We start from the raw sequence: 113,093 nt of genomic DNA, 5'->3' as shown, positions 1-113,093 counted from the left end.
CTTCGGCGAAGGAGGCCCCGGGGAGGGCGGCCTCGGCGGGAGCGGCCCCGGTGAAGGCCCTCTCCGTGAGGGACCTCCCGGCGGGGGCGGCCCCGGCGAGGGGCGTCTCCTCGTCCTCCGCGCAGAGCCCCGTGGCGAGCCGCTGGTAGGCCTCGATGAAGCGGCGCCGCTCGTGGCGGCCGTAGGCCCGGCGGGAGGTGAGGGGCTCGTCGGGACCGTGCTGCGCCGGGGCGGTGCGGGCGACGCGGGCGTTCGGGGGCAGGGGCAGCGGGGTGCCGGCCCGGCCGAGGGCGTAGAGGTCGAACCGGTGCTGTCCGAGCCCGCGCACGAGCCGTTCGCACCAGCGTCCGGACTCACCGGTGGCGTACGGGTAGCCACCCTCCGTGAGCAGTCCGATCCGCACGCGCGCACCCCCGATCTCCCTTGACGGCGGTCACCGTCGGCCCGGCGACTCGCATCGGGAGGAACGTAAGCGGAGACACCGGTGGTGCGACGGACGGTTGTCCGTCGCACCACCGGAAGGGGTGAATGCACGTAACTTTCCCACCGCGGTCGCGTTCTGTCGCGCTACGCGTCAGAACGCTCACGGAGGGTCAGGCGACGGCCAGCTCCTGGCGCCGTTCCCGGCGCTCCGCCGCGAGGACCGGGTCGAGCGAGGGGACGGCGGCGAGCAGCTGCCGGGTGTACGGGTCCTGGGGCGCCCCGTACACCTCGTCGGCGGTGCCCTGTTCGACGATCCGGCCCGCGCGCATGACCGCGACCCGGTCGCTGACCTGGCGGACGACCGCGAGGTCGTGGGCGATGAAGACGAGCCCGAGGCCGAGTTCGGCCTGGAGCTCGGCGAGCAGCGCGGTCACCTGGGCCTGGGTGGTGACGTCGAGCGCGGAGACGGGTTCGTCGCAGACGATCAGCCGGGGTTCGGCGGCGAGGGCGCGGGCGATGCCGACGCGCTGCCGCTGGCCGCCGCTGAACTCGTGCGGATAGGCCTCGTACCGGTCGGGGTCGAGCCCCACCCGGTCGAGCAGCTCCCGCACCCGGGCGCGTATCCGGGTCTCGTCCCGCTCCCCCGCCACGCGCAGCGGGTCGGCGATCGACTCGCCGACGGAGCGGCGCGGGTTGAGGGAGGCGACCGGATCCTGGAAGACCATCTGGAGTTCGCGGCGGTACGGGCGCAGCTCCCGCTCCGGCAGGGAGCCGATCTCCGTCTTCCCGTACCGGAGTTCGCCGCCGGTCGGGTCGAGGAGCCGGACGAGCATCCGGCCGAGGGTGGTCTTGCCGCTGCCGGACTCGCCGACGACGCCGAGGGTCTCGCCGGCGCGGACGGCGAGGGAGACTCCGTCGACGGCGGTCACCCTGTCCTTGCCCCGCCCGAACTCCCGCCGCAGGTCGACCGCTTCGAGCAGCGTCTCCCCCTTCGCGGAGGGGGTCCGGGCCGGTCCGTCGAGCCGGGGCACGGCGGACAGGAGCGTCCGGGTGTACGGCTCCGAGGGCGTGCCGAGCACCCCGGCGACGGGGCCGCGTTCGACCTCGCGTCCGTCGCGCATGACGAGCACCTCGTCGACGCTCTCGGCGGCCACGCCGACGTCGTGGGTGACGAGGAGCAGCGCGGTGCCGGTCTCGCGCCGCAGTTCGTGGAGCAGGTCGAGGATCTGCGCCTGCACGGTGACGTCGAGGGCGGTGGTGGGTTCGTCGGCGACGAGGAGTTTCGGCTCGCAGGCGAGGGCCATGGCGATCAGGGCGCGCTGCCGCATGCCGCCGCTGAACTCGTGGGGGCGGGAGCGGGAGCGGCGGGCCGCGTCGGGGATGCCGACCCGGTCGAGGACGTCGACGGCGCGGGCGCGGGCGGCCTTTCTGGATCCAGGATGATGGATCCGATATACCTCGGCGATCTGGTCGCCGACGGAGTAGTACGGATCCAGGGCGGACAGCGGGTCCTGGAAGACCATCGCCGCCACTCCACCGCGCAGCCTGCGCAGCTCCGCGGGCCCGGCGGTGGCGACGTCGATGCCGTCGACCCGCACGGAGCCGCCGACCCGTGCGCCGGTGCCGCGGTGGAGGCCGAGGAGGGCGCCGGCGACGGTGGACTTGCCGCTGCCGGACTCGCCGACGAGGGCGAGCGCGCGGCCCTCGCCGAGGGTGAAGGAGAGGCCGTCGACGGCCCGGGTGCCGCCTTCGAACTCGACGGTGAGGCGGTCGACCTCCACGAGCGGGGTGGTGGTGTGCGGCGTCATGTCAGGGCGACCCTTCGGTCGGCGAGGGCGTAGAGGAGGTCGGCGACGACGTTCGCGAGGACCACGGCGACCCCGGTGACGAGCACGATGCCGACGACGATCGGCAGGTCGATGTGGCGGACGCCGTCGATGAGGGTCTTGCCGAGTCCGGGGATGCCGAAGAGCGACTCGGTCAGCACGGCCCCGCCGAACATGGTGCCGAGGTCGACGGCGCTGAGCGCGATGACCGGCGGCACGGCGCCGCGCAGGGCGTGGCGGGCGACGACGGACCGCTCCCCCACCCCGTACGCGCGGAAGGTGCGGATGTGGTCCTCGGCGAGCGTCTCCAGGGTGGAACTCCGGGTGAGCCGCGCGTACTTGGCGGATTCGAAGAAGCCGAGGGTGAGCCAGGGCAGCAGCATGTTCCAGGCCCACTGCTCGGGGTCCTCGCCGAGCGGCACGTACGTCGGGAAGGGCAGCCACTGGAGGTAGGCACAGACGGCCATGAGCAGCAGCAGGCCCAGGATGAAGACGGGCGTGCCGGTGCCGGCGAGGGTGAGCACGGTGAGGGTCCGCTCGGTGAGCCCGCCGCGGCGGAGCGCGGAGAGCAGCCCGGTGCCGATGCCGACGAGGAGCCAGATCACCATGGCGCCGAGGGCGAGCGAGGCGGTGGCGGGCAGCCGGTCCAGGATGACCTCGGTGACCTGCTGGTCGGTCTGGTACGACAGGCCGAGGCAGGGCGCTTCGCAGTGCAGGACGCCGGTGCCGGTGGAGTACTCGCGGCCGGCGAAGACGCCCTGGAGGAAGTGCAGGTACTGGGCGAACACGCTCTGGTTCAGGCCGAGTTGCTCGCGGACCTGGGCGATCTGCTGCGGGTTGCAGCGTTCGCCGCAGGCGAGCCGGGCGGGGTCGCCGGGCGCGACGTAGAACAGCGCGTAGACGAGGACGGAGAGCGCGAGGAGGACGAGCGCGGCGCCCGCGAGCCGCTTCAGGACGTAGCGGGTCATCGGGAGGTCTCCTTTCGCGTGCCCACGCCGAGCCGGCCGGCCTCGCGCGGGTCGAGGGCGGTGCGGACGGCGTCGCCGAGGACGGTGAAGGCGAGCACGGTCGTGAAGAGCAGTCCGGCCGGGAGCAGCACGTACGCCGGGTCGGCCCGGAACCAGGTCTGCGCGGTGGACAGCATCTGCCCCCAGGACGGGGTGGGCGGGGTGACGCCCACGCCGAGGAAGGAGAGCGAGGCCTCGACCACGATGTTGGTGGGGACGAGGATCGCCGCGTACGTGATGACGGGGGCGGCGAGCGAGGGCAGCAGTTCGCGCCGGGCCGTCCGCCACCGCCCCGAGCCGGTGAGCCGGGAGGCGGCGACGAAGTCGAGGCCCTTGAGGGTGAGGGTCTGGGCGCGCACGATCCGGGAGGTGCCGGCCCAGCCGAGCAGTCCGATGACCAGGACGAGCAGCAGCGGGCGCGGGAAGTCGCGGGGGACGACGGCGGTGAGCGCGATGGCGAGGACGAGGAACGGCAGGGCGAGGAAGACGTCGGTGATCCGGCCGAGGACGCCGTCGACCCAGCGGTTGCCGAGTCCGGCGGCGAGGCCGACGAGCAGTCCGATCAGGACCTGGACGACGGTGGCGCCGAGGGCGACGAGCAGCGAGATCCGGGCGCCGTACAGGAGCCGGACGAACAGGTCGCGGCCGGTTCCGGGTTCGACGCCGAGCCAGTGCTCGGCGCTGATCCCGCCGAAGGAGCCGTACGGGACGCCGCCGCGGGCGGAGTCGACGAGCTCGTCGTGGTACGTGTGCGGGTCCTGGCCGGCGAGGGCCGCGAGCAGCGGCGCGGCGACGGCGAGCAGGACGAGCAGGGCGAGGACGGCGGAGGCGGCGAGGGCGGCCGGGCGGGTGCGCAGCCGTCGCCACACCTGCCGGGCGGCGCCCGCGGCGGGAAGGCCCGCCGCGGGCGCCGGGGCGTCGGTCAGCGTGGTCACTTGACCGAGACCTGCGAGATGTCGAGGACGCCGGTCCAGTCGCTGATGACGACGTTCTTGATGTCCTTGCCGACGAGCCGCTTGTAGACCGGGTGGAAGAGCGGCACGTCGAGGGCCTGCTCGCCGATCTTCTCGTCGAGGGCGCCCCAGCGGGTGGCGGCGGCCTTGAGGTCGGTCAGCTTGTTGATCTCGTCGATCTCCTTGTTGACCGCCGGGTCGTTCAGCTGCGCGTGGTTGTAGTTGGAGCCGTTGGTGACGATCTGGCGTCCGTCGAAGATCGGCGCGAGGAACGGGCCGCCGGCGGGCCAGTCGGCACCCCAGCGGGAGAGGAAGAAGCCGGGGGCGTCCTTGACGCTCCAGCGCTTCTCGTTGAAGGAGTTGGGCTCCTGCCCGTCGAGCTTGACGGTGATGCCGGCCTTGCCGAGGGCCTCCTGGACGGCGGTGGCGATCTCGGGGCTGGTGGCGCGGTTCTGGGCGGTGGAGTGCAGCAGGGTGACGGTGAGCCCGTTCGGGTAACCGGCCTCCTTGAGCAGCTCCTTGGCCTTGGCCGGGTCGCCCGTCTTCCCGGCCGGGAAGTGGTCGTACGGCGTGAAGCCGAAGGCCTTCTGCTCGGGCAGGAAGGTGGTGGCGGGCTCGGCGAGCGCGGAGCCGCCGGCGGCGTTGACGACGCTGGTGCGGTTGACCGCGTACGAGATGGCCTGGCGGACCTTCGGGTTGTCGAAGGGCTTCACCTTCGGGTTGAAGGCGAGGTAGTTGGTGAAGCCGAAGTGGCCGGTGCCGACGCGGGCGGCGAGCGCCTTGTCGGAGCCGATCTGGGCGAGTTCGGCGGGGCCGAGGTTGGTGTCGGTGGTGACGGCGGCGGAGTCGGCGCCGGAGGAGGTGGCGAGGCGCTGGTTGATGACGGCCTCGTCGAGCCCGGACTTGACGTCGATCCTGTCCGGGTAGGCCTTGCGCTCCTCGTCGGTCTTGGGGTCCCATTGCTCGTTGCGCTCCAGGACGAGGTGCTCGCCGTCGTTCTCGTTCTTCACGACCTTGTACGGGCCGGAGGAGACGGGGTGCTCCTCGTACTTGGCGCCGGCGTCCTTGGCCTTCGGGACGGGGGCGAACTGGGTCTGGGTGGCGACGAAGGGGAACTCGCCCTCGGGCTTCTTCAGCTTGAAGACGATGGTCCGGGCGTCGGGGGTGACGATCGACGCGAGGCCCTTCTCGTCCTTGTAGGGGCCCTGGTACGTGTCGCCGCCGATGAGCCAGTCGCGCAGGTAGGGGGCGCCGCCGGAGAGTTCGGCCGCGAAGGAGCGCTCGATGCCGTACTTGATGTCGGCGCTGGTGATGGGCGTCCCGTCCTCGAACTTCAGGCCCTCCTTCAGCGTGTACGTCCACTCGGTGGCGTCCTTGTTGGGGCGGCCGGTGTCGGTGGCGAGGTCGGGGACGACCTGGGTGCCGGCGGCGCCCGCCTCGCGGTTGCGGGTGGTGAGCGTGCGGAAGACGAGGGAGGGGACGTTGCCGCCGCCGGAGGTGTAGAGGCGGGCCGGGTCGAAGTCGGTCTGGGCCTCGTTGTTGAGGACGGTCAGCGTGCCGCCCTTCTGCGGAGCGCCCGCGGCCTTGCCGGAGGTACCGCCCTTGGCGCCGGCGTCCTCGGGGCCGCAGGCGGCGGCGCCCGAGGCCAGGACGACACTGACGGCGGCCGCTGCCACGCGGCGCGAGATGACGGACGAATGACGCATCGGAAGGAGACCTCTCGGGGTGAACTGCGGGAAAGGGAAAGCGAATTCCGCAGGCACGGGAAAAGCCCGAAAGGGGGTGGCGACGCCTGCGGGAACGAGAAAACCCGGGCGCGGCGAAAAAGGAAAAGGCCGACGAGCGCTCGGGCTGCGTCAGCTACAGAGAATGTCGGCGACGGAGTGTCCGGTCACGCCGAAGAGCGCCAGCTCAAGGGCGGCGCTATCGGAAACGGCGTGACGGTGCGACATGCCGAGAAATATGGACGAACGCGTGAGCGATGTCAACGCGCATACCCGCCATTCCGAGACGCCCGTCTCGGAATGTGGACCCAGTCGATTCGGACGACCCGTCAACTCGTCGGGTACACCCAGGGGTTGGGGCGGCACTTGATCCCGTCGATGTCCAGGGACTTCGTCTGCTGCTGCATCACGGGGGCGAGCGCGCCCTCTGTGCGACAGCTCACATGTCCGTGCCCGAGCCGGTGTCCGACCTCGTGATTGATGAGCATCTGGCGATAGGCGTACATCGCCTTCGGACCGAAGGTGACCGAGCCCTGCGCCCAGCGGAACGCATTGATCATCACGCGCTGGGTGGAGGCCGAATCGCAGGAGACATTGTCGATGGTGGTGTCGAGCCCGGACTTCTTGCACCATTCGCCGGTCGTCCCCGGGCTGGCGAGCGTGATCACGAACTGCGGATCGCCGCCGGAGACGCGCTCGAAGGTCATCTCCCCCTGGCCGGACCAGCTACGCCTGTCGTTGAGGGTCTTCTGCACGGCGTCGGCGAACAGCTTCCCGTCGAGACCGATCCCCTTCTCCACGTCGACCCGGTACCGGACCACCTTCCCCTTCCCCGGCGCCTTCTCGAAGCCCTGCACGGCCTCGAACTCCCCGGAGCCCTTCAACTTCGGATCGATCGGGAACTGCCGGGTCATCAGCTGCTCGTACGTCGGCGGGGCGACGGTCGGCGCCGGCGCCGTCGGAACGGCCCGGTCGTCGGAACGCGAGGCGGGCCTGTCCTCCGCGGGCCGCTCGGCCGACCCCTCCGCCGCACGGGCGGCCGACGGGCTCTCCCCCCGGTCACCGACCTGCCCCGCGACGACGACGGCGAGAACGGTGGCGACGGCCGCCGCCGCGACACCGGTGAGGGTCCGCCCGAGACCACCCCGGGTGCCCGGAGCCTCCGCCCCGGACCCCTCCCCCTCGTCCTCCCTGCGGGGCCCCGGAATGAACGGCGCCTGCACATCGGCCCGTTCGGCCACGGCGACCCGCGGCCCGCCGTTCCGCCGCCCGGACGGCATGGGCCGCGGGGCGGCAACCTCGTCGTGCTGCGGGTGCCCACCCCGCACGGCCCCGGGAACACCCCGCGCGGGGGTCCCGATCGCCTGGGCGGCCCCGCCCGCGTAGACGGGCGTGCCGTGCGCCGGGGTGCCCTGCGTGGAGGGCCCGTACTGCGGGACGCCGTGCGCGGGAGTCCCGTGTGCCGGGGCCCCCTTCGCCGGGGTCCTGTACGGAGGAGTGCCGTGCGCGGGAGTGCCGTACTGCGGCGTCCCGTGCGCCGGAGTCGCGTGACGCGGCGGACGGGAACCGGGGGCACCCTGCGCCGGCGCGCCCTGCGCGGAGGGCCCGTACGCCGGGGTCCCGTGCGCGGGGGTCCCGTACTGGGGAGTGCCGTGCGCCGGGGTCCCGTACGCGGGGGTCCCGTACCCCGTCGTCGATGTCGTCGCCTCGCCGGGGCCGGGTGCGGTTCGGCGGCGGCGGCCCGTGCCGGGGGGTGGGCCCGTCGAAGCGGGTGGGGTGGTGGCGCCCGTCGGCTGCCCGGGAGCGGGCGTCGAGGGGGTGGAGCCCTTGCGGCTGTGTCGTCCCACGCCCCGGATCAGCTCCCGCCGTCGTCGGCGATCAGGTCCCGGACGGCCTGGGCGACCGCCTCCGGGTGTTCCATCATCGCCACGTGCCCCGCCTCGGGGAGGGTCAGCAGGCGCGAGCCGCGGAAGGCGGCGGCCGCCTTGCGGGCCATCCGGTACGAGACGAGCTGGTCGCGCCCGCCGTAGACGAGGAGCGTCGAGGCGAGGACCCGCTCGGCCTGCCGCCACAGCCCGTGCTGCCCGCCGAGGGTGTACGCGTCGACGATGCCGCGCGAGGAGCGGGCCATGGCGTCCCAGAAGTACGGGAGCTCCAGGCGCCGCTCCATCTCCTCGACGGCGTGCCGGAAGCCCTCCTCGCTGACCTGGCCGGGGTCCCCGTAACAAAGGGAGAGGACGCCCTTCACCCGCTGCTCGGCCGTCCAGTCCTTGGTGAGCTTCGCGAAGAACGAGGCGACGCCCGGCACCGCGAGCAGCGCCGTGGGCCAGGCGGAGCGCTGGACGCGCAGCTCGGGCAGGGCCGGGGAGACGAGGGTGAGGGTGCGGACCAGATCGGGCCGGACGGCGGCGACCCGGGTGGCGACGGCGCCGCCCATCGAGTTGCCGAAGAGGTGGACCGGTCCGCGTCCGGCGGCGTCCAGGAACCGGATGACGGCGCGGGCGTGCCCGGTGACGGAGTAGTTGCCGTCGTCCGGCGGCGGGGAGTCCCCGAAGCCGGGCAGGTCGACCGCCTCGCCGTCCACGACGTCCGCGAGCAGCGGCATGAGGTCGGACCAGTTCTGCGAGGAGCCGCCGAGGCCGTGGACGTACAGCGCGGGCGGCAGTCCGGGCCGGGTCCCCGGCCGGGCGCGCACCGTGAGGGTGAGTCCGGGCAGCGCGACGGAGCGGAGCTCCTCGCCGTCGGCGACCCGTACGGTGCGGAGCGGCACCGCGGGCGAGGCGGCGGCGGTCCGGGTTTCCGGCAGCTCGGTCGAGGACATGGCCGCAATATTACGAGACGATCACGCGCCGACGTGTGTGGGTGCGGTCACAGGTGCGTATGCGGCATGGCGCGTTCGCTCCTAGGCTCAAAGAGAGGGCCATCGGGAGCACCGCGACCCGCGTCCCCGGAAGGAACCGCATGACTGTCGATCCGAGCGAGCCGGACACATTCACCGAGGAAGAGGTCGTCGTGCTGGACCAGGAGATCCCGGAGGCCGACGCCGCCGAGCAGCACACCGAACTGCAGCAGCGCGAGGACGAGCAGCCCACCCATCTGGAGCGCGACTCGGCGAACGAGGCCGACGCGTCCGAGCAGGCGCGGGTGGTCGCCCTCGACGAGGACGACTACCGCTGAGCAGACGGCTCCCGCCGATTTGTTCGGTTTAATCTTGAAGTGACTGTCGACCAAGGCGTCCGGTCCGTGAAATTCTGCGTTCGCACCGCGCACAGCCGGGTTACCCAAAAGTACGATGGCGGCGCGTCGCGACAGCGCGCATGGATCGATTTTTGGGAGGCCGCGTGAGCGCCATCGAGCAGACAGAGGCAGCACGCCCTCGGGGCACGCGCCTGCCGCGACGTGCCCGACGGAACCAGCTGCTCGGCGCGGCCCAGGAGGTCTTCGTCGCCCAGGGGTACCACTCCGCCGCCATGGACGACATCGCCGAGCGGGCCGGTGTCAGCAAGCCGGTGCTGTACCAGCACTTCCCCGGGAAGCTGGAGCTCTACCTCGCCCTCCTGGACCAGCACTGCGAGTCCCTCCTGCTCGCCGTGCGCACGGCGCTGGCCTCCACCACGGACAACAAGCTCCGGGTCGCGGCGACGATGGACGCGTACTTCGCGTACGTCGAGGACGAGGGTGGCGCGTTCCGTCTCGTCTTCGAGTCCGATCTGACCAACGAGCCCGCCGTGCGCGAGCGCGTGGACCGGGTCAGCCTCCAGTGCGCCGAGGCCATCTCGGACGTGATCGCCGAGGACACCGGCCTGTCGAAGGACGAGTCGATGCTGCTCGCCGTCGGTCTCGGCGGCGTCTCCCAGGTCGTCGCCCGCTACTGGCTGTCCAGCGAGTCGAGCATCCCCCGCGACAAGGCGGTCGGTCTGCTCACCTCGCTCGCCTGGCGCGGCATCGCCGGCTTCCCGCTGCATCCGGTGGAGGGCCAGCTCAGCGCCGAGGGGCACTGACGCGCTTCCGGGCACATTCCCGGAGGCTGTTCGCTCCTGGCGTGCGGCGGCTGACCCGTACGGGTCCCCTCACCGGGCTAATGTGTGCTGCGTACGGCGCGGAAATTCGCGCAACGCTGACCGTTCGGAGGGACATAGCCGTGGAGGTCAAGATCGGCGTGCAGCACGCACCCCGGGAGATCGTTCTGGAGAGCGGGCAGTCCGCCGAGGAAATCGAGCGCGCGGTTGCCGACGCGCTGGGCGGCAAGACGGAGCTGCTGAGCCTCTCGGACGAGAAGGGCCGCAAGGTCCTCGTCCCGTCCGCGAAGATCGCGTACGTGGAGCTCGGCGAGCCGGCCGTGCGTCGCGTGGGTTTCGGCGCGCTCTGAGCCCCGGGATCTGACGGGAGAGGCCCGTGGACCGCTTCGGTCCACGGGCCTTTCTCATGCCCGTACTCCTGTGACTCCCGTACTCCCACGTCAGGGCGTACGGGAGGATTGCGTTCCGGACGCCGGGGGTAGGACGCCCATGACCGCAACACCCGCCCCGCACCCCTCGCGAGGTGATCCGCCGTGATCCTGGAAGCCCTCGGTTCCGCACTGCTCGGCTTCGCCCTGGCCTGGGCCGCCGTCCAGCGACTGGCCGACCGCCTCCCCGTCCGGGGAAGAGTCCTCGCCACCGGCGCGCTCGGCGGGGTGTTCGGCGCGCTCGTCACCCACGGGGCGCTCGGCCCGGGCCACTTCCTCGCCACCCTGATCGGCGCCGTGGCGGTGGCGGCGGTGCTGCTCTCGCTGCTGATCCGCCCGTCCTCGCACCGGCTGCGCCGATCAGCCGCGGCGTGAACGGCGCCGCGCGCCCGCCCCGCTCCTGAGCCTCAGGCCGCCAGGCCCAGCGCGGCCATGCGCTTGGTGTGCGCCTCGGTGATCCGGGAGAACATCCGGCCGACCTCCGCGAGGTCGAAGCCGTCCGCCACGCCGCCGACGAGCATCGTCGACAGCGCGTCGCGCTCGGCGACCACCCGCTGGGCCTGGGAGAGCGCCTCGCCCATCAGACGGCGCGCCCAGAGCGCGAGCCGGCCGCCGACGCGCGGGTCGGCCTCGATCGCCGCGCGGACCTTCTCCACCGCGAAGTTGCCGTGGCCGGTGTCGTCGAGCACCGCGAGGACGAGCGCGCGCGTGTCGGTGTCGAGCCGGGCCGCGACCTCCCGGTAGAAGTCACTGGCGATCGAGTCGCCCACGTACGCCTTGACCAGGCCCTCCAGCCAGTCCGAGGGCGCGGTCAGCCGGTGGAAGTCGTCGAGCGCCTTCGCGAAGGGCTCCATGGCCGAGGTCGGCTCGGCGTCGACGGCCGTGAGGCGGTCCCGCAGCTGCTCGAAGTGGTGGAACTCGGCCGAGGCCATCTTCGCCAGCTCCGCCTTGTCCGCGAGGGTCGGCGCCAGCTTGGCGTCCTCGGCGAGCCGCTCGAAGGCCGCGAGCTCTCCGTAGGCGAGGGCGCCGAGGAGGTCGATCACTGCGGCACGGTACTGCGGCTCGGCGGAAGCCTCCGCCCAGTCCTTGGCGGCGATCCCGGTGGGTGTGGCGTTGTCAGGCGTCTCCATGAAGCGCACAATAGCCCGCTCGCGAGGGCCGGGAAGGCCCTGGCCAGTCACTGTGACCGTGCCCTCATCACGTTTTCCCCCGACACACATGCGCGAATCCGGGGTACAGTGATAAGGCGCCTGCTGAGTATGCGGACATGCTTTCGCACGTTCGGACGTATCCGGTGGGCCGACTCATGAATGAGGATGCCCGGTCGGTGGCCCGATCGGCTCCGGCCCGACAGCCCTTCCGGCGGACCCGCGGAAGGGTCACCCTCAGCGGTACGACGCTCGAGCGACGGCAGTGGTCCCGTGCCACCCGGCGGTGATCTTCCACGATCCCCCCGGAGGATCCCGGCACGGTGAGACCCCCTTCGTTCGCCTCGCGCCGCGTCTCACAGAAGAGGCAGCACCCTGACTACGACTTTCCGAGAACTCGGAATCCTCCCTGAGACGGCCGAGGCCCTGGAGGCCGTCGGCATCGTCACCCCCTTCCCCATCCAGGAGATGACCCTTCCGGTCGCCCTCACCGGCACCGACGTCATCGGCCAGGCCAAGACCGGCACGGGCAAGACCCTCGGTTTCGGCCTCCCCATCCTGGAGCGCGTCACCGTCCCGACGGACGTCGAGGCCGGCCGGGCCAAGCCCGAGCAGCTGACCGACGCCCCGCAGGCGCTCGTCGTCGTCCCCACGCGCGAGCTGTGCCAGCAGGTCACCAACGACCTCCTGACCGCCGGCAAGGTCCGCAACGTCCGCGTGCTCGCCATCTACGGCGGCCGGGCGTACGAGCCGCAGGTCGAGGCGCTCCAGAAGGGCGTCGACGTCGTCGTCGGCACCCCCGGCCGCCTCCTCGACCTGGCCGGCCAGCGCAAGCTCGACCTGTCGCACGTGAAGGTCCTCGTCCTCGACGAGGCCGACGAGATGCTCGACCTGGGCTTCCTGCCCGACGTCGAGAAGATCATGAACATGCTTCCGGCGAAGCGTCAGACCATGCTGTTCTCGGCCACCATGCCGGGCGCGGTCATCGGCCTGGCCCGCCGCTACATGTCGCAGCCCACGCACATCCGGGCGGTCTCGTCCGACGGCGAGGGCGCGACCGTCGCCAACATCAAGCAGCACGTCTACCGCGCGCACAACATGGACAAGCCGGAGATGGTCTCCCGCATCCTCCAGGCCAACGGCCGCGGGCTCGCGATGATCTTCTGCCGTACGAAGCGCACGGCGGCCGACATCGCCGAGCAGCTGGAGCGCCGCGGCTTCGCCTCCGGCGCCGTCCACGGCGACCTCGGCCAGGGCGCCCGCGAGCAGGCGCTGCGCGCCTTCCGCAACGGCAAGGTCGACGTGCTCGTCTGCACCGACGTCGCCGCGCGCGGCATCGACGTCGAGGGCGTCACCCACGTCATCAACTACCAGTCGCCGGAGGACGAGAAGACCTTCCTCCACCGCGTGGGCCGCACCGGCCGCGCGGGCGCGAAGGGTACGGCGGTGACGCTGGTCGACTGGGACGACATCCCGCGCTGGCAGCTCATCAACAAGGCGCTCGGCCTGGACTTCCACGAGCCGGTCGAGACGTACTCCTCGTCCCCGCACCTCTACGAGGAGCTGGACATCCCGGCGGGCACCAAGGGCATCCTGCCCCGCGCCGAGCGGACCCGCGCGGGTCTGGACGCGGAGGAGCTGGAGGACCTGGGCGAGCCCGGCGGCCGCCGTGGCCGCGGGCCGAAGGCCGCGGAGAAGACCGAGGAGCGCCCGGAGCGCACGCGGACCCCGCGCCAGCGTCGCCGCACCCGTGGCGGCGGCGAGGCCCCCGCCGCCCCGGTCTCGGCGGCCCCCGCCGTCGAGACCCCGGCGGACGAGCCCGGCGCCGAGACCGCCCCGCGCACCCCGCGCCGCCGTCGCCGCACCCGCGTCGGCGTCCCGGGCACCGCACCGGTCACGCCCGCGGCCCGCGTCGCCGAGGCCCCGGTCGCCGAGGCCCCGGTGGCCGAGGCTCCGGTGGCCGAGGCTCCGGTGGCCGTGAAGACGCAGACCGTCAAGGCGCAGGCCGTGAAGACGCCGGTCTTCACGGAGCCGACCGCCGTGAAGGCGCCCGTCTCCGAGGCCCCCGTGGCCGTCGAGGAGCCGAAGGCCCCCCGTCGCCGGACCCGTGCCGCCCGTACGGAGCCCGTGACGGCCGCTCCGGTCGACCGTGCCCCCGCGGCCCCGGCTCCGGCCACGGCTCCGGCCCCGCGCCGCCGCCGTGTCGTGGCGCGCCCGGTCGAGGAGACCGTGTCGTTCCAGACGCCCGAGTCCGCCGCGGTCGCCCTGCTGGCCGAGCGCGCCGTCGAGGCGCCGGTCGTCGAGGCCGCTCCGGTCGTCGTCGAGGAGCCGAAGAAGGCCCCGCGCCGCCGTACGGTGAAGAAGGCCGTCGCCGAGCCGGTCGTCGAGGCCGCCCCGGTGGCCGAGCCGGTCGTCGTCGAGGCCGCCCCGGTGGCGGAGCCCGCCGCCGAGACCCCGGTCGCCGAGGTCCCCGCGCCGCGCCGTCGCCGTGCGGCCCGCCGGCCCGCCGGCCCGCCGGTGACCGCCGAGGCTCCGGTGGTCGAGGCCCCGGCCGCCGAGCCGGTCGCCGCCCCGGTCGCGGAGGCGCCCGCGCCGCGCCGTCGCCGTGCGGCCACCCGGCCCGCCGGGTCCCCGGTGACCGCCGGGGCGCCCGCCGAGGTCATCGTCATCGCCTCCCCGGCCGCCGCTCCGGTGGCCGAGCCCGTCGTGGAGGAGGCCCCGAAGAAGAAGGCCGCCCCGCGCCGCCGGACGGTGAAGAAGGCCGTGGCCGAGCCGGTCGCCGAGACCGTCGAGGCACCGGCGGCCGAGGAGGCCCCCAAGGCTCCCCGTCGCCGCACGGCCAAGAAGGCCGTCGCCGCCGAGGCGCCGGACGCCTCCGCGCCGAAGACCGAGCCGAAGGCCCCGGCGCGCCGCCGCACGACCAAGAAGGCCGCGGCCGCCGAGGTCGAGGCGCCGGTGACGGAGGAGGCCCCGAAGAAGGCCGCCCCGCGCCGCCGGACCACGAAGAAGGCGGCGGCCCAGCCCGAGAGCTGACCCCGCCCTTCAACGCCCGAGCGGCCGGCCCCACCCCGGGGACCGGCCGCTCGGCCGTACTCCCCCCCGCGTGGGCCCCTCTCCCCACCGTTACAGTCCAGATATGAGCAAGCCCCGTTCCCTCGTCCTGCCGCCCCGCACCCGTGCCCGCCGGCTGGAGACCGCGCGTGGTCCGTTCGTCGTGCTCGACGCGGAGCCGGTGGGAGGGCGGCGGGGGACGGTGCTGCTGCTGCCCGGGTACACCGGGAGCAAGGAGGACTTCCTCGCGCTGCTCGGACCGCTGAGCGAGGCCGGGTACCGGGCGGTGGCCGTGGACGGACGCGGGCAGAACGACACGCCGGGCCCCCGGGGCCGGGCCGCCTACCGCCGCAAGGCGCTCGCGCTCGACGCGGTGGCGCAGGCCGCGGCCCTCGATGACGGTCCCGTGCACCTGGTCGGCCATTCCTTCGGGGGCCTGGTGGCCCGCGCGGCGGCCGCCCTCGCGCCGGGCGCCTTCCGTTCGCTGACCCTGCTCTCCTCGGGCCCCGGCCGCGTGGCCCGGCCGCAGCGGATCCGGGTGCGGGTGCTGCGCGCCGCGCTCGCGGTGCTGCCGAAGGAGCGGGTGTGGCAGGCGGTGTGCTGGCTGGACAGCCGGGGCGAGGAACCGGACACGGGCGACACCCCGGAGCTCACGGCCTTCCTGCGGCGGCGCTGGATGCGCACTCGCATCGCCCAACTCGCGGGCGCCGGGCGCCTGCTGCTGGACCGTCAGGACGGTACGGAGCAGCTGACCGCCCTGCCGCTGCCGCTGCACTTCGCGTACGGGGCCGACGAGATGGTCTGGGCGCCCGCGGACCTCTCGGCGGCGGCCGACCGCACCGGCGCGCACCGCACGGTGATCGCGGGCGCCGGCCACTCCCCCAATGTGTCGCACCCCCAGGAGCTGACCGACGGCCTCGCCGGCTTCTGGGAGCGCGTGGACGCCCCCGCCGGGGTCAGTACTGCGCCTTGAGGTGCTGCCAGAAGCCGTCGCGCAGCGCGCGGCGGAGCGAGGCGTGGCCGCGCAGTGAGCGGCTGAGCAGGCGCTCCGCCTCGACGAGCAGGTCCTGGTCGACCGCTCCGGGCAGATAGGGCGCGCCGGGCAGGAGCTCGGCGAGCCGGTCCCGGCCGCGCTCGGCGAGCCAGGTCGCGGCGATCTGGGCGCCGACGAAGCGCACCTCCTCGCGGGAGGGCGGGGGCTCGCCCTCGTTCTCGTACGTGGTGACGGGGCGGCGCGTGACGTACGGGCGGCAGAAGTCGAGGTCGAAGGTGCGCTGGCTGTCGACCTCCCAGAGCAGCGCCTCGGCCTGGTTGCGCCCCTCGGCGGCCTCGATGCCCCAGAGGTGGACGCGGGCGCCGTAGCCCTGGGCGGCCTCGACGGCCGAGACGAGGTCCTCGTCGCCGCCGACGAGGGCGGCGTCGCTGATGGCGCGGTGGCGGGCGAGGGACTCCAGGTCGGTGCGGATGAGGGAGTCGACGCCCTTCTGCTGGTTGTTGGCGTTGAGGTTGCCGAGGCGGACCTTGACGTCGGGGAGCTCGGCGATGGCCTGCTGCTCGGGGGTGTGGATGCGGCGGCGGGCCCCGTCGTACCAGTAGACGCGGAGCAGCCTGCTGTCCGCGAAGATCGTGCGGGCCTTGTCGATGAAGGCCTCGATCAGGCCCTCGGCGTCCAGGTCGAAGGAGCGCCGGTCCTCGGTGCCCGTCACCAGCAACCCGGCCGCAGCATGGACGTAACCTGCGTCGACGAAGATGGCGTGTGTGGACGGGGTCTTCGCCACCTCGGCCAGCATCCGCTGCAGGAGCTCATTGGTGCGCTCCAGGCGGGCGTCCAGGGCGCGCAGGCGGGCATCGGTCTCGGCGGGCTGGGTAGGGATGTCTGCGTCGTTCATACGGGGCTCATTGTCCGCCGCTCCGGGGCCGTCCGCCACACCCTCCTACCGCAGGTACTTAGCCATCCAAAAATTTTCCTTAGCGTAGGGAATGTTTGCAGGGTGCACGTCGTTGGACCTGTACGTAACGCAGTTCTCCATGTGGAGGATCAACTCAGACGAAGGGAGAAGCCCGTGCGCTTCGAAATCCTGCGACTCGACGACATCGACGGCACGCCCGTCGACTCGACCGTCGTGGACGCCGCCTCCGTCAATCGGATCGTGCAGCAGGCAGCCGCGATCGGCCAGCGCATCTGGATCCGCCCCGCCGAGACCTCGGCCTCGTAACAGGCCGGGTTCACCCCACGCACCGCGCCCCCGTACGGACTTCGCAAGAGCGGAATCCGTACGGGGGCGCAGTGGTGTCCGGGGTCAGGCGTTGTGGATCACCTGGGTGACGCCGTTGATGATCTGCTGCACCGCGATGGCGGAGAGCATCATGCCGGCGAGCCGGGTCACCAGGACGACGCCGCCGTCCTTGATGACGCGGATGATCAGCAGCGAGTAGCGCATGGTCAGCCAGAGCACGACGTGCATGGCGGCGATGGCGGTCCAGACGGAGATCTGCGAGGCCACGCCGTCGGCGTTCTGCACCGCGAGGATGACCGAGACGATCGCGCCCGGCCCGGCGAGCAGCGGCATGCCGAGCGGGACGAGGGCGACGTTGACGTCCTTGGTCTGCTTGGGCTCGTCGGTCTTGCCGGTGAGCAGGTCGAGCGCGATGAGCAGCAGCAGGAGACCGCCCGCGATCATCAGCGCGGGGACGGAGACGTGCAGGTACGCGAGGATCTGCTGGCCCATGATGCCGAAGACGGTGATGACGCCGAAGGCGACGGCGACGGCCTGCCAGGCCATCCGGCGCTGCACCTTGGCCGGGCGGCCGGAGGTGAGGGCGAGGAAGATCGGGGTGATCCCGGGGGGATCCATGATCACGAAGAGGGTGAGGAACAGCGAGCCGAAGACGGCGACGTCGAACACGGTGGGGTGCCTTGCGGGAGAGGTGGAACGGTGGGGTGTGTCCCTACGCGCGGAATGTGGGATTCCGGCGCTAGGGCAGGAGGAGCACCACCCCGCGCACGGCGCGCGGCCGTACGGGGGCGGACCAGGAAGAAGAAGGGGAAGGCCCGAGGGGGGCTCGTCGGGTCAGGGCGCGCGCCCGCACCGACGGGACGGACGCGGCACGGCCGGCCGACCGACCGACCGACCGGAAGCGGCTCCCCGCCGAACGGCCGGGGAGGGATCCCCGCCGACCGGCCGGGGAGAGGTTCCCCGCCGACCGGCCGGGAACGGTCTCCCCGGACCTGGGACCCGGCGGTCAGGGGCGCGTGGCCCCGGCCCGCCCGAGAGGCCTCAGGCGGCGGGTCCCCCCGCGCCGGGGACCGGGAAGGCGCCCGAGGCGCGGCGGGTGATCTCGCCGTAGATCTCGGGGTCGGTGGTGTACTCGCCGAGGCGGCAGGTCTTGCGGCTGCCGTGGTAGTCGCTGGAGCCCGTGGCCAGCAGACCGAGCTCCTTCGCGAGTCCGCGCAGCCGGGCGCGGGTCGCCTCGTCGTGGTCCATGTGGTCGACCTCGATGCCGTCGAGTCCGGCCTTGGCGAGCCGGGCCACCGAGGCCTCGGGCAGCACCTGGCCGCGCTTGACGGCGAGCGGGTGCGCGAAGACGGTGACGCCGCCGGCCGCCTTCACGAGGCGGATCGCGTCGACCGGGTCCAGCTCGTGCTTCTCGACGTACGCCCGGCCGCCGTCGGCGAGCCACTCGGGCGTGAACGCGCCGGACACGTCCGGTACGACCCCGAGCTCGACGAGCGCCTCGGCGACGTGCGGGCGGCCGACGGAGCCGTCGCCGGCGATCCGGGCGACCTGCTCCCAGGTGACGGGGACGCCGAGCTCCTGGAGCTTGGCGACCATGCCGCGGGCGCGCGGCACCCGGTCGTCGCGGACGAGTTCGCGCTCGGCGAGGAGCGCGGGCTCCGCCGGGTCGAAGAGGTACGCGAGCATGTGCAGCCCGATGCCGTCCATCCGGCAGGACAGCTCGGCGCCGGTGACGAGGGTCAGCCCCTCGGGCAGGGCGGCGATCGCCTCGGCGTGGCCGCGGGTGGTGTCGTGGTCCGTGAGCGCGACGACGTCGAGCCCGGACGCGGCCGCGTTCCGGACGAGTTCGGCCGGCGAGTCCGTACCGTCGGAGGCCGTGGAGTGGGTGTGCAGGTCGATGCGCACGACGCGGTACTCCAGGGGCTCGGCACGGACGAGGGACGCTCCAGCATAACGGGCGAATCGAACACGTCCGTACGGAACGTCACGAGACCACCGCGCTCAGCCGAGCAGCCTCGGGGTGAGCGCGCCGCAGGGCAGCAGGTCGACCTCGGCGCCCGCGTCGCGCAGGTCCGTCAGGACCAGCTCGTCGTACATGAGGAGGCCGGACTGCTCGGGCCAGACGATGGCCCACAGCCACAGGCCGCGCGCCTCGCCCGCGAAGACCGCGCGGTCCTGCGGGGCGCCGGTGACGTGCCAGAGCGGGGTGGGCCGCCCGGCGGCGAGCACCTTCGCCTGCGGCGGTTTGTCGATGGCCATGCCGGAGCCGGGGTCGAGGCCGTCGATGCCGGCGTACCGGGCACCGAGGCCGACGCCGAGCTCCTCGGCGACGAGCAGCAGCTCGCCGATCCCGCCGAGCGGGCCGGGCCCGGAGCAGGCGACGGCCGTGGCGCGTCCGCCGCTGCGGTCGTCCCCGGCGTACGCGACCCCGGTGAAGAGCCAGCCGACGGGGAGGGGCCACGGCATCCACACGGGGACCTGGGACCTGTGCACCACGACCCCGAGGCCCTCGACGCTGGGCGGGATCACGGGCTGGAGCGGGTGCACCGAGCCGTGCACGTCACACTGCCAGGAGTCGGCGAAGAGACCGGGCGCCCTGACCCGGCCACCGCACTTCGGACAACTGGGTTCGCCCCTCATAGGGCTCAACGGTCCTAGCTCTTCCGCCCCGCGTCAAGAACGGCCGCACACGATCACCCGTCCGGCCGGGACCGTTCACCCTCGGTGGGCGCGGCCCGTTCCACGGCCCGGGATCCGAGGTCCGGGGTCCTCTCGGGTCCGCGGTCCCGGTCCCCTCGGATCCGTACTCCGGGTCCCCTCCGGTCCTCAGTCCAGGTTCACGGACCTGCGCAGCGGATCGCGCAGGTCCGTCCCCCGCTCCAGCCAGCGCTCCTCCAGGGCCTGCGCCCCGTGCACCCGCTTCCACGCGGCCTCGTTCGAGGTCATCGGCAGCAACGGCAGGAAGCGGACCGGGTCCATCGGCGCGTCCAGCTCCAGGTCCTCCACCAGACCGCCCGACTCGGCGACGAGCACCGAGGTGAAGGGGGCGCCGGGCCAGAGCGGGTCGCCGACGTCGAGCGAGGCGCCCGGGGCCACGACCACGCCCTCGACCTGCGGGGTGGCGGCGAGGACCGCGAGCGGGCGCAGCACCTTGTCGGTGTCGGCCAGCCCGCTCCGTACGGTCAGGACGAGCTCCGCGCGCGGGCCCTTCACCGGGTCGGCGAGCGCGGAGGTCGGATCGGCCATCGGCTGCGCGGACATGCCGAGGGTCGCGTACCGCACGAGGTCGCCGTCGACGAAGCGCAGCACCTCGATCCGGTCCGTGCCGAGGAAGGTCACCGCGGCTCGCGCGTCCGGTTCGCCGAGCGCCGTCCGCAGCCGGGCCTCGACCAGTGCAAGAACTTCTCCCATGCGGGGAGCATAGATCGCGTATGGAACGGGCAAAGGAAGGGATTGACCCTCTGTCGGCTGATAGTGTTGGCCACTGGTCGGGATTCCCGACTGCTCGTCACACGTCATCCCCGACAGGGGACCGGCCGGAGGAGGTGGGACTGCGATGGACCGAAGTCGATCGGGCAGTACCAGCCGCTCTTCCGCCGCCTCGCACCCCCGCCCGGTGCGTTCCTCCCGGTGACGTCCGGGTCCGGCATGGACCCGTCCCTCCGGCATTTCGCTCGACGGAAGAGCATCTCTCGCCTTTTCCCTGTCTGTAGCGACCGCCGTCTCCGCGCCCCTTCGGTGCCGCCCGCTTTGTGGACGACGTACCTCCCCGTCCCCATTCCGGGCTGTGCCATGCTCCGCGCCGACGGCCGATCCGTGAAGGAGCACGCCCATGTCGATGATCCGTGACCTCACCGCCGCCGTCCGCCCGAGCTTCCGGCACACCCTGCGCAAGACCCCCACCACGTACACCTCGTACGACCCCACCCGTGACCACTCGGCCTCCAGCGCCGTGGTCGACTGCGCCGTCTACCGCGACGGGCGCCGGGTCGACGACCGCGCCTGCCTCACCCCGCGCGGCGCGATGCGCCAGGTGCGGGAGAGCGGCGGCTTCGCGTGGATCGGGCTCCACGAGCCGACCGAGGCCGAATTCGCCGGTATCGCCGCCGAGTTCGGGCTGCACCCGCTCGCCGTCGAGGACGCCGTCCACGCCCACCAGCGGCCCAAGCTGGAGCGGTACGACGACACCCTCTTCACCGTCTTCAAGACCATCCACTACGTCGAGCACGCCGAACTCACCGCGACCAGCGAGGTCGTCGAGACCGGCGAGGTGATGGTCTTCACCGGCCCCGACTTCGTCATCACCGTCCGGCACGGCGGCCAGGGCTCCCTGCGCAACCTCCGCCACCGCCTCCAGGGCGAGCCGGAGCTCCTCTCCAAGGGCCCCTCGGCCGTCCTGCACGCCATCGCCGACCACGTCGTCGACGGCTACATCGCGGTCGCCGACGCCGTCGAGCTGGACATCGACCAGCTGGAGATCGACGTCTTCTCGCCGGCCGCGAAGGGCTCCACGCGCGGCACCGACACCGGCCGGATCTACCAGCTCAAGCGCGAGGTGCTGGAGTTCAAGCGGGCCGTCACGCCGCTGCTCCGCCCGATGCAGCTGCTCTCCGAGCGGCCGATGCGGCTGGTCGACCCCGACATCCAGAAGTACTTCCGGGACGTCGCCGACCACCTCGCCCGCGTCCAGGAGCAGGTCATCGGCTTCGACGAGCTCCTCAACTCCATCCTCCAGGCCAACCTGGCGCAGGCGACCGTCGCGCAGAACGAGGACATGCGCAAGATCACCTCGTGGGCGGCGATCGTCGCCGTCCCCACGGCGGTCTGCGGCGTGTACGGCATGAACTTCGACCACATGCCCGAGCTGCACTGGCGGTACGGCTACCCGATGGTGCTCGCCGGCATCGCCGTCATCTGCTTCGCCATCCACCGCACCCTCAAGCGCAACGGCTGGCTGTAGAAACCGCCCGATAGGCTTCGGGCCATGACAGAAGAGCTGCTCGGGCCCGCCCTCGTCGAGGAGGCCACCAAGAAGTCCGGCCTCGTGTGGGTGCGCGGCACGGGACCCGCCCGCGCGCTCTGGCACGTCTGGCACGACGGTGCCGCGCACCTCGTCGGCGACGGCCCCGGCGAGCAGCCGCTGCCGGGCCTGGTCGACGGCGGTACGGCCGAGGTGACCGTCCGCAGCAAGGACAAGGGCGGCCGGCTCGTCGCCTGGACCGCCGCCGTCCGTGAACTCTCCCCCGGTACGGAGGAGTGGGACGCGGCGGTCGCCGAGCTGAAGGGCAAGCGGCTCAACGCCCCCGACGGCGAGGCCGTGCCGGAGCGCTGGGCGCGCGAGTGCCGGGTGGTGCGGCTCGACCCCCGCTCCTCGACCACGGAGCTGCCGGACGGCTCCCTGGCCGCCGTCCCGCTGCCGACGGCGGCGAACACCCGCCGCCCGATCCCGGCCGGCCTGCCGAAGCTGCTGTTCCGGAAGAAGCGCTAGGTACGGGGCAGCTGCTTGCCGTAGTCGAGGGTCTCCTCCTTCGACGGCGCCGCGAGCGGGAAGTCCTTGTTCCACTCGGAGAGCACCACGACGCCCGCTCCCCCGCCCCGCGCGAACTGCACGGGGTACGGCTCGCCGTCCAGGGACACGTCGAGCGTGCCGCCCTCGCCGTCGGCGCCGCCCTTGACCTTGATCGTGCGGACCCCGCCGATCTGGTCCCGGTCGCCCTTGACCTTCTCGCCGTGCAGGCCGAGCAGCCCGTCGAGGAGCGGCCCCATGTCGGTGAAGCCGCGCAGCTGCTTGTACGAGGGGTCGCCCTGCGGGACCTTCACGTACTTGTCGTCGAGCGTGTCGGCGGCGTCGGTGTCCGCCTCGGTGGGCGCGTGGGTCGCCTTGTCGTCATGGGACCAGAAGCCCGCGTCGGCCTTCAGGTAGAGGGCGTCGCCGACCCGCAGCAGCTCGAAGGTGCTGTTCTTCGTCGTCACCGAGCCGGTGGCGCCGTTCTGCTTGAGGCGCATGTTCAGCTTGAAGGTGCCGCCCTTGCTGACCAGGGTGCCCGACAGCCGTACGGCCTTCGCCGCGTCCGCCGCCGTCTGCGCCTTGCCCTCGATCTCGGGCGCGGAGAGTCTCCCCACCCCGTTCGTCCCCTCGTCCGGGTCGGCGGCGCAGGCCGTGAGTGCCACCGTCAGTCCGGCGCAGAGCGCCAGGGGCGTGACGGCCCTGCGGATACGCGATGACGGGGTACGAACGGTCATCTGCGCTTCCTCTCGTGTCATGGGGGGGTGACGGGCACGGCCCGTACGGGGTGCCGGGAAGGGGACGGCCGCGTTCCGGTCGGGCGGAAGGACCGGGTCCGATGGGGGGAACGGCAGACCGCAGCGTACCCGGGACAGATGACGGGCCCCGCAGGCAGCCGTACGGAGTCGCTGCCGGAGCGGGGCGGAACGGCACGGGCTAGCCTGAATCCGGCAAAGCTCTGCAATCCCCGGCAGAGCTCTGCGGACGGACCGACCACTCGCATCGGCGACTCGCACAGGCGACTCGCACCGTGCGGCACGGAGGAGGCGGGTGGCATGGCGGCAGGCGCCCCCAGGATCTTCGTCTCCCATCTCGCCGGAGTCCCGGTCTTCGACCCCGTCGGCGACCAGGTCGGCCGGGTCAGCGACCTCGTGGCCATGCTCCGCGTCGGCCGCCGGCCGCCCCGGCTGCTCGGCATGGTCGTGGAGGTGCTGAGCCGCCGCCGGGTCTTCGTCCCGATGACCCGGATCACCGGCGTCGCCTCCGGCCAGGTCATCACCACCGGCGTCGTCAACATGCGGCGCTTCGAGCGGCGCCCCACCGAGCGGCTCGTCCTCGGCGAGCTCCTCGACCGGCGCGTCACCCTGGTCGAGTCGGGCGAGGAGGTCACCGTCCTCGACATCGCCATCCAGCAGTTGCCCGCCCGCCGCGACTGGGAGATCGACCGGGTCTTCGTCCGCAAGGGGAAGAGCGGGGTGCTGAGCCGCAAGGGCGAGACGCTGACCGTCGAGTGGTCGGCCGTCACCGGCTTCTCCCTGGAGGAGCACGGGCAGGGCGCCGAGAACCTGCTCGCCACCTTCGAGAAGCTGCGCCCCGCCGACCTCGCCAACGCCCTGCACCACCTCTCCCCCAAGCGGCGCGCCGAGGTCGCCGCCGCCCTCGACGACGACCGGCTCGCCGACGTCCTCGAAGAGCTGCCGGAGGACGACCAGGTCGAGATCCTCGGCAAGCTGAAGGAGGAGCGCGCCGCCGACGTCCTGGAGGCGATGGACCCGGACGACGCCGCCGACCTGCTGTCCGAGCTGCCCGAGGAGGACCAGGAGCGGCTGCTGACCCTGATGCAGCCGGACGACGCGGCCGACGTGCGCCGCCTCCTGGCGTACGAGGAGCGCACGGCGGGCGGTCTGATGACGACCGAGCCGATCGTGCTGCGCCCGGACGCCACCGTCGCGGACGCGCTGGCCCGGGTCCGCCAGCAGGACCTGTCCCCGGCGCTCGCCGCGCAGGTGTACGTGTGCCGGCCGCCGGACGAGACGCCGACCGGGAAGTACCTGGGCACGGTGCACTTCCAGCGGCTGCTGCGCGACCCGCCGTTCACGCTGGTCAGCTCGATCGTGGACAGCGATCTGCCGCCGCTCGGCCCGGACACCCCGCTGCCGGCCGTGACCAGCTACCTCGCCGCGTACAACATGGTCGCCGCGCCCGTGGTCGACGAGAGCGGCTCGCTGCTCGGCGCGGTCACCGTCGACGACGTGCTCGACCACCTGCTGCCGGACGACTGGCGGGAGACCGAGTTCCACGAGGAGGGGGCGGGGCATGGCGGCTGAGCGCACGCACGACCGGGAGCGCGAGCGGTCCGTGCCCCGCATCCGGCTCGACCTGCCGCGCGAGCGGCGGACCCGGCTGCTGCCGGAGTACGACCCCGAGGCCTTCGGGCGGCTCTCGGAGCGGATCGCCCGCTTCCTGGGGACGGGCCGCTTCCTGGTCTGGATGACGCTGACGGTCGTCGTCTGGATCGGGTGGAACGTCTTCGCCCCGCCGTCGCTGCGGTTCGACGAGTACCCCTTCATCTTCCTGACGCTGGCGCTGTCCCTCCAGGCCTCGTACGCGGCTCCGCTGATCCTGCTCGCCCAGAACCGCCAGGACGACCGGGACCGGGTCAACCTCGAACAGGACCGGAAGCAGAACGAGCGGTCGATCGCGGACACCGAGTACCTGACGCGGGAGATCGCGGCGCTGCGGATGGGCCTCGGCGAGGTCGCGACCCGCGACTGGATCCGCTCGGAGCTCCAGGACCTCATCAAGGAGATGGAGGAGCGCCGGGATCTATTCCCGTCCGGCGAGGACCGCGGAAGTGACGTACCCGACCGTTGACGGCCCTTTCACCGGCCCGTGGTCCGCGCCGTACCATCGTCGGTATGGCTACGGAAGACGCGGTGCTCGAAGCACTGGCGACGGTGAACGACCCTGAGATCAACAAGCCGATCACTGAGCTCGGCATGGTCAAGTCGGTGGAGATCGAACCGGACGGGAAGGTCGCCGTCACGGTCTACCTGACGGTCTCCGGCTGCCCGATGCGCGAGACCATCACGCAGCGGGTGACCGACGCCGTCTCCCGGGTCGAGGGCGTCACCTCCGTCGACGTCTCGCTCGACGTGATGAGCGACGAGCAGCGCAAGGAGCTGGCGGCCGCGCTGCGCGGCACGAGCGCCGAGCGCGAGGTCCCCTTCGCGAAGCCGGGCTCCCTGACCCGGGTGTACGCGGTGGCCTCCGGCAAGGGCGGCGTCGGCAAGTCCTCCGTGACCGTGAACCTGGCGGCGGCGATGGCCGCCGACGGCCTGAAGGTCGGTGTCGTCGACGCCGACATCTACGGCCACAGCGTGCCGCGGATGCTGGGCGCGGACGGCCGTCCGACCCAGGTCGAGAACATGATCATGCCGCCGTCCGCGAACGGCGTGAAGGTCATCTCCATCGGCATGTTCACCCCGGGCAACGCGCCGGTGGTGTGGCGCGGCCCGATGCTGCACCGCGCGCTCCAGCAGTTCCTGGCGGACGTGTACTGGGGCGACCTGGACGTCCTCCTGCTCGACCTGCCCCCGGGCACCGGCGACATCGCGATCTCGGTCGCGCAGCTCGTGCCGAACGCGGAGATCCTCGTCGTCACGACCCCGCAGCAGGCGGCGGCCGAGGTCGCCGAGCGGGCCGGCTCGATCGCCGTCCAGACCCACCAGAAGATCGTCGGCGTCGTCGAGAACATGGCGGGCCTGCCGTGTCCGCACTGCGACGAGATGGTCGACGTGTTCGGCACCGGCGGCGGCCAGAAGGTCGCGGACGGCCTGACGCAGACCACGGGCGCGACGGTCCCGGTCCTCGGCTCGATCCCGATCGACGTACGGCTCCGCGAGGGCGGCGACGACGGCAGGCCGGTCGTCCTCTCCGACCCCGACTCCCCCGCGGGCGCGGCGCTCCACGCCATCGCCGGCAAGCTGGGCGGCCGTCAGCGGGGCCTGTCGGGCATGAGCCTGGGCATCACGCCGCGCAACAAGTTCTGAGACGTCGCAGCACGTTCTGAGACCGTACGACGAAGGGCGCCCCCGGCGTGGGCGCCCTTCGTCATGTCGTCAGGCGTACGGGCCTCGTCAGGCGTACGCGCCGAGGTCCCTCACCCGCGAGAAGCCGAGCCCGTACGCGCTCATCCCCCGCCCGTACGCCCCGATGTGCACGTCCCCGGCGGAGCCGGCGAGGACCCAGCCGAACTCGGACTCCCGGTAGTGGAACGGCACCGGCACCCCGTCCACCGGCAGCGACAGGGTCGACCAGGCCGGCCCGTCGAGGTCGTCGGCGAGCTCGAAGGCCGTCTCCGTCTGCTGGTCCAGCCAGTGGTCCCGCAGCGCGTGGTCGAGCGAGGCGGGCCAGGTGTGGGCGAGGAGCCCGGAGCCGGCCAGCCAGGCGGCGGAGGAGACCGTGGTGGCGTCGAGGACGCCGGTGCCGTCCCCGGTGCGGCGCACGGGGTTCGCGGCGACCGTCACGACGACGGCGAAGCGCTCCTTCTCCGCGCCGCCGGCCTCGGACTTTATCGACGGCTCGTCACCGTGGCCCATCGAGCCGTGCTGCACGGTGCCGTCCGCCGCCGTGCCGAGCTGCATCAGCCGGCGCGGGCCGGTGAACGCCTCGTCGAGCCCGTACCAGGCGAAGGGCGCGCGCAGAAAGCCATCGGCTTCCACCCGACTCGTCGTCTTCATCTCGGCCGCCTCCTCGTTCCGTCAACAGAGGGAGGATAGCCACCGGGGAGCAGCGGGTCGGTGACAGGGCGTCGTCAGGTGGCGTCGGAGTCGTACGGAGGACGCTCGCCGGCATCCGGCTTGTCCTGCTTCTTCAGCAGGTCCGGGGAGCCGTTGACCGCCGCGGGCGCGGCCGAGGGCGCGGGCGTGGTCTCCCGGCCGTGGACGGCGTCGGCGACCTCGTTCATCTCCTTCCGGAGGTCGAACGTGCCGCGCAGCTCCTTGAGGTCCCTGAGGTCCTCGTTGCCCTCCAGCTGCTTGCGGAGGAACGTCTTCGGGTTGAGGTCCTCGAACTCGAAGTCCTTGAACTCCGGGCCCAGCTCGCTGCGGATGTCCTGCTTCGCGCTGTCGGAGAACTCGCGGATCTTGCGGATGAAGCGCGAGACGTCCTGGATCACCTTCGGGAGCTTGTCCGGCCCGAAGACGAGCACGGCGAGGACCACGAGCGTCACCAGCTCGAGTGCGCCTATGTCGCTGAACACCTAGTAGCTCCTTCACGCCGGTCCAGGGCCCGGTCCACGGTACCCGCCCGAACTGCCGGACGGGTACCTCCGGGGGTCCGCCACATGGCGCTCAGGTGCCCTGCGAGGATCCCAGCGTCAAGGTCTTTGTCAGCTCTTTGCCGTTCCGGGTCAGGGTGAGCTCCAGCTTGTCGCCGGGACGGTGGGCGCGGATCTTCACGATGAGCTCCTCGCCGTTGTGCACCCGCTGGCCGTCGACCCTGGTGATGACGTCCCCGGGCCGGAGCCCCGCCTTGGCGGCCGGGCCGCCGGGGGTGACGGAGGCGGAGCCGTCCTTGCCCTTCTCGCCGACGCGGGCGCCGTCGCCCTGGTACTGCATGTCGAGGCTCACACCGATGACGGGGTGGGTGGCCTTGCCGGTGTTGATGAGCTCCTCGGCGACGCGCTTGCCCTGGTTGATCGGGATGGCGAAGCCGAGGCCGATGGAGCCGGGCTGGCTCGCGCCGCCGCCCTCGCCCTCGCCGGAGCCGCCGGCGGCGCGGATCGCGCTGTTGATGCCGATGACCGCGGCCTTGGAGTCGAGCAGCGGGCCGCCGGAGTTGCCGGGGTTGATGGGGGCGTCGGTCTGGAGCGCGTCGACGTAGCTGATGTCGCTGCCGTCGCCCTTCTCGCCGCCGGCGGTGATCGGGCGCTCCTTGGCGCTGATGATCCCGGAGGTGACGGTGTTGGAGAGGTCGAAGGGGGCGCCGATGGCGACGACGGGGTCACCGACGCGGACGTTGTCGGAGTTCCCGAGCGGGAGCGGCTTGAGGCCGGAGACGCCGATGACCTGGACGACGGCCAGGTCGTAGCCGGTGTCCTTGCCGATGAGCTTGGCGCGGGCCGTCTCGCCGCTGGAGAAGGTCACCGAGATGTCCTCGGAGGACGCGGCCCCGTCGACGACGTGGTTGTTGGTGAGGATGTGGCCCTTGGTGTCCAGGACGAAGCCGGTGCCGGTGCCGGAGGAGCCGTTGCCCCTGACGTGCAGGGTGACGACGCCGGGCAGGGCGCTGGCGGCGATCCCGGCGACGCTGTCGGGGGCGCGGCCGGTGTCCCCGGCCTCGGCCTGCGGCAGGTCGACGGTGGTCAGTCCGCCGTTCCGCTCGACGTACGCGCCGATGCCGCCGCCGATGACGCCGGTGATCAGCGCGAAGACGAGCGCGCCCGCGACCGCGAGGCCCTTCCGCGACTTCTTGGCGGCCACCGACGGCACCCCGGCCTCGGCGACCCCCCAGGGGTCGTACTGCTCCCAGGGCGCGGTCCCGGCCCGGGGGTGCGCCTGCGGCTGCGGCTGCAGGGGCGCCTGCGGGTGCGGCTGGTGGTGGTGTGCCTGCGGCGGTACGGCGGCGGGCGGGCGCTGCACGGGCGGCGCGGGCGCCCACGGCCCCGGCTCACCGTAGGGCGGCGTCCGGTACTCGTCGGGGGCGTGCAGGGGCTGCTGCGCCGGGGGCACGGAGACGTGCTCGGCCACCGGTACGGGGGCGGGCGCGGGCACGGGCGTGGGCTCGGCCGCGGGCTTCGTCAGTTCGACGGCCGGCGCGGGCGCGGGCATGGGCTCCGCCGGGGGTACGGGCTCGGCCGCGGGCTTCGTCAGTTCGACGGCCGGCGCGGGCACGGGCGCGGCGGCCGGCGGCTCCGGTGCCGGCTCGGTGGCCTGGGGCTCCGGCGCCGGCTCGGTGGCCTGGGGCTCCGGCGCGGGTGCCGTTTCCGTCAGGTCGGTCCGCTGCGGGCCCGGGGAGGGCTGGGGTGCGGGCAGGGGGAAGTCGCCGTCGGCCTCGTCGGCCGACGGCGGCGTGGGTATGCGCGCCGCCTCCGGTGTGGTCGAAGGCCGGCTCCACCAGTTCGGCTTCCCGTTGTTCATGCTCTCCCCGCAACCGCTGACCCGTCCGCGCCCCTGGGTCGGGCGCCCGTGTCCCTGGATTCAACCAGGTCGCGGGTCAGCGGTGGGAGCCGAGCGGCGCGGTCGTCGGGCTCGCCATCGGGCCGGGCCCGGGGGCGAAGGCCAACTGGAGCGCCGGAGCCGTCGGACGTATGAACGGCGAGAGGGCCAGGAGCGACTGCGGGGCCGGGTCCCGGAGCCGTACGGCCACCAGCGGCGAGGCGGCGGAGCGCACCGCGTCCGGCGGGACCGCGCCCGACGGGGCCGTGCCCCGGGCCGTGGCCGCGACGGGTCCCTGCGGGACGGTGGCCGGGGTGACCGCGGCGAGCGGCTCGGCCTCGTCGACGGACTGGGCGCCCGAGCGCTCGCCGGAGCGCGTGCCGCGCCCGAACGTCGTGCCCGTGCCGGCGCCGGTCGCGGTGGTGCGCAGCGGGGTGATGGCGCTGCCGGTGCCCTGGCCGCCGCGCGCGCTCGCGGTCACCGAGGATTCGAGGGGCAGGGTGCCGCCGAGGGCGATCGCCGCGAACGAGACGGCGCCGGCCGCCGCGAAGGCGAAGCGCCGGCCGCGCCCGGGGAACCCGGAGCGGCGGTAGCCGACCTCGTGGATGCGGAAACCGGCCTCGGGGGTGCCGGGGTGCGGGGTGACGACGGCGGCGGTGGCGAAGCCGTCGGACTTCACTCCGCCCGCGCCGAGGAGCTCTTCGAGGGGGCCGCGCGGCCCGCCGGGTCCCCCCGGCTCGCCGGGGCCCCCGGGGAGACCCTGGAGCCGGGCGAGGAAGCCCTCGGAGGGCGGTGGCGGAGCCGTCGAGGCGAAGACGCTCTTCAGCGTGCGCTGGGCGTCGGCCTCGGCCTTGCAGCGGGCGCAGGTCGCGAGGTGGGCGAGGACCCGCTCGCGGGCGTCGTGGCCGAGTTCGCCGTCGACGAGTGCGGCCAGCCGGTCCCCGAGGTGGTGCTCCGCGGGGGTCGGTGACGTGGGACGTGTGCCGCTCACGCTGTCCCTGCCTCCCATCCGACGGAAGCCAGGGCACGCTCCGCCCGGGCCTCGGGCGAGCGGTGCTTGAGGGCCTTGCGCAGGTGGGAGCGACCGCGGTGGATGCGGCTGCGGACGGTGCCGAGCTTCACGCCGAGGGTCGCGGCGATCTCCTCGTACGAGAGTCCCTCGATGTCGCAGAGGACGACCGCGGCGCGGAACTCGGGCGCGAGGGTGTCGAGGGCCTGCTGCACGTCGGCGTCGAAGTGCGTGTCGTTGAATGCCTGCTGCGGCGAGGGCTCGCGGCTCGGGAGGCGCTCGGCCGCGTCGTCGGCGAGCGCGTCGAAGCGGATGCGCTGCTTGCGGCGGACCATGTCGAGGAAGAGGTTGGTGGTGATGCGGTGCAGCCAGCCCTCGAAGGTGCCCGGGGTGTACGTCGACAGCGAGCGGAAGACGCGGACGAAGACCTCCTGCGTCAGGTCCTCGGCGTCGTGCTGGTTGCCCGTCAGGCGGTAGGCCAGGCGGTAGACCCGGCCGCTGTGCGTGCTGACGATCTCCTCCCAGGTGGGAGGGGTCCACGCCTGCGATTCCGCATCCGATGCGAAGGTCGCGGTGGTGGGAGCGGAGTCGGCGGTGCGGAAACGGTCAGCTGTGTCGGTCACGGATTTCGGCTCACCCGCCGACCTGAGAAGACGCCGAAGCACTCCTCCCCGATCCACAGGCGCAGCCGCACCTCCCCTGTCGGCTCTGGTGGTGTCCAGTGGAGCCCCTACCATAGCCACCTCGCCCGTTAGCTCCGGATAAGAATCTTTACGCGAATTTGGAACCGGCTCGCCCGGCTGCCTCCTGCCGCGTCCTTCCCCTGGTGAACGCCCGGTCCCATCTGCGGGTTCCCGCTGACAGCGGATACAGTCACCGTTGCGTCAACTACGGGGACAGGAGAGGGCCATTACCGCCAACCGGCAGACGGGCTGGTCGTTCGCCGACGCCTACGTCGCCGAGGACGAAGCTCTGCGCTGGGCCCGGGAGCGGGCCCGGGAGGCAGGGCTGCCCTCGGTGTCGCCGGGCACCGGCGGGGCGCTGCGCCTGCTCGCCGCGACGGCGGACGCCAAGGCGGTGGCGGAGATCGGCACCGGCACGGGCGTGTCGGGGATCTATCTGCTGCTCGGGATGCGGCCCGACGGCGTCCTGACGACGGTGGACCTCCAGCCGGAGCGGCAGCAGCTCGCGAAGACGGCGTTCCGGGCGGCGGGCTTCGCCGGCAACCGGGCCCGTTTCATCCCCGGCCGCGCCCTGGACGTGCTGCCGCGGCTCGCGGACGGCGGGTACGACCTGGTGTTCTGCGACGGCGACCGGCTCGAGTACCTGGACTACCTCGCTGAATCGTTGCGCCTGCTGCGACCTGGGGGTCTCGTCTGCTTCGAGGGGGTCTTCGCGGACGGCCGCACGGTCGACGCGGGGGCCCAGCCGCCGGAGGTCCAGCGGGTCCGCGAGCTGCTGCGCGCGGTGCGGGAGAGCCAGGAGCTCCTCCCGTCGCTGCTGCCGGTGGGCGACGGTCTGCTCTGCGCGGTACGGCGCGGCTGACCGCCCCTCGGGCGCGCGGGGCCCTTCGGCCACTGCCCGGGCCCGGGCGCACGGGCCCCGGAGACACCGCTGCCCCGGGACGGCGGACCGTACCGGGGCAGGGATGAGAAATCGTGGAGAAGAGGGTCAGCCGACGACCTTCTTGAGGGCGTCGCCCAGTGCCTCGGCCTCGTCCGGGGTCAGCTCGACGACAAGCCGACCGCCGCCTTCGAGCGGAACGCGCATGACGATGCCCCGCCCCTCCTTGGTCACCTCGAGCGGGCCGTCACCCGTCCGCGGCTTCATGGCCGCCATGCTTGTTCCCCTTCCTGAAACCAGCTCATCGTCAGCCGGGCAGCTCCATAGGCGGAGCACGCGTCACCGGCTTCGAACACATTGCTTCCAGGTCATTATCCCGCATGGCAGGACCCGATGACCAACATCGATCGGCATCGCTTGCGCAACGCGCTCCCGCAAAACCCCACATTTCGGCGATCGGCCTGCGATACTTCGCCGCTCGACCTCGGACGAGCTCCTTCCCGTCTTTGACGCAGCTCACATGGGCGACACGGGTGATCTCCGCCATGCTGGGCAGGTCAACCACGCAATGAGGCGAAGGGATCCCGATGGCCGACACGGTGCTGTACGAGGTGAGCGACGGGCTCGCCACCATCACGCTCAACCGGCCCGAGGCGATGAACGCGATGAACATCGCGACGAAGGTCGCCCTCCGGGAGGCCGTGGAGACGGCCGCGGCCGACCCCGCCGTCCGGGCGGTGCTGCTGACGGCGGCCGGCGACCGGGCGTTCTGTGTGGGCCAGGACCTGAAGGAGCACATCGGGCTGCTCGCGGCGGACCAGGAGTCCGGCACGAGCGAGACCATGAACACGGTCCGTGACCACTACAACCCGATCGTGCGCGCCCTGACCGGCATGCGCAAGCCGGTCGTCGCGGGGGTGAACGGCGTCGCCGCCGGGGCCGGTTTCGGCTTCGCGCTCGCCGCGGACTACCGGGTGGTCGCGGACACGGCCTCCTTCAACACCGCCTTCGCGGGCGTCGCGCTCACCGCCGACTCGGGCGTGTCGTGGACGCTGCCGCGCCTCATCGGCGCGAGCCGGGCCTCCGACCTGCTGCTCTTCCCGCGCTCGATCGGCGCCCAGGAGGCGTACGAGCTCGGCATCGTGAACCGCCTGGTCCCGGCCGCCGACCTGGCCGCCGAGGCGGAGAAGGTGGCCCGCACCCTCGCGGCGGGCCCGACCGTGGCGTACGCGGCCCTGAAGGAGTCCCTCGCCTACGGCGCCGACCACTCCCTCACCGAGGCCCTCGGCAAGGAGGAGGAGCTCCAGACCCTCGCGGGCTCCTCGGAGGACCACACGATCGCGGTCCGCGCCTTCATCGCCAAGGAGAAGCCGCGGTACCTGGGCCGCTGAGGCCCGTCCGCCCGGGGTGCGCGGTCCGCTACCGCCCGCCCCGGGCCACGCAGCCCGCCAGGTGGTCGTCGACCAGGCCGCAGGCCTGCATCAGGGCGTAGGCCGTGGTGGGGCCGATGAAGCGGAGGCCGCGCTTCTTGAGGGCCTTGGAGAGGGCCGTCGACTCGTCGGTGACCGCCGGGACGTCGGCGATCGTGCGCGGCGGGGCGGGGCGGGTCGCCGGGTCGGGGGCGTGGGACCAGATCAGGGCGTCGAGCTCGCCTGGGGACCACTCGGCGAGCAGTTTCGCGTTGGCCATGGTCGCGTCGACCTTGGCGCGGTTGCGGATGATGCCCTCGTCGGCGAGGAGCCGCTCGCGGTCCGCCTCGGTGAAGCGGGCCACGTCGGCGATCCGGAAGCCGGAGAACGCCTTCCGGAAGCCCTCCCGGCGGCGCAGGATCGTGATCCACGACAGGCCCGACTGGAAGGCCTCCAGGCAGAGCCGCTCGAACAGCGCGTCGTCGCCGTGGACCGGGCGGCCCCACTCCTCGTCGTGGTACGCGACGTAGTCCTCGGTCGACAGGCCCCAGGGGCAGCGCAGCCGCCCGTCGGGGCCGGGGATCGCCTCGCCCGTCACTTCTCGCCGCCCTCCGTGCCGGCGTCGCCGCGGGGGTCCGCGCCCGCGAGCGCCTCCTCCAGCTCGGCGATGCGGGCGTCGCGCTCCGCGAGCTCGGCGCCGAGCCGTACGAGGACGTCGTCCACGTCGGCCATCCGGTAGCCGCGGGCGGTGACGGGGAGGCGGAGCGCCTCGACGTCGGCGCGGTCCACCGGACGGGCGGCCGGAAGCGGGTCGACGAGCTGCTCGGGCGCCACCTCGGGCAGCACCTCGCTGTCGCCGCCGCCGACCACGGCGAGGGTCACCGCGGCCACGACCACGACCATCGTGATGAGCAGAAACCAGAACACTGCGCGCCTCTCCCCGGAGTGGAAAACGTCCCGTGCCGATCGTGCCATGCGCCACTGACGGTTAGGGTCGCAGGCGAACGGACGCGAGGGAGGACAAAAGGGATGCTGCGCTTGGGACGGCGTGAATTCGGGCCGCACGAGCCGGTGATCATGGCGATCGTGAACCGGACCCCGGACTCCTTCTACGACCAGGGCGCGACCTTCCGCGACGAGCCGGCGCTCGCCCGGGTCGAGCAGGCCGTGGCGGAGGGGGCCGCGATCATCGACATCGGCGGGGTGAAGGCGGGCCCCGGCGAGGAGGTGACGGCCGAGGAGGAGGCGCGGCGCACGGTCGGCTTCGTCGCCGAGGTCCGCAGGCGCCACCCCGACGTGGTGATCAGCGTCGACACCTGGCGGGCGGACGTCGGCGAGGCGGTCTGCGAGGCCGGGGCGGACGTCCTGAACGACGCGTGGGGCGGGGTCGACCCGCGGCTCGCGGAGGTCGCCGCGAAGTACGGCGCGGGGCTCGTCTGCACGCACGCCGGCGGCGCGGAGCCGCGGACGCGGCCGCACCGGGTGGAGTACGAGGACGTGATGGCCGACATCCTGCGGGTCACGGTGGGGCTCGCGGAGCGGGCGGTCTCGCTCGGCGTGCGGCGGGACGGGATCATGATCGACCCCGGTCACGACTTCGGGAAGAACACGCGGCACAGCCTGGAGGCGACGCGGCGGCTCGGGGAGATGGCGTCCACGGGGTGGCCGGTGCTGGTGTCCCTGTCCAACAAGGACTTCGTGGGCGAGACGCTCGACCGGCCGGTCAAGGAGCGGGTCCTCGGGACCCTGGCCACGACGGCGGTGTCGGCGTGGCTGGGGGCGCAGGTGTACCGGGTGCACGAGGTCGCCGAGACCCGTCAGGTCCTGGACATGGTGGCGTCCATCGCGGGGCACCGTCCTCCGGCGGTCGCCCGGCGCGGGCTGGCGTAGCCGGGCGGGTGCGGGAAGGGGCGGGGCGGGCTGTTCCCCGCCCCGCCCCTTCCCTTGCCGACTGCGACATTTGCGGCTCCGCCGCGTGGGGGCTCCGCCCCTCAGACGCCGGACGGGCCGGACATGCCTACCGCCCGACCTCCTTCGTCACCAAGGCCACCGCCTCCTCCACGTCGTCCGTGACGTGGAAGAGGAGCAGGTCGCGTTCGCTCGCCTTGCCGCCGGCGACGACCGAGTCGCGGAGCCAGTCGACGAGGCCCTTCCAGTACGCGGTGCCGAAGAGCACGATCGGGAAGCGGGTGACCTTGCGGGTCTGGACCAGGGTGAGCGCCTCGAAGAGCTCGTCGAGGGTGCCGAGGCCGCCGGGGAGGACGACGAAGCCCTGCGCGTACTTCACGAACATCGTCTTGCGGACGAAGAAGTAGCGGAAGTTCACGCCGATGTCGACGTGCGGGTTGAGCCCCTGCTCGAAGGGGAGCTCGATGCCGAGGCCCACCGAGACGCCCTTGGCCTCCCTGGCCCCCTTGTTGGCCGCCTCCATGGCGCCCGGGCCGCCGCCCGTGATGACCGCGAAACCGGCCTCGACGAGCGCCCGGCCGATCCGTACGCCCGCCTCGTACTCCGGCGAGTCCGGCTTCGTGCGGGCCGAGCCGAAGACGCTGATCGCGCTCGGCAGTTCGGCGAGGGCGCCGAAGCCCTCGACGAACTCGGACTGGATGCGCATGACCCGCCAGGGGTCGGTGTGCACCCACTCCGAGTCGCCCTCGGTGTCGAGCAGCCGCTGGTCCGTGGTGCCCGGCTGGACCTGGTCCCTGCGCCTGAGCACCGGCCCCAGCCGCTGCTCCTCCGGCTTCGTCTCCCCTTCGGGGACACCCATGGCCTGCTCCCTCCGTCGAACCGACGATCTTCTGGTGGGTTCAGCGTAGGACCACGGAGGTGACGAAATCCGAAATTACGGGAGACGGGCGGTCAGCCAGTCGCGGAGCCGTGCCTCGCAGTGGTGGATCTTGTCGACGTGGATGTGCTCGTCGCGCTTGTGCGCGTACAGGGCGTCACCGGGGCCGTAGTTCACGGCGGGCACGCCGAGGGCGCTGAAGCGGGCGACGTCGGTCCAGCCGAACTTGGGCTGCGCGCTGCCGCCGACGGCCTTCATGAAGGCCTCGGCCGCGGGGTGGGAGAGGCCGGGCAGGGCGCCGGGGCTCTCGTCGTCGACGACGAACTCGGCGATGTCGATGCCCTCGAAGAACTCGCGGACGTACGCCAGGGCCTCGGCCGGGGAGCGGTCGGGGGCGTACCGGTAGTTGACGGTGACGGCGCAGGCGTCGGGGATGACGTTGGTGGCGACGCCGCCCTCGATCCGTACGGCGTTGAGGCCCTCGTGGTACTGGAGGCCGTCGATGACCGGCTTGCGCGGCTCGTAGGCGGCGAGGCGGTCGAGGATCGGGGCGGCGGTGTGGATGGCGTTGGAGCCCATCCACGCGCGCGCGGAGTGGGCGCGCTCGCCGGCGGTGTGCAGGATGACGCGCAGGGTGCCCTGGCAACCGCCCTCGACCTGGCCGTCGGAGGGCTCCAGGAGGACGGCGAAGTCGCCCGCGAGCCACTCCGGGCGGGCGTCGGCGATCTTGCCGAGGCCGTTGAGGTGGGCGGCGACCTCCTCGTTGTCGTAGAAGACGAAGGTGAGGTCGCGGTTGGGCTCGGGGACGGTGGCGGCGATGCGGAGCTGGACGGCGACGCCGGACTTCATGTCGGAGGTGCCGCAGCCCCAGAGGATGCCGTCCTCGTCGAGCCGCGAGGGCACGTTGTCGGCGATCGGCACGGTGTCGATGTGGCCGGCGAGGACGATCCGCTCGGCGCGGCCGAGGTTCGTCCGGGCGACGATGTTGTTGCCGAGGCGGTCGACGGTGAGGTGCGGCAGGGCGCGCAGGGCCGCCTCGATGGCGTCGGCGAGCGGCTGCTCGGTCCCACTGACGGAGCGGAAGTCGACGAGGGCGGCGGTGAGCGCGGCCCCGTCCAGGGAGAGGTCGACGGGGCCGTCGAGCGGGGTGATGTCTGCCATGTGCCGACCCTAACTCGGCCTCCAGTACGGTGGGCCCCGTGTCCGAGCCCACCCGCCCCCGCCGTCGCGGCCGCCTCGCCCGTTCCGCGGCCGCCTTCGCCGTGCTCGCCGGCCTCGTCGCGTACGTCGCCGTCCACCAGATGACGGGGAGCACGGGTGCGCCCAGATGCAGTGTGGGCAGCGGGGACAACCGCTACGAGTTCACTCCGGAGCAGGCGTCCAACGCGGCGACGATCTCGGCGGTGGGCACCACCCGGGGGCTGCCGGAGCGGGCCGTGACGATCGCGCTCGCGACCGCGCTCCAGGAGTCGGCGCTGCGGAACATCGAGCACGGCGACCGGGACTCGCTGGGGCTGTTCCAGCAGCGGCCCTCGCAGGGCTGGGGGACGCCGGAGCAGATCATGGACCCGGTGTACGCGGCGGGGAAGTTCTACGAGGGCCTGGAGAAGGTCCCGGGGTATTCGCGGATGCCGCTGACGGTGGCGGCGCAGAAGGTGCAGCGGAGCGGTTTCCCGCAGGCGTACGCGAAGCACGAGCCGGACGCCACGCTGCTGTCGGCGGCGCTGACGGGCCGGTCGCCGGCGGCGCTGACCTGTACGACGGCCGTGGCGAAGGGCCGGCCGGGCGATCCGGCGCAGGTGCGCGAGGAGCTGGTGCGGGCCTTCGGCGAGAAGGCGGCGCCGACGGCGGTGACGGGCGGTCCGAGCGCGGGCCGTTCGGCCGCCGAGCCGCCGGTGCTCGTGGTGCCGGTGCGGGCGGCGACGGGCGCGGGGAGCGCGCCGGGGGCCGGTTCGGACGAGCGGCGCGGCTGGGAGCTGGCGCAGTGGGCGGTGGCGCGGGCGGACACGCTGCGGATCACGGAGGTCTCGTTCGGGGACCGGGTGTGGCGCGCGGGCGAGGCCGACGGTGGCTGGTCGACGTCCTCGGGCGCGGCTGCCGGGGGCACGACCGGGGGCGTTGCCGGGGGCGGGGATTCCGTCCGGATGCGGCTCGCCCCGTAGCTTTCGGGGCTTCGGGAGGGCCGGGCACCCGTACGGTCCTTCACTCGGACGTGGCACGAGGCCGGTCCCGGCCGGAAGGAATTCGAGAGGCGTGCGGGCTGCGTTCCCCGTACGGCGCTTCTGCCCCTCGCTTCCCTTGCGCCACAAGGGAAGTGACGGTTCGGCAGGGCTCCACGCAATGACACGTTCGTCCGTTTTCCTCCCCACCCGACAATACGACGCATTGCCAACTCTTTGCCTTCGGTCGCCGCAACCTCCCCCGCCCCAGGGCCGGTTGTCACCGCGTAATCGTCCTCTTCGTCGAAGGAGCACCATGTCCCTCCCCCTGACCCGTCGGATCGCCCGCGCCGCCCTCCTGCTCGCGGCCGGAGCAGCCCCCGTGGTCGGTGCGGCCGGCTCCGCGAGCGCCCTCGACCAGGGCCTCGCGCCGACCGGCGCCCTCGGCGGCGTGACCGCCCTGGACGCCGCCGGCGCGGGGAGCGCCGTCGACAGCGCCTCGCAGACCGCGACCGGTGTGGTCGGCGAGACCGGCAGCAAGGCCGTCGGCACCGCCGTCCCGGCCGCCGGCAAGACCGTCGGCACGGCCGGCAAGACCGCCACCCCCGCCGCGCAGCAGGTCGTCGGCAAGACGGCCGGCAGCACGGGCGAGGTCCTCGGCCAGACCGCCGGCGCCGCCGCCGAGAGCGCCGAGGCCCCCACCGGCGGCGCCCTGGGCGGCGGCCTGGGCGGCCTGCCGACCGGCCAGACCCTGGGCGGCCTGCCCCTCGGCGGCTGACCCGCACCACGACGCACGGAGGGCCCGGGGAGCACCTGCTCCCCGGGCCCTCCGGCGTACGCGCGTCAGCCCGGGCGCGCGACCGCCGCCCCGACCGGCTCGCGCGTCAGCCCAGGCGCTTGACCGCGGCCTCGACCCGCTCGTCCGTCGCCGTGAACGCGACGCGCACGAACCGGTCCCCGGCCTCGCCGTAGAAGTCGCCGGGCGCCACCAGGATGCCCTTCTCCGCCAGGTACGCCACGGTGTCCCAGCACGGCTCGTCCCGGGTCGCCCACAGGTACAGGCTGGCCTCGCTGTGCTCGATCCGGAAGCCGTGCGCCTCCAGGGCCGCCCGCAGCGCCGCCCGGCGGGCCGCGTACCGCTCCCGCTGCTCGGCCACGTGCGCGTCGTCGCCGAGCGCCGCGACCGTCGCCGCCTGCACCGGGGCCGCGGTCATCATGCCGCCGTGCTTGCGGATCTGGAGCAGCTCGCCCAGGACGGCCGCGTCGCCCGCGATGAACGCGGCCCGGTAGCCCGCCAGGTTGGAGCGCTTGGACAGCGAGTGGACCGCGACGATCCCCTCGTACGAGCCGCCGCAGACGTCCGGGTGCAGGACGGAGACCGGGTCGGCCTCCCAGCCCAGCTCCAGGTAGCACTCGTCGGAGAAGACGAGGATGCCGTGCTCGCGCGCCCAGGCCACGATCCGGGTCAGCTCGTCCTTGGCGAGGACCTTGCCGGTCGGGTTGGACGGGGAGTTGAGCCACAGCAGCTTGACCGCGGCCGGGTCCAGGTCGGCCACCGGGTCGTCGTAGACGACGGGCGTCGCGCCGCAGAGCCGCGCCCCGACCTCGTACGTCGGGTACGCGAGCCGCGGGTAGGCGACCGCGTCGCCCGCGCCGAGCCCCAGCTGCGTCGGCAGCCAGGCCACCAGCTCCTTGGAGCCGACCACCGGCAGCACGTTCTCATGGGCGAAGTCCACCGCGCCCAGGCGCCGCTCGCACCAGCCGGTGAGCGCGTCCCGCAGCTCCTCCGTCCCCCACACCGTGGGATAGCCCGGCGAGTCCGCGGCCGCGACCAGGGCCTCCTGGATCAGCGCGGGGACCGGGTCCACGGGCGTGCCGACGGAGAGGTCCACGATCCCGTCCGGGTGCGCCACGGCCGTCTTCTTGTACGGCTCCAGCTTGTCCCAGGGGAAGACGGGCAGGCGCGAAGAGACTGCGCTCACGGGTTGGCTCACTTCCTCGTACGTACGGAAACGCTTCGGTCCCGTACAGCGGCGGGGCCGTACGGGACCGAGGGCGGATGAATCAGCCGTTCTGCGGCGGCAGGGCGGCGATGAAGGGGTGGTCGCGCTCGATCTCGCCGAGCTTGGAGGCACCACCGGGCGAACCGAGCTCGTCGAAGAACTCGACGTTCGCCTTGTAGTAGTCCTTCCACTCCTCCGGGGTGTCGTCCTCGTAGAAGATCGCCTCGACCGGGCAGACCGGCTCACAGGCCCCACAGTCGACGCATTCGTCCGGGTGGATGTACAAGGACCGCTTGCCCTCGTAGATGCAGTCGACGGGGCACTCCTCGATGCACGCCTTGTCCTTGACGTCGACACAAGGCTGCGCGATGACGTAGGTCACGCTGTCGTTCCTCCTCGATAGGGCTGGTCTGCGCGGGAGCGCGGCGTCGTCGATGCCCGCACCTAGTATCTCCGTTCTTGGGGGCGATCCGAACAGGAGGGGCGGAGAAGCTGTGGAAATCATCGGCGGAGGGCGCCTTGAGGTGCGAATTACCAGCGCTGACGTGGGAAAACGTGTCTCCGTTCGGTACGTGACGGACTCGGCGGAACCGGGCGAGAAGTTCTCCGACGCGGTCGGAGTTCTCACATCATGGGATGCCGGTGTGCTGCTGATCACACGAAAGAGCGGCGAGAGCGTCCGGATCGCGGAATCCGCGCTCGCCGCGGGGAAGGTCGTCCCGGCCGCCCCGGCCCGCCGTCGCGGCCCCTCGGCCACCTTCCCGGAGCTCGCCCGCGCCACCGCGCGCGCGTGGCAGCCGGTGGAGAGCGAGGCCCTCGGCGAGTGGACGCTGCGGGCCGCGTTCTACGAGGTGCCGCCCGAAGGGCGCCCTGGAGGGGCGGTGGTCGGGCGACGGGTGGGCTTCACCCGGCGCGCCAACTCCGTCCTGCCGCTCGGTGATCCGGGGATGCCCGTCGCCGAGGCCCTGACGCACGTGCGCGCGTGGTACGCGGCCCGGGGGCTCCCCGCGTACGTCCAGACCGCCACCGGCGCCGAGGGCACCCAGGAGCTGCTGTGCGCCGCCCTCGACCGGCACGGCTGGCGGCGCGAGGTCTCCGCCGAGCTGCGGATCGCGGCCCTCGCCCCGATCGGCGACCTGGACGCCGACGTCTCCGCCGTACGCCTCTCCCGGACGGCCGACGAGGCCTGGCTGCGCCGCTACCAGCGCTTCTCCGGCGACGAGGAGGCGAGCCCGGCCGTCCGGTCCGTCCTCGCCTCCGGCCCGAGTGTGTGGTTCGCGTCCGTCGCGGGCACGGGAGGGGTACCGGCGGCGATCGGACGCTGTGTGGTCGACGGCCGCTGGGCCGGCTTCATGGCGGTCGAGGTGGACCCCGGGCAGCGGCGCCGGGGCCTGGCGACGTCCGTCATGACGGCGCTCGCCCGGCAGGCGCTCGACGAGGGCGCGTCGGCGGCCTGGCTCCAGGTGGAGACGGACAACGACGGCGCGCGGGCGCTGTACGACGGCATGGGCTTCGCGCCCCACCACCACTACCACCACTACCGATGGGCGGAGGCGTGACGGAGGACGTACCACCACGGGACGGGGACGACTGGCGGCGGGAGTTCGCCGAGGAGGCCCGGACCGAGCAGCCCGACCTCGCCCGGCTCTGCCTGCTGATCGGCGCGGTCGCCGACCCCGCCGTCACCCGGCGCGACCTCGACGAGGCCGAGATCGAACTCGACCGCCTCGCCGGGCTCGTCCCGTACGCCACCCGGATCACCGGCGACTGGGCCGGCGAGCTCGCCGCGCTCCTCGGCCGCCACGAGGGCTTCGAGGGCGTGCCCGCCGACTACCAGCGCCTGGAGTCCTCGCTCCTGCACGAGGTGCTCCGGCGCCGCCGGGGCCTGCCCATCCTGCTCTCCGTCGTCTGGATGGAGGTCGCCCGCCGGGCCGGCGCCCCCGTGTACGGGCTCGGGCTGCCCGGCCACTTCGTCGTCGGCTTCGGCGACCCGGCCGATCTGGACCTCGCCGACCCGTTCGCCGGCGGACGGGCCATGACGGGCACGGACGCCGAGCTCCTGGTGGCGAGCGCGACGGGCGAGGCGCTCGACCGCTCGATGCTCCGGCCGGCCGAGCCGGGCGCGATCGTCCTGCGGATCCTCAACAACATCCGCGCCTGGGCGGCCTCCCGCCCCGAGCGCTCCGACGTGGCCCTGTGGGCGGTGGAGCTCGCCCTGCTGCTCCCCTCCCACCCGGCGAGGCTCCGCTACGAGCGGGCCGAGCTGCTCGTCCAGCGCGGGGAGTTCCTGACGGGCGCGGTCGAGATGGAGGCGTACGCGCAGGTCATGGACGCGGTGGACCCGGAGTCGGCGACGACGATCCGGCGGCGGGCGCAAGCGGCGAGGGCGCTGCTCAACTAGCCGGGCCCCGCTCCCGCGTTGCGCACGCCGCGTACCCACTAGTATCCCTTCCGCGTTCACGGGGGAAGGGGACGAGATGCAGCCGTGCGGGCCGAACGACCCCGGGCAGGTGGGGCCGTTCCGGGTGATCGGGGTGCTCGGGCAGGGCGGGATGGGCCGGGTGCTGCTCGGCGCGGCGGCGAACGGGCAGCTCGTCGCCGTCAAGCAGATCCACGCCGACCTGGCCGACGACGAGGGCTTCCGGGCCCGGTTCCGGCGCGAGGTCGACGCCTCCCGCCGGGTCTCCGGCGCCTACACGGCCCCGGTGGTCGACGCCGACGCGGACGCGCCGGAGCCCTGGCTCGCCTCCCTGTTCCTGGAGGGCCCCACGCTGAGCGAGGCCGTCGCCGGGGGCGCCCTGCCCGAGGAGGCGGTACGGCACCTGGCGGCGGGCCTCGCGCAGGCGCTCGCCGACATCCACCGGGTGGGCCTCGTCCACCGGGACCTCAAGCCCTCGAACATCGTGCTCACGGCGGACGGCGTCCGGGTGATCGACTTCGGCATCGCGCGGGCCGGGGACCAGCTGACGAAGCTGACGCACACGGGCGCGCTCGTCGGCTCCCCCGCGTTCATGGCGCCCGAGCAGATCCGGGGCGAGACCCCGGGGCCCGCCGCCGACGTCTTCGCGCTCGGCTCGACCCTGGCCGTGGCCTGCACGGGGAGGGCGCCGTTCCACGGCGACTCGGTCCCCGCGCTCCTGTACGCCGTCGCCCACGAGGCACCCGACCTCGCCGCCGTACCGCCCGGCCTGCGGGGACTCATCGGCGCCTGCCTCGGCCCGGACCCCGGCCTGCGGCCCTCGCCCCGGGACCTCCTCGCCCTGATCGGCCCGGTGGCGCCGTCGGCGCGGCCCTGGCCGGAGGGGGTGCACCGGCTGATCGGGGAGCGTCGTGCGGAGACCGAGCGCCTCATGGGCTCCCTCGGGGCGGCGTGGACGGCGCCGCCGCCCGCGCCGGCCGGAGCGCCCGCCCCCGGCGGTCCGGTCACCGAGCCCGCCGTCCGGTGGCCGCGGGACCGGCGGCGCGGGCGGTGGATCGCGGCCGGCGTCACGGCCGGGGTCCTCGCCGTCGCCGGTGCGGTGCTCGCGACGACGGGCCTGCCGGGGAAGGTGCGCGACATGGTCGCGGACGAGCCCGTTCCGACCCCCGGGAACGTGCCGCTGGACAAGGTGGCCGACGCGTACACGGGCGTCGTCCCCTCCTGCCGGGAGGTGGACCCGCGGCTGAAGGTGCCCACCGGTTTCGCCCAGCAGATCGCGCAGGACGGCGGGCCGCCCCGGACCGACCCGAACGGCGGCCAGCTGACGAACCAGTGCGTCTGGAACAGCCGCTCCGGCGACGAGATCACCGTCATCTGGGACCTGTACCGGTCGAAGAGCGGCGGCCCCACCGGTGCCGAACAGGCGAAGAAGCAGCACGAGGGCATGTACATCCGGGGCGCCACCCGCCGGGTCTTCACGCTCGGCTTCGCGGAGGAGGCGCTCTGGTACGAGCCCGACGGCAACCGCTGCGTGCTGTACTCCCGGGACGTGAACCTGGACCTGTTCGTCCTGGTCAGGGGCCCCCGCTACCCCGTCGGCCGCTGCGAGTCCCTGACCGAGTCCACCACCCGGCAGGCCATCGGACTGATCACGAAGAAGACGAAGAAGGCGGCGACCCCGTGACCCGGCCCCTGGGCCCCTCCGACCCGCGCGAGGCCGGCCCGTACCGGCTCCTCGCCGAACTCGGCCGCGGCGGCATGGGGCGCGTCTACCTCGGCGCCGGGCCCGACGGGCGGCTCGCCGCCGTGAAGCAGGTGCACGCCCGGCTCGCCGCCGACGAGGGCTTCCGGGCCCGGTTCCGGCGCGAGGTCGAGGCCTCGCGGAAGGTGTCCGGGGCCTGCACGGCGGCCGTGCTCGCCGCCGACGCCGACGCGCCGTCGCCCTGGCTCGCGTCCGTCTTCGTCGCCGGTCCCTCCCTCGGCGCGGCCGTCGAGCGGTCCGGCACCCTGCCCGCCGAGACCGTGCGGCGGCTCGCCGTGCAGCTGGCGACGGCCCTCGACGAGATCCACCGGGCGGGGCTCATCCACCGCGACCTGAAGCCGGAGAACGTCCTGCTGTCGGAGGACGGCGCCCGCGTCATCGACTTCGGCATCGCGCGCGCGGCCGGAACCGGGGGCGACCTCACCGGCCTCACGCAGACCGGTCTGGTCGTCGGCTCGCCGGCCTTCATGTCGCCCGAGCAGGCCGAGGGGAAGGAACTCACGCCGGCGAGCGACGTGTTCTCGCTGGGCTCGGTCCTGGCCCTCGCGTCGACCGGTACGAGCCCGTTCGCGGGCCCCTCGACGCTCCAGGCGCTGTACAACGTCGTCCACACCGAACCCGCCCTCGACGCCGTACCGGACGAACTGCGCGGCCTGGTCTCCTGGTGCCTCGCCAAGGACCCCTCGGCCCGCCCGACCCCCGCGCAGCTCCTCGGAGCGCTCGGCCCGACGGCCCCGGCCGCCCGGCAGTGGCCGCCCGCCGTCCACGCGCTCATCGCCGGGCAGCGACAGGCCGTCGAGGTGCTCCTCCACCCCGTCGAGGACCCCGAGCGCACGGTGGTCGCCCCGCCCGCCGTCGCCGCCCCGACGGCCGTGGCCACACGGCCCGTCGCCGCCGCCCCGACGGCCGTCGTCACCCAGGTCGACGCGCCCGCCCGCCGCCGGCGGCGGGGCCCGGTCGCCGTCGCCGCCGCCGTCGCCCTCTGCGTCCTCGGCGCGGGCGCCTGGTGGGTCCTGCGGGACGGTGCGGAACCCGGACCGCCCGACCTGTACGTGACGATGCCGGTCTGCGCGGAAGCGGCCGGCCGGCTGCCGCTGCCGGCGGCGGAGCGGCAGACCAGCCGGGACTCCTACACCGAGAACACGGACCACGCCGAGACCACCTGCTTCTGGGTCGGCAAGGACGAGCCCCAGGAGGACGGCTGGAACTACTACGCCCACGCGGTGGTCGGCTGGGACCTGCGCCGCAGCGTCGACACCGCCGAGAACGGCACCGAGTCCCAGAAGGACGAGTTCGCGGACACCGCGAAGGGCTCCCGCCCGGCGACCGGCATCGCCTTCGCCGACGAGGCGTTCTGGAGCGCCCCCACCGACGACCACACCACCTGCACCCTGTACGTACGCAAGGGAAACCTGGTGGTGGACGTGTCCCTGGGCGGCCCACAGCACCCGGCCGCCACCTGCGAACAGGAGGCGACGCGGATCTCCGGGGCGGCGGTCGAGGCGATGCCCAGCACCTGATCCGCATCAACTCCCCCTGGAAGGCGTGGACTTGGCGTCCACGGGGGAGGGTGACGGGTATGGATCTGTCTCTTGGGACAGTCGTGGTGATCGGCCTGCTCTGCTGGGCGGTCCGCGGCCTGTTCGTCTGGCTCCGCGGCGTCGCGCACCGGTTCCGGCTGCCGCGCCCCTCGCTCGCCCCGGGCCGGCTGGAGATGTGCCAGGGGCAGGCGTTCCGCGAGGTCTGCCGGCGGGCCAGGAACCCGGGCACGCGCGTGGTGATGACGTCCTACTTCGCCGAGCAGGGGTGGAACCGGGCGGACGCCATGCTCATCCTGGCCGAGCCGCTCAAGCACGGACTGCTCAAGGTCAGCGGCTGGCGGTTCGGCCGGTACGGCGTGACGCGCAAGGGCTGGACCGAGTACGAGACCAAGTTCATCTGGACAGGAGGCGAAGGCGTGAACATCTCCGCCGCATCGGGCGGCTTCCTCGTGGCGAACGTGAACAGCCCCCAGGCGGTGGCCCACGGCGGCCACGGCAACCGGGCGAACGCCCCCGACGTCCCCCACCAGCGGCTCATCGACGCCCTCCGTACGGACGCGGCGGCCGCGCCGTCCGACGAGGCCGTACGGGCCCGGGAGTACGCCGACGACCTGGACTCGGCCGTGGAGGCGCAGGACGCCGACAGGACGGCCCGCGTCCTCGGACGGATCAACGCCCTCCTGACCACCGCCACGGCCGCCTTCACCCTGACCCGCGAGCTGCTGCCGCCGGGCTCGTAGGACGTACGCGAGAGCCCCCGCCCCGGGTGGGGACGGGGGCTCTCGCGGCGGGGTGGGGGCCGTCAGCCCTGGCCGCTGAGGTCGATCGTCTTCGTGCGCTCCGCGAGCGTCTTGCCCATCAGGGCGTCGCGCATCGCGAAGGCCACGTCGTCGGCGGAGACCTGGTGCTTGCTGCCGTCGCCCTTGGTGATCATGACGCCGTTGAAGGTCCCGTCGAGGAGCCGCTCGATCGCCTTCTTGTCGTAGACCTCGACCAGCCGGCCGTCGACGGCCTTCATGGAGAGGATCTGCGGCAGCGACCGCGCCGGGCCGAAGTCGATGTGCCTGCCGCCCGCCTGGATCCGGATCAGGCCGGACATGGCGGGCTTCGCGAACTCCTTCATCGCCCGGTCCAGCTCGGCCTTGGTGACCGTCGGCCGGACGGTGGTGACCGGCAGCTGGACCAGCTTGCCCTGGCCCGTCTCGACCTGGGCGCGGTAGGCGTCCTGCACGGAGATCATCGAGCGCTGGACGTCCAGGCCCTGTCCGGGCTTGCCCTCGACCGCGGTGACCTTGTTCGGGGCGAACAGGATCGTGCCCTCGGTCGCCGACGCCGACGAGCCGGCCAGGTCGGTCAGGGCGACGGCGAGCTTCTCCTTGTCGACCGGGAAGACCGGCCTGGCGACCCGCTCGCCGCCGAAGAGGGAGCCGATGACCGACACCGGGTTGTAGTCGCTGCCCGCGGCGGCGCGGACGGTCTCCTGGCTGTCGAGCGCCAGGCCCGCCTTGTCCGGGGCCAGCTGGACCTTCTTGTCGCCGACGCCGAGCTGGAGCGGAGCGGTGGCCCGCTTGCCGAACGCCGCGTCCAGCTTGCTGACGGCCTCCTCCTTCGTGCCGCCGCCGATGTCCACCCCGAGCACCGTGGTGCCCTTGGGGACGTCGGAGTGGTTGAGGAGGAGTCCGGCGCCGTAGGCGACGCCGGCGAGGCCGATGACTCCGACGGCGGCGAGGACCAGCTTGGAGCGGCCCTTCTTCGCCGGGGCCCGGTCGGCCGCCGGTGCCGGGCGCGGCGCCGGCGCGGGGGCCTGGGACGCGCGCTCCTCGATGCGCGGGGTCAGGTCCGGGCGGGCCGCCTTCGGCGGGACCACGGGGATTCCGCTGGTGAGCGTGTCCCCGGAGATGTGGGCGCCGTTGTCGGCCGCCGCGCCCGGTCCGGGCTTCGGAGCGGGCTGCTGCGGCGTCAGGATCGCCGTGTCGTCCGACATGCGGGGCGCGCCGCCGGCGGCGACGCCGGCGAACGGGGAGCCCGCGCCCTGGCCGCCGCCGAAGGGGCCGGGGGCGGTCGCGGTGGCACCGCCGAGGGAGGCGGTGCCGGTGACCGGGCCCGTGGTGGGTCCGGTCGGCGCCGCCGGGCCGCCCGGGCGGCCCGGACCGCGGTACGCGGGCGTGCCGGCGGCCGGGGTGCCGGTGTACATCGGGGTGCCCGCGGCGGGCGTGCCGTCGTGCATGGGGGTGCCGCCGGCGGGGGTCCCGTCGTACATCGGGGTGCCGGCGGCGGGGGTGCCGTCGTACATCGGCGTGCCCGCGGCGGGGGTCCCGTCGTACATCGGCGTGCCGCCCGCGGGCGTGCCGTCGTACATCGGCGTGCCGCTCTCGTACAGCGGGTTCCCCGGCGGCGTCGGGGCCGCAGCGGTGACCGGGCGGCTCGACGGGGTGGTGCCGACCGTCGGGACGCCCGAGGTCGCCGAGCCCGCGAAGCCCGTGCCCTGGGTGTCCGGTCCGGCCGGAGCGGGCTTGGCGGGCGCGGGGGCCGGCGCGGGCGCGGGGGCCGGGCTGGGGGCCGCCGCCTTGCGGGGGGCGAACCAGTCGCTCGTCTCCTTCGCCTTCGGCGGCTCCGGAGCGGCGGCCACCGGCTCCGGGGCCACGGCCACCGGCTCGGGTTCCGGCTCCACGACGGGAGCGGGCTCCGGCTCGGGGTCCGGGGCGGACGCCTCGTTGACCGTCTTGCGGACCACGACCGGCGGAATCGGACGCGAACCCGGGATGTTGATCCGGATCCGGGTCGTCAGCGTGGTCTCGGTCTTGGGCTCCTCCGGCAGTGCGGGCGCGGCGGTGTCCTCCGGCGCGTCCTGCGTGGGGTGGAGCGACGGATACTGGCGGGATCCGTACGGCGGGGTACCCGAGGGGTAGGCGGCTCCACCGCGCCCCTGGGCGCCGGAGGACGGACTGTCAGTCTCTCGACCAGTTTCACGACTCAAAGCAGGATCTCCCGGTTGGCTCCACCGCCCGCTCTTGCTGATGCTCGTGTTGACCCGGGCGGTTCGGCGGCGCGCACCACCATACTGAACGCCGACGGCTCATACCCGACCCCCGGGCCACTGACGACGGGCAATCCGGCCGAAGTCGGGACGTCCCCGTTCTCAAGTCGTGCTGTTCACGGGGTCGGTCGCGGCAGCCGGGACAGCGTGGTGCACATCACAGCGATCGCCATGCCCCCGAAGAGGAAGACCAGCTCGCCGACGCCTCCGCCGAACACCCCGTCGCCCTCGGGGCGTCCGAGGCTGAGCAGGATGACGGCGAGGAGCCAGCCGCCGCCGGCGGCGACGACGCCGATCTGGGTGCCGGTGGCGCGCAGCCCTCCGTAGAGGAGGCCCGCGGTGGCGAGGAGCGCGAGGAGCAGGCCGCCGGGGAACCAGGCGGCCTGGACGAGGGACCCGGCGATGCCGACGAGGGCGCCGAGGACGAACAGGGCGCCGTACCAGGCGTACCGGGCGCCCTGGGGCACCGGAGCGTCGCTCATGCCGTCACCCCCGCGAAGAGGTCCGTCTCGCGCTCGCCGGCCGGGGCGCCGGAGGTGCCCTGGACGAGTTCGTAGTACTCGGTGGTGAAGATCGGCTGGCCGAGGTCGTTGGAGAGGGCGAAGAAGGGACCGTCGACGGCGACTTGGGTGGCGTGCGCGGCCATCGCGGCGCTCTTGCGGGCCGTGTACGCGGGGTCGGCGGCGATCTCGGTGGTGATCCGGTCCTCGTCGACGACGCCGGGGACGTCGTCGATCGCGGCGACGGCCGGGAAGGCGGAGCCCTCGGCGTGGAGCCGGGCGAAGGCGGCCTCGGCGACGGGGCGCGGGACGCGGTTCCAGTAGATCTTGGCGATCGTGTGGGCCGGGCCGAGGTCGGGGCGGTACGAGGCGTCCGCCGCGAGTTCGGCGGCGCGGGTGGCGACCCGGTGGGCCTGGATGTGGTCGGGGTGGCCGTAGCCGCCGTCGGGGTCGTAGGTGATCAGGACCTGCGGGCGGGTCTCGCGGATCACCTCGACCAGGTAGGGCGCGGCCGTGTCGACGTCGGTGTTCCAGAAGGCGTTGGCGCGCTCGTTCTGCTCGACGCCCATCATTCCGGAGTCGCGGAAGCGCCCGGGGCCGCCGAGGAAGCGGTGGTCGGTGACGCCCAGCTCGGTCATCGCGGCGGCGAGTTCGCCGACGCGGTGCGGGCCGAGCCGGTCCTCCCGGTCGGGGGCCAGGTGGGCGAGGTCGGGCGGGATGACCTCGCCCTCCTCGCCGAGCGTGCAGGTGACCAGGGTGACGAGGGCGCCCTCGGCCGCGTACCTGGCCATGGTGGCGCCGTTGTTGATCGACTCGTCGTCCGGGTGCGCGTGCACGAGCAGCAGACGGCGGGCGGGGAGATCGGACATGCCCCCACCCTACGAGGTCGGGCGGGGAGCGGTGTCAGAACTTGAGGCCGCCGATCATGCCCGCCACGTTCGTGGTGAGGGTGCTGATGGACGGCGCGATGGACGAGCTCGCCAGGTAGAAGCCCAGGAGCGCGCAGACCGCCGCATGTCCAGCCTTCAGCCCGGATTTCCGGATCAGCAGGAAGACGACGATCGCCAGCAGCACCACCACGGAGATCGAGAGTGCCACGGCGGTTCACCTCCACCTTCGGTCGGATATTCGAGCGGTTCGGTCGGTCAGCATGTGCCAGAGGGCATGCCGGTCCTATGCATACCCACCTAGCGCTACGGATCATAACTATCCGTGCGGCCGCATCGATCGGCGGACGGAGGCACGAGGGGGGCGCACAGCGCTAGTTTCAGCCGCATGACCTTGTCTTCGCAGCAGTCGGCCACACCCTCGGCCGGGCTCTCCTTCCCCCGTCAGCACGCCCGGACCCAGCGGTTCACCCTGGGGGTCCCGCGTGGTTTCTCGGTCTCCCCGGACGGGGAACGCGTGGTGTTCGTCAGATCCGGTTCGGGGACGGACCGTTCGCACCGGCTCTGGGTGCTCGACCTTCCCCGGGACGGCGAGCCCGGGGAGCGGCCGGTCGCCGACCCGGTGGCGCTGCTCGCGGGCGCGGAGGAGGAGTTGTCGCCGCAGGAGCGGGCGCGCCGGGAGCGGAGCCGGGAGGGCTCGGCCGGGATCGTGGCGTACGCGGTGGACGCGGCCGTGGAATCGGCGGCGTTCGCGCTGTCGGGGCGGCTGTTCACGGCGGACCTACGGGCCGGGACGGCGCGGGAGCTGACGGTGCCGGGGCCGGTGATCGACCCCCGCCCCTCGCCGGACGGGCGGTGCGTGGCGTACGTGGCGGAGGGCGCCCTGCGGGTGGTGGGCGCGGACGGCGCGGACGACCGCGCGCTGGCCGTCCCGGAGGACGAGCATGTCTCCTACGGATTGGCCGAATTCATCGCCTCGGAGGAGATGAGCCGGGAGCGCGGATACTGGTGGTCGCCCGCCTCGGACCGGCTCCTCGTGGCGCGGGCGGACGACCGGGCGGTGACGCGCTGGTGGATCGCGGACCCGGCGCACCCGGAGCGGGAGCCGCAGCGGGTGGGGTACCCGGCGGCGGGCACGGCCAACGCGGAGGTGCGGCTGTTCTGCCTCGGCCTCGACGGGTCCCGTACGGAGGTGGTGTGGGACCGGGAGCGGTATCCGTACCTGGCCCGCGTGCACTGGTCGGCGGCCGGGGCGCCGCTGCTGCTCGTGCAGGCGCGGGACCAGCGGGAGCAGCTGGTCCTGACGGCGGACCCGGAGTCGGGGAGGACCGCGACCGTACGGACGGAGACGGACCCGGCCTGGCTGGAGCTGCACCGGGGGGTGCCGGCCTGGGGGCCGGACGGCGGGCTCGTACGGATCACGGACGAGAGCGGGGCGCGGGCCCTCGCCGTCGGGGAGGAGGCGTGGACGGATGCGGAGCTGCACGTCCGGGCGGTCCTCGACATCGGGGCGGACGACGTCCTGGTGTCGGCCTCGGCGGGCGAGGCGGCGGCGGAGCCGGAGACCGGCGAGATCCATGTGTACCGGGTGACCGGACAGGGCGGCGCGGAGCGGCTGACGGAGGGTGCCGGCGTGCACGGCGCGGCCCGCTCGGGGGCGGTGACCGTCCTGGTGTCGGCGCGGCCGGAGGAGCCCGGGAGCGTGGCGCGGGTGCTGCGGGACGGCGAACAGGTCGCGGTGGTGGCCTCGTACGCCCAGCGGCCGGTGATCTCCGCGCGCGTGCGCCTGACGGAGGCGGGGGCCCGGCGCATCCCGTGCGCGGTGCTGCTGCCCTCGGGGTACGCGGAGGGGGACGGGCCGCTGCCGGTCCTGATGGATCCGTACGGCGGTCCGCACGGGCAGCGGGTGCTCGCCGCGCACAATCCGCACCTGACCTCGCAGTGGTTCGCCGACCAGGGCTTCGCGGTGGTCGTGGCGGACGGCCGGGGCATGCCGGGCCGCTCCCCCGCCTGGGAGAAGTCGGTCCTGCGGGACCTCACGCCGACGCTCGACGACCAGGTGGAGGCGCTCCGGGCGCTCGCCGGGAGCTTCCCGCTCGACCTGGACCGGGTCGCGGTCCGCGGCTGGTCGTACGGCGGCTATCTGGCGGCCCGGGCGGTGCTCCAGCGGCCCGACGTCTTCCACGCGGCCGTGGTCGGGGCGCCGGTGACGGACTGGCGGCTGTACGACACGCACTACACGGAGCGGTACCTCGGCACCCCGCAGGACGATCCCGAGGTGTACGCGGCGCAGTCGCTGCTGACCGACGACGGCCTGTCGGCGCCGGAGGAGCCGGCCCGGCCGATGATGGTCGTGCACGGCCTCGCGGACGACAACGTGGTGGTGGGGCACGCGCTGCGGCTCTCGTCCGCGCTGCTCGCGGCGGGCCGGCCGCACGAGGTGCTGCCGCTGTCCGGGGTGACGCACATGACGCCGCAGGAGCAGGTGGCGGAGAACCTGCTCCTGCTCCAGGTGGACTTCCTGAAGCGGTCGCTCGGCCTGACCGGGTGAGTCACCAGCCGGGCGGTGTCGGGTGGGGCGGGGCCGGCACCCGGACCGGCGGGGGCGGTCCGGGCGCGGCGGCGGGGGCGCCGCGCCCGGCGAGGAGCACGAGCACCGCGACGCCGGCGAGCAGTTCGAAGACGGAGGTGAGGACGTCCGCCGCGTCCGTGGCGGCGAGGTCGCCGAGGTGGGTGAGGGCCTCGTACCGGACGGCGCGGGCGACCCCGCCGAGGCCGCCCGCCGTCAGGAGCAGGGCGGCGAGGAGCCCGAAGGCCCGGCTGTGGCGGGCCCGCGCGAAGCAGGAGACGGCGGCCGTGCCGTACAGCCCGAGGACCGTCACCGAGAGCCAGCCGGGCGGGGGCGCGAGGAGGGGTTTGACGACGGAGCGGCCGCGGGTGAACCGATCGACGGTGAGTTCCAGGGGCAGTTCTCCGGCCCAGTACAGCTCCCACAGGGTCACGACGAGCGCGGCGGCCACGAGGAGGAGCCCGGCGGCGACGGCGGGGCCGGTGCGGGGGCGGGTGGGCTCCTGCTCGTACGGGGCGGCCGCCGGGCGGCGGCCGACGGCGGCGGTGAGGACGAGTCCGGCGCCGAGGGCCAGCCCGAGGAGGGCGGTGACGAGGGCGCCGCTCCCGGGCGCCCAGAGCCCGGGGAGGCGCAGGGCGAGGGTGACCACGCCGGCGGCGGCGAGCGCGGAGGCCGCGTGCCGTGAGCGGAGCGCGGCGACGGCGCCGGCGGCGTACACGGCGAGGAGGACGGGGTCGATCAGGGAGGTGGTGGACCGCCCCCGGATCAGGAAGTGGTGGTCCCCGGCCCAGTACCACGCGAGGTCGGCCGGCGAGCCGAGCGCGGCGAGGTCCTGGAGGATCCACACGGCGGCGATGAGGGCGAGCGCGGCGCAGAGCGCGGCGCCGGTGAGACGTGCCGGTCGTGTCACAGTCACGGCCCCGATACTCACGGTCGCGACGCGGCGAAACAAGCCGTTCCACATGAACGGGCCGGCACGGGAAGAACACGTGCGGCCGGCCGGGGCGACATGGCGCGCCCCGGCCGGCTCACGGCACCCGCACGGCCGTACGGTGTCCAATATCCAATGTTCGTATATCGGATCCAATTCCGCGGGGTTGCCTGCGAGTTACGGCTCCTGGGGCCCCTCGGGCTCCTCCGGCGGCACGACCTGCTTTTCCTCCGCGAAGTGGCAGGCCGAGTCGTGCTTCGCGGGGCTGTCCGTGAGGCGGAAGACGGCCGGGACGGCGAGGAGCGGGACTTCGAGGGTGCAGCGCTCCTGGGCCTTCCAGCAGCGGGTGCGGAAGCGGCAGCCGGAGGGGATGTTCGCCGGGGAGGGGACGTCGCCGGCGAGGAGGATCCGCTCGCGGTGCTCGCGCGCCTCGGGGTCGGGGACGGGGACGGCGGAGAGCAGCGCCTGCGTGTAGGGGTGCGTCGGGTGGTCGTAGATCTGGGCGTCGGTGCCGATCTCGACGATCCGGCCGAGGTACATGACGCCGACGCGGTCGGAGATGTGCCGGACGATCGACAGGTCGTGGGCGATGAAGACGTACGAGAGGGAGAACTCGGACTGGAGGCTGTCGAGGAGGTTGACGACCTGTGCCTGGACGGAGACGTCGAGCGCGGAGACCGGCTCGTCGGCGACGATGATCTCGGGCTGGAGGGCGAGGCCGCGGGCGATGCCGATGCGCTGGCGCTGGCCGCCGGAGAACTGGTGCGGATAGCGGTTGATGTACTCGGGGTTGAGGCCGACGACGTCCAGGAGGTCCTGGACCTTGCGGCGCCGGTCGCCCTTGGGCGCGACCTCGGGGTGGATCTCGTACGGCTCGCCGATGATGTCGCCGACGGTCATGCGCGGGTTCAGCGAGGTGTACGGGTCCTGGAAGACCATCTGGATGTTGCGGCGGACGGACTTGAGCGCGCGCGGGGAGAGCTTGGTGATGTCCTCGCCCTTGTAGCGGATGGTCCCGGAGGTCGGCCTCTCCAGGTTGACCAGCATCTTCGCGACCGTCGACTTGCCGCAGCCGGACTCGCCGACGATGCCGAGGGTCTCGCCGGTCACGAGGTCGAAGTCGACGCCGTCGACGGCCTTGACGGCGCCGACCTGCTTCTTGAAGAGGATGCCCCGGGTCAGCGGGTAGTGCTTGTGGAGGTCCCGGACTTCGAGAATCGCCTCAGCCATGGAGGCACTCCTTCCAGAAGTGGCAGGCGCTGGCGCGCGGCACCGGGGACTCGGTCACGTCGTACAGCGGGGGTTCGTCGGTCCGGCAGACGGCCTGGGCCATGGGGCAGCGCGGGTTGAAGGCGCAGCCGGACGGGATGGCGAGCAGGTTGGGCGGCAGGCCCTTGATCGCGTAGAGCTCCTGGCCCTTCTGGTCGAGGCGCGGGATCGAGTCCAGGAGGCCGCGGGTGTAGGGGTGGGCGGGCGCCTTGTAGATCTCGTGGACGGGAGCCTGTTCGACGATCCGGCCCGCGTACATGACGGCGATCTTGTCGGCGACGTCGGCGACGACGCCGAGGTCGTGGGTGATGAGGATGAGGCCCATGTTGAGCTCGCGCTGGAGCTCGGCGAGGAGGTCCATGACCTGGGCCTGGACGGTGACGTCGAGGGCGGTGGTCGGCTCGTCCGCGATGATCAGTTCGGGTTCGAGGGCGAGCGCCATCGCGATCATGATGCGCTGGCGCATGCCGCCGGAGAACTGGTGGGGGTACTGGCCGACGCGTTCCTTGGCGGCGGGGATGCGGACCCGGTCCATCAGCTCGACGGCCTTGGCCTTGGAGTCCTTGCGCGACATGCCCTTGTGGACCTGGAACATCTCGCCGAGCTGGTCGCCGACGCTGATGACGGGGTTGAGGGAGGACAGCGCGTCCTGGAAGATCATCGCCATCTTGGCGCCGCGGATCCTGCGCCGTTCCTCCTCCTTCAGCTTGAGGAGGTCCTGGCCCTGGAAGAGGATCTCGCCGCCGCTGATCTTCCCGGGCGGGATGTCGAGGATGCCCATGACGGCCTGGGCGGTGACGGACTTGCCGGAGCCGGACTCGCCGAGCACGGCGAGGGTCTCCCCCGCGTCGACGGAGTAGTTGACCCCGTTGACCGCCTTGGCCACCCCGTCCCGGGTGTGGAACTCGACGTGCAGGTCCTTCACTTCGAGCAGCATGGGCGGCTACCTCAGCTTCGGGTCGAGGGCGTCGCGCACCGCGTCGCCGAGCATGATGAACGCGAGCACGGTGATGGCGAGCGCTCCGGCCGGCCAGAGCAGCATGTGGGGAGCGTTGCGGATGTACTGCGACGCCGAGGAGATGTCGATGCCCCAGGAGACGGTCGGCGGCTTCAGCCCGACGCCGAGGTACGACAGGGTCGCTTCGAGCGCGATGTACGTGCCGAGGGCGATGGTGGCGACGACGATCACGGGGGCGACGGCGTTCGGCGTGATGTGCCGGAGCATCATCCGGGAGTTGGAGGCGCCGAGCGCGCGGGCGGCCTGGACGTAGTCGTTCTGTTTGGCGGTGATCACCGAGCCGCGCGCGATGCGGGAGATCTGCGGCCAGCCGAGCAGCACCATGAAGCCGATGACGGGCCAGATGGTGGCGCTGGTGACCACGGACAGGAGCACGAGGCCGCCGAGGACGACGGGGATGGCGAAGAAGACGTCGGTGAGGCGGGAGAGGACGCCGTCCCAGCCGCCGCCGAAGAAGCCGGCGAGGCCGCCGAGGACGCTGCCGAGGATCGCGACGCCGAGGGTGGCGAGGACGCCGACGGTCACGGACGTCCGGGCGCCGTAGACGGTGCGGGTGTAGACGTCGCAGCCCTGGCCGTTGAAGCCGAAGGGGTGGCCGGGCTGTGAGCCTTCCTGCGCCTTGGACAGGTCGCAGGCGAGCGGGTCTCCGGAGGCGATCAGCTGGGGCCAGATGGAGATGACCACCAGGAAGAGGATGACGAGCGCGGAGATGATGAAGATCGGGTTGCGGCGCAGGTCGTGCCAGGCGTCGGACCACAGGGAGCGGGGCTTCTTGTCGGCGCCGGTTCCTTCGGGACCGCCCGGCGTCTTCTCCAGGGTCTCGGCCTCCTGGGTGCCGAGATCGGCCGCGCCCCCGGCTCCGGTGGATGCGATGGCGCGCCCTTCTTCTCCGTACGACTCAAGGGGTTCAAGCGGCTCAGGCATAGCGAATCCTCGGGTCAAGGACGGCGTACAGGAGGTCGACCAGGAGGTTGGCCAGCAGGAACACCAGGACGAGGATGGTCACGAAGCCGACGACGGTCTGGGTGTTCTGGCGGACGATGCCCTGGTAGAGCTGGTAGCCGACGCCGTGGATGTTGAAGATCCGTTCGGTGACGATGGCGCCGCCCATGAGCGCGCCGATGTCGGCGCCGATGAAGGTCACCACGGGGATGAGGCTGTTGCGCAGCAGGTGCCGGGTGACGACCCGGCGGCGGGGCAGGCCCTTGGCGACGGCGGTGCGGACGTAGTCGGCGCGCTTGTTCTCGGCGATGGAGGTCCGGGTGAGCCGGGTGACGTACGCGAGCGAGACGGACGCGAGGACGATGCCGGGGACGATCAGTTCGTTGAAGGGCGCCTCGGGTGAGACCACCGGTTCGATCCAGCCCCATTCGACGCCCAGGAGCAGCTGGAGCAGCAGGCCGGTGACGAAGGTGGGGATGGAGAGGACGACCAGGGTCAGCAGCAGGACGCCGGTGTCGACGGGCCGGCCGCGCTTGAGGCCGGTGATGACGCCCAGGGTGATGCCGATGACGATCTCGATGAGGATCGCGACGATGGTGAGCCGGATGGTGACCGGGAAGGCGTCGGCCATCAGCTCGGTGACGGGCTGGCCGTTGAAGGCGGTGCCGAAGTCGCCGGTGAAGACGTTGCCCATGTAGGTCAGGTATTGCTGCCAGACCGGCTTGTCGAGGCCGTACTCCTTCTTCAGCTGGGCGGCGGTCGCCGGGTCGCAGGCGCGGTCGCCGCAGAGGCCGGCGATGGGATCGCCCATCACGTTCACCATCAGGAAGATCAACAGCGTGGCACCGAAGAAGACCGGGATCATCTGCAGCAGCCGCCGGATCACGTATCGACCCACGGAAAGCCTCCAGGGTGGGTTGCGGGACGGCGTACGGCCCGGCGCGGGGGTCCGCGGCCCGGGCCGTACACCGCCGAACTGCTACGAGGTCACTTGACCTTGATCTGGTCGTAGACCGGGACGCTGAAGGGGTTCAGGGTCACGTTCTCCACCTTGTCCGAGTAGCCGGCGCTGCCGTTCTGGTACCAGAGCGGGATGGCGCCCATGTCGTCGCGGAGGACTCCCTCGGCCTGCTGGAAGAGCCCGACGGCCTTCGCGGTGTCGGCCTCGGCGTTGGCCTGGTTGACCAGCTTGTCGAACTCGGGGTTGGAGTACTTGCCGTCGTTGGAGGAGGCGTTGGTGTAGTACAGCGGCTGGAGGAAGTTCTGGATGAGCGGGTAGTCCATCTGCCAGCCGGCGCGGAACGGCCCGGTCATCTTCGACTGGGTGACCTGGTTGCGGTAGTCGGCGAAGGTGCCGATCGGGTTGCCGACGCAGGCCTTGTTGTTGCCGAGCGCGTTGTTGATGGAGTTGCAGACGGCGTCCACCCACTCCTTGTGGGAGCCGGTGTCGGCGTTGTACGAGATCTTCATCGTGCCGCCGGGGATGCCGCCGCCCTCGGCGACGAGCTTCTTGGCCTGGGCGGCGTCGTACTTGCAGAAGTCGCCGCAGACGTCCTTGAAGCCGCCCTCCGAGCCGAGCACCGGGGAGGTCCAGTCGACGGCGGGGGTGCGGGTCTTCTGGAAGATCGTCTCGGTGATCTGCTGGCGGTTGATCGCCATGGACAGGCCCTGCCGGAGCTTCTCCTGGCCCGGCTTGTTCCACGCGGGGTCGTAGAACGGGAAGGAGAGGGTCTGGATGATGCCGGCGGGGACGTTGATGTACCGGCCGCCGAGGTCGGCCTGGACGTTCTTGAGCTGGGAGGCGGGCACGTCGTCGACGAGGTCGAGGTTGCCGGCCGTCAGGTCCGTGTAGGCGGTGTTGTTGTCGGTGTAGACCTTGAGGTCGATGCCGCCGTTCTGGGCCTTGTCGGGACCGGGGTAGGCGTCCCACTTCCGCAGGGACATCTGGGAGCCCTTGGAGTAGGAGTCGACGGTGTACGGGCCGTTGCCGATGGGCTTCGAGAGCCAGGCGGCGTGGTCGCTGTAGAAGACCTGGGGAAGCGGCGAGAAGGCCGCGTAGCCGAGGGTGATGGGCCAGGTGGAGAACTTCTGGGTGAGCTTGACCGTGAAGGTCTGGGGGCCGGTCACCTTGAGGCCGGACATGGTCTCGGCGGTGGGTGTGCCCTTCTCGGGGTGGACCTGGTCGTAGCCCTCGATCTGGCCGAAGAAGTACGCGTTCTTCTGGTTGTTCTTCAGGTGGGCGCCGTAGTTCCAGGCGTCGACGAAGGACTTCGCGGTGACCTTCTCGCCGTTGGAGAAGGTCCAGCCGTCCTTGACCGTGACGGTGAAGTTCTGCGAGTCCGTGGTCTCGATCTTCTCGGCGAGCATGTTCTTGGCCTCGCCGGTCTTCGGGTCGTACTGCTTGAGCCCGCGGAAGATCATGGACAGGACCTTGCCGCCCTGGACCTCGTTGGTGTTGGCGGGCTCCAGCGGGTTCTGCGGGTCACCCCACGAGGAACTCACGATGCCGTTGGCCCCTCCGCCACCACCGCTGTCGCCGCCACCACCACAGGCCGTCGCCGCGAGGGCGACGGCGGTGGCCAGTGCGGCCCACTTGGCGTGTGTGGCTCCGCGCATGGAGTGCCTCCCGTATGTCCCTAGTCTTACTTAGGCCCCAATATCACCCGATATTGACGGGGGTGCACTTTTATGGCACCCGGACGGACGCCGCCATGACGAAGGGCGCCCCCGTTCCGTACGTACGGAACGGGGGCGCCCTTCTGCGCTCGGTGCGTCAGCTCACCGGGACGACCTGCTTCTCCTCGGCGAAGTGGCACGCCGAGAAGTGGGCGGCCGGGCTGTCCTCACCCTGGAAGCGCTGCGGGATCGCGAGGACCGGCGCCTCCTGGGAGCACTTCTCCTGCGCCTTCCAGCAGCGGGTGCGGAAGCTGCAGCCCGACGGCGGGTTGGCCGGCGAGGGGACGTCACCGGTGAGGATGATCCGCTCGCGGTGCGCGCGGGCCTCCGGGTCCGGCACCGGCACCGCGGAGAGCAGCGCCTGCGTGTACGGGTGCGTCGGGTGCTCGTAGATCTGCTCGTCCGTACCGATCTCGGCCATCTTGCCGAGGTACATGACGCCGACGCGGTCCGAGATGTGCCGGACGATCGACAGGTCGTGCGCGATGAAGATGTAGGAGAGGTTGAACTCGTCCTGGAGCTTCCCCATCAGGTTGATGACCTGCGCCTGGACGGAGACGTCCAGGGCCGAGACCGGCTCGTCGCAGATGATGATCTCCGGGTTGAGCGCGAGGCCGCGGGCGATGCCGATGCGCTGGCGCTGACCGCCGGAGAACTGGTGCGGGTACCGGTTGATGTACTCCGGGTTCAGACCGACGACGTCGAGCAGCTCCTGCACCTTGCGGCGCCGGTCGCCCTTCGGGGCCACCTCGGGGTGGATGTCGAAGGGCTCGCCGATGATGTCGCCGACCGTCATGCGCGGGTTCAGCGAGGTGTACGGGTCCTGGAAGACCATCTGGATGTTGCGGCGGACGGCCTTCAGCGCGCGCCCGGACAGCTTGGTGATGTCCTGGCCCTTGTAGAAGACCTCGCCGGCGGTGGCCCGCTCCAGGTTCATCAGGAGCTTGGCGACCGTGGACTTGCCACAGCCGGACTCGCCCACGATGCCGAGGGTCTCGCCCTGGAAGAGGTCGAAGGAGACCCCGTCCACGGCCTTGACCGCGCCGACCTGCTTCTTGAAGAGGATGCCCTGCGTCAGCGGGAAGTGCTTCTGCAGGTTGCGCACCTGGAGGATCGGCTCGCCGGCGGCCACGGGGGCCTCGATGGCGGCGGCCACGGCCTCTTCGTTGTTGCTGAGGTCAGCCATGGATCGTCTCCTTCCAGAAGTGGCAGGCGCTCTTACGGCCCGGGAGATCCGAGCCGTCCTGCTCGGTGACCGGCACCAGGGCCGGGATCTCCGTGCGGCAGATGTCGTCGGCCTTGGGGCAGCGCGGGTTGAAGGCGCAGCCGGTGGGCACCTTGAGCAGGTTGGGCGGCAGGCCCTTGATCGCGTAGAGCTCCTGGCCCTTCTGGTCCAGGCGCGGGATCGAGTCCAGGAGGCCGCGGGTGTACGGGTGGGCCGGGCGCTTGTACAGCTCGTGCACCGGCGCCTGCTCGACGATCCGGCCGGCGTACATCACGGCGATCTTGTCCGCGACGTCGGCGACGACGCCGAGGTCGTGGGTGATCAGGATCAGGCCCATGTTGTATTCCTGCTGGAGCTCCGCGAGGAGGTCCATGACCTGGGCCTGGACGGTCACGTCGAGAGCCGTGGTGGGCTCGTCGGCGATGATCAGGTCCGGCTCCAGGGCGAGCGCCATGGCGATCATGATGCGCTGGCGCATGCCGCCGGAGAACTGGTGGGGGTAGTCGTCGACCCGGGCCTTGGCGGCGGGGATCTTGACCTTGTCCATCAGCTCGATGGCCTTGACCTTGGCGTCCTTCTTGGACATGCCGTGGTGCACCCGGAACATCTCGCCGAGCTGGTAGCCGACGTTGAGGACCGGGTTGAGGGAGGACAGCGCGTCCTGGAAGATCATCGCGATCTTCCGGCCGCGGATCTTCCGGCGGTCCTCCTCGGACATCTTCAGCATGTCCTCGCCGCGGAACAGGATCTCGCCCTGCGGGATCTTGCCGGGAGGCATGTCGAGGATGCCCATGATGGCCTGGGCGGTGACGGACTTGCCGGAGCCGGACTCGCCGAGGACGGCGAGGGTCTCGCCGGCGTTCACCGAGTAGTTGACGCCGTTGACCGCCTTGGCCACACCGTCACGGGTGTGGAACTCGACGTGCAGGTCCTTGACTTCGAGCAGCGGACCGGTGTGGTCGCCGCCGCGCGGCGCCGGGACGGCCGCGGTCTTGTCGATGATGCTCATCTGTTACGCCCTCCTCAGCGCAGCTTGGGGTCGAGGGCGTTGCGGACGGCTTCGCCGAGCATGATGAACGCCAGAACGGTGAGGCTCAGCATGATCGAGGGCCAGAGCAGGACGTGCGGGGCCACTCGGATCTGGGCGACGCCCGCGGAGATGTCGACACCCCACGAGACGGTCGGGGCGGCGAGGCCGAGTCCCAGGAAGGACAGGGTCGCCTCGGCCGAGATGTAGCCGCCGAGCGCGATGGTCGCGACGACGATCACGGGGGCCATGGCGTTCGGCAGGATGTGCTTGAACAGGATCCGGACCGTGCCGGCACCGAGGGCCTTCGCCGCGTGGACGTAGTCGGCCTGCTTGACCGTGATCACGGCACCGCGCATGACGCGGGTGATCTGGGTCCAGCCGAGGAACGCGAGGGCGAAGACGACGACCAGGACGGTCCGCTCGGTGAAGGACTGCAGGACGACCATGGCGCCGAGCAGGAACGGGATGCCGAAGAAGATGTCGGTGATCCGGGAGACGATCGTGTCGACCCAGCCGCCGAAGTAACCGGCGATCATGCCCGTGATGCCGCCGACGATCGTGACGATCGCGGTGACCGCGATGCCGACGGTGACGGAGGCGCGGGTGCCGTGGATCAGTCGGGCGTAGACGGAGCGGCCCTGCTGGTCGTAGCCCAGCCACTCGGCCGAGCCGACCTTGCCCAGCTCCGGCTTGCTCAGGAAGTGGTGGACCAGGTCACCGGCGGTCGGGGACGCGCTGGTGAAGAGGGTCGGCCACACCGAGATCAGCAGCAGCAGCGCGATCAGCGCCGACGAGACGATGAAGTACGGGTTGCGGCGGAGGTCGACCCAGGCGTCGCCCCAGAGGCTGCGGGCCTTCTCCGGCTTGGCGACCGGTGCGGACGCGTCCACCGAGGGGGTGGCGACGGCGTCCTCGACGGCGGTAGCGGTCTTGGTCACGTCAGGCATACCGGATCCTCGGGTCCAGGACCGCGTACAGCAGGTCGATGAGCAGGCTGGTGACGAGGTAGACGATCACCAGGATGGTGACGAGGCCCACCAGGGTCGAACCTTCGCGCCGGGAGATCGAGTCGGCGATGACGCCGCCGATTCCGTGGATGTTGAAGATCGCCTCGGTGACGACCGCGCCGCCCATGAGGGCGCCGATGTCGGTGCCGAGGAAGGTGACCACGGGGATCATCGAGTTGCGCATCAGGTGGACGCCGATGACGCGGCGGCGCGGCAGGCCCTTGGCGACGGCCGTGCGCATGTAGTCGGCGCGCAGGTTCTCCGCCATGGAGGTACGCGTGAGGCGCGCCACATAGGCAAGGGAGAGTCCGCCGAGCACGATGGCCGGGGCGATCATCTCGCTCAGGACCGGCTCGGTGCTGACGTTCGGGGCGATCCAGCCCAGGTTGAAGGCGAACACCATCTTGATGATGTAGCCGAGGACGAAGACCGGGATCGAGATGATCAGCAGCGTGAAGATCAGGATCAGGTTGTCGGCGAGACGGCCGGCGCGCAGGCCACCGATGATGCCGAGACCGATGCCGAAGATCAGCTCGATGGCGAACGCCAGGGCGGCAAGCTGGAGGGTGATGGGGAACGCGTCGCCCAGCACCTCGGTGACCGGTCGTCCGTTGCGGATCTGGGTACCGAAGTCCAGGTGCAGGATCATGTCCCGCATGTAGAAGAGATACTGCTGCCATTCCGGCTTGTCGAGGCCGAGTTCATGGCGCTTCGCGGCGAGCGTCGCCGGGTCGGCGCCCTTGTCGCCGAACATGGCAAGCACGGGGTCACCGGGCAGAAGATGCACCATGGCGAAGATCAGCAGGGTCGTCCCGAGGAAAACCGGGATCATCTGGAGCAGTCGTCGTGCGACATAACGCCCCATCATGCCTCCGTTGAGATGTGACAGCGCAACCGACGGGCCCTCCCCCGACAGCATGCCCGGATCCGGGCATGCTGATGTCGTGGAAGGGCCCCCCAGCCGCTGCGTAAGGCACCGAGACGGGACTGACGATCCGTCAGTCCCGTGACGGCGTGCGGACTACGCTTGGGTGATTACTTCTTGACCTCGACGCCGGTCAGGATCGGGTCGCCGTCCTGGCCGTAGGCGACACCCGAAACCTTCTCGGAGAAGCCCGCGTTGACCTTGTAGTACCAGAGCGGGATGGACGGCATGTAGTTCTTGAGGTCCTTCTCGATCGCCTGGTAGGCCTTGACGGACTCGTCAAGGGTCTTGGCGGAGTCGGCCTTCGCGATCTTGGCGTCCAGCTCCTTGTTGGAGAAGTCGCCCTGGTTGCCGCCGGCACCCGTACGGAACAGGTCCGAGATGAAGTTGGCGTTCACCGGGTAGTCGAGCACCCAGCCGGAGCGGTAGAGCGACTTGACCTGCTTCGTCTTACGAGCGGTCAGGTCGGCCTGGAAGTCCGGCTTGCCGTCGCCGACGCACTGGACGCTGGTGGCCTGCTGGATGGAGTTGCAGACAGCGTCCACCCACTCCTTGTGGCCACCGTCGGCGTTGTACTGGATCGAGATCTTGTTGCCCGGGACGCCGCCGCCGGCCTTGATGAGGGCCTTGGCCTGAGCCGGGTCGTACTTGGTGACGCCGTTGCCGCCGTCCTCCTGGAAGCCCAGGACGCCCTTGGCGACCCAGCCGGTCGCGGGCTCACGCGTGCCGTTCAGCACCGTCTTGGTGATGGTGGCGCGGTCGATCGCCATGGACAGACCCTGGATGACGCGCGGGTCGACCTGCTTCGGCTTCTTCCACTGGTCGGCGTAGAAGGCGACGGCGATGGTCTGGATCGCGGAGTACGCCTGGTCCACGGCGCGGTCGCCGAGGTCCTGACGGTAGACCGGGAGGTCCTTCGGCGCGATCTGACGCAGGACGTCGACGTTGCCGGACTTCAGGTCCTCGTACGCGGCCTCGAGGGTGGTGTAGTTCTTGAAGACCACACCGCCGTTCTTCGCCTTGTTCGGGCCCTTGTAGCCGTCGTAGCGGGTGATCTCGATCTTCTTCTTGTGGTCCCACGACTTGAACTTGTAGGGACCGTTGCCGACCGGGGCCTGGCCGCGGGTCTTGGCGTCCAGCTTGTAGAAGGACTCCGGGAGCGGCGCGAAGACGATGTACGCGAGCTTGTGGCCGAAGTACGGGACGGACTTCGAGAGCTCGATCGTGAAGGTGTTCTCGTCGACGACCTTCAGACCCTCGAGCTTGTCGGCGGTCTGCTTGGCGCCCTCGGCGTCCGGGTGGACCTTGTCGTAGCCCTTGATGTCCGCGAACCAGGACGAGAGGCCCTGGGCGTTCTTCAGGCTGGCGTTCCAGTTCCACGCGTCCACGTAGGACTTGGAGGTGACGGGGGTGCCGTCGTGGAAGGTCCAGCCCGGCTTGAGCTTGACGGTCCAGGTCTTCGAGTCCGTCGTGGTGACCGACTCGGCGTTGACCATCGTCAGCGAACCGTCGGCCTTGTAGTCGACCAGGGTCGAGAACAGGCCGGCCATGACGGCGGAGCCGTTGGACTCCATCGTGTCGCCGGTGAGCAGGGGCTTCTCAGGCTCGCCCAGCTCGATGGAGAAGATTCCGTTCGGGTCAACAGCCTTGGCGTCGCTGCCGCCGTCGCTCTTACCCCCGCCACAGGCGGTCGCAGCAAGGGCGACGATGATCGCGCCCGTTACCCACTTGGCGCTCTTGGCACCGCGCATGGGTTCCTCCTCATGAGTCCACTTTGTCACTACAAGAGGGGCACTTCGAGTTTCGCCGACACCCCTGACGGCTTTGGACTCAAGTGCCCCGAGTGTGCTCGTGAGTCGGCACTCCCCACAGTGCGTGACCCATTGACCCGAGCTCAATGGAGCCAACTATTAAGTACGTCCGGGCTGTAAACCACACTTAAGTGGTCTCGTTTTGACAACATCGCCGGGGCCCCGGAGACCGAAATCCGGACAAACTGAGCACAGACAGACACCCGCGAAACGGACCGTTAACACACGTACCGGAGAGCGATCGCCGATATGCGGACACTCGGGCCCCGAAATGGATTTGACGAAACTTGACGAAAAGCCCGGGCCCCCACAGCGTCTGTGGGGGCCCGGGCTCCGGTGCTGACGTCGCGTCAGCCGAGAGCGGCGAAGATCACAGGACCGTGATCTACCCCGCCGTCAGCGGCCGTATGCGACCTTACTCAGCCGTTCTTGGCGCGGGAAGCGGAACGACCGCGCTCCTTCTGGTCCAGGACGACCTTGCGGATGCGCACGGCCTCCGGGGTGACCTCGACGCACTCGTCGTCGCGGCAGAACTCCAGGGACTGCTCCAGGGAGAGCTTCCGCGGCGGGACGATCGCCTCGAAGGAGTCGGCGGAGGAGGAGCGCATGTTGGTGAGCTTCTTCTCCTTGGTGATGTTCACGTCCATGTCGTCGGAGCGGGAGTTCTCGCCGACGATCATGCCCTCGTACACCTCGGTGCCGGGGTCGGTGAACAGGACGCCGCGCTCCTGGAGGTTGGTCATCGCGAAGGCGGTGACCGCACCGGCGCGGTCGGCGACCAGCGAGCCGTTGTTACGGGTCGTCAGCTGGCCGAACCACGGCTCGTGGCCCTCGTGGATCGAGTGGGCGATGCCCGTGCCGCGGGTGTTGGTGAGGAACTCCGTACGGAAGCCGATGAGGCCACGGGACGGAACGACGAACTCCATGCGGACCCAGCCGGAGCCGTGGTTCGACATGTTGTCCATGCGGCCCTTGCGGACACCCATGAGCTGCGTGACCGCGCCCATGTGCTCCTCGGGGACGTCGACCGTGAGGCGCTCGACGGGCTCGTGGACCTTGCCGTCGACCTCCTTGGTGACGACCTGCGGCTTGCCGATGGTGAGCTCGAAGCCCTCGCGGCGCATCTGCTCGACCAGGATGGCGAGCGCGAGCTCACCACGGCCCTGGACCTCCCAGGCGTCCGGACGCTCGGTGTCGAGGACGCGGAGCGAGACGTTGCCGATGAGCTCGCGGTCCAGACGGTCCTTGACCTGGCGGGCGGTGACCTTGCGGTCCTTGACGGCCGCCTTCGCGTCGGCGCCCTTGCCGGTGCCACCGCGGCCGACGAGCGGCGAGGTGTTGGTGCCGATGGTCATGGAGATGGCCGGCTGGTCGACCGTGATCAGCGGAAGCGCGATCGGGTTCTCCGGGTCGGCCAGGGTCTCGCCGATCATGATGTCGGGGATACCGGCGACGGCGCAGATGTCACCGGGGCCGGCGACCTCGGCCGGCTTGCGGGTGAGCGCCTCGGTCATCATCAGCTCGGTGATGCGGACGTTGGAGATCGTGCCGTCCCGCTTGATCCACGCGACCGTCTGGCCCTTGCGCAGCTCGCCCTGCTCGACGCGGAGCAGCGCGATGCGGCCGAGGAAGTTGTCGGCGTCGAGGTTGGTGACGTGCGCCTGGAGCGGCGCCTCCTCGTCGTACGACGGGGCCGGGACGTGCTCCAGGATGGTGGAGAAGAAGGGCTCCAGGTTCTCGGAGTCCTGCGGGACCGTGCCGTCGGCCGGCTTGGTCAGCGAGGCGATGCCGTCGCGGCCGCAGGCGTAGACGATCGGGAACTCGATCTGGTCCTCGTCGGCGTCCAGGTCCAGGAAGAGGTCGTAGGTCTCGTTGACGACCTCGTCGATCCGGGAGTCCGGGCGGTCCGTCTTGTTGATGCAGAGGATGACGGGCTTGCGCTGCTGGAGGGCCTTGCGCAGCACGAAGCGGGTCTGCGGGAGCGGACCCTCGGAGGCGTCCACCAGGAGGACGACGGCGTCGACCATCGACAGACCGCGCTCGACCTCGCCACCGAAGTCGGCGTGGCCGGGGGTGTCGATGATGTTGATCGTGATCGGGGCCCCGCCGTCCTTGGGGTGATACTTCACCGCCGTGTTCTTGGCGAGGATCGTGATGCCCTTCTCACGCTCCAGGTCGTTCGAGTCCATCATGCGGTCGTCGAGCTGCTGGTGGGCGGCGAAGGCACCGGCCTGCTTGAGCATGGCGTCGACGATGGTCGTCTTGCCGTGGTCGACGTGGGCGACGATGGCGACGTTGCGGATGTCGTGGCGCGTGGGCATGGGTGGCTTGCGCTTCTCTCGGATCGTGGGAATCGGCGTCAGTTCCTCTTACGCCCGCCGGGCGGACGCGCCACGGCTATGTCCTATGGTACGGGGCTGCCGCGCAAGGGGCTTCCCCGGAGGGATCCGAGAGGGTCTACTGGGAGGTTTCAGGGTGTGGGGAAGATCATGCGGGCCGGGTCAAGGGGCCGTCGCGATCCTGCCCGCCGGGGTCACCGGCGGGCAAGGAAATTGAGCTGCTTCTGAGGTTGTGACCTGCGCTTTCAGTGGTTCCGCTCGGTACCCTTGGTCGTTTCGGGCTTCTTGAACCCGATGTCCTGGTAGCGGGGCGCGGCGAGGCCCCAGGCGCCGGCGTTCACGAGGTCGGCCCGGGCGGCGACGAGCTGCGGGCGCTGGTAGAGGGGGATGGAGCCGGCCGCGGCCCAGATCCGGGCGTCGGCCTGGCGCACGAGCTCGTGGGCCTCCTCCTCGTCGAGCGTCCCCGCCGCCTGATCGAACAGCTGGTCGATGCGGTCGGTGCCGACCCGGGAGTAGTTCTGCTCGACCAGGAGCGAGCCGTCCGAGGCCGGCTCGGGCTTGGCGAAGATCGGCCGGGCGTCGGTCGCCGGGAAGGCGGAGGCCGGCCAGGAGTAGAGGGCCAGGTCGTAGTCGCCCGAGGCGATGTGGTCCTTGAAGAAGCTGTCGTCGGAGACCTTGGTGACCTCGGTGCGGATGCCCACGGCGTCGAGCATCCGGACGATCCGGTCCCCGACCGACCGCAGCGACTCCGAGCCCGGCCCGGACGGCAGGACGAAGCGGAGGCTGAGCGCCTTGCCGTCCTTGCCGAGGGCCTGGGCCTGGGCGGCGTCGGGGGCCGTCACGGGGGCGGCGGTGCCGCGCGGGGCGTAGGCCCCGGCCACGCCCCGGTCCGGCCGGGCGGCGTGGGCGCCGGTGTCGAGCGCCTCGGCGCGGGCGAGGAGGGCGGCGCTCTGGCGGACGGCGGCGGGGGGAAGGGCGTCGGCGCCGTGGTCGGGGCCGTTCGCGCCGACGGTGGCGGGGCGGTCGCCGGGCTTGTCGTCGCCGACGATGTAGAGGCCCTCGTCGGAGGCGGTGTCGTCGCCCTTCTTCTTGGCGTCGGAGGAGTCCCCGGACTTCTTGGCCTTCTCCTTCTCCTTCTCCTTCTCCGCGGCCTTCTTCTCCGCCTCGCTGCCCGCCTTGGTGCCGGCGGGCTTGCGGAGCGCGCCGCCGGGGACCCAGCCGGCGTCGGCGAGGAGCGCCCGCGCCTCCTTGGTGTCCTGGCCGCCGAGCGCGTCGCTGCTGTCCGCGTAGGCCGCCTGGCCGGCGAGGGCGAGGTGGCTGCCGGGGGGACGGGCGGGGAGGCCGAGGGGCTTGAGCACGGATTCGGCCAGCTCCTGGCGGTTGATGGCGCGGGCCACCGCGCGCCGCACCCGCTCGTCGGCCAGCGGGCCGGACTCGCCGTTCAGCGAGAGCTGGGTGTAGGCGGGCTCCAGGGACTTGCGGACCACGTACTTCGCCAGGGCTTCCTGGGCGCTCGCGTACGCGGCGACGGCCTCCTGGTTCTTCTTGCGGGCGGCGGTGACCTCGGCCGCCTTCTCGTCGTCGGAGCCGTGGGCGAGGGCCCAGGACTTCAGGGCCTTGGAGGGGGTGATCGCGGAGCCGGGGCCGTGGGCGAGGGCGGCCTGCGCGCCGCTGCGTCCGGCCCGGGCGTCGCGGAGGGCGAGGGCGATCCGCTCGGCCGCGGGCCGGTCGATCTCGGCCAGGTCGAGGTCGCCGGCGGCGAGGGCGGCGGCCCGGTCGGCCCGGGGGACGGCCTTGAGGACGAGGCTGTCGAGCTTGGCCTGCTGTCCCCACCAGCGGGGGTTGCGGGTGAGGGTGACGTCGCCGCTCTTCCGGTCGACCGCCTTGAGCAGGAACGGTCCTGCAGTGGCCTTGAGGGTGGTGCGCGCCCCGTCGTTGAAGGAGCTCGGGGAGCCCATCACCTGCTTGGGGTAGAGGGGGGTGAAGAGGGACTGCCAGTCGGCGTACGGCTTGGCGAAGGTGACCCGGACCTCCAGGTCGTTCTTGCCCCGCTCGATCTTCTCGATCCGCTCGTAGCCGGAGTTGCGGGCGGTCCAGTACGCGGTGTCGCGGCCGCTCAGCGCGCGCCACTGGGCCACGAAGTCGGCGGCCCCGATCTCGCGTCCGTCGCTCCACACCGCCTGCTGGTTGAGCTTGTAGAGGACGACCTGCTTGGGCTCGGTCTCGATGACCTGGGCGGACTCCAGGTAGTCGGGGTTCATCCTGGGCCGGCCCCGCTCGTCCATCGTGTAGAGGGCGGGGAGCACGGCTCCGGCGATGCGCGAGGTGGTGCCGTCGGCGTCGGCCTGGAAGGCGTTGAGCGTGGTGGGCAGCGCGTCGACGGCCCAGCGGAGGGTGCCCCCGTCGGCGACCTTGTCCCGTGCCGCGGGCGCGTTGTCCTGGGCCGCGGCCGGGGTCTCGTCGGCCTCGTCGCCGGAGCTGCACCCGGCGAGGACGGTGACGGCGAGGACCGCGCTGGTCAGGGCCGCGACGGAGCGGAGCGTGCGGGCGCGGGGGCTCCTGGAGCATGTCCCCCCGCGAGGGGCGCCGATCTGGGACATGACTTGTACCCCTTCGTCCAGATTTATTCCATTTGGAGATGATCAGACCTATTGCTCATACACTGAAAAGCACGGACCGGATGCGGCCACGGCGACACGGCGGCGCGACCGGCAAACCCCACTCGTGCGGCCCAACCGCTCGTGCACACGGCTTCCCAAGCGGGATGTGACGCGCGACACTCACGAAGGTGAGGGCAACCATGTCCGTTCAGGACGACCTGGCGGCCGTCAAGCGCCGCCTGCAGGACCTGGAACACACGGTCGAAGAGCTGGAACGCCGCGTCGGGACGGAGCGCGGCGCGTCTCCCACGCCGGCCACCGGCCGTGCGGAGAGCATGGTGACCATCCCCGACGCCCCGTACGACGCCGGAATGTGGACCGACGTCGACGACGAGGGCCTGGGAGCCCGCGACCACCACGCACCGTAGAGCCGTAGCGCCGAGGAGGCTCTGTTGGCCACAGGTACGGAACCCCCGACGAGTCACGGGGCGGCGACGGGGGTGCGCTCCCCGGGGCGCGCCGCCATCGCCGCCCGCCATCTGCGCACCGACCGCTGGTGGCTCTCCCCCGCCGCCACCGCCGCCGGACTGCTCGCCTTCGTCGCGTACTCGACGTGGCGGGCCTTCGCGAACGCCCACTACTACGCCGCCCCCTACGTCTCCCCGTTCTACTCGCCCTGCCTCGCGGAGAACTGCGTCCCCATGCGGGGCGGCCCGAACTGGGCGCTCTTCGGCAGCTGGTGGGTCCTCTCCCCCGCCCTGCTGATCCTGGTCTTCCCGCTGGGGTTCCGGCTGACCTGCTACTACTACCGCAAGGCGTACTACCGGGGGTTCTGGGCGGCTCCCCCGGCCTGCGCGGTGGCCGAACCCCACCGCACGTACACCGGCGAGACCCGCTTCCCGCTGCTCCTGCAGAACCTCCACCGGTACTTCTTCTACGCGGCGGTGCCGGTCGCCGGCATCCTCACGTACGACACCGCGCTGACCTTCCGGGACGAGCACGACGACTGGGGCCACGCCGGGCTCGGGACGCTGATCTTCCTCGTGAACATCGTCCTCATCTGGTCGTACACCCTCTCCTGCCACTCCTGCCGGCACATCGTCGGCGGCCGTCTGCGGCACTTCTCGAAGCACCCCGTCCGCTACCGGCTGTGGACCTGGGTGGGGCGCCTGAACCGGCGTCACATGCAACTCGCCTGGGCGTCGCTGATCAGCGTCGCCGTCTGCGACCTGTACGTGTACCTGCTCGCCACCGGCGCCTTCGACGACCCGAGGTTCTTCTGACATGAGTCCTGTGAGCTCCGTGGAACGGCAGCGGTGGGACGTGGTCGTGGTCGGCGCGGGCGGCGCCGGGCTGCGGGCCGCGATCGAGGCGCGCCGGGCCGGCGCGCGCACCGCCGTCATCTGCAAGTCCCTCTTCGGCAAGGCGCACACGGTGATGGCCGAGGGCGGCATCGCCGCCTCCATGGCGAACGCCAACGAGCACGACGACTGGAAGACGCACTTCCGGGACACCATGCGCGGCGGGAAGTTCCTCAACCAGTGGCGGATGGCCGAACTGCACGCCCAGGAGGCGCCCGAGCGGGTCTGGGAGCTGGAGACCTGGGGGGCGCTCTTCGACCGGACGCCGGACGGCCGGATCTCCCAGCGGAACTTCGGCGGCCACGAATACCCACGGCTCGCGCACGTCGGCGACCGCACCGGTCTCGAACTCCTGCGGACCCTCCAGCAGAAGGTGGTCGGGCTCCAGCAGGAGGACCACCGGGAGACCGGTGACCACGAGGCGCGCCTGAAGGTCTTCCAGGAGTTCACCGTCACCCGGATCCTCAAGGACGGTGACGGCCGCGTCTCCGGGGTCTTCTGCTACGAGCGGGAGAGCGGGCGCTTCCTCGTCCTGGAGGCGTCCGCGGTCGTCCTCGCGACCGGCGGCATCGGCAAGTCCTTCAAGGTGACCTCGAACTCCTGGGAGTACACGGGCGACGGCCAGGCGCTCGCCCTGCTCGCCGGGGCGCCCCTGGTGAACATGGAGTTCGTGCAGTTCCACCCCACCGGCATGGTCTGGCCGCCGTCGGTGAAGGGGATCCTCGTCACCGAGTCCGTACGCGGTGACGGCGGGGTCCTGCGGAACTCCGAGGGCCGGCGCTTCATGTTCGACTACGTCCCCGAGGTCTTCAAGGAGAAGTACGCCGAGTCGGAGGAGGAGGGCGACCGCTGGTACGAGGACCCGGAGAACAACCGGCGCCCGCCCGAGCTGCTGCCGCGCGACGAGGTGGCGCGGGCCATCAACGCCGAGGTGAAGGCGGGGCGCGGCTCCCCGCACGGCGGGGTGTTCCTGGACGTGTCGACCCGGATGCCGGCCGAGACGATCCGGCGGCGGCTGCCCTCGATGTACCACCAGTTCAAGGAGCTGGCGGACGTCGACATCACGGCCGAGGCGATGGAGGTCGGGCCGACCTGCCACTACGTGATGGGCGGTGTCGCCGTCGACTCGGAGACGGCGGCCACGGTCGGGGTGCCCGGGCTCTTCGCGGCCGGTGAGGTCGCGGGCGGGATGCACGGCTCGAACCGGCTCGGCGGGAACTCCCTGTCCGACCTGCTGGTCTTCGGGCGGCGGGCCGGTCTGCACGCCGCGGAGTACGCGAGGGCGGGGGCCGGCGGCCGGGTCTCCGAGGACGACGTGGCCGCCGCGCGGGCGGAGGCGCTCGCCCCGTTCGAGCCCGTCTCCGCGGGGCCCCCGGAGAACCCGTACACGCTCCACCAGGAGCTCCAGCAGACCATGAACGACCTCGTCGGGATCATCCGGCGGGAGAGCGAGATGGCCGAGGCCCTGGAGCGGATCGCCGCCCTGCGGGAGCGGGCCGGGCGGATCGTGGTCGAGGGGCACCGGCAGTTCAACCCCGGCTGGCACCTCGCCCTCGACCTGCGGAACATGCTCCTGGTCGGCGAGTGCGTGGCCCGGGCCGCGCTGGAGCGCACCGAGTCCCGGGGCGGGCACACCCGCGAGGACCGGCCGGCGATGGAGCGGTCCTGGCGGCCGGTGAACCTGCTGTGCCGGGCCGGGGACGGCGGGGTCGCCCTGGAACGGGTGCGGACCGAGCCCATCAGGCCCGATCTGCTCGCGCTCTTCGACAAGGAGGAGCTGGCGAAGTACCTGGCGGAGGAGGAGCTGGACGCATGAGCACGTATCAGGCCCGCTTCCGGATCTGGCGGGGCGACACCGACGGCGGGGAGCTCACCGACTACGCCGTGGAGGTGCACGACGGCGAGGTGGTCCTCGACATCGTCCACCGGCTCCAGGCCACCCAGGCCCCCGACCTGGCCGTGCGCTGGAACTGCAAGGCGGGCAAGTGCGGGTCGTGCTCGGCCGAGGTCAACGGCCGGCCCCGGCTGATGTGCATGACCCGGATGTCGGTCTTCGCACGCGACGAGGTCGTCACCATCACCCCGATGCGGGCCTTCCCCGTCGTCCGCGACCTCGTCACGGACGTCTCCTTCAACTACGTGAAGGCCCGGGAGGTCCCGGCGTTCGTCCCGCCCGCCGCGCTCGGCCCCGGCGAGTACCGGATGAAGCAGGAGGACGTGGACCGCTCCCAGGAGTTCAGGAAGTGCATCGAGTGCTTCCTGTGCCAGGACACCTGCCACGTGGTGCGCGACCACGAGGAGAACAAGGCGGCCTTCGCCGGGCCCCGCTTCCTCATGCGGGTCGCGGAGCTCGACATGCACCCCCTGGACGCGGCGGAGGAGGTGGGGCTCGACCGGCGGAAGACCGCGCAGGAGGAGCACGGCCTCGGCTACTGCAACATCACCAAGTGCTGTACGGAGGTGTGCCCGGAGTCCATCCGGATCACCGACAACGCCCTGATCCCGCTGAAGGAGCGCGTCGTGGACCGGAAGTACGACCCGCTCGTCTGGCTCGGGAAGACGATCCGGCGGCGCAGGGACTGAGGTCAGAGCCAGCCGGCGCGGTAGGCCGCCCAGTCCCCCTCCTCGGCCGCGAAGTCGACGTACAGGGCGAGGCCGAATCTCCTGCGGCCGGGGTCGGTGCGGCCGAGGCCGAGCCGCGCGCCCTCGACGGCCGCGGCGACCGTCTCCGCGTTCTCGTGGTGGCCGAGGTCGTCCTCGTGGAAGAAGGGGAGGCCGATGAGCAGGTCGGTGGTCTCGGGGGTCGCTTCGAGGGCGAGGGCCGTCTGCTGGGCGACGTACCCGCCGTACAGGCTCTCCAGCGGCATCCAGGTGTCGTACGACATGACGGCGATCTGGTCGACGCGCCGGGCGACCTCGCCGAAGAACTCCTGCGACCACCACTTCTCGCTGCCGTTGGCGCTGACCGCGCCCAGCACCGTGTGGGCGCCCGGCAGCGGGTCGATCTGGTGGGCGGCCACCGAGAGCGGGACCTTGCGGGCCCGGGTCAGCCCGCCGAGGTCGTCGAGGAGGGAGAGGTAGTCCCGGTCGTCGGAGTGCAGCGGCTCCAGGTCGAAGTGGACCCCGTCGAAGCCGGCGTCGAGGATCCGGCGGGCCGAGCCCACGACGGCCCGGCGGGATCCGGCGTCCTCCAGGCGCAGGCCCACGGGCCCCTCCGTGGCCAGGACGTCGCCGAGCCAGGCCTGGACCCGTATCCCGGGCATCGCCCGGTGCACCCCGTCGATCAGCCACCTGGCCCGGGGGTACTTCGCCGCCGACAGGGTGCCGTCGTGCTCCAGGGGTCCGGCGTGCACGTACAGGTCGCGTATCCCGCTGCCCTTGAGGCGCGCGGCGAGGGCCGCCAGGTCGGCGTCCTTCTTCCGTCCGTCGACCCAGGCGTGCCCGATCCAGAAGGCGTCCTTGCCGCGGCTCTTCGCGTCGTCCCTGAGGTCGCCCGTGTAGCTGACCCACAGGGCCAGGGCGCCGAAGAGCGGGGGTACGACGAGCAGGAGGACCAGTCCGAGGACCCACCAGCGCCCCCGCCTCCACACACGCCTCAGCCGTCCGTCCACCCGTACCCCCCCAAGAGCCGTCGTGTCACTGGAACCACCGTAGCGGTGGTCACTGACAGTGACGATCGGGCGAGAGGGGCGGTTTCCGGCGACACAGGCCCGGTCGCGGGGGAACATACACGGACATAGCCTCCCTTCTGTGACGCGAAGAGACACCCGAGCCCTTCTCGCGGTGCTGGTGGCGGCGTGGTGGCTCCTCGTGCCCGCCGTACACGGTGCCCACGCCGACGACCCCGTCACCCTGTCCGGGAACGGGCAGATCACCGACCGGGTCGGCGCGCTCGGCGACCGCCGCGCCTCCGTGGTCCAGGCCCTCGACCGGCTCTACGACGCCCGGCGCGTCCAGCTCTTCGTCGTCTACGTACGGGACTTCTCCGGGCGCTCGGGCCAGAGCTGGGCCGACGCCACCGCCGAGCGCAACGGGCTCGGCGTCGACGACGTCCTGCTCGCCGTCGCCACCCACGACCGGCGGTACGGCTACTCGGCCGACCCCGGCTCCCGCCTCACCCAGGCGCAGCTCGACGAGGTCGCGCGGACCGCGATCGAACCGGCCCTGCGGCAGAACGACTGGGCGGGCGCCGCCATCGGCGCGGCGAACGGCTACGACGCCGTCCTCGCGGGGCGGCCCGTCCCCGCCCCGACCCTCACCCCCGGCCCCGCCGATCCCGGCGCCGCGACCGACGGCGGCACCTCGGCGACCGACCTCGTCCTGCCCCTGGTGCTCGTCGGCGGCGCGGGGGCCGTGGCGGCGTACGCGTACGCCAAACGGCGGCGACGGACCGAGACCCGCACCACCCCCGGGGGCAGGCAGGGCTGGGGCCCGCCGAAGGAGGACGCGCCGCCGTCCCTGGAGCAGCTCGACGGGGAGGCCCGGCGGACGCTGGTCGCCACCGACGACGCCGTCCGCACCAGCAAGGAGGAACTCGGCTTCGCCTCGGCCCAGTTCGGCGAGGAGGCGGTACGCCCCTTCACCGAGGCGGTCGACTTCGCCGGGGAGCAGCTGACGGCCTCCTTCCGGCTGCGGCAGAAGCTCGACGACTCCTTCCCGGAGGACGACGCGACCCGCCGGAGCATGCTGGAGGAGATCCTCCGCCGCTGCGCCGGGGCGAACGCCCGTCTCGACGCCGAGGCGGAGGACTTCGACCGGCTCCGGGCCCTGGAGCGCACGGCCCCGGAGGCGCTGGCCGCGGTGGAGGCGGCGTTCCGGGAGCAGACCGGGCGGATCGGGACGGGCGAGGCGACGCTGACCGCGATGCGCGAGCGGTACGCGGAGACGGCGGCCGCCCCCGTCGCCGGGGACGTCGAGCAGGCGAAGGACCGGCTCGTGTTCGCGACGACCCACGTCGACCAGGCCCGCCGGCGGATCGACTCCGGCGACAACGGCGGGGCCGCCGTGCACATCCGGGCCGCCGAGGGCGCCGTGGACCAGGCGGCCCGGCTGATCGAGGCGGTGGACCGGCGGGCGCGGGAGCTGGCCGAGGCCGTGGGGAAGCTGCCGGGCGCGCTCGCGGAGACGGACGCGGACCTGGCGGAGGCCCGCGGGCTGCTGAAGGGGACCGCCGAGGGGGTGTCCACGGCCGGTCTCCAGGGCCGGATCGCGCGTGCCGACGCGGTGATCGCCGAGGTGCGGCGCGGTGTGGACGCCGGGCGGTACGACCCGATCGAGGCCCTGCGCCGGGTCGAGGAGGCCGACGTGGCGCTCGACGAGGCCCTGGAGGGGGCGCGGGAGCGCGAGTCGGGTGTGCGGCGCGCGCGGGTGTTCCTCGACCAGGTGATGCTGACGGCCCGTTCGGCGATCGGGGCGGCCTCCGACTACATCACGACGCACCGGGGCGCGGTGGGCAGCGAGGCCCGTACGCGTCTCGCCGAGGCCCGGCGCCGCTGGGAGAAGGCGCGGGCGCTCGCCGACGGCGGCGATCCGCAGGCGGCCCTGGCGGAGGCCCAGCAGGCGGACGCGCTGGCACGGCGCGCCCAGGACCTCGCCGAGCAGGACGTCCGCACGTACGGGAATCCGAACGGCCTGGGCGGTGTGACGGGGGCGGGCGGAAGCGGTGGCGGCGGGCTCGGCGGCGCGGTGCTCGGCGGCATCGTCCTCGGCGGGCTGTTCGGCGGGGAGAGGGGCGGCGGGGGAAGGGGCGGCGGCCACGGCGGTTTCGGGGGCGGAGGTTTCGGCGGCGGGCCCGGCAGCTTCGGCGGCAGCGGCACGCGCGGCCGGCTGGGCGGCGGAGGCCGTTTCTGAGTTCCCCCTGATCCCCAAGGAGCAGTGCATGAGCAGCAAGCAGACCGTTCTCGGCCGGGTCACCCAGCTGGCGAAGGCGAACATCCACGCCCTCCTCGACCAGGCGGAGGATCCGCAGAAGATGCTGGACCAGCTGATCCGCGACTACGCCGACAACATCGCGGAGGCGGAGGAGGCCGTGGCGGCGACCATCGGCGACCTCCGGCTGATGGAGGCGGACCACCAGGAGGACGTGGCGGCGGCGCACGAGTGGGGCGGCAAGGCGCTGGCCGCGAGCCGGAAGGCGGACGAGCTGCGGGCCGGCGGGCAGACGGCGGAGGCGGACCGTTTCGACAACCTGGCGAAGGTGGCGCTGGGCCGTCAGCTGCAGTCGGAGAAGGAGGCGGAGACCGCCGAACCGACGATCGCCGCCCAGACCGAGGTCGTGCAGAAGCTCAGGACCGGCCTGGACCAGATGAAGGCGAAGCTGGGCGAGCTGAAGGCGAAGCGCGACGAGCTGGTCGCCCGCGCGAAGTCGGCCCAGGCGCAGAACCGGATGACGGACGCCGTGCGCAGCGTCGACGTGCTCGATCCGACGAGCGAGCTGAGCCGCTTCGAGGACAAGGTGCGCCGGGAGGAGGCGAAGGCCCTGGGCAGGCAGGAGCTCGCCGCCTCCTCGCTGGACGCCCAGTTCGAGCAGCTGGACGCGCTCGGCGACAGCGCCGAGATCGAGGCCCGGCTGGCCGCGCTCAAGGGCTGACGCCTTGTCCGTTCCGCTCAGAACATGCTGAGCAGCTGCTCCACCGTGGGCTCCGCCGTCCCCTCGCCGTCGGGCAGGTCCAGTTCGAACCAGACGGTCTTGCCGCGCGGGGTGCGGCGCGAGCCCCAGGAGGAGGAGAGCAGCCCGACGAGCTGGAGGCCGCGGCCGCCCTCGTCGGTGTCCCGGGCCCTGCGGCGCCGGGGCTGGACGAGGCCGGCGTCCCAGACCTCGCAGACGAGGGTGCGGTCGCGGAGCAGCCGCAGCCGGATCTCCCCCTCGCCGTAGCGCAGGGCGTTGGTGACGAGTTCGCTGACGAGGAGTTCGACGGTGTCGATGAGCGGTTCGAGGTCCCAGGCCGTGAGCTGGGCGCGGGCGAGTTCGCGGGCCCGGCCGACGGAGCGGGGTTCCCTGGGGAGCCGCCAGTCGCCGACGGCCTCGCTGGGCAGCCCCTGGATCCTGGCCATGAGGAGGGCGATGTCGTCCTCGCCGTGCCGGGTGTTGAGGCTGGTGAGGACCCGGTCGCAGACGTCCTCCAGGGGGCGGGCCGGGTCGGTGAGGGCGCGCCGGAAGGCCTGGAGGCCTTCGTCGAGCGGGTGGTCGCGGGATTCGACGAGGCCGTCGGTGTAGAGGGCGAGGAGGGCGCCCTCGGGGAGTTCGACCTCGACCTCCTCGAAGGGTTCGCCGCCGACGCCGAGCGGCATCCCCGGGGGTACGTCGAGGAGCAGGGCCTCCTCGCCGGGTTCGACGAGCACCGGCGGGAGGTGCCCGGCGTTGGCGAAGGTGCAGCGGCGGGTGACCGGGTCGTAGACGGCGTAGACGCAGGTGGCGAGGTAGACCTCGGCGAGTTCGGGGCCCCGGTTCTTGTGGCTGCGGGACTGCTGCGCGCCGATGGGGGCGCCCAGGCCGCGGGCGATCTCGTCGAGGTGGGAGAGGACTTCGGCGGGCTCCAGGTCGAGCTGGGCGAGGGTGCGGACGGCGGTGCGGAGTTCGCCCATGGCGACGGCGGCGCGCAGGCCGCGGCCCATGACGTCGCCGATGACGAGGGCGGTGCGGTGGCCGGGGAGTTCGATGACGTCGAACCAGTCGCCGCCGACCTCGGTGGCGGCGGTGCCGGGCAGGTAGCGGCAGGCGATGTCGAGTCCGGCGGCCTCGGGGTCGCCGGGCGGGAGCAGGCTGCGCTGGAGGATCAGGGCCCGCTCGTGCTCGCGGCGGTAGAGGCGCGCGTTGTCGATGCAGACGGCGGCGCGGGCGGCGAGTTCGACGGCGAGGGCCCGGTCGCGCTCCCCGAAGGGTTCGCTGCCCTTCGTACGGGAGAACTGGACGAGGCCGACGAGGGTGTCGTGGGCGACCATCGGGACGACCAGGGTGGACTGGACGAGGTCTCCTTCGGAGCCGGGGACCGTCCGGACGCGTCCGGTGCGCAGGGCTCCGGCGCAGGGCGAGTTGAAGGGGTAGCGGTGGACGGCGCCGACCTCGATGGGGACGGGGCCGCAACAGCCGCTGCCGGGGCCGTGGCCCTCGTCGGTCCTGAGGGGGGTGTCGGAGACGGCGCTGGCGAAGGCGACCCTGCGGAGCTCGGCGCTGCCCGCCCCGTAGCCGACGTCGTGGGAGTTCCCCCAGCGGCCGGGCGGTGCCTCGTCGCCGGTGAGCAGGCCCTGGTAGAGGTCGACGGAGGCGAGGTCGCAGAAGCCGGGGACGGCGACGTCGAGGAGCTCGCGGGCGGTGGCCTCCAGGTCGAGGGAGTTGCCGATGCGGGCGCCGGCCTCGTTGAGCAGGGCGAGGTTGCGGCGGGCGCTGGCGGCCTCCCTGGCCGCGTTGTGGCGGCGGGTGACGTCGATGCCGAGCCCGGCGACGCCGATCGGCCGGCCGGAGCCGCTGTGCACGCGGTAGAGGTTGATGGACCAGTGGCGGCGGTCCCGGGCGCCGGGCGCGGCGCCGACGATCTCGAAGTCGGTGACGGACTCGCCGGTCTCCAGGACCCGCCGGAGGGCGGCGGTCATCCGGTCGGCCTCGGCGCGGCCCAGGTAGTCGTGGACGGTACGGCCCCGGTGGTCGTCGGCCTCGCCGCCGAAGACGGTGGCGAAGCGCCGGTTGGCCCGCTTCACGGTGAGGTCGGTGCCGAAGAGGAGGAAGCCGAAGGGGGATTGGCCGAATATCGCCTGGGAGGCGGCGAGGTCGGTCTCGATACGGCGCAGGGCGCGCACGTCGACGACGATGCACAGCGCGGCCCGCTCCCCGGTCGGGGTCTCGCTCGGCATGACGTACATCTCGGCGATGCCGCGGGGCCGGTCCTCGCCGGGCACGCGGAACGGGACGAGGCCCGTCCACTCCTTGCCGTCGAGGATCTCCTTGACCCGGCGGTGACCGTGCCGACGCAGGTCGGCGGGCATGAAGGCCTCGACGGGGTCCTTGCCCACGGCCTCTTCCGCGGTCACCCCGAAGAGGTCCACGGCCCGTCGGCTCCACTGCTCGACGAGGCCGTCGGGCCCGATCGAGAAGGACGCCACACGGATGTAGTCATAGAGGGAGCCGGGCGGGCTGCTCTGCCACACGACGCCGCTCGCCGTCCCAGGTATCTCGCTCACGCGACCGTCCCCTCCAGCTCACCGCACCGGACCGGCCATGCCCGCAGTATTCAATACGGCGGGCCCCGACGGCACGACGTTCACGATCACAGGGTGGTCTCGTTCGTCCCTCGTCGAGTACCGGTGATCGTTGTCCCACCCTGTTTACTCACCAGGGAGAGCCAGCTCGAACCATACGGTTTTGCCCGTCCTTCCTCTACGGGTCCCCCAGCGGCGTGCGGAACAGGCCACGAGACCGAGGCCGCGGCCCCCTTCGTCCTCGGGTCCGGGGGCCCGCTCGGTCGGCGGATCCGGAAGCGGATCGGAGACCTCCACCAGGAGCGCCGGCGGATGCGCCGGGTCGGCGCCGTCGGCCTGGGGACGGACGAGCCGGACCCCGATGGGCCCGGAGGCGTACCGCAGGGAGTTGGTCACCAGCTCGCTGACCAGCAGGACGGTCACATCGCCGAGGGCCTTGTCGAGCTCCCAGGCGCGCAGGGTCTCGCGCACCGCATGACGAGCCGTGCGCACGGCGTTCGCCTCCGCCGGGAAGTTCCACTCCACGCGCTCGCCGCCGGTGTCGATCACACCCGATCACTTCCCCAGCCGTGCGTCAGCAGGAAGGTCCACACCCTCCCCAAGGGACCATTCTGGACATACCCGATATTTGGGGCGGGATATCCCGCCGGAGCGTCAGCGGGCGCACGGTGGCACGAACGGCGTAGGGGGCCCGACCGCGCGCTCCGCCCCGAATCCCGGTCACGCGCCCCGTCGGCGGAGGCCGCCGGGAGTCTCAGTCGCGCGCTCCCCCGGCAGGGGCCGCCGGGAATCTCCGTGCCGCCTCGGCGACGGCGGGGCGGTCCTGGTCGAGCCAGTCGACGGAGTCCAGCTCGTGCCGGGTGAGCCAGCGGAGCTCGTCGTGGTCCTCCAGGGGGCGCGGTTCGCCGGAGAGCAGCCGGGCGGTCCACACCCGCAGGACGTATCCGGGCTTCAAGGGCCACTCGCCGGGGATGCGCTCGCCCGGCTCGACCTCCACGCCGAGCTCCTCCCGGAGCTCGCGGACCAGGGCCTCCTCCCCGCTCTCGCCCGGTTCGAGCTTGCCGCCGGGCAGTTCCCAGCGGCCGGCGAGCTCGGCGGGGGCGCTGCGGCGCGCGGCGAGCAGCCGCCCCCGGTCGTACAGGGCGCCCGCGACGACGACCACGACGCCGGCTCCGTGTCCGGGGCCGGCGTCGCGCGGGGGCTCGTGGGGTGCGGCGGGGTCGGTGATGCGTTCCGTCATGGGCGCGAGCGTAGCCCGGCCCGGTCGGCGCCCGCCGGGGTCAGAGGGCGGGGGTGCCGATGCGCTCGACCCAGTAGAGCTGCTTGTGGCCGCGGTCGTCGAGACTGTCCGCGATCTTCTGGGCCTCTTCCCTGGTCGCGTACCGCCCCACCCGGTAGCGGTTGCCGTTGTCGTCCTGCCGTATGACGAGCCAGGGAAGGACGGGGCCGCTGTCGGTCATCAGGCTTCTCCCTCCGCCGGTCCGGGCGCCTCTAAGGATCTCCGGGAAACCGCAATCCGCATATGCCGGAGCTTACGCCTGACCTTCACGCAGCGGATACGGGTTTTCACAAAGAGGCACGGATCGGCCGGGAACCGATGGAGGGAGGCCGAAGGTCACGCCCCGGGCGCCGCCGCGGGGACGGTCGGCACCGGCATCAGGACGGGGCCGCCTCCGGGGTCCTTGCGGCAGGCGTCGCCGCACGTGGCGTCGAGCGAGCAGCACAGGGAGCAGACCGGGCCGGACCGCACCGGGCAGTCGGCGATGTCCGGCAGTTCGTAGGCCGTCTCGCACTCGGCGCAGGCGTGGGTCGCCCGCTCGTCGGAGACCTCGGCGCCGGGGCCGTTCACCGTGTTGGGGCGGGCCAGGTAGTAGCGGCCCCCGGTCGCCCAGGCGATGAGGGGACAGAGGACGACGGCGAGGCCGGCGGCGATGAAGGTGGAGAACGCCTCCGCGTAGGTGCCGAAGAGGCCGAAGAAGGCGAGGATCGAGACGACGGAGGCGATGACCATGGCGCCGAAGCCGGCCGGGTTCACGGCGTACAGGTAGGCGCGCTTGAACTCGATGTACGGGGGGCTCCAGCCGGCCCGCTTGTTGATGACGAGGTCGGCGGCGACGGCCGCGATCCAGGCGATGCCGACGTTGGAGTAGAACCCGAGCAGCTTGTTCAGGGCCGCGAACATGTTCATCTCCATCAGCGTCAGCGCGATGGCGAGGTTGAGGAAGATGTACCAGACGCGTCCGGGGTGCCGGTGGGTGACGCGGGAGAAGAAGTTCGACCAGGACAGCGAGCCGCTGTAGGCGTTGGTGACGTTGATCTTGATCTGGGAGACGATCACGAAGAGCGCGGCGGCGGGCAGCGCGAACGAGCCGAGCCAGGGCCTGAGCGCCTCGATCTGCGGGGCGATCGGCTCCAGGGCATGGGTCTTGCCGACGGCCTCCAGGGCGACGAAGGCGAGGAAGGCGCCGCCGAGCTGCTTGGCCGCGCCGATGACGACCCAGCCGGGACCGGCGGCGAGCACGGCGAGGTTCCAGCGGCGCTGGTTCGCCTCGGTCTTGGCGGGCATGAAGCGCAGGTAGTCGGCCTGCTCGCCGATCTGGGCGATGAGGGAGAGCGCGACGCCGGTGCCGAGACCGAAGCCGATCCACGAGAAGCCCGCGCCGGCTCCCTCCGTACCGCCGAAGGAGGCGAAGGCGCCCCAGGCGTCGGGGGCTTCGAAGGCGAGCACGACGAAGGGCAGCACCAGGCCGACGAGCCAGATCGGCTGGGTCCAGGCCTGCACCTTGGCGAGGGCGCCCATGCCGCGGAAGACGATCGGGATGACGATCAGGGTCGTGACGAGGTAGCCGGCCTGCACCGGGAGGCCCACGGCCTGGTGCATGGCCTGGGCCATGATCGAGCCTTCGAGGGCGAAGAAGATGAAGGTGAAGGAGGCGTAGATGAGCGAGGTGAGCGTGGAGCCGAAGTAGCCGAAGCCGGCGCCGCGCGTGATGAGGTCCATGTCCAGGCCGTAGGTGGCGCAGGCACGGGCGATGGGGATGCCGGTGAGGAAGATGAGCGTGGCGGCGGTGAGGATCGAGGCGAGGCCGCTGCCGAAGCCGTAGGTGAAGACGATCGAGGCGCCGATCGCGAAGTCGGCGAGGTACGCGATGCCACCGAGCGCGGTCCCGGCGACGGTCCCGGGCGACCAGCGCCGGAAGGAGTGCGGGGCGTACCGCAGGGAGTAGTCCTCGCGGCTCTCGTCCGCGGCCAGCCTGGCGTAGCTGCGGCGGGGCCCGGCGGGCGCTTCTTGGTCCGGGGTGGGTGGGGTGACCGTTTCCGTCATGAGGGTTCCTGTCGTCCGACCGGGTCGCGGGTACGGAGGAGGAAGGTAGGAGCCGCTCGTGACGGCGGCGGACGGCGCGCGATTGCCGATCCGTTACGCGAACTGACGCCCCGTTAACTCCTGGTCACGGCGCCCGGACGCCCGACCCCGCTGAACGGTCACCGACGGCACCGACCGCGCGTCACCCCGGCGTCCGACCCTCGACCCCGCCCTCGGCCCCGCCCCTCGACCCCGCCTCTCGGCACCCGGCACCCGGCACCCGGCGTCATCTCACCGGCAGGTGGTACGTGAGGCGGTAGCGGTCGGCCGGGACGACGACGTCGGCCGTCTCGACGGCGCGGCCCGAGGCGTAGTACGTCCGCTCCACGACCATGACCACGTGCCCCGGCACCCCGCCGAGGGCCAGGAGTTCCTCGGCGAGTCCGGGCCGGGCCCCGACCTCCTCCACCACGTTGTCGACGACCACGTCGATGGCCGCCATGCGCTCGACGACGCCGCAGCCGCCGAGGGGGCCCTCCTCGGGCAGCATGACCGGCGTCCGACCGGTGACGGCGAGCGGCTCCCAGGAGGTGGAGACCATCATCGCCTCCCCCCCGTCCCGGTACACGTACCGCGTGCGCATCACCCGCTCCCCCGGCTCGATGCCGAGCCGCTCGGCCACCTCGACGCTCGCCGGCTCCTGCGTGCTGCGCGACTCCCAGGTGCCGCGGACCCCTTCGGCGGCCTGCTCCTGACGGAAGGGACTGGCGCCGGACGCGGGGCGGTAGCCGGAGCGGGCGATCCGGCGCGGCACGGGCCGCTCGCGCACATAGGTGCCCGAGCCCGAGCGCCCCTCCACGAGCCCCTCGGCCATGAGCACCTTGCGGGCCTCCAGCGCGACGGTGTCCGACACCCCGTACTCCTCGCGGATGCGCGCCTGCGAGGGGAGGCGGGTATGCGGCGGAAGCGAGCCGTTGGCGATCTTCTCCCGCAGATCGCTCGCCACGCGCAGGTAGGCGGGCTGCTCACCGAACGTCACTGGACACTCCCCTCAGGTTGACTGACAGCTACAGCCTGACAACCGACGGTCGCGATCCGCAAGCATGGGCCAGAGTTTCACTCGAAGTGATGAAAGCTCCGGCTACCCACGGTCACACCGGAGCACCCCGAATCACCCCGGAGCGCTCCGAAGTACCCCCGGAGCACCCCGAGCGCCACGGAGCGCCCTTCCGGAGCTCAGACCTGGGTGCCCTCGCCCTCCGGCGGCGCGCCCGTCAGGCCGAGCGCGGTCCGCGCGTCCGCGCCGAGGTCCTCGGGAAGGGCGTCCCAGGCGGCGTCGTACGCGTCCCAGTAGGCGTCCGCGTCGGTCGCCGAGGCCAGCTCGGCCCAGCGCTTCGAGGCCGTGGCGAGCTCCTCGCGGAGGTCCGCGACCGGAGCCGCGGAGTCACCCGGCCAGGAGCGCCGCCCCAGGCCCGCGCGGGCCGTGTCGATCGCCTTCAGGAGCTCCCCGGCCCAGGCCTTGTTGGCCTCGAAGTCCTCGTCCGGGTCGTCCTCCGGCTCCTGGTAGCCGACCGTCTCGATCGGGTTCACGATCGTCAGGAAGGAGCTCTGGTCGGCGGTCAGGGTGGACCTGTCGGAGCGCACCGAGCCCGAGAACGGCTTCTTCCCGCTGCCGAACCCGCAGATCACCGAACGGTCGCCGAGGCGCCAGGTCTCCTTGCTGGGCAGGTAGTAGTGGATCCAGACGTCCTTCGGGATCGCCCAGGTGTCCATCGCGTACGCCGAGTTGATCGTCTCGCAGCGCTTCTGGGCGAGCTCGTCGACCGCCTCGTCGCCCGGCCACGCGTCGGCGCCGGCCATCTTGAAGGTGCCGGTGACCTCGCCGTCGTGCGGGCGTGCGCAGTCGACGACCGTGACCTTCGTCGTGTACTTCTTCGACCTGCCCTCGTCGTTGAAGCACTGCCCGGTGCGCAGCGAGGACGGCGACTTGGCGCGGGAGGCCCCCTCCACGCCCTTCTGGAAGCCGTCCCACGCCGCGCCGATGCCGCCGGTCGCGAGCCCGACGACGAGCAGCAGGCAGCTGAGGGCGGAGAGCACGATGCCGGCGATCGCGAACCCCTTGCCCGCCTGACCCCTCTTCTTGATCTGCGGGAGGGCGACGAGGCCCAGGATCAGGCCGAGGGGCGGGAGGCAGCAGACGACGCCGGAGACGAGGGAGCCGATGGCGAGACCGTTGGTGGTGCGCGGCGGCGTCCCGTAGGGGCCGGCGCCGGGCACGCCGGGTCGGCCGTACGGGGCGTACGGCATCCCCGGGGAGGTGTACGGGCCCGGGGCGGGCCACCCCTGCTGCGGCCCTCCCTCCGGGGACGGGGGCGGCGGCGGGGTCGGCTGGATCGGCTCCACGGGTACGGTGCTCCTGTTTCGGGGCGTGCGGCACGAACAAACGATCGGGCGCGCATCGTACGCGGGCCCGGGGAACGTCCGGGTACGCGGGGACGCCGAAGGGCGGCCGCCCGCAGGCGACCGCCCCGTGTTTCGGCGGTGGACCGGATTCGGCCGTGGATCAGAACTGCAGGGCCCAGGAGTCGATCTTCCCGGTGTCGTAGGTCGCGTTGTCGGTGACCCGCAGCTTCCACGTGCCGTTGGCGACCTCCGAGGAGGCGTTCACGGTGTACGTGGTGTTGATGTTGTCCGCGCTGCCGCCGGTGCCGAAGGCCTTCAGCGTGTACGCCGTGCCGTCGGGGGCGATCAGCTGGACCTGGAGGTCACCGATGTAGGTGTGAATGATGTTCACAGGCACCTGGAGGGTGGCGGGGGCGTTGCCCGTGACGCCGCTGACGGCGACCGGGGACTCGACGGTCGCGTTGTCGTTGATCGCGTAGTCCGCGGTGTTCTCGAACTTCGGGCCGGTGGGCGGCGGGGTGGAGCCGCCGCCCACGTAGAGCAGCTTGTTCGGGGAGCCGGTGCCGGGGCTGGTGACGACGTTCGGGGTGGCGGCGTTCGTCAGGGCCGTGGAGACCTGCGCCGGGGTCGCCGTCGGGTTGTCCGCCAGGTAGAGGGCGGCGGCGCCGGTGACGTGCGGGGTCGCCATCGACGTACCGGAGATGGTGTTGGTGGCGGAGTCGCCGGTGTTCCAGGACGAGGTGATGGAGGAGCCGGGGGCGAAGAGGTCGAGGCCGCTGCCGTAGTTGGAGTAGCTCGCCCTGGCGTCGCTCGACGTGGTGGCGCCGACCGTGATGGCCTCGGCCACGCGCGCGGGTGAGTGGTTGGCGGCGTTGTCGGTCTCGTTGCCGGCGGCCACCGCGTAGGTGACTCCGGAGGCGATCGAGTTGCGGACGGCGTCGTCGAGGACGGAGTCGACGCCGCCGCCGAGGCTCATGTTGGCCACGGCCGGCTTCACGGCGTTGCGCGTCACCCAGTCGATGCCCGCGACGACCTGCTCGGTCGTGCCGGAGCCGGAGTCGTCGAGGACGCGGACGCCGACGATCTTCGCCTTCTTCGCGACGCCGTACGACGAGCCCGCGACGGTGCCGGCGACGTGGGTGCCGTGGCCGTGGCCGTCCTGCGCGGTGTTGTCGTTGTCGATGGCGTCGTAGCCGTAGGAGGCACGGCCGCCGAAGTCGCTGTGGGTGATGCGGACGCCGGTGTCGATGATGTACGCCGTGACGCCCTGGCCCGCGGAGTCCGGGTAGGTGTAGCCCTGGTTCAGCGGAAGGGCCTTCTGGTCGATCCGGTCCAGGCCCCAGGAGGGCGGGGAGGGCTGGGCGCCGTCGATGCGGAAGACGCGGTTCTGCTCGACGGACCTCACGGCGGGGTCGGCCGCGAGCTTGCGCGCCTGCGCCTCGGAGAGCTCGACGGAGTAGCCGTTGATCGCCGAGGTGTACGTCCGCTTGATCTTCGCGCCGAACTTGGCGGCGACGGCCCGGCCCTCGGCGGTCTGCGCCGGCGCGGAATCGTCGAGGGTGACGATGTAGCTGCCCGGGACGGTTCCCTCGGCCCCGGCGTTCTCGATGACGCCCGTGGGGGCGGCCGCCGCGGCGGCCGGGAGGGCGGAGAGGGAGCCGAGGGCGAGGGCCGCGACGGCGATGGCCGCGGCGGTGGCCGTCCGGCGGCGCGGTGCGCGCATCACTGACATGTGGGGGGTCCTCCTCGTGGGGGGTAAGGCAGGAGCACGACATGAATATGGCATGGGCATGTCAATACGACACGGAAGGACCGCGCCGTCTCGAACGCCCGGCTGCCGAGCGAAAGATTGACTGATCCATAGGAATCCCACAAGGGCCCCCGCAGGTCCGCAACACCCTTGCCACAGGCCTGACATGCTGCCCCTCATGACCGCCTACGCGTGCCCTCGCTGCCGGATCCAGTCCCCCGTCGACGCCCTCACCTGGTGCTGTCCGCGATGCCGCGGCCCCTGGGACCTCGCCTTCGAGAGTGCACCGGTCTCCCTCCCGTCACTCGCGTCACGTGTGAATTCCTTGTGGCGTTACACGGAGGCGCTGCCTCCGCTCCCCTACGGGCCCGAGCTGAGCCTCGGCGAGGGCCGCACACCGCTCGTCCGGCTCACCGGACCTGCCGACGATTCGGCCGCCGGCCCTGCTGCCGGTTCTGCCACCGGCTCGGTTTCGGCCAAGCTCGACTTCCTCATGCCGACCCTGTCCTTCAAGGACCGGGGCGCCGTGATGCTCGCCGCGCACGCCCGCCGCCTGGAACCCCGTACGGTCCTCGCCGACAGCAGCGGCAACGCCGGCACGGCGATCGCCGCGTACGGCGCGCGGGCCGGCCTCGACTGCGTCGTGTACGTGCCCGAGGGCACGTCCCCCAAGAAGCTGGAGCAGATCCGGGCGCACGGGGCCCGGATCGTCGAGGTGCCCGGCGACCGCGAGGCCACGGCCCGGGCGGCGCGCGAGGCCGCCGACGAGCCGGGCGTCTTCTACGCCTCGCACGTCTACAACCCGTACTTCCTGCACGGCACCAAGACCTACGTGTACGAGCTGTGGGAGGAGCTCGGCGGACGGCTCCCGGACACGCTCGTCGTCCCCGTCGGCAACGGCACCCTGCTCCTCGGCGCCGCCCTCGCCGTCGAGGAGCTGTACGGCCACGGGCTCGTCGAGCGCCGGCCCGCGCTCGTCGCCGTCCAGGCGGAGGCCGTGTCCCCGCTGGCCGCCGCCTTCCACGCGGGCGCGGAGGACCTCGCGGAACCGGCCGTCGCGCGCCCCACCCTCGCCGAGGGCATCGCCATCCCGGCCCCGCCCCGCGCCCGCCAGATCCTGCGGGCGGTCCGCGCGAGCGGCGGCACGTTCCTGACGGTGACGGAGGACCGTATCCGCGCCGCCCAGCGGGACCTGGCCCGCCGGGGCCTCTTCGTCGAGGCGACGGGCACGGCCTGCTGGGCGGCGGTGAACGCGGCTCCGCCCCGCCCCGGGCTCACGGTGGTGCCGCTGTGCGGGGCGGGGGCGAAGACGGGCCTGGTCCCCTGAGGGTCCTTCCCGTACGGATCAGAACTCGTCGGCGCCGTTGCGGAGCTCGTACGTCCAGTAGCCCGTCTTCGCGGCGGCCTCGTCGACCGCGAGGCCGCCGGCGGGGGCCTTGACGACGATGCTGCCCTCGGCCGGACCCTGGGGAGCGAAGAGGTTCACGTTGAACTCCTTCACGACCTTGTTGTCCTCGTGGACGCCGCCGAGCGCGATCCGCACGTTCGCGTAGGCGGGCATGCCGGCCTTCAGGACGATCTGCTCGCCCGGCTTGCTCTTCGCGACGGCCGGGATGTCCTTGGCGGTCTGGATCGGACCGAAGGCGATGAGCGGGTACTCCAGCAGGGTGCACGTACGGCCGGAGGTGTTGGTGGCGGTGAGGACGATGTGCTCCGTCGGGACCTCGTCCGCCTTCGCCGCCGTGACCTTGATGTCGCCGTAGGCGCAGGCGGGGGCCTTGTCGGAGCTCTTCCCGCCGGTGGAGCCGGTGGAGCCGGTGCTGCCGCCGGTGGAGGAGCCGGCCTTCGAACCGCCGGTCGTGGAGCCGGCCTTCGAGCCGCCCGTGGCCGAGCCGCCGGTGGCCGAGCCGCCCGTGGAGCCCGAGCCGCTCTTCGCGGCGGTCTGGTCCGCCGTGCCGCCGCCGGTCGTGCCGCTGCCACCCGTGGCGGCGGCGGACTGGGCGGAGCTCGCGCTGCCCGCGTCCTTGGCGCCCGCGGTGTCCCCGCCGCCGCAGGCGGTCAGGCCCAGCGAGAGGGCGGCGATGGCGGCGGCGGCCAGGACGGTGTTCTTGCGGTGGTTGCGCATGGTGGTTCTCCCCCGTTGACGCGATCGGCCGGCGCACGTGGTCCACGTGCGCCGCTGCACCTCACTCGGTGCTGTATCCAGCTTCCCGATCCGCGCTGCCGTCCCGCTTGCGTAGCGCTAACGATTCGCTGACAGCCGCGAAAGGTGCGCCGCGGCCCGTGCCGAACCCTCGGTGAAACCGGCCGCGTCGGCCGCGACGATCGCCCGTTCCAACTGGTCAGCGGCCTCTTCGAGACGGCCGATACCGGCCAGCGCCTCGCCCCGGGTGATCTGCAGCGAGGCCCGGACGACCACCGCGTCGGGCGCGACCAGTTCCCCGGCGCGAAGGGTGTGCGCGAGCGCCGCCTCGTACTCCCCCGCCTTCAGGCAGTGGCCCGCGAGGTGCTGGAGGGTCAGCACCTGGGTGGAGGGGTGGCCGGTGCGGTCGGCGAGGTCGACGGCGTGCAGCATGAGCAGCCCGGCCCGCTCGTGCTCCCCGGTCGCGTCGAGGACGGCGGCGTAGTTGACGTACGCGATGGCCTCGCTGATCGGGTCGCCGACCCGGGCGGCCAGACCCGGCGCCTTCTCCAGGTGGACCAGGGCCTCGTCGTTCCGGCCCTCCTCGTGCAGGATCCAGCCGAGCAGGGCACGCGCGCGCGACTGCGCGTCGAGGTCGCCGATCGCCTCGGCCGAGGCGAGCCCGGCCTCCAGGAGCGGGGTCCAGCCGTCCCCGATCCGACTGAGCATCAGCGGCCACGGCACGAGTGCGAGCCGCCAGGCCCGGTCGTGCATCCCGAGGGCGGCCGCGGCGGCGACCGCGCCCTCCAGGGCGGGTCGCTCGGCGGCGTACCAGTCGAGTGCCGCCGTACGGTCCTCGAACTCCCTCGTCGCGGCGGGCCGTCGGGCATCGGCGGGCAGCGAGTAGCAAGGCTGCGAGCCGGGTTCGGCGGCGGCGTCGGCCGCGAGGCCCGTGTACAGGTAGTGGTCGAGGAGCCGGGGCAGGCCCTCGGGGTCCGCCTGCGGGGCGAGATGGCGGGCGTAGAGGCGTACCAGGTCGTGCGGCGTCCACCGGCCGGGGACCGCCTCGGTGAGCAGGTGCGCGGCGGCGAGCCGGTCCAGGTCGGCGGAGGCCTGCCCGGGCGCCGTCCCGACGAGGGCGCCCGCCGCGAACCGGTCCAGATCGGATCCTGTGTGCAGACCGACCGCGCGGAACATCCGGGCGGCGGACTCCGGCAGCTGCTGCACCGTGAGACGGAGGGCGGCGGAGACGCCCCGGTCCTCCACGTCGAGCAGCGCCAGCCTGCTCTGTTCGTCGGCGAGTTCGCCGACCATCGCGTCGAGCGTCCACTGCGGCCGCTCGGCCAGCCGGGCCGCCGTCACCCGGAGGGCGAGCGGCAGGCCGTCGCAGAGCCGGGCGAGCCGGGTGGCGGCGGCGGGTTCGGCGGCGACCCGGTCCTCGCCGAGGACGGTGGTGAGCAGGGCGGCCGAGGCGGCCGGCTGCAAGTGCCCGAGCGGTACGGGCCGGGCGGCGTCGGAGGCGATGAGGCCGCCGAGCCGGTCGCGGCTGGTGACGAGGGTGGCGCAGTGGTCGCCGCCGGGCAGCAGCGGCCGGACCTGCTCGGAGGAGCGGGCGTTGTCGAGGACGACGAGCAGCCGGCGGCCGCCGGTGAGCGAGCGGAACAGCGCACCGCGCGCGTCGACGGTCTCCGGGACCTTCTGCGGCGGGACGCCGAGCGCGAGCAGGAACTCCCGCAGGACGGCGGCGGTCTCGGGCGCCGGGGTGTCGCTGAAGCCGCGCAGGTCGGCGAAGAGCCGCCCGTCGGGGAAGTCCGCGCGCCGCTCGTAGGCCCAGTGCACGGCGAACGCGGTCTTGCCGACGCCCGCGGGCCCGGTGACGAGGCAGACGGGTCCGTCGCCGGCGCGGACGGCACGGTCGAGCGCGGCCAGCTCGGCCCCGCGCCCGGTGAAGCCGCGCGGGGCCCGCGGCAGGCCCTCGGGCGCCGGGGCCCTCACCTCGACGGCCGGCCGGGGCACGGAGGCGGGCTCGGCGGAGCGGAGCAGCGTCGCGTACGCCTCGCTGAGCGTCTCACCGGGGTCGACGCCCAGCTCCTCGGCGAGCAGCCGCCGGGTCCTGTGGTACCAGTCGATCGCGTCCGACTGACGGCCGGAACGCGCGAGCGCCAGCATCAGCGCGGCGGCCAGCGACTCGCGCAACGGGTGCGCGACCGCCTCGGTGCGCAGGACGGCGGCGGCCCTGCCGTGCTCGCCGAGCTGCCCGTACGCCTCCGCCAGCGCCTCCACCGACGCGAGCCGCATCTCCTCCAGGCCCCCGGCCGCGGCCTCCAACGGCCTGCTGTGCACGGTCCCGGTGAGCGCGGGCCCCTGCCAGTACGACAGCGCCTCCCTCAGCATCCGCACCGCGTCGGCCGGCCGCCGCTGCACCCCGGCAAGCCCGACGAGCTCCTCGAACCGGTGCGCGTCGACCAGCGACTCCGGCATCCGCAGCACATACGCCGACCCCTGCGTGGCGAGCTCCACCCCGTACGCCTCGGCCCCGTGCTCGGCAAGCAGCGCCCGCAGCCGCGAGACGTGCCCCTGAAGGACGGTCTTGGCGTGCGTGGGCGGCTCCTCCTCCCACAGCGCGTCTATCAACTGCCCCACGTTCACAGCACTGTTGGGCCGCAACAGCAGCATCGCGAGCAGACTGGACCGCTTGGCGGGCCCCAAGGCTACGTCCCTGTCCTCCGCCACCAACGCAACGGAGCCGAGCAGCCGGAACTCCACCTGTATACCTCCGCGATCCCTCTCCCCCACAGCTCTGTCCCCGACGTCCGAGGATACGTGCGCCAAGAGGGCCGCCGGCCACGTGGTGTTCCCCACTCCGCCCTCGCCCTCACTATCCGGACACGGCGACGAACGGGGTCGGGGCGATGAACCGGATCGGGTCGATGAACGAGGTCAGGGCGATGAACGGGGTCAGGGCGATTCCGACTGGACGTCAGCCGGTCGCCCCTCGTCCACCGCTCGCTCCTCGCCCACCGCTCGCCCCTCGCCCACCGCTCGCCCCTCGCCCACCGGTCGCCCCTCGCCCGCCAGGCCCAGTCGGGCCTGCTCCTCCTCCACGATCCTGCGGGCGATCCCCATGTCCGACACGTCGACCGCGTCCGGGGTGGCCTCGGCCACGGCACTACGGCGGGCGTACGTGTCGAACAGGCGGGTCTTGGCCTCCAGCATCCTCACCATGCGCTCGTCCACCCCGCCGGTGGCGAGCAGCCGGTGCACCCGCACCCGCCTGACCTGTCCCATGCGATGGGCCCGGGCCACCGCCTGCTGCTCGATGGTCGGCTTGATCTGGGGTTCGCAGAGGACGACCACGGAAGCGGCCTGCAGGTTGAGGCCGATGCCCGCCGCCTGGATCTGCGCCAGCAGCACCGCGGGCCCGGACACGGCCGCGAAGTCGTCGACGACCTGCTGCCGTCGCGCGGCCGGGACTCCACCGGTGAGCGGACCGTGGACGGGAACACCCGCGTCGAGGGCCTCCCCCACCACGCCCAGTACGTCCTTGAAGTAGGAGAAGACCACGGTCTTCTGCCCGTTCTCGCCGGCCTCCCGGACGATCTCGCGGAGCCGCTCCAGCTTGGCCGACTTCTCGGGGCGTGCGTACGCGGCCTTGCGCATCGCCATGAAGTTGCCGGCACGCACCGCCTCCCTGTAGGCCTCCTCGTCGGAGACGCTCGGCTCCTCCCATTCGTCGGTGTGCTGGAGGGCGGGCAGCTCCGCGAGGACGTCCTTCTGATTGCGCCGCAGATAGACCGGTGCGACGGCCTTGCGGAAGTCGACCGAGCCGGTCAGGGCGTCCCCCTTGGTCAGCGAGTCCGCGAGGTCGGGTCGGAGCATCCGGACCAGGTTGCGGAACTCTCCCACCCGGTTCTCCATCGGGGTGCCGGTCATGAGGAGGGCGTGCCCGGAGCGCTCCACCCACCGGGCGACCGCCTGGGACCGCAGTGTCTTCGGGTTCTTCACCAGGTGCGCCTCGTCCACCACGAGCATCGCGGCCTCACCGCGGCCCGGGTCGGGGAACCCGCGCAGCGCGTCGAAGGTGGTCACCGCGACCCCGCCCCGGCTCCTCCAGTCGGCGAACGCCTCGTGCCGGTCGGGGCCGTGCAGGAGGACGGACCGCAGGGAGCTGCGGGCCTCGATCTCGCGCACCCAGTTCACCAGGACGCTCGGCGGGCAGACGACCATGAAGCGGCTCTGTCCCTCGGCGGCCAGATGCGTCAGGGCGGCGATCGCCTGGATGGTCTTGCCGAGCCCCATCTCGTCGCCGAGCACCACTTTGCGCTGGGCGAGGACGAACCTCGCGCCGAACTCCTGGTACCCGCGCAGGGAGACACGCAGGCGGGAGTCGTCGAGGCGCTGGCCCCGTACCCGCTCGGCGAGCTTGTCGGGCAGGAACCCCTGGGCGGCCCCCACCTCCGGCGCCCGCCCGGGGATCTCGGCCAGCACGCCGTAGTACTCGGCCGAGCGCAGCTCGAAGTCCACCCAGGCGGCGACGTCGGTCGCGGGCTCCCGCAGCAGATCCACCGACGCCTGGGCGAGGAGAGCGAGCGCCCCCGCCCGCTCCGCGTCCTCCACCACCGACCGGATGCCGTCGACCGCCGCGAGCGCCCGGGACCGCTTCTCCCGTCCGGCCAGGAGCATCCGCACCCGCCCGGTGGCCGGTCCGGCATCGGCGAGCAGCGGACCGAGCCGTCGCACCAGCCCCTCGGCCGTGTCGACCGCCCTCCGCCCGTCCGGCCCCGCCTCCACCAGACGGTTCAGAGCGATGACGAGCGCCGTGGTCCGCGGCTCCGGCCGGTCCACGTCGATCCGCACGGCGACGGTCTCGTGCGCCGCCTCGGACAACCGCTGAGCGGCCGCGAGGAGCTGATCGGCGGTCCGCAGGCCGACCCCGGGAACCTGCCGCAGGCGATACGGGCCCGCTTCCAGAACCCTCCCGACCGTCCTCAGCCCACTCCGCTCGATGCTCTCCCCCTGCAACCGGCCCCCGGTGACCTCCCGCAGCCGCTTCACCGGGATCGCATCGAGCTCCCGCGCCACCGCCTCGTCCTGAAGCGGCTTCAGCGCCTCCCGCACCGCCTCGACAGCCCTGCCATGGTCCCCACACACCGCCTCAGCCGCCCCATACAGCCGCGCCCCCCTCCCCACCACCTCCCGCCCATCCCGCCCCACGCGCCCCGCCCCCTTTTCCCGTACCCACCTCAAGCGACCGGAGAGCGCCGCGACGCCTCCCTGGATGAGCAGTACTACACCCCGTCCCTGACAGCACCCGCCCCGTACCGTCCCGCGCCCGCCCGATCCGCCCGGACACGCCCACCCCACGCGGAAGGGGCCGGACTCCATGGAGTCCGGCCCCTTCCGAGGTGTGGCTGCGATCAGACGTTGAAGCGGAACTCCACGACGTCGCCGTCCTGCATGACGTACTCCTTGCCCTCCATGCGGGCCTTGCCGGCGGCGCGGGCCTCGGCCACCGAGCCCGTGGCGACGAGGTCGGCGAAGGAGATGACCTCGGCCTTGATGAAGCCCTTCTGGAAGTCGGTGTGGATGACACCGGCCGCCTCGGGGGCCGTCGCGCCCTGCTTGATCGTCCAGGCGCGGGCTTCCTTCGGGCCGGCCGTCAGGTAGGTCTGGAGGCCGAGGGTGGCGAAGCCGACGCGGGCGAGGGTGGCGAGGCCGGGCTCCTCGGCGCCGACGGACTCCAGGAGCTCCATGGCGTCCGCCTCGTCGAGCTCGGCGAGGTCCGCCTCCAGCTTGGCGTTGAGGAAGATCGCCTCGGCCGGGGCGACCAGGGCGCTCTGCTCGGCCTTGAAGGCGTCGTCCGTCAGCTCGTCCTCGTCCACGTTGAAGACGTACAGGAACGGCTTGGTGGTGAGGAGGTGGAGGTCGTGGAGGAGCTCCGCCTTCTCCGAGCCCTGGACGATGCCCTGCGAGAAGAGGGTGTCGCCCTTCTCCAGGATCGCCTGGGCGGCCTCGACGGCGGCGACCTTGGGCGCCGTGTCCTTCTTGATCCGCATCTCCTTCTGGAGGCGCGGCAGGACCTTCTCGATCGTCTGGAGGTCCGCGAGGATCAGCTCCGTGTTGATCGTCTCGATGTCGTCCTTCGGCGAGACCTTGCCGTCGACGTGGACGACGTTCTCGTCCTTGAAGGCACGGATGACCTGGCAGATCGCGTCCGACTCGCGGATGTTCGCGAGGAACTTGTTGCCCAGGCCCTCGCCCTCGCTCGCGCCGCGCACGATGCCCGCGATGTCGACGAAGTCGACCGTCGCCGGGAGGATGCGCTGGGAGCCGAAGACCTCGGCGAGCTTGGCCAGGCGGTCGTCGGGGACACCGACGACGCCGACGTTGGGCTCGATCGTGGCGAACGGGTAGTTGGCCGCCAGCACGTCGTTCTTGGTCAGGGCGTTGAACAGGGTCGACTTGCCGACATTCGGCAGACCGACGATTCCGATCGTGAGCGACACGGTGGCGACTTCCTGAAGTGTGGATGGTGGGCCGATCCCCCAGTTTACGGGCGGGACGAACCGGCCAGTGACGCCGACCTTCGGTCGTTCTCGGGGGCAAGGTCACCCAAAGGGCGTGTCCCGGACCCCGTTCCCGCCCTCTCGCGACCTACGTTGGTCAGGTGGAGCAGCACAGGACAAGTCAGCCGCAACGCCGCCGAAGGCCGCAGACCACCGCCACGCCGCCGGTCGCACCGCCCGGCGCGCTCGTGGAGGGCGCGGCCGTCTACCGCGTCACCGGCAGAGCCGGGGGCGCCCCCGGTCGCGCGCGCGTGGAGCGGGCCGAAGCGCCCGGAGCCCCCACCGGGCGCACCTCCGGGCGGCCCGCCGGCCGCCGGCCCGTACCGCCCGTCGTCCTCGCCCTGCGCCGGCTCCCCTCGCCCCGCCTCACCGGGCTCGGCGCCGGGCTCTTCGCCTCGGCCGCCATGCTCGCCCTCGGCCTCCTCGACCAGCTGCTCCTCGACGGCTCCCCCGCCGCCTACGGGCTGCTGTTCCTTCCGGTCAGCGCCCTGACCGCCCTCTGGGTCCGCACCGCCGACCTCGTCACCGCCCCGATCAGCGTCCCCATCGCCTTCGCCGTCGGTGTCATCCCCATCGCCGGCGGCACCGGCGGCTTCGGCGGCCAGGCCATGGCCGTCGTGACCGCCCTCGCCGTGCACGCCGGGTGGCTCTACGGCGGCACCCTCGTCGCCGGTCTCATCGCGAGCGTCCGCAAGGTGCGGGACATGGGGCGCCGCCACCAGTCCCGTACCGCCGCCCGGACGGCCCCCGGGGCCGGGACCACGGGCGAGGGACCGGGCGGGCGGGCGCCTGCGGCGGGACGCCGGCCCGTCGCGTAAGTCGGATCTTGGATCCAAGCGATGGGATATCGGATCCCGGATCCCGTCGCTTGGATCCTGGATCCCGTCGCTCGGATCCTGGATCCCGTTGCCTGGATCCGGGATCTTGGATCTTGGATCTTGGATCTTGGATCTTGGATCTTGGATCTTGGATCTTGGATCTTGGATCTTGGATCCAAGCTCCCCCGGCCCCTCAGGCCGCCCCCGCCGCCATCCCCGCCCCCACGATCCCCGCGTTGTTCTGGAGCTCCGCCGGGACGACCTCCGCGCGGACGCCCTTGATCAGGGGCAGGAACTTGTCCGCCTTGCGGCTGACGCCGCCGCCGATGATGAAGAGTTCCGGGGAGAAGAGCATCTCGACGTGGGCGAGGTACTTGCTCAGCCGGCGGGTGGCCCAGTGCTCCCAGCTGAGGTCTTCGTCCTCCTTGGCCTTGGTGGAGGCGCGGGTCTCGGCGTCGTGGCCCTTGAGTTCGAGGTGGCCGAGTTCGGTGTTGGGGACGAGGCGGCCGTCGACGAAGAGGGCGGAGCCGATGCCGGTGCCGAGGGTCAGGAGGATCACGGTGCCTTTGCGGCCCCGGCCCGCGCCGAAGGTCATCTCGGCGATGCCGGCGGCGTCCGCGTCGTTCAGGACGGTCACGGGGAGGCCGCCGAGGCGGTCGCTCAGGAGGGTGCCGGCGTCGACGCCGATCCAGGACTTGTCGACGTTGGCGGCCGTACGGATGGTGGAGCCGGTCACCACGCCGGGGAAGGTCACCCCCACCGGCCCGGTCCAGCCGAAGTGCGCCACGACCTCCGCGACGCAGCCCGCCACACCGTCGGGTGTGGCGGGCTGCGGGGTCAGTACCTTGTGGCGCTCCTCGGCGAGCGTGCCGCGTTCCAGGTCCACGGGGGCGCCCTTGATGCCCGAGCCGCCGATGTCCACTCCGAAGACGTTCATGGACACACGGTAAGGGCTGTGGCGTGGAGTTACTCCTTGACGGACGCGGCGGGCGCCGTGGCCGCGAGCCGCTCCGCCTCGGCCCGCAGGTCCTTGTTGCGGAGCTCCTTGGGCAGCGAGAAGGTGAGGGACTCGTCGGCCGTCTTGACGATCTCCACGTCCACGTAGCCGCGCTCGGCGAGCCACTCCAGGACCTCCTGCACCAGGACGTCCGGGACGGAGGCGCCGGAGGAGAGGCCGACGCTGGTCACGCCCTCCAGCCAGGCCTCGTCGATCTCGCTGGCGAAGTCGACGAGGTACGAGGCGGGGACGCCGGCCTGCTTGGCGACCTCGACCATGCGGATCGAGTTGGAGGAGTTCTTCGAGCCGACGACGATCACCAGCTCGGCCTGGTCGGCGAGCTCCTTGATGGCGGTCTGGCGGTTCTGCGTGGCGTAGCAGATGTCGTCGGACGGCGGGGAGATCAGCTGCGGGAACTTCTCCTTCAGCGCGTCGACCGTCTCCATCGTCTCGTCGACCGAGAGCGTGGTCTGGGAGAGCCAGACGACCCGGGAGGGGTCGCGGACCTCGACCTTGGCCACGTCCTCGGGGCCGTCGACCAGCTGGATGTGGTCGGGGGCCTCGCCGGAGGTGCCGATGACCTCCTCGTGGCCCTCGTGGCCGATGAGGAGGATGTCGAAGTCGTCCTTGGCGAAGCGGACGGCTTCCTTGTGGACCTTGGTGACCAGCGGGCAGGTGGCGTCGATGGTCGCGAGCCGGCCCACGCGGGCCTCCTCGTGGACGGTCGGGGCGACGCCGTGCGCGGAGAACATCACGATGTTGCCCGGCGGCACCTCGGTCGCCTGGTCGACGAAGATCGCGCCCTTCCGCTCCAGGGTCTGGACGACGTACTTGTTGTGGACGATCTCGTGCCGGACGTAGATCGGCGCCCCGTACTGCTCCAGGGCCTTCTCCACGGCGATCACGGCACGGTCCACGCCCGCGCAGTAGCCGCGGGGCGCGGCGAGCAGGACACGCTTCGGGCGGTTCGTCGCGGAGGCGGCATCGGGCGTCGGCGCGGGCGTTGCAGTCATGCGTCCCATCGTAAGGCCGCGTCGGTGAGCGGTTGGAGCGGTGCCGTGGCCGAAACTGGCGCCATGGCTCAGGAGACGCAGGTGGCGGACCACGAGGGGCTGCGGCGGAATCTCGGATTCCGCGACCTTGTCGTGTACGGGCTGCTGTTCATCGCCCCCATGGCGCCCGTCGGCGTCTTCGGCACGCTCGACGCGAAATCGCACGGAGCCGTCGCACTGGTGTACGTCGTGGCGACCGTCGCCATGGCGTTCACGGCGTTCAGCTACGCCCAGATGGTGCGGGTCGCGCCGCAGGCCGGTTCCGTCTTCACGTACGCGCGCAAGGGCCTCGGGGAGGGGCCCGGATTCATCGCCGGGTGGATGGCGATGCTCGACTACCTGCTGATCCCGGCCGTCGCCTACCTCTTCGCGGGCATCGCCATGGAGGCGCTGGTCCCGGACGTGGACCGGTGGGTGTGGACCGGGATCGCCGTGGTGGTCACCACCCTCCTCAACCTGTGGGGCGTACGGGCGGCGGCCCGGGTCGGCTTCGCGGTGCTCGTGATGGAGATCGTCGTCCTGCTGGTCTTCGTGGTGTCCGCGGTGGTGGTGCTCGCACGGGACGGAGCCCTGCGCGACTGGTGGTCGCCGCTCACCGGCGACGTCGCGTTCTCGCTGTCCGCGGTCGTGGGAGCGGTCTCGGTGGCCGTCCTGTCGTACCTGGGCTTCGACGCCATCGCCTCCTTCGCGGAGGAGGTGACGGGCGGCTCGCGGAAGGTGGCGCGGGCGCTGCTGTTCTGCCTGGCGCTCGCGGGCGCCCTGTTCGTGGCCCAGACCTGGCTGGTGGCGCTCCTCGAACCGCTCTCCTCGGCCGAGCTCGCCGCCGACCCGGCCAAGCAGGGCTCGGCCTTCTACGACGCCGTGGACGCCTCCGTGGGCGGCTGGCTGCACGATCTGGTGGCCGTCTCCAAGGCGATCGGCGCGGCCTTCGCGGCGCTCGCGGGGCAGGCGGCGGGCGGGCGGCTGCTGTTCGCGATGGGCCGCGACCGGCGCCTTCCCCATCTGCTCGCCCGCACCGACGGCGGCGTCCCGCGCGTGGCGCTGCTCGTGGCGGCGACGATCACGATGATCGCCGCGCTGTGGGCGGCGCGCCGGGACGACGGCCTCGACCAGCTGGTCTCGGTGGTCGACATCGGCGCGCTCACCGCCTTCGTCCTGCTGCACGCGAGCGTGGTGGGCTGGTTCGCGGTACGGCGGGCGGAGGGGCCGCCGCACTGGCTGAAGCACGTCGTCCTTCCGGTGGTCGGCGCGGCGATCCTGATCGCCGTGATCGTCGAGGCCTCGGCCGCCGCCCAGGTGGTGGGCGTGGTGTGGCTGGGGGTGGGCTTCGTCGTCCTCGCCGTCCAGGGCGCGACACGACCGTCCCCGCGCGCGTAAGACCCGACACGGCCGTCCCCGCGCGCGTGAGACCTGATTACGGCGCCCCCGCGCGCGTGGTGACGTCCCCGCGCGGTACCGCCCCGCCTGCCCACACGCCCCTGTGACGTTGTCGTACCGCGCGGTTACGCTCGGTCCATGGGTCTGACTACGTCCGCAGAAGCACCGCTTCCCGTCGGTGAGGTCTCCCGGATGATCGGGGGGTGGATCGACCGGCTCGGGGCGGTCTGGGTCGAGGGGCAGATCACGCAGCTGTCGCGGCGCCCCGGCGCCGGGGTCGTCTTCCTGACGCTGCGGGATCCCTCGTACGACATCTCCATCAGCGTCACCTGCTACCGCCAGGTCTTCGACGCGGTCGCGGACGTCGTCTCGGAGGGCGCCAGGGTCGTCGTGCACGCCAAGCCCGAGTGGTACGCGCCGCGCGGGCAGCTGTCGCTGCGGGCGGCGGAGATCAAGCCGGTCGGGATCGGCGAGCTGCTCGCGCGCCTGGAGCAGCTGAAGCGGAGCCTGGCCTCGGAGGGGCTCTTCGCGCTCGACCGGAAGAAGCCGCTGCCGTTCCTGCCGCGCCTCGTCGGCCTGGTCTGCGGCCGCGCCTCGGCGGCCGAGCGGGACGTCCTGGAGAACGCGCGGCGTCGCTGGCCGGCCGTCCGCTTCGAGGTGCGGAACGTGGCGGTGCAGGGCGTGAAGGCGGTCCCGCAGGTCGTCCAGGCGGTCAGGGAGCTGGACGCGCACGAGGACGTGGACGTGATCATCGTGGCCCGGGGCGGCGGCAGCGTCGAGGACCTGCTGCCGTTCTCGGACGAGCAGCTGGTCCGGGCGGTGGCCGAGTGCCGTACGCCGGTGGTGTCCGCGATCGGGCACGAGCCGGACTCGCCGCTGCTCGACCTGGTGGCCGATCTGCGCGCCTCGACTCCGACGGACGCGGCCAAGAAGGTCGTCCCGGACGTCGGCGAGGAGCTGGAGCGGGTGCGCGGGCTGCGGGACCGGGCGCTGCGGACCGTGCGCGGCCTCCTGGAGCGCGAGGAGCGCGGCCTGGCACAGGCGCTCGCGCGGCCCGTCATGGAGCATCCGCAGCGGATGGTCGAGGTCCGCGAGGACGAGGTCGCGGCGCTCCTCGCGCGGAGCCGGCGGGTGCTCGGACACCTGCTGGACCGGGCGGACTCGGAGCTCTCGCACACGCGGGCGCGTGTCCGGGCGCTGTCGCCCGCCGCGACGCTGGAGCGGGGGTACGCGGTGCTCCAGCGACCGGACGGGGCGGTGGTCCGCTCCCCCGAGGAGGTCGCGGAGGGCGAGGAGCTGCGGGCCAGGGTCGCCGAGGGCGAGTTCACGGTGCGGCGCACGGCCGACCCGGCCTGAGCGTTCAGGCAAGAACCGATACGAAGGATGGAGCGGCAGATGGCAGCGGGTACGGACACGGGCGCGGAAGAGGCGGCCCTCGGGTACGAGCAGGCGCGGGACGAGCTGATCGAGGTCGTCCGGCGGCTCGAGGCGGGCGGGACGTCCCTGGAGGAGTCCCTTGCGCTCTGGGAGCGCGGCGAGGAGCTGGCGAAGGTGTGCCGGCATCGCCTGGAGGGGGCCCGGGCCCGGCTCGACGCCTCGCTGGCGGCCGAGCGCACGGACGGGGCGGAGGCGGAGGACGGGGACGAGTAGCGCCGAGGCGGGGCCGAGGAGCGCCACGGCGGACCACGCGGGCCCGCACCGTCCCGACGCAGCCGTCCTGGCGCGCACGTCCCGCCGCAGCCGTCCCGGCGTGGACGCCCTGGCGTGGACGCCCTGGCGCGCACGTACCGCCGCAGCCGCCCCGACGCAGCCGTCCCGACGCAGCCGTCCCGACGCAGCCGCCCCGACGCAGCCGCCCCGACGCAGACGTCCTGGCGTAGACTTCGAGGAAAAGCGGATCGCTATCCGGATGAGAGTGAAACGGATCACTATCCGGATGAGTTGGTTGAACTTTCATCAATCTTCGGCGTACTGTCGAGGCATCGCTCGAACCCCGTACGAGTGACCCCCCTTTGCAGTCCGGAAGGTACGCCCCATGTCTCTCGCCCTCGACGCCGCCGCCCAGGACCTCCTCTTCCGCGAGGCCCGCACCGCCAACACGTTCACCGACGAGCCGGTGACCGACGAGCAGATGCAGGCGATCTACGACCTGGTGAAGTACGGCCCGACCGCCTTCAACCAGACCCCGCTGCGCATCACCCTGGTCCGCTCCCCCGAGGCCCGCGAGCGTCTGGTGAAGCACATGGCCGAGGGCAACGCGGCCAAGACCTCCACCGCCCCGCTGGTCGCGATCCTCTCGGCCGACAACGAGTTCCACGAGGAGTTCGAGACCCTGCTCCCGCACTTCCCGCAGGTCAAGGACATGTTCTTCTCGGAGCGCCCGGTCCGCGAGGGCTCCGCCCTGCTGAACGCCGCCCTCCAGGCCGCGTACTTCATCGTGGGCGTCCGCGCCGCCGGCCTGGCCGCCGGTCCGATGACCGGTGCGGACCTCGCCGGCATCCAGAAGGAGTTCCTGGACGACGACCACACCCCGCTGATGATCGTCAACATCGGCAAGCCGGGCGAGGACGCCTGGTTCCCGCGCAACCCGCGCCTCTCCTACGACGAGGTCGTCACCACCGTCTGAGCCTGACGGCACGGAAAGGGCCCCGCACTCCACGAGTGCGGGGCCCTTTCCGTACATCCCGTTCCGTACGGCTCAGACCTTCTTCGACTGGAGCGCGCCGGCCATCTCCGCCAGCCGCTCGAAGGAGGCGGTGCCGGTCACCACGGTCGTCGCGCCGTTCTCCGTGCGGACGAGCGCGTCGTACTTCGGGCCCTCCCAGCGCTGCCAGACCCGGCCGGCCACCGTCTCGGTCTTCCCGGTGTCCTTGGCCTTCAGCGTCACCTCGGGCACGAACTTGCCCGGCTCGGCCGTCGACTGGTTCACGGCCACGTACTGGGTGTCCGGGGAGAGGAAGCCGAGCTGCCAGGCATCGGCCTTCTCGCGCTTGTACGAGACCACCGTCGCCTTCCAGCCCTCGCCGAGACCCTCGGGCGCCAGCACCGGATACGGCGCCGCCCGCTGGGCCGTGAGGAGCTCGACCCGGTAGTCCTTCGCCTTGACCGGCTCCGCGCCGTCGTCGTGCGGGATGAAGAGATACATCACGCCCGCGGCGACCATGATCACCCCGAGGGACTGGAACATCCCGCGTACCGTCTGCCTGCCTCGCATACCTGCCACGCCCACCATGGTCGCATCATGGTGTTGTGCTCATACGTGGGCCCCTCTGCTCATTTTGTCGACGTACCGATAGAGTCACAGCACCCTCTTTTTTCCGGCCGTCGCCGTACAGAAAGGTGCGTTCCGATGACCGAGCACCACCACCTTCCGCCCGAGCTTGTCGTTTCTCCCGAGGCCCCCGACCGCAACCTCGCCCTTGAGCTGGTCCGCGTCACCGAGGCGGCCGCCATGGCCGCCGGCCGCTGGGTCGGCCGCGGCGACAAGATCGGCGCGGACGGGGCGGCGGTCAACGCCATGCGGACCCTGATCTCCACCGTCTCGATGAACGGCGTCGTCGTCATCGGCGAGGGCGAGAAGGACGAAGCCCCGATGCTCTTCAACGGCGAGCGGGTCGGCGACGGCACCGGCGCCGAGGTCGACATCGCGGTCGACCCGATCGACGGCACCACGCTCAACGCCAAGGGCATGCCGAACGCGATCGCCGTCCTGGCCGCCGCCGACCGCGGCACCATGTTCGACCCGTCCGCGGTCTTCTACATGGACAAGCTGGTCACCGGTCCCGAGGCCGCCGACTTCGTCGACATCAACGCGCCCGTCTCGGTCAACATCCGCCGGGTCGCCAAGGCGAAGAACTCCTCGCCCGAGGACATCACGGTCGTCATCCTGGACCGCCCGCGCCACGAGGGCATCGTCAAGGAGATCCGCGAGACGGGCGCCCGGATCAAGTTCATCTCGGACGGCGACGTCGCCGGCTCGATCATGGCCGTCCGCGAGGGCACCGGCGTCGACCTGCTCATGGGCATCGGCGGCACGCCCGAGGGCATCATCTCCGCCTGCGCGATCAAGTGCCTCGGCGGTGTGATCCAGGGCAAGCTGTGGCCGAAGGACGACGCCGAGCGGCAGAAGGCGCTGGACGCGGGCCACGACCTGGACCGCGTGCTCTCCACGAACGACCTGGTCAGCGGTGAGAACGTGTTCTTCGTCGCGACCGGCATCACCGACGGCGAGCTGCTGCGCGGCGTGCGCTACCGCGGCGAGACGGCGACCACGCAGTCGCTGGTCATGCGCTCGAAGTCCGGCACGATCCGCCAGATCGACTCGACGCACCGCCTCTCGAAGCTGCGCGCGTACAGCGCGATCGACTTCGACCGCGCGAAGTAACGGTTCCGCGCGACGGTACGAAGAGGGGCGCCCCCATGTGCGGTGGGGGCGCCCCTTCTCGTACGGGCCGGGGGAAGGTCTCCGCGATCCCGTCAGCCCGCCTGGGCGATCCGCTCGGTCGCGGCCGCCTTCCGCAGCTCCACCTCACGCCGCCGGCGCCGGGCGAGGACCACGCGCCGCTCGGCCGCCGTGAGCCCGCCCCACACTCCGTACGGCTCGGGCTGGAGCAGTGCGTGCTCCTGGCACTCGACCATCACCGGACAGCGCGCGCAGACCCGCTTCGCCGCCTCCTCGCGGGCGAGCCGCGCGGCGGTCGGCTCCTTCGAGGGGGCGAAGAAGAGCCCTGCTTCGTCCCGGCGGCACACCGCCTCCGCGTGCCATGGGCCGGCCTCGTCCTCCCGGGCAGGGGCGCGCTGAGGGGGCACGGCGGCGACCTGGAGGGGCTGATGCGGCAGTTGCAGCACGGTCTACTCCTGACGACGGCTTCGCGAGCGAGCGGCGATGCACCAGCCCTACCCGCTGTGCGCGCGCCTATGCACTGCGTGCCCTGCCGTTCCGCACTGCGGATACCCGGGGGCGAATTCCGGTCACCTCGGGAGGTGACCCGGCGTCACCGCCCGCTGTCCTTCCTGAGCTTGCCCTGGAGGTCGGTGATCCACTTGCCGCGCTTGGGCCTGGCCTCGACGTTCCCGAAGACCGAGTAGCCGTTGATGACGACGACGGGGGCCTGGGGGTCGACCCCTTCCAGGGTCACGACCTCGAAGTTCCCGAAGATGCCGCTGCCGCTGCCGCGCATGCTGATGTTCTCCGGGACCCGCACCTCGACGTTGCCGAAAATGGACGTGGCGTTGATGGTGGTCAGCCGCTGGGCGAAGATCGCCTCGGTCAGGTCGATCTCGACGTTCCCGAAGAGCGCGAAGGCGTTCGTCCGGCGGCTCACCCGCCAGCGGCCCTTGCGGGTCGTGCTGGAGAAGATCGCCACGAGGTTGTCCGCGGAGCCCTCGGGATCCTCCGGGCCGTAGGCGACGGCCGGTTCGGGCGCCTGGGCGGGGCGGGCGGCCGGCAGGTCGCGGACGATCGGCTCCAGCTCCCCGACGGTCTTGGCCCGGTAGACCGCGTCGATCCGCTCCGAGTGCTCCTCGGCGTCGATCCGCCCCTCGGCCAGGGCGTCCCTGAGGATGTCCGCGATCCGGTCCCGGTCCGCGTCCGAGGCCCGCAGCGCGCCCTGCGGATCGGCGAAGGCGGGCCCGGGGAGAGCGGGCTCGGCGGGGGCGACCGGCCGCTGCGGCTGCGGCTGCTTCTCGGGTTCGGGCTGCTTTTCGAGGTCCACGGAGCCAGCGTAGCGAAACGCGATAGATCGCGACCAGAGGTGGCACCCCGGTCCTGTCCCCTAGGGGATACCCCGGGTGCGCCGGGTGCGCCGGCGGGCGGACCGGCGAGCCGGCGAACCGGACCGGCGGACCGGACCGACAGGCGGGCCGACAGGCGGACCGGACCGGCGGGCAGGCCGAAACACGCCATTCCGGTGCGGTCCACGCCCCTACTGAGCCTTACCTCACAGGATCGGCGCCGCCCCCGCGTCTTACGCTGGAGGACGCGCCGCCAATGGAGGCGGCGCCGCTGTCTGCCGAGTGAGGAATGGCCGCCGTCATGCCTGAGTTTGCGTACTCCGATCTGCTCCCCCTGGGAGAGGACACCACGCCCTACCGCCTGGTGACCTCCGAAGGTGTCTCCACCTTCGAGGCCGACGGGCGTACGTTCCTCAAGGTCGAGCCGGAGGCGCTGCGCAAGCTGGCCGCCGAGGCCATCCACGACATCCAGCACTTCCTGCGCCCGGCCCACCTGGCCCAGCTGCGCCGGATCATCGACGACCCGGAGGCGTCGGGCAACGACAAGTTCGTCGCGCTCGACCTCCTCAAGAACGCGAACATCGCCGCCGCCGGCGTCCTGCCCATGTGCCAGGACACCGGCACCGCGATCGTCATGGGCAAGCGCGGCCAGAACGTGCTGACCTCCGGCCGTGACGAGGAGGCCCTGTCCAAGGGCATCTACGACGCGTACACCAAGCTGAACCTCCGCTACTCGCAGATGGCCCCGGTCACCATGTGGGAGGAGAAGAACACCGGCTCGAACCTGCCCGCGCAGATCGAGCTGTACGCGACGGACGGCGGCGCGTACAAGTTCCTCTTCATGGCCAAGGGCGGCGGCTCGGCCAACAAGTCCTTCCTCTACCAGGAGACCAAGGCGGTCCTGAACGAGGCCTCCATGATGAAGTTCCTGGAGGAGAAGATCCGCTCGCTCGGCACGGCCGCCTGCCCGCCGTACCACCTGGCGATCGTCGTCGGCGGCACGAGCGCCGAGTTCGCGCTGAAGACCGCGAAGTACGCCTCCGCGCACTACCTGGACGAGCTGCCCACCGAGGGCTCGGCCGAGACCGGCCACGGCTTCCGCGACAAGGAGCTGGAGGAGAAGGTCTTCGAGCTGACGCAGAAGATCGGCATCGGCGCGCAGTTCGGCGGCAAGTACTTCTGCCACGACGTCCGTGTCGTCCGCCTCCCCCGCCACGGCGCCTCGCTGCCCGTCGCGATCGCCGTCTCCTGCTCGGCCGACCGCCAGGCCGTCGCGAAGATCACCGCCGAGGGCGTCTTCCTGGAGCAGCTGGAGACCGACCCGGCGCGCTTCCTGCCGGAGACGACCGAGGAGCACCTGGCCACGGACGAGGACGTCGTGAAGATCGACCTCAACCAGCCGATGGACGAGATCCTCGCCGAGCTGACCAAGTACCCGGTCAAGACCCGGCTGTCCCTGAGCGGCCCGCTGGTCGTGGCGCGCGACATCGCGCACGCCAAGATCAAGGAGCGCCTGGACGCGGGCGAGGAGATGCCGCAGTACCTGAAGGACCACCCGGTCTACTACGCGGGCCCCGCGAAGACCCCCGAGGGCTACGCCTCCGGCTCCTTCGGTCCGACGACGGCCGGCCGCATGGACTCGTACGTCGAGCAGTTCCAGGCGGCGGGCGGCTCGAAGGTCATGCTGGCCAAGGGCAACCGGAGCAAGCAGGTCACGGACGCGTGCGGCGCGCACGGCGGCTTCTACCTGGGCTCGATCGGCGGCCCGGCGGCCCGGCTCGCGCAGGACTGCATCAAGAAGGTCGAGGTCGTCGAGTACGAGGAGCTCGGCATGGAGGCGGTCTGGAAGATCGAGGTCGAGGACTTCCCGGCGTTCATCGTCGTCGACGACAAGGGCAACGACTTCTTCCAGAACCCGGCGCCCGAGCCGACCTTCACGCACATCCCGGTGCGCCAGGGCTCGCAGCTGTCGTAGCGCCTCCGCCGCGCGGCCGCCGGACGGCCGGGGATCACGACACGCATGGCCCCGGTGCGCGGCCCCGGTCTCGCCTGATCCCGTGGGCCCCTCTCAGGGCCCTCGCGACGCCCCCGGCCCGAAAGGGCCGGGGGCGTCGTCGTTCTCGCGCGTCGATCTTCGCTCAGAAAGTCGCTACCAGCCGGTAGCCTTCCCGTCGCCTACTGGCCAGTATGGGTCGCGAGCATGTCAATCACTGAGCCGGTTCGACCCACTCGGGAGCCCCCCATGCCCTCCGCCAAGACCACCGCCGCGGCCCTCGGCCTGACCGCCGTCCTCGTCGTCGGCGTCGCGCCCACCGCCTCCGCCGCCGATCCGGACACCCACGTCACCTCGACGGCGGCCCTCGCGGGCGTCGACTACACGACCTGGCGGCGCGACGTGGCGGCCGTCGTCGCCGAGGCCCGGCCGTACATCGAGGCGCGCGCCGCGAACGCCGGCCGTGAGAAGCAGGCCATCGTCCTCGACATCGACAACAGCTCCCTGGAGACGGACTTCCACCCGTTCTGGGAGCTGCCGACCCCGGCCATCGCCGACGTGCGCGCCCTCGTCGCCGACGCCCACGCGCGCGGGGTGGCCGTCTTCTTCGTCACCGCCCGGCCCGGGATCATCTACTCCCTGACGGACTGGAACCTGAAGAAGGCCGGCTACCCGGTCGACGGGCTGTACGTGCGCTCGCTGCCCGACCTGTTCTCCGAGGTCAGCGCGTACAAGACCGAGAAGCGCGCCGAGATCGAGGCCAAGGGCTACACGATCATCGCGAACATCGGCAACAACACGACCGACCTCGTCGGCGGACACGCCGAGCGCGCCTTCAAGCTCCCGGACTACGGCGGCAAGCTGTCGTAACGGGCTCACCGCGTGGTGATGTGGAACTCCATCCGGTTGTAGTCCCCGTCGGGGGTCGAGGTGATGTATCCGCTCGCCTGCTTGAAGTCGCCGGTTCCGCCGGTGACGGCGATGTCGAAGGCGGACGGGGCCTCGTTCGTGGTGTCGAAGGTGGTGAGGGCCTGGGCGGTGAGCTGTCCGCCCGGTCCGCCGTTCAGGACGATGGTGCCGACGCAGTTCATGTCGACCTGGTCGCCGGAGACGCGCACCACGGCGCAGGTCACGCCGTCGCGGCCGACCTTCTCGCCGCCCTTGGTCTTGTAGAGGTCGTCGGCGAAGACGGGCGTGTCCCCGACCTTGGGCGGTGGGCTGCTCTGGTTCGTCGCGGGGGGCTGGACCTGCTTGGCGTAGAGCGTGAACTCGAAACCGCCTCCGCTGTGTGCGGAGACGGGGGCGGCGGCGAAGGTGCTCGCCGCGACGGCGGCGACCGCGCAGACGCCGAGCGCGCCGGTCCTCCTGAAGCTGCGGATCATGTCCTGCCTCCCGTGGGATGGGGTCCCCCTCGGCACGCTTCACATTGTCCGGCGACCACCGCGGCTTCGCCCGTTCGGAGGAATCCACCGCGGAATCCACTGCCCTCCGGACATGACGCCACCCTCAGGCACGACGCCACCCTCCGGACATGACGCCCCCCTTAGGCACGACGCACCCTCCGGACATGACGCCGCCCCCGGGCATGACCGCGGCCCCCGTCCCGCACCGGACGGAGGCCGCGGCGTTCCTGGGGGCCCTTACACGAACTTCTGGTTCGCGGAGCCGTCGCAGTTCTGGAGCCGGATCGGCTCCTTCGCCGCGCCCTGGGTGAGGCAGAGCCCGGTCGCGGCGGCGGGCCGGATGGTGGCGCCGTCACGGACGAACTTCTGGTTGGCCGCTCCGCTGCAGTTCCAGACGATGAGGGCCTTGCCGGTCTGGTAGGCGGCTCCCGGCACGTCCAGGCAGCGGTCCTGGGTGAGCTGGGTGTGGAGGGTCTGCCGGGCGGAGTCGTACCACCAGCCCTGGTTGCGGCCGCCGTGGCAGTCCCAGCCGAGGACGGCGGTCCCGTTGGCCGACTCGGACGCGTTCACGTCCAGGCAGTTGCCGGTGGCCTGGATCCTCAGCGGCTGGTACGCGTCGTCCCAGGCGAGCGGGAAGAGCGTCGGGGTGCCGGAGGAGTTGACGTCGGCACAGCCCGCCTCGCGCGCACCCGAGTTGTAGATCTGGGTCAGGCAGGAGGCGAAGGCGCCGTGGCCGCGGTAGTTGGGGTGGAAGGACTGGCGTACGGAGTTCTCGTCGAGGCCGCCGGGCTTGGAGAGGTCGATGTAGAGGCCCCGGGCCCAGGTGTCCTCCATGCAGACCTCGTGGCCGTGGAAGAGGCGCGAGTTGTCGAGGAAGGTGACCCCGGTGTCGGCCGCGACCTTGCGCATGCCCCGCTCGAAGGCGGGGACGGCGGTGTTGCGGCCCCACTTGGTGTCGGAGTCGTAGCCCATGCCGCCGCAGGAGAGCTTGCCGGGGAAGTTCGGGTTGTCGTAGAAGTCGGGGCCGATCGGGCTGGGGTAGCCCATGACGACGAGCTTGTAGTCGCCGTCGGCGTATCCGGCGTCCCGCATGACGGTCTTCAGGTCGGTGACCGTCTGCTCGACCTTGGGGACGAGCGCGTCGACGCGGGCCTGCCAGCCGGGGGCGTACTTGGGCTCGCAGGTGCCCTGGCTGAGGACGAAGCGCTGGACGCAGTCGGTCATGACCGGGCCGAACTGGAGGTCGTCGTTGGCTCCGGCGACGAGCAGCACCATCTTGATGCGGGTGTTGCGCGCCTTGATCGCGAGGTTGTCGCTCTGGACGAGCTCGTCGGCGTACTGCTTGGCGCCGCCGATCCGGATGTTGCCGGTGTACGCGCCGGAGCAGGCCACGTTGAACGTGAGGTCCGCGGGGATTCCGGTGCGGTGGATGGCGGCGTCCGGGGAGCGGTGGCACCAGTTGGTGGGCCCGTTGGTCGGCGACTCGTAGGAGCCGACGCCCTCGCCGGAGATCTCGCTGTCGCCCAGCGAGATCAGGCCCGTCCTGCGCTGGGCGAGCGGGCGCTCCTCGGGGCTGCCGTAGATCTTGGTGGCCTCGGCCGCCCGGATCGCCTCCAGCTCGGGAGAGAGCGGTACGGAGGTGATTCCGGCCGTCGTGCTCGTGTCGGCCGCGCCGGCGGGAGCTGCGGCGGTCATGCTGCCGAGGGCCGCCGCGGCGGCGGCGACGGCCGCTATCGGCCAGCGGAGTCTGTACCTGGTGCGCTTCACTGCGCCTCCTGGAAGTGGGGTTACCCACGGTTTTTACTGGCCGGTAGGCGTCTTGGGAATACATCGAACAAGACAAGTGCTCATCTTTTTCGGGGGGGTTCGGGGGCGCCCCCCGATCAGCACAGTGGGAGGTTGAGGAACATGAACGAGGACGACGGGTACCGGATCGAGCACGACTCCATGGGCGAGGTGCGGGTTCCCGCCCACGCCAAGTGGCGGGCCCAGACCCAGCGGGCCGTGGAGAACTTCCCGGTCTCCGGACAGCGCCTGGAGCGCGCCCACATCGAGGCCCTGGCCCGGATCAAGGCCGCGGCCGCCAAGGTCAACGCCGAGCTCGGGGTGATCGAGAAGGACCGC

Annotated in this window: 103 protein-coding genes (2 of these 103 only partly in view); 39 read left to right on the top strand and 64 right to left on the bottom strand. The window is 72.2% G+C overall.

Going from position 1 to position 113,093, the window contains the following annotated elements:
• The 8 genes from ACFYUS_RS02635 to ACFYUS_RS02600 all read right to left on the bottom strand — a co-directional run.
• Window positions 1-403, bottom strand: the 5' end (the start) of a protein-coding gene (locus tag ACFYUS_RS02635) for a glycosyltransferase (RefSeq protein WP_388844780.1). The gene continues 1,292 nt to the left of window position 1, outside the view; only the first 403 of its 1,695 coding nucleotides appear in the window; its start codon is at window positions 401-403; the stop codon falls past the left edge of the window.
• Window positions 404-593: 190 nt separating this feature from the next.
• On the bottom strand, window positions 594-2,231 hold the full coding sequence (locus ACFYUS_RS02630) for an ABC transporter ATP-binding protein (protein ID WP_388844779.1): 1,638 nt from the start codon (window positions 2,229-2,231) through the stop codon (window positions 594-596).
• Entirely contained in the window at window positions 2,228-3,217 is a 990-nt protein-coding gene (locus tag ACFYUS_RS02625; RefSeq protein WP_388844777.1) for an ABC transporter permease, read from the bottom strand. The genes ACFYUS_RS02630 and ACFYUS_RS02625 overlap by 4 nt, the downstream gene beginning before the upstream one ends.
• A complete protein-coding gene (locus ACFYUS_RS02620) occupies window positions 3,214-4,191 on the bottom strand; it encodes an ABC transporter permease (protein WP_388844775.1) in 978 nt (325 codons plus the stop codon). Before ACFYUS_RS02620 ends, ACFYUS_RS02625 begins: the two co-directional genes overlap by 4 nt.
• On the bottom strand, window positions 4,188-5,915 hold the full coding sequence (locus tag ACFYUS_RS02615; RefSeq protein ID WP_388844773.1) for an ABC transporter substrate-binding protein: 1,728 nt from the start codon (window positions 5,913-5,915) through the stop codon (window positions 4,188-4,190). Before ACFYUS_RS02615 ends, ACFYUS_RS02620 begins: the two co-directional genes overlap by 4 nt.
• Before the next feature lie 150 nt (window positions 5,916-6,065).
• A complete protein-coding gene (locus ACFYUS_RS02610; protein ID WP_388844771.1) occupies window positions 6,066-6,161 on the bottom strand; it encodes an Ms4533A family Cys-rich leader peptide in 96 nt (31 codons plus the stop codon).
• A gap of 101 nt (window positions 6,162-6,262) precedes the next feature.
• Window positions 6,263-7,780: a DUF3152 domain-containing protein gene (locus tag ACFYUS_RS02605; RefSeq protein ID WP_388844769.1), complete on the bottom strand. Its 1,518-nt coding sequence runs from the start codon at window positions 7,778-7,780 to the stop codon at window positions 6,263-6,265.
• Window positions 7,781-7,788: 8 nt separating this feature from the next.
• The gene (locus ACFYUS_RS02600) at window positions 7,789-8,754 is read right to left on the bottom strand and encodes an alpha/beta hydrolase (RefSeq protein WP_388844767.1); all 966 of its coding nucleotides are present in this window, start codon (window positions 8,752-8,754) and stop codon (window positions 7,789-7,791) included.
• A gap of 140 nt (window positions 8,755-8,894) precedes the next feature.
• On the opposite strand from ACFYUS_RS02600, the gene ACFYUS_RS02595 reads away from it, so the two are divergent.
• The 4 genes from ACFYUS_RS02595 (at window position 8,895) to ACFYUS_RS02580 (ending at window position 10,755) form a co-directional block, all read left to right on the top strand.
• Window positions 8,895-9,110, top strand: a complete 216-nt coding sequence (locus ACFYUS_RS02595) for a hypothetical protein (RefSeq protein ID WP_376588392.1) — start codon at window positions 8,895-8,897, stop codon at window positions 9,108-9,110.
• A gap of 164 nt (window positions 9,111-9,274) precedes the next feature.
• Window positions 9,275-9,934, top strand: a complete 660-nt coding sequence (locus ACFYUS_RS02590) for a TetR/AcrR family transcriptional regulator (RefSeq protein WP_388844765.1) — start codon at window positions 9,275-9,277, stop codon at window positions 9,932-9,934.
• A 140-nt stretch (window positions 9,935-10,074) separates the two neighbouring features.
• Window positions 10,075-10,302, top strand: coding sequence for a DUF3107 domain-containing protein (locus ACFYUS_RS02585; RefSeq protein WP_388844763.1), 228 nt, complete (start codon window positions 10,075-10,077; stop codon window positions 10,300-10,302).
• Window positions 10,303-10,485: 183 nt separating this feature from the next.
• Window positions 10,486-10,755: a hypothetical protein gene (locus ACFYUS_RS02580; RefSeq protein ID WP_388844761.1), complete on the top strand. Its 270-nt coding sequence runs from the start codon at window positions 10,486-10,488 to the stop codon at window positions 10,753-10,755.
• A gap of 32 nt (window positions 10,756-10,787) precedes the next feature.
• On the opposite strand, the gene ACFYUS_RS02575 is transcribed toward ACFYUS_RS02580, so the two are convergent.
• A complete protein-coding gene (locus ACFYUS_RS02575; protein ID WP_388844759.1) occupies window positions 10,788-11,510 on the bottom strand; it encodes a ferritin-like fold-containing protein in 723 nt (240 codons plus the stop codon).
• 486 nt (window positions 11,511-11,996) lie between these two features.
• Here ACFYUS_RS02575 and ACFYUS_RS02570 point away from each other — a divergent pair, with 486 nt between their 5' ends.
• Both ACFYUS_RS02570 and ACFYUS_RS02565 read left to right on the top strand, forming a co-directional pair.
• A complete protein-coding gene (locus tag ACFYUS_RS02570) occupies window positions 11,997-14,561 on the top strand; it encodes a DEAD/DEAH box helicase (protein ID WP_388844757.1) in 2,565 nt (854 codons plus the stop codon).
• 103 nt (window positions 14,562-14,664) lie between these two features.
• Window positions 14,665-15,552, top strand: a complete 888-nt coding sequence (locus tag ACFYUS_RS02565; RefSeq protein ID WP_388844755.1) for an alpha/beta fold hydrolase — start codon at window positions 14,665-14,667, stop codon at window positions 15,550-15,552.
• On the opposite strand, the gene ACFYUS_RS02560 is transcribed toward ACFYUS_RS02565, so the two are convergent.
• Complete coding sequence (locus ACFYUS_RS02560) at window positions 15,536-16,468, bottom strand: NYN domain-containing protein (protein WP_388844754.1); 933 nt, start codon at window positions 16,466-16,468, stop codon at window positions 15,536-15,538. The genes ACFYUS_RS02565 and ACFYUS_RS02560 overlap by 17 nt on opposite strands.
• Before the next feature lie 174 nt (window positions 16,469-16,642).
• Between ACFYUS_RS02560 and ACFYUS_RS02555 the strand changes: the two genes are divergently transcribed.
• Entirely contained in the window at window positions 16,643-16,795 is a 153-nt protein-coding gene (locus tag ACFYUS_RS02555; protein WP_099054331.1) for a hypothetical protein, read from the top strand.
• Window positions 16,796-16,879: 84 nt separating this feature from the next.
• Here ACFYUS_RS02555 and ACFYUS_RS02550 read toward each other — a convergent pair whose 3' ends face one another.
• From ACFYUS_RS02550 to ACFYUS_RS02535, 4 genes are all read right to left on the bottom strand, one after another.
• Window positions 16,880-17,485: a MarC family protein gene (locus tag ACFYUS_RS02550; protein WP_388844752.1), complete on the bottom strand. Its 606-nt coding sequence runs from the start codon at window positions 17,483-17,485 to the stop codon at window positions 16,880-16,882.
• A gap of 372 nt (window positions 17,486-17,857) precedes the next feature.
• On the bottom strand, window positions 17,858-18,721 hold the full coding sequence (locus tag ACFYUS_RS02545) for a PHP domain-containing protein (RefSeq protein WP_388844750.1): 864 nt from the start codon (window positions 18,719-18,721) through the stop codon (window positions 17,858-17,860).
• 96 nt (window positions 18,722-18,817) lie between these two features.
• Entirely contained in the window at window positions 18,818-19,456 is a 639-nt protein-coding gene (locus ACFYUS_RS02540) for a DUF6758 family protein (protein WP_361395814.1), read from the bottom strand.
• Between the two features lie 186 nt (window positions 19,457-19,642).
• A complete protein-coding gene (locus ACFYUS_RS02535; RefSeq protein WP_388844748.1) occupies window positions 19,643-20,227 on the bottom strand; it encodes a suppressor of fused domain protein in 585 nt (194 codons plus the stop codon).
• Window positions 20,228-20,648: 421 nt separating this feature from the next.
• Here ACFYUS_RS02535 and ACFYUS_RS02530 point away from each other — a divergent pair, with 421 nt between their 5' ends.
• A complete protein-coding gene (locus tag ACFYUS_RS02530; RefSeq protein WP_388844747.1) occupies window positions 20,649-21,776 on the top strand; it encodes a magnesium and cobalt transport protein CorA in 1,128 nt (375 codons plus the stop codon).
• Between the two features lie 24 nt (window positions 21,777-21,800).
• Window positions 21,801-22,304 carry a hypothetical protein gene (locus ACFYUS_RS02525; RefSeq protein WP_388844745.1) on the top strand — a complete coding sequence of 168 codons (504 nt, stop codon included), beginning with the start codon at window positions 21,801-21,803 and terminating at the stop codon, window positions 22,302-22,304.
• Here ACFYUS_RS02525 and ACFYUS_RS02520 read toward each other — a convergent pair.
• Window positions 22,301-23,059, bottom strand: a complete 759-nt coding sequence (locus tag ACFYUS_RS02520; RefSeq protein WP_388844743.1) for a hypothetical protein — start codon at window positions 23,057-23,059, stop codon at window positions 22,301-22,303. The two genes, ACFYUS_RS02525 and ACFYUS_RS02520, sit on opposite strands and share 4 nt — an antisense overlap.
• Before the next feature lie 318 nt (window positions 23,060-23,377).
• On the opposite strand from ACFYUS_RS02520, the gene ACFYUS_RS02515 reads away from it, so the two are divergent.
• The 3 genes from ACFYUS_RS02515 to ACFYUS_RS02505 are packed head-to-tail and all read left to right on the top strand — an operon-like array spanning window position 23,378 to window position 26,374.
• Entirely contained in the window at window positions 23,378-24,649 is a 1,272-nt protein-coding gene (locus ACFYUS_RS02515) for a magnesium transporter MgtE N-terminal domain-containing protein (protein ID WP_388844742.1), read from the top strand.
• Window positions 24,639-25,196, top strand: coding sequence for a DUF1003 domain-containing protein (locus ACFYUS_RS02510; RefSeq protein WP_388844741.1), 558 nt, complete (start codon window positions 24,639-24,641; stop codon window positions 25,194-25,196). The genes ACFYUS_RS02515 and ACFYUS_RS02510 overlap by 11 nt, the downstream gene beginning before the upstream one ends.
• Before the next feature lie 44 nt (window positions 25,197-25,240).
• Window positions 25,241-26,374, top strand: a complete 1,134-nt coding sequence (locus ACFYUS_RS02505; RefSeq protein ID WP_388844740.1) for an Mrp/NBP35 family ATP-binding protein — start codon at window positions 25,241-25,243, stop codon at window positions 26,372-26,374.
• Between the two features lie 87 nt (window positions 26,375-26,461).
• Here ACFYUS_RS02505 and ACFYUS_RS02500 read toward each other — a convergent pair whose 3' ends face one another.
• The 5 genes from ACFYUS_RS02500 to sigE form a co-directional block, all read right to left on the bottom strand.
• On the bottom strand, window positions 26,462-27,064 hold the full coding sequence (locus ACFYUS_RS02500) for a hypothetical protein (protein ID WP_388844738.1): 603 nt from the start codon (window positions 27,062-27,064) through the stop codon (window positions 26,462-26,464).
• Window positions 27,065-27,138: 74 nt separating this feature from the next.
• On the bottom strand, window positions 27,139-27,585 hold the full coding sequence (locus tag ACFYUS_RS02495; RefSeq protein ID WP_388844736.1) for a sec-independent translocase: 447 nt from the start codon (window positions 27,583-27,585) through the stop codon (window positions 27,139-27,141).
• A 91-nt stretch (window positions 27,586-27,676) separates the two neighbouring features.
• Window positions 27,677-29,464 carry a trypsin-like peptidase domain-containing protein gene (locus tag ACFYUS_RS02490; protein ID WP_388844735.1) on the bottom strand — a complete coding sequence of 596 codons (1,788 nt, stop codon included), beginning with the start codon at window positions 29,462-29,464 and terminating at the stop codon, window positions 27,677-27,679.
• A gap of 76 nt (window positions 29,465-29,540) precedes the next feature.
• Window positions 29,541-30,473: an anti-sigma factor family protein gene (locus tag ACFYUS_RS02485; RefSeq protein ID WP_388844733.1), complete on the bottom strand. Its 933-nt coding sequence runs from the start codon at window positions 30,471-30,473 to the stop codon at window positions 29,541-29,543.
• Window positions 30,470-31,228, bottom strand: a complete 759-nt coding sequence (gene sigE, locus ACFYUS_RS02480; protein WP_121833368.1) for an RNA polymerase sigma factor SigE — start codon at window positions 31,226-31,228, stop codon at window positions 30,470-30,472. The genes ACFYUS_RS02485 and sigE overlap by 4 nt, the downstream gene beginning before the upstream one ends.
• Before the next feature lie 142 nt (window positions 31,229-31,370).
• Between sigE and ACFYUS_RS02475 the strand changes: the two genes are divergently transcribed.
• Entirely contained in the window at window positions 31,371-32,036 is a 666-nt protein-coding gene (locus ACFYUS_RS02475) for an O-methyltransferase (RefSeq protein WP_388844731.1), read from the top strand.
• Window positions 32,037-32,162: 126 nt separating this feature from the next.
• Here ACFYUS_RS02475 and ACFYUS_RS02470 read toward each other — a convergent pair whose 3' ends face one another.
• On the bottom strand, window positions 32,163-32,330 hold the full coding sequence (locus ACFYUS_RS02470; RefSeq protein ID WP_009997451.1) for a DUF3117 domain-containing protein: 168 nt from the start codon (window positions 32,328-32,330) through the stop codon (window positions 32,163-32,165).
• Between the two features lie 311 nt (window positions 32,331-32,641).
• On the opposite strand from ACFYUS_RS02470, the gene ACFYUS_RS02465 reads away from it, so the two are divergent.
• Entirely contained in the window at window positions 32,642-33,445 is an 804-nt protein-coding gene (locus ACFYUS_RS02465) for an enoyl-CoA hydratase/isomerase family protein (RefSeq protein WP_388844729.1), read from the top strand.
• Window positions 33,446-33,473: 28 nt separating this feature from the next.
• Here the strand turns inward: ACFYUS_RS02465 and ACFYUS_RS02460 are convergent, their stop codons facing one another.
• On the bottom strand, window positions 33,474-34,061 hold the full coding sequence (locus ACFYUS_RS02460; protein ID WP_388844727.1) for a DNA-3-methyladenine glycosylase I: 588 nt from the start codon (window positions 34,059-34,061) through the stop codon (window positions 33,474-33,476).
• Window positions 34,058-34,390 carry a hypothetical protein gene (locus ACFYUS_RS02455; protein ID WP_388844725.1) on the bottom strand — a complete coding sequence of 111 codons (333 nt, stop codon included), beginning with the start codon at window positions 34,388-34,390 and terminating at the stop codon, window positions 34,058-34,060. The genes ACFYUS_RS02460 and ACFYUS_RS02455 overlap by 4 nt, the downstream gene beginning before the upstream one ends.
• Window positions 34,391-34,492: 102 nt before the next feature.
• Here ACFYUS_RS02455 and folP point away from each other — a divergent pair, with 102 nt between their 5' ends.
• On the top strand, window positions 34,493-35,353 hold the full coding sequence (gene folP, locus ACFYUS_RS02450; protein WP_388844723.1) for a dihydropteroate synthase: 861 nt from the start codon (window positions 34,493-34,495) through the stop codon (window positions 35,351-35,353).
• A 127-nt stretch (window positions 35,354-35,480) separates the two neighbouring features.
• Here folP and ACFYUS_RS02445 read toward each other — a convergent pair whose 3' ends face one another.
• Together ACFYUS_RS02445 and dapE are read right to left on the bottom strand one after the other, a co-directional pair.
• Window positions 35,481-36,230, bottom strand: coding sequence for a TIGR00730 family Rossman fold protein (locus tag ACFYUS_RS02445; RefSeq protein WP_388844722.1), 750 nt, complete (start codon window positions 36,228-36,230; stop codon window positions 35,481-35,483).
• 75 nt (window positions 36,231-36,305) lie between these two features.
• On the bottom strand, window positions 36,306-37,409 hold the full coding sequence (gene dapE, locus ACFYUS_RS02440) for a succinyl-diaminopimelate desuccinylase (RefSeq protein ID WP_388844721.1): 1,104 nt from the start codon (window positions 37,407-37,409) through the stop codon (window positions 36,306-36,308).
• Window positions 37,410-37,438: 29 nt separating this feature from the next.
• Here dapE and ACFYUS_RS02435 point away from each other — a divergent pair, with 29 nt between their 5' ends.
• Entirely contained in the window at window positions 37,439-38,410 is a 972-nt protein-coding gene (locus ACFYUS_RS02435) for a hypothetical protein (protein ID WP_388844719.1), read from the top strand.
• Window positions 38,411-38,723: 313 nt separating this feature from the next.
• Window positions 38,724-39,185 carry an ATP-binding protein gene (locus ACFYUS_RS02430; RefSeq protein ID WP_388844718.1) on the top strand — a complete coding sequence of 154 codons (462 nt, stop codon included), beginning with the start codon at window positions 38,724-38,726 and terminating at the stop codon, window positions 39,183-39,185.
• Window positions 39,186-39,291: 106 nt separating this feature from the next.
• On the opposite strand, the gene ACFYUS_RS02425 is transcribed toward ACFYUS_RS02430, so the two are convergent.
• Together ACFYUS_RS02425 and fdxA are read right to left on the bottom strand one after the other, a co-directional pair.
• The gene (locus ACFYUS_RS02425; protein ID WP_388844716.1) at window positions 39,292-40,389 is read right to left on the bottom strand and encodes a bifunctional succinyldiaminopimelate transaminase/glutamate-prephenate aminotransferase; all 1,098 of its coding nucleotides are present in this window, start codon (window positions 40,387-40,389) and stop codon (window positions 39,292-39,294) included.
• Between the two features lie 82 nt (window positions 40,390-40,471).
• Window positions 40,472-40,792 (bottom strand): ferredoxin, encoded by a 321-nt coding sequence (fdxA, locus tag ACFYUS_RS02420; protein WP_015035968.1) that lies wholly within the window; start codon window positions 40,790-40,792, stop codon window positions 40,472-40,474.
• Window positions 40,793-40,904: 112 nt separating this feature from the next.
• Between fdxA and ACFYUS_RS02415 the strand changes: the two genes are divergently transcribed.
• From ACFYUS_RS02415 to ACFYUS_RS02395, 5 genes are all read left to right on the top strand, one after another.
• Complete coding sequence (locus ACFYUS_RS02415; RefSeq protein WP_388844713.1) at window positions 40,905-41,969, top strand: GNAT family N-acetyltransferase; 1,065 nt, start codon at window positions 40,905-40,907, stop codon at window positions 41,967-41,969.
• Entirely contained in the window at window positions 41,954-42,811 is an 858-nt protein-coding gene (locus tag ACFYUS_RS02410) for a tetratricopeptide repeat protein (RefSeq protein WP_388844711.1), read from the top strand. Before ACFYUS_RS02415 ends, ACFYUS_RS02410 begins: the two co-directional genes overlap by 16 nt.
• A 76-nt stretch (window positions 42,812-42,887) precedes the next feature.
• Complete coding sequence (locus tag ACFYUS_RS02405) at window positions 42,888-44,513, top strand: serine/threonine-protein kinase (protein WP_388844709.1); 1,626 nt, start codon at window positions 42,888-42,890, stop codon at window positions 44,511-44,513.
• On the top strand, window positions 44,510-46,111 hold the full coding sequence (locus tag ACFYUS_RS02400; protein WP_388844707.1) for a serine/threonine-protein kinase: 1,602 nt from the start codon (window positions 44,510-44,512) through the stop codon (window positions 46,109-46,111). The genes ACFYUS_RS02405 and ACFYUS_RS02400 overlap by 4 nt, the downstream gene beginning before the upstream one ends.
• 59 nt (window positions 46,112-46,170) lie before the next feature.
• Window positions 46,171-46,872: a hypothetical protein gene (locus ACFYUS_RS02395; RefSeq protein WP_388844705.1), complete on the top strand. Its 702-nt coding sequence runs from the start codon at window positions 46,171-46,173 to the stop codon at window positions 46,870-46,872.
• Between the two features lie 62 nt (window positions 46,873-46,934).
• Here the strand turns inward: ACFYUS_RS02395 and ACFYUS_RS02390 are convergent, their stop codons facing one another.
• The 4 genes from ACFYUS_RS02390 to ACFYUS_RS02375 all read right to left on the bottom strand — a co-directional run bounded on the left by ACFYUS_RS02390 (window position 46,935) and on the right by ACFYUS_RS02375 (window position 50,767).
• Window positions 46,935-49,109, bottom strand: coding sequence for a hypothetical protein (locus tag ACFYUS_RS02390; RefSeq protein ID WP_388844704.1), 2,175 nt, complete (start codon window positions 49,107-49,109; stop codon window positions 46,935-46,937).
• A gap of 176 nt (window positions 49,110-49,285) precedes the next feature.
• Window positions 49,286-49,651, bottom strand: a complete 366-nt coding sequence (locus ACFYUS_RS02385) for a DUF6113 family protein (RefSeq protein WP_388844702.1) — start codon at window positions 49,649-49,651, stop codon at window positions 49,286-49,288.
• The gene (gene mshB, locus ACFYUS_RS02380; RefSeq protein ID WP_388844700.1) at window positions 49,648-50,538 is read right to left on the bottom strand and encodes an N-acetyl-1-D-myo-inositol-2-amino-2-deoxy-alpha-D-glucopyranoside deacetylase; all 891 of its coding nucleotides are present in this window, start codon (window positions 50,536-50,538) and stop codon (window positions 49,648-49,650) included. The genes ACFYUS_RS02385 and mshB overlap by 4 nt, the downstream gene beginning before the upstream one ends.
• A 34-nt stretch (window positions 50,539-50,572) precedes the next feature.
• Window positions 50,573-50,767 (bottom strand): hypothetical protein, encoded by a 195-nt coding sequence (locus ACFYUS_RS02375; protein WP_015035959.1) that lies wholly within the window; start codon window positions 50,765-50,767, stop codon window positions 50,573-50,575.
• A 177-nt stretch (window positions 50,768-50,944) separates the two neighbouring features.
• On the opposite strand from ACFYUS_RS02375, the gene ACFYUS_RS02370 reads away from it, so the two are divergent.
• Window positions 50,945-53,107, top strand: coding sequence for a prolyl oligopeptidase family serine peptidase (locus ACFYUS_RS02370; protein ID WP_388844697.1), 2,163 nt, complete (start codon window positions 50,945-50,947; stop codon window positions 53,105-53,107).
• 1 nt (window position 53,108) lies between these two features.
• Here the strand turns inward: ACFYUS_RS02370 and ACFYUS_RS02365 are convergent, their stop codons facing one another.
• The 13 genes from ACFYUS_RS02365 to ACFYUS_RS02305 all read right to left on the bottom strand — a co-directional run bounded on the left by ACFYUS_RS02365 (window position 53,109) and on the right by ACFYUS_RS02305 (window position 70,898).
• Complete coding sequence (locus ACFYUS_RS02365) at window positions 53,109-54,041, bottom strand: hypothetical protein (protein WP_388844695.1); 933 nt, start codon at window positions 54,039-54,041, stop codon at window positions 53,109-53,111.
• 192 nt (window positions 54,042-54,233) lie between these two features.
• Complete coding sequence (locus ACFYUS_RS02360; RefSeq protein ID WP_388844694.1) at window positions 54,234-55,286, bottom strand: ABC transporter ATP-binding protein; 1,053 nt, start codon at window positions 55,284-55,286, stop codon at window positions 54,234-54,236.
• Window positions 55,279-56,262 (bottom strand): ABC transporter ATP-binding protein, encoded by a 984-nt coding sequence (locus ACFYUS_RS02355; protein WP_388844692.1) that lies wholly within the window; start codon window positions 56,260-56,262, stop codon window positions 55,279-55,281. Before ACFYUS_RS02355 ends, ACFYUS_RS02360 begins: the two co-directional genes overlap by 8 nt.
• A 6-nt stretch (window positions 56,263-56,268) precedes the next feature.
• On the bottom strand, window positions 56,269-57,267 hold the full coding sequence (locus ACFYUS_RS02350; protein WP_388844690.1) for an ABC transporter permease: 999 nt from the start codon (window positions 57,265-57,267) through the stop codon (window positions 56,269-56,271).
• The gene (locus ACFYUS_RS02345; RefSeq protein ID WP_388844688.1) at window positions 57,260-58,183 is read right to left on the bottom strand and encodes an ABC transporter permease; all 924 of its coding nucleotides are present in this window, start codon (window positions 58,181-58,183) and stop codon (window positions 57,260-57,262) included. Before ACFYUS_RS02345 ends, ACFYUS_RS02350 begins: the two co-directional genes overlap by 8 nt.
• An 89-nt stretch (window positions 58,184-58,272) precedes the next feature.
• The gene (locus ACFYUS_RS02340) at window positions 58,273-59,901 is read right to left on the bottom strand and encodes an ABC transporter substrate-binding protein (protein ID WP_388844687.1); all 1,629 of its coding nucleotides are present in this window, start codon (window positions 59,899-59,901) and stop codon (window positions 58,273-58,275) included.
• A 157-nt stretch (window positions 59,902-60,058) separates the two neighbouring features.
• Window positions 60,059-61,147 (bottom strand): ABC transporter ATP-binding protein, encoded by a 1,089-nt coding sequence (locus ACFYUS_RS02335; RefSeq protein ID WP_388844685.1) that lies wholly within the window; start codon window positions 61,145-61,147, stop codon window positions 60,059-60,061.
• Window positions 61,140-62,195, bottom strand: coding sequence for an ABC transporter ATP-binding protein (locus tag ACFYUS_RS02330; protein WP_388844683.1), 1,056 nt, complete (start codon window positions 62,193-62,195; stop codon window positions 61,140-61,142). Before ACFYUS_RS02330 ends, ACFYUS_RS02335 begins: the two co-directional genes overlap by 8 nt.
• Before the next feature lie 14 nt (window positions 62,196-62,209).
• Complete coding sequence (locus ACFYUS_RS02325; protein ID WP_388844682.1) at window positions 62,210-63,163, bottom strand: ABC transporter permease; 954 nt, start codon at window positions 63,161-63,163, stop codon at window positions 62,210-62,212.
• Window positions 63,156-64,088 (bottom strand): ABC transporter permease, encoded by a 933-nt coding sequence (locus ACFYUS_RS02320; protein WP_388845965.1) that lies wholly within the window; start codon window positions 64,086-64,088, stop codon window positions 63,156-63,158. The genes ACFYUS_RS02325 and ACFYUS_RS02320 overlap by 8 nt, the downstream gene beginning before the upstream one ends.
• Window positions 64,089-64,258: 170 nt before the next feature.
• Window positions 64,259-65,899: an ABC transporter substrate-binding protein gene (locus ACFYUS_RS02315; protein ID WP_388844680.1), complete on the bottom strand. Its 1,641-nt coding sequence runs from the start codon at window positions 65,897-65,899 to the stop codon at window positions 64,259-64,261.
• A gap of 479 nt (window positions 65,900-66,378) precedes the next feature.
• Window positions 66,379-68,280 (bottom strand): translational GTPase TypA, encoded by a 1,902-nt coding sequence (gene typA / locus ACFYUS_RS02310; protein ID WP_388844678.1) that lies wholly within the window; start codon window positions 68,278-68,280, stop codon window positions 66,379-66,381.
• Between the two features lie 263 nt (window positions 68,281-68,543).
• Window positions 68,544-70,898, bottom strand: coding sequence for an ABC transporter family substrate-binding protein (locus tag ACFYUS_RS02305; RefSeq protein ID WP_388844677.1), 2,355 nt, complete (start codon window positions 70,896-70,898; stop codon window positions 68,544-68,546).
• A gap of 200 nt (window positions 70,899-71,098) precedes the next feature.
• Here ACFYUS_RS02305 and ACFYUS_RS02300 point away from each other — a divergent pair, with 200 nt between their 5' ends.
• From ACFYUS_RS02300 to ACFYUS_RS02285, 4 genes are read left to right on the top strand one after another with little or no spacing between them, the layout of a single operon-like run.
• Window positions 71,099-71,326 (top strand): hypothetical protein, encoded by a 228-nt coding sequence (locus ACFYUS_RS02300; RefSeq protein WP_388844675.1) that lies wholly within the window; start codon window positions 71,099-71,101, stop codon window positions 71,324-71,326.
• A 24-nt stretch (window positions 71,327-71,350) separates the two neighbouring features.
• On the top strand, window positions 71,351-72,181 hold the full coding sequence (locus tag ACFYUS_RS02295; protein ID WP_388844673.1) for a hypothetical protein: 831 nt from the start codon (window positions 71,351-71,353) through the stop codon (window positions 72,179-72,181).
• A gap of 10 nt (window positions 72,182-72,191) precedes the next feature.
• Entirely contained in the window at window positions 72,192-74,075 is a 1,884-nt protein-coding gene (locus ACFYUS_RS02290) for a fumarate reductase/succinate dehydrogenase flavoprotein subunit (protein ID WP_388845962.1), read from the top strand.
• Entirely contained in the window at window positions 74,072-74,842 is a 771-nt protein-coding gene (locus tag ACFYUS_RS02285) for a succinate dehydrogenase/fumarate reductase iron-sulfur subunit (RefSeq protein WP_388844672.1), read from the top strand. The genes ACFYUS_RS02290 and ACFYUS_RS02285 overlap by 4 nt, the downstream gene beginning before the upstream one ends.
• Before the next feature lie 2 nt (window positions 74,843-74,844).
• Here the strand turns inward: ACFYUS_RS02285 and ACFYUS_RS02280 are convergent, their stop codons facing one another.
• A complete protein-coding gene (locus ACFYUS_RS02280; protein ID WP_388844670.1) occupies window positions 74,845-75,987 on the bottom strand; it encodes a hypothetical protein in 1,143 nt (380 codons plus the stop codon).
• Between the two features lie 22 nt (window positions 75,988-76,009).
• Here ACFYUS_RS02280 and ACFYUS_RS02275 point away from each other — a divergent pair, with 22 nt between their 5' ends.
• The gene (locus tag ACFYUS_RS02275; RefSeq protein WP_388844668.1) at window positions 76,010-78,109 is read left to right on the top strand and encodes a TPM domain-containing protein; all 2,100 of its coding nucleotides are present in this window, start codon (window positions 76,010-76,012) and stop codon (window positions 78,107-78,109) included.
• A gap of 28 nt (window positions 78,110-78,137) precedes the next feature.
• Window positions 78,138-78,848: a PspA/IM30 family protein gene (locus ACFYUS_RS02270; protein WP_388844666.1), complete on the top strand. Its 711-nt coding sequence runs from the start codon at window positions 78,138-78,140 to the stop codon at window positions 78,846-78,848.
• A gap of 17 nt (window positions 78,849-78,865) precedes the next feature.
• Here ACFYUS_RS02270 and ACFYUS_RS02265 read toward each other — a convergent pair whose 3' ends face one another.
• From ACFYUS_RS02265 to ACFYUS_RS02230, 8 genes are all read right to left on the bottom strand, one after another.
• The gene (locus tag ACFYUS_RS02265) at window positions 78,866-81,433 is read right to left on the bottom strand and encodes a SpoIIE family protein phosphatase (protein WP_388844664.1); all 2,568 of its coding nucleotides are present in this window, start codon (window positions 81,431-81,433) and stop codon (window positions 78,866-78,868) included.
• Between the two features lie 144 nt (window positions 81,434-81,577).
• Window positions 81,578-82,000 (bottom strand): ATP-binding protein, encoded by a 423-nt coding sequence (locus tag ACFYUS_RS02260; RefSeq protein ID WP_388844662.1) that lies wholly within the window; start codon window positions 81,998-82,000, stop codon window positions 81,578-81,580.
• Window positions 82,001-82,205: 205 nt separating this feature from the next.
• Window positions 82,206-82,691, bottom strand: coding sequence for a (deoxy)nucleoside triphosphate pyrophosphohydrolase (locus ACFYUS_RS02255; protein WP_388844660.1), 486 nt, complete (start codon window positions 82,689-82,691; stop codon window positions 82,206-82,208).
• Window positions 82,692-82,731: 40 nt separating this feature from the next.
• Window positions 82,732-82,911 carry an SPOR domain-containing protein gene (locus ACFYUS_RS02250; RefSeq protein WP_388844658.1) on the bottom strand — a complete coding sequence of 60 codons (180 nt, stop codon included), beginning with the start codon at window positions 82,909-82,911 and terminating at the stop codon, window positions 82,732-82,734.
• A 155-nt stretch (window positions 82,912-83,066) separates the two neighbouring features.
• The gene (locus ACFYUS_RS02245; RefSeq protein WP_388844656.1) at window positions 83,067-84,776 is read right to left on the bottom strand and encodes a purine-cytosine permease family protein; all 1,710 of its coding nucleotides are present in this window, start codon (window positions 84,774-84,776) and stop codon (window positions 83,067-83,069) included.
• A 265-nt stretch (window positions 84,777-85,041) separates the two neighbouring features.
• Entirely contained in the window at window positions 85,042-85,794 is a 753-nt protein-coding gene (locus ACFYUS_RS02240; RefSeq protein ID WP_388844654.1) for a GntR family transcriptional regulator, read from the bottom strand.
• Between the two features lie 197 nt (window positions 85,795-85,991).
• Complete coding sequence (locus ACFYUS_RS02235) at window positions 85,992-87,158, bottom strand: DUF4190 domain-containing protein (protein ID WP_388844652.1); 1,167 nt, start codon at window positions 87,156-87,158, stop codon at window positions 85,992-85,994.
• Window positions 87,159-87,318: 160 nt separating this feature from the next.
• The gene (locus ACFYUS_RS02230; protein ID WP_388844650.1) at window positions 87,319-88,890 is read right to left on the bottom strand and encodes a S8 family peptidase; all 1,572 of its coding nucleotides are present in this window, start codon (window positions 88,888-88,890) and stop codon (window positions 87,319-87,321) included.
• A 184-nt stretch (window positions 88,891-89,074) separates the two neighbouring features.
• Between ACFYUS_RS02230 and ACFYUS_RS02225 the strand changes: the two genes are divergently transcribed.
• Entirely contained in the window at window positions 89,075-90,235 is a 1,161-nt protein-coding gene (locus tag ACFYUS_RS02225; RefSeq protein ID WP_388844648.1) for a threonine synthase, read from the top strand.
• Window positions 90,236-90,253: 18 nt separating this feature from the next.
• On the opposite strand, the gene ACFYUS_RS02220 is transcribed toward ACFYUS_RS02225, so the two are convergent.
• The 4 genes from ACFYUS_RS02220 to ychF all read right to left on the bottom strand — a co-directional run bounded on the left by ACFYUS_RS02220 (window position 90,254) and on the right by ychF (window position 97,536).
• A complete protein-coding gene (locus tag ACFYUS_RS02220) occupies window positions 90,254-91,033 on the bottom strand; it encodes a DUF4232 domain-containing protein (RefSeq protein WP_388844646.1) in 780 nt (259 codons plus the stop codon).
• Window positions 91,034-91,150: 117 nt separating this feature from the next.
• Window positions 91,151-93,796: a BTAD domain-containing putative transcriptional regulator gene (locus tag ACFYUS_RS02215; RefSeq protein ID WP_388844644.1), complete on the bottom strand. Its 2,646-nt coding sequence runs from the start codon at window positions 93,794-93,796 to the stop codon at window positions 91,151-91,153.
• 192 nt (window positions 93,797-93,988) lie between these two features.
• The gene (locus ACFYUS_RS02210; RefSeq protein ID WP_388844642.1) at window positions 93,989-96,244 is read right to left on the bottom strand and encodes a DEAD/DEAH box helicase; all 2,256 of its coding nucleotides are present in this window, start codon (window positions 96,242-96,244) and stop codon (window positions 93,989-93,991) included.
• A gap of 203 nt (window positions 96,245-96,447) precedes the next feature.
• Window positions 96,448-97,536 carry a redox-regulated ATPase YchF gene (ychF, locus tag ACFYUS_RS02205; protein WP_388844640.1) on the bottom strand — a complete coding sequence of 363 codons (1,089 nt, stop codon included), beginning with the start codon at window positions 97,534-97,536 and terminating at the stop codon, window positions 96,448-96,450.
• Between the two features lie 161 nt (window positions 97,537-97,697).
• Here ychF and ACFYUS_RS02200 point away from each other — a divergent pair, with 161 nt between their 5' ends.
• Complete coding sequence (locus ACFYUS_RS02200; RefSeq protein ID WP_388844638.1) at window positions 97,698-98,414, top strand: DUF6542 domain-containing protein; 717 nt, start codon at window positions 97,698-97,700, stop codon at window positions 98,412-98,414.
• A gap of 193 nt (window positions 98,415-98,607) precedes the next feature.
• On the opposite strand, the gene ppgK is transcribed toward ACFYUS_RS02200, so the two are convergent.
• Complete coding sequence (gene ppgK / locus ACFYUS_RS02195; RefSeq protein ID WP_388844636.1) at window positions 98,608-99,351, bottom strand: polyphosphate--glucose phosphotransferase; 744 nt, start codon at window positions 99,349-99,351, stop codon at window positions 98,608-98,610.
• Window positions 99,352-99,380: 29 nt separating this feature from the next.
• Window positions 99,381-100,433 carry a 4-hydroxy-3-methylbut-2-enyl diphosphate reductase gene (locus tag ACFYUS_RS02190; RefSeq protein ID WP_388844635.1) on the bottom strand — a complete coding sequence of 351 codons (1,053 nt, stop codon included), beginning with the start codon at window positions 100,431-100,433 and terminating at the stop codon, window positions 99,381-99,383.
• Between the two features lie 54 nt (window positions 100,434-100,487).
• On the opposite strand from ACFYUS_RS02190, the gene ACFYUS_RS02185 reads away from it, so the two are divergent.
• From ACFYUS_RS02185 to ACFYUS_RS02170, 4 genes are all read left to right on the top strand, one after another.
• Window positions 100,488-101,840 (top strand): APC family permease, encoded by a 1,353-nt coding sequence (locus ACFYUS_RS02185; protein ID WP_388844634.1) that lies wholly within the window; start codon window positions 100,488-100,490, stop codon window positions 101,838-101,840.
• A 138-nt stretch (window positions 101,841-101,978) separates the two neighbouring features.
• On the top strand, window positions 101,979-103,196 hold the full coding sequence (gene xseA / locus ACFYUS_RS02180) for an exodeoxyribonuclease VII large subunit (RefSeq protein ID WP_388844632.1): 1,218 nt from the start codon (window positions 101,979-101,981) through the stop codon (window positions 103,194-103,196).
• A gap of 39 nt (window positions 103,197-103,235) precedes the next feature.
• Window positions 103,236-103,490 (top strand): exodeoxyribonuclease VII small subunit, encoded by a 255-nt coding sequence (locus ACFYUS_RS02175; RefSeq protein ID WP_388844631.1) that lies wholly within the window; start codon window positions 103,236-103,238, stop codon window positions 103,488-103,490.
• Window positions 103,491-103,875: 385 nt separating this feature from the next.
• Entirely contained in the window at window positions 103,876-104,466 is a 591-nt protein-coding gene (locus ACFYUS_RS02170; protein WP_388844629.1) for a malonic semialdehyde reductase, read from the top strand.
• A gap of 72 nt (window positions 104,467-104,538) precedes the next feature.
• Here ACFYUS_RS02170 and ACFYUS_RS02165 read toward each other — a convergent pair whose 3' ends face one another.
• Window positions 104,539-105,072: a DUF4245 domain-containing protein gene (locus tag ACFYUS_RS02165; RefSeq protein ID WP_388844627.1), complete on the bottom strand. Its 534-nt coding sequence runs from the start codon at window positions 105,070-105,072 to the stop codon at window positions 104,539-104,541.
• A 117-nt stretch (window positions 105,073-105,189) separates the two neighbouring features.
• Here ACFYUS_RS02165 and glpX point away from each other — a divergent pair, with 117 nt between their 5' ends.
• Entirely contained in the window at window positions 105,190-106,224 is a 1,035-nt protein-coding gene (gene glpX / locus ACFYUS_RS02160) for a class II fructose-bisphosphatase (protein WP_388844625.1), read from the top strand.
• Window positions 106,225-106,316: 92 nt separating this feature from the next.
• Here the strand turns inward: glpX and ACFYUS_RS02155 are convergent, their stop codons facing one another.
• Both ACFYUS_RS02155 and ACFYUS_RS02150 read right to left on the bottom strand, forming a co-directional pair.
• The gene (locus tag ACFYUS_RS02155) at window positions 106,317-106,688 is read right to left on the bottom strand and encodes a WhiB family transcriptional regulator (protein ID WP_388844623.1); all 372 of its coding nucleotides are present in this window, start codon (window positions 106,686-106,688) and stop codon (window positions 106,317-106,319) included.
• A gap of 146 nt (window positions 106,689-106,834) precedes the next feature.
• Window positions 106,835-107,554 (bottom strand): DUF1707 domain-containing protein, encoded by a 720-nt coding sequence (locus ACFYUS_RS02150; RefSeq protein ID WP_388844621.1) that lies wholly within the window; start codon window positions 107,552-107,554, stop codon window positions 106,835-106,837.
• A gap of 320 nt (window positions 107,555-107,874) precedes the next feature.
• On the opposite strand from ACFYUS_RS02150, the gene ACFYUS_RS02145 reads away from it, so the two are divergent.
• Both ACFYUS_RS02145 and ACFYUS_RS02140 read left to right on the top strand, forming a co-directional pair.
• Entirely contained in the window at window positions 107,875-109,548 is a 1,674-nt protein-coding gene (locus ACFYUS_RS02145) for a fumarate hydratase (protein WP_388844620.1), read from the top strand.
• A gap of 267 nt (window positions 109,549-109,815) precedes the next feature.
• A complete protein-coding gene (locus ACFYUS_RS02140) occupies window positions 109,816-110,436 on the top strand; it encodes an HAD family acid phosphatase (RefSeq protein ID WP_388844618.1) in 621 nt (206 codons plus the stop codon).
• Between the two features lie 5 nt (window positions 110,437-110,441).
• Here the strand turns inward: ACFYUS_RS02140 and ACFYUS_RS02135 are convergent, their stop codons facing one another.
• Complete coding sequence (locus tag ACFYUS_RS02135; protein ID WP_388844617.1) at window positions 110,442-110,948, bottom strand: dirigent protein; 507 nt, start codon at window positions 110,946-110,948, stop codon at window positions 110,442-110,444.
• Between the two features lie 258 nt (window positions 110,949-111,206).
• The gene (locus ACFYUS_RS02130; RefSeq protein ID WP_388844615.1) at window positions 111,207-112,736 is read right to left on the bottom strand and encodes a ricin-type beta-trefoil lectin domain protein; all 1,530 of its coding nucleotides are present in this window, start codon (window positions 112,734-112,736) and stop codon (window positions 111,207-111,209) included.
• Window positions 112,737-112,877: 141 nt separating this feature from the next.
• Between ACFYUS_RS02130 and ACFYUS_RS02125 the strand changes: the two genes are divergently transcribed.
• A protein-coding gene (locus ACFYUS_RS02125; RefSeq protein WP_388844614.1) for a class II fumarate hydratase crosses the window boundary here: on the top strand, window positions 112,878-113,093 show its 5' end (the start). The gene runs 1,185 nt beyond the window's last position; the window shows 216 of its 1,401 coding nt (coding positions 1-216); it begins with the start codon at window positions 112,878-112,880; the stop codon falls past the right edge of the window.

Origin of the sequence: Streptomyces sp. NPDC004284 (genome assembly GCF_042874035.1) — a bacterium.
Classification (GTDB): Bacteria; Actinomycetota; Actinomycetes; order Streptomycetales; family Streptomycetaceae; genus Streptomyces.
Note: the sequence above shows the minus strand (reverse complement) of the source record. Positions and strands in the feature narration are given on the sequence as shown.

Bases quoted from the DNA above. Each gene is read 5' to 3' on its own strand.
- ACFYUS_RS02630 (WP_388844779.1), bottom strand. From the start codon at position 2,231: ATGACGCCGCACACCACCACCCCGCTCGTGGAGGTCGACCGCCTCACC.
- ACFYUS_RS02625 (WP_388844777.1), bottom strand. From the start codon at position 3,217: ATGACCCGCTACGTCCTGAAGCGGCTCGCGGGCGCCGCGCTCGTCCTC.
- ACFYUS_RS02615 (WP_388844773.1), bottom strand. From the start codon at position 5,915: ATGCGTCATTCGTCCGTCATCTCGCGCCGCGTGGCAGCGGCCGCCGTC.
- ACFYUS_RS02610 (WP_388844771.1), bottom strand. From the start codon at position 6,161: ATGTCGCACCGTCACGCCGTTTCCGATAGCGCCGCCCTTGAGCTGGCG.
- ACFYUS_RS02600 (WP_388844767.1), bottom strand. From the start codon at position 8,754: ATGTCCTCGACCGAGCTGCCGGAAACCCGGACCGCCGCCGCCTCGCCC.
- ACFYUS_RS02595 (WP_376588392.1), top strand. From the start codon at position 8,895: ATGACTGTCGATCCGAGCGAGCCGGACACATTCACCGAGGAAGAGGTC.
- ACFYUS_RS02575 (WP_388844759.1), bottom strand. From the start codon at position 11,510: ATGGAGACGCCTGACAACGCCACACCCACCGGGATCGCCGCCAAGGAC.
- ACFYUS_RS02570 (WP_388844757.1), top strand. From the start codon at position 11,997: ATGACCCTTCCGGTCGCCCTCACCGGCACCGACGTCATCGGCCAGGCC.
- ACFYUS_RS02565 (WP_388844755.1), top strand. From the start codon at position 14,665: ATGAGCAAGCCCCGTTCCCTCGTCCTGCCGCCCCGCACCCGTGCCCGC.
- ACFYUS_RS02560 (WP_388844754.1), bottom strand. From the start codon at position 16,468: ATGAACGACGCAGACATCCCTACCCAGCCCGCCGAGACCGATGCCCGC.
- ACFYUS_RS02540 (WP_361395814.1), bottom strand. From the start codon at position 19,456: ATGAGGGGCGAACCCAGTTGTCCGAAGTGCGGTGGCCGGGTCAGGGCG.
- ACFYUS_RS02535 (WP_388844748.1), bottom strand. From the start codon at position 20,227: ATGGGAGAAGTTCTTGCACTGGTCGAGGCCCGGCTGCGGACGGCGCTC.
- ACFYUS_RS02530 (WP_388844747.1), top strand. From the start codon at position 20,649: ATGTCGATGATCCGTGACCTCACCGCCGCCGTCCGCCCGAGCTTCCGG.
- ACFYUS_RS02525 (WP_388844745.1), top strand. From the start codon at position 21,801: ATGACAGAAGAGCTGCTCGGGCCCGCCCTCGTCGAGGAGGCCACCAAG.
- ACFYUS_RS02520 (WP_388844743.1), bottom strand. From the start codon at position 23,059: ATGACCGTTCGTACCCCGTCATCGCGTATCCGCAGGGCCGTCACGCCC.
- ACFYUS_RS02515 (WP_388844742.1), top strand. From the start codon at position 23,378: ATGGCGGCAGGCGCCCCCAGGATCTTCGTCTCCCATCTCGCCGGAGTC.
- ACFYUS_RS02510 (WP_388844741.1), top strand. From the start codon at position 24,639: ATGGCGGCTGAGCGCACGCACGACCGGGAGCGCGAGCGGTCCGTGCCC.
- ACFYUS_RS02505 (WP_388844740.1), top strand. From the start codon at position 25,241: ATGGCTACGGAAGACGCGGTGCTCGAAGCACTGGCGACGGTGAACGAC.
- ACFYUS_RS02500 (WP_388844738.1), bottom strand. From the start codon at position 27,064: ATGAAGACGACGAGTCGGGTGGAAGCCGATGGCTTTCTGCGCGCGCCC.
- ACFYUS_RS02490 (WP_388844735.1), bottom strand. From the start codon at position 29,464: ATGAACAACGGGAAGCCGAACTGGTGGAGCCGGCCTTCGACCACACCG.
- sigE (WP_121833368.1), bottom strand. From the start codon at position 31,228: ATGGTAGGGGCTCCACTGGACACCACCAGAGCCGACAGGGGAGGTGCG.
- ACFYUS_RS02470 (WP_009997451.1), bottom strand. From the start codon at position 32,330: ATGGCGGCCATGAAGCCGCGGACGGGTGACGGCCCGCTCGAGGTGACC.
- ACFYUS_RS02465 (WP_388844729.1), top strand. From the start codon at position 32,642: ATGGCCGACACGGTGCTGTACGAGGTGAGCGACGGGCTCGCCACCATC.
- folP (WP_388844723.1), top strand. From the start codon at position 34,493: ATGCTGCGCTTGGGACGGCGTGAATTCGGGCCGCACGAGCCGGTGATC.
- ACFYUS_RS02445 (WP_388844722.1), bottom strand. From the start codon at position 36,230: ATGGGTGTCCCCGAAGGGGAGACGAAGCCGGAGGAGCAGCGGCTGGGG.
- dapE (WP_388844721.1), bottom strand. From the start codon at position 37,409: ATGGCAGACATCACCCCGCTCGACGGCCCCGTCGACCTCTCCCTGGAC.
- ACFYUS_RS02430 (WP_388844718.1), top strand. From the start codon at position 38,724: ATGTCCCTCCCCCTGACCCGTCGGATCGCCCGCGCCGCCCTCCTGCTC.
- ACFYUS_RS02410 (WP_388844711.1), top strand. From the start codon at position 41,954: ATGGGCGGAGGCGTGACGGAGGACGTACCACCACGGGACGGGGACGAC.
- ACFYUS_RS02405 (WP_388844709.1), top strand. From the start codon at position 42,888: ATGCAGCCGTGCGGGCCGAACGACCCCGGGCAGGTGGGGCCGTTCCGG.
- ACFYUS_RS02395 (WP_388844705.1), top strand. From the start codon at position 46,171: ATGGATCTGTCTCTTGGGACAGTCGTGGTGATCGGCCTGCTCTGCTGG.
- ACFYUS_RS02385 (WP_388844702.1), bottom strand. From the start codon at position 49,651: ATGAGCGACGCTCCGGTGCCCCAGGGCGCCCGGTACGCCTGGTACGGC.
- mshB (WP_388844700.1), bottom strand. From the start codon at position 50,538: ATGTCCGATCTCCCCGCCCGCCGTCTGCTGCTCGTGCACGCGCACCCG.
- ACFYUS_RS02370 (WP_388844697.1), top strand. From the start codon at position 50,945: ATGACCTTGTCTTCGCAGCAGTCGGCCACACCCTCGGCCGGGCTCTCC.
- ACFYUS_RS02360 (WP_388844694.1), bottom strand. From the start codon at position 55,286: ATGGCTGAGGCGATTCTCGAAGTCCGGGACCTCCACAAGCACTACCCG.
- ACFYUS_RS02355 (WP_388844692.1), bottom strand. From the start codon at position 56,262: ATGCTGCTCGAAGTGAAGGACCTGCACGTCGAGTTCCACACCCGGGAC.
- ACFYUS_RS02350 (WP_388844690.1), bottom strand. From the start codon at position 57,267: ATGCCTGAGCCGCTTGAACCCCTTGAGTCGTACGGAGAAGAAGGGCGC.
- ACFYUS_RS02340 (WP_388844687.1), bottom strand. From the start codon at position 59,901: ATGCGCGGAGCCACACACGCCAAGTGGGCCGCACTGGCCACCGCCGTC.
- ACFYUS_RS02335 (WP_388844685.1), bottom strand. From the start codon at position 61,147: ATGGCTGACCTCAGCAACAACGAAGAGGCCGTGGCCGCCGCCATCGAG.
- ACFYUS_RS02330 (WP_388844683.1), bottom strand. From the start codon at position 62,195: ATGAGCATCATCGACAAGACCGCGGCCGTCCCGGCGCCGCGCGGCGGC.
- ACFYUS_RS02325 (WP_388844682.1), bottom strand. From the start codon at position 63,163: ATGCCTGACGTGACCAAGACCGCTACCGCCGTCGAGGACGCCGTCGCC.
- ACFYUS_RS02320 (WP_388845965.1), bottom strand. From the start codon at position 64,088: ATGGGGCGTTATGTCGCACGACGACTGCTCCAGATGATCCCGGTTTTC.
- ACFYUS_RS02315 (WP_388844680.1), bottom strand. From the start codon at position 65,899: ATGCGCGGTGCCAAGAGCGCCAAGTGGGTAACGGGCGCGATCATCGTC.
- typA (WP_388844678.1), bottom strand. From the start codon at position 68,280: ATGCCCACGCGCCACGACATCCGCAACGTCGCCATCGTCGCCCACGTC.
- ACFYUS_RS02305 (WP_388844677.1), bottom strand. From the start codon at position 70,898: ATGTCCCAGATCGGCGCCCCTCGCGGGGGGACATGCTCCAGGAGCCCC.
- ACFYUS_RS02300 (WP_388844675.1), top strand. From the start codon at position 71,099: ATGTCCGTTCAGGACGACCTGGCGGCCGTCAAGCGCCGCCTGCAGGAC.
- ACFYUS_RS02285 (WP_388844672.1), top strand. From the start codon at position 74,072: ATGAGCACGTATCAGGCCCGCTTCCGGATCTGGCGGGGCGACACCGAC.
- ACFYUS_RS02280 (WP_388844670.1), bottom strand. From the start codon at position 75,987: ATGTTCCCCCGCGACCGGGCCTGTGTCGCCGGAAACCGCCCCTCTCGC.
- ACFYUS_RS02270 (WP_388844666.1), top strand. From the start codon at position 78,138: ATGAGCAGCAAGCAGACCGTTCTCGGCCGGGTCACCCAGCTGGCGAAG.
- ACFYUS_RS02255 (WP_388844660.1), bottom strand. From the start codon at position 82,691: ATGACGGAACGCATCACCGACCCCGCCGCACCCCACGAGCCCCCGCGC.
- ACFYUS_RS02250 (WP_388844658.1), bottom strand. From the start codon at position 82,911: ATGACCGACAGCGGCCCCGTCCTTCCCTGGCTCGTCATACGGCAGGAC.
- ACFYUS_RS02245 (WP_388844656.1), bottom strand. From the start codon at position 84,776: ATGACGGAAACGGTCACCCCACCCACCCCGGACCAAGAAGCGCCCGCC.
- ACFYUS_RS02230 (WP_388844650.1), bottom strand. From the start codon at position 88,890: ATGTCAGTGATGCGCGCACCGCGCCGCCGGACGGCCACCGCCGCGGCC.
- ACFYUS_RS02225 (WP_388844648.1), top strand. From the start codon at position 89,075: ATGCTGCCCCTCATGACCGCCTACGCGTGCCCTCGCTGCCGGATCCAG.
- ACFYUS_RS02220 (WP_388844646.1), bottom strand. From the start codon at position 91,033: ATGCGCAACCACCGCAAGAACACCGTCCTGGCCGCCGCCGCCATCGCC.
- ppgK (WP_388844636.1), bottom strand. From the start codon at position 99,351: ATGAACGTCTTCGGAGTGGACATCGGCGGCTCGGGCATCAAGGGCGCC.
- ACFYUS_RS02190 (WP_388844635.1), bottom strand. From the start codon at position 100,433: ATGGGACGCATGACTGCAACGCCCGCGCCGACGCCCGATGCCGCCTCC.
- ACFYUS_RS02185 (WP_388844634.1), top strand. From the start codon at position 100,488: ATGGCTCAGGAGACGCAGGTGGCGGACCACGAGGGGCTGCGGCGGAAT.
- xseA (WP_388844632.1), top strand. From the start codon at position 101,979: ATGGGTCTGACTACGTCCGCAGAAGCACCGCTTCCCGTCGGTGAGGTC.
- ACFYUS_RS02175 (WP_388844631.1), top strand. From the start codon at position 103,236: ATGGCAGCGGGTACGGACACGGGCGCGGAAGAGGCGGCCCTCGGGTAC.
- ACFYUS_RS02170 (WP_388844629.1), top strand. From the start codon at position 103,876: ATGTCTCTCGCCCTCGACGCCGCCGCCCAGGACCTCCTCTTCCGCGAG.
- ACFYUS_RS02165 (WP_388844627.1), bottom strand. From the start codon at position 105,072: ATGGTGGGCGTGGCAGGTATGCGAGGCAGGCAGACGGTACGCGGGATG.
- glpX (WP_388844625.1), top strand. From the start codon at position 105,190: ATGACCGAGCACCACCACCTTCCGCCCGAGCTTGTCGTTTCTCCCGAG.
- ACFYUS_RS02145 (WP_388844620.1), top strand. From the start codon at position 107,875: ATGCCTGAGTTTGCGTACTCCGATCTGCTCCCCCTGGGAGAGGACACC.
- ACFYUS_RS02140 (WP_388844618.1), top strand. From the start codon at position 109,816: ATGCCCTCCGCCAAGACCACCGCCGCGGCCCTCGGCCTGACCGCCGTC.
- ACFYUS_RS02135 (WP_388844617.1), bottom strand. From the start codon at position 110,948: ATGATCCGCAGCTTCAGGAGGACCGGCGCGCTCGGCGTCTGCGCGGTC.